Here is a 115,343-nt window from a genome sequence, read left to right on the forward strand (position 1 = left end):
CGATTGCTGGACCCCTCGGATTACGGTCTGTTCGCCATGAGCCAAGTGGTCGTGACCGCTCTCGCTTTTCTAAACGGGCAGAGCTTCGCCACTTCTATTGTTCAGACAGACCGTCTGGACGAGCGGCGGATTGCGCAAGTCTTTGGCATGCTGCTGCTGGCCAACATTCTGCTTGCCAGCATCCAGTTCCTCTTCGCCCCGATGGCAGCGGCCTATTTTGAAGAGCCCGTGGTCGCCGACCTGCTGCGCGTGCAGGCGGCGATATTCCTGACGATTCCCTTCATAGCCCTCCCCTCAGAATGGCTTGCGCGCAAGCTTGAGTTTCGCAAACAGGGCCAGGTCAATATGGGCAGCGCTCTTGTCGGAGCGTTGACTGCCTTGCTGCTCGCATGGCTTGGCTGGGGCGTGTGGGCTCTGATCTATGCGGGCCTTTCGATCTTTGTCGCAAGGGCAGTGGGCATGACCATCGCGGCGGGCCTGTGGATCAAACCGGTCTTCGATCCGCGCGGCGCATGGGATCTTGTCACATTCGGAGGAACGCTGACGGCGTGCCAACTGTTCTGGATCATCCAGAGCCAAAGCGATGTCGTCATCGCCGGTCGCTTGCTGCCGACGCATGACCTTGGCTTATATACCCAAGCCCTGTTCCTTGCGCTAATTGTGACCGGGCGTTTTATCCCGCCGATCAACGAAGTCGCTCTCGCCGCCTATTCAGAGCTGCACCGGGCGAAGAAGCCGCTTGGCCCCTATTTTCTGAAGACCGTTCGAATGGTCATGATGGTGAGCGCACCTCTATACATAGGTCTGGCGCTGACGGCCGAGAACGCCATCCTTGTCCTGATGGGAGAGAAGTGGATCGGCCTCATCCCGATTATCGCCGGGCTCGCATTGGTGATGCCCGCATTTGCTCTGCATCTCATCTGCTCTCCCGTGACCAACGCGATGGGGCGGCCCAAAGTCTATCTGTTTACGAGCATTGCCGGCGCTGTGATCTTTCCGGCCCTCTTCCTTTGGGGCGCGCAGGATGGAGCGATGGGTCTGGTCCATGCATGGTGGCTGGCCGCACCGGTGCTTTGCGCGGTCACTCTGTGCGTCACTCTGCCGCGAATCAGTGTGAGCCCCCTCGCTCTGATCGAAGCGGTTACCCCGATTGCTCTGGCCTGCGCGGCAATGGCTGTGGTGGTTCTGTTTGCGCAGCAGCTGATCGCAATCGACAGCCCGCTCCTCGCCCTCGCATTCCACGCCGCCCTTGGCGCGGCAACTTATGGAGCGACCTTCTGGTTTGGCTATCGTGGGATCGTTCGAGAGACTTGGGCGATGCTGCGCAATCGTGAGACAGCGCCCGCTGTCGCCTGAGCGCATTTGGGGCATCGCTGCTTGTCTGATACTCTCTAGTTCGAGAAATGAGAGGATCGCCGCATGACAATGATTGGAACACTCGCCGCGGGCCTTTTGGGCGCAAGCTCATCAGCCGCGATTGCAGTTGAGCCTCCCGCCACCGCGTCAACTGCGCCTCTCGACGCCGTTGCTCCCAACCTCACCGATCCGGCGACCGACGTGCTGGATATCGAGGAGGACCGCAATAACCGCTACACCGTGCCGGTCATGGTCGAAGGTAGTGGGCCGTATGACTTCATGATCGACACGGGCAGTCAGGCGACTGCTGTAACGCACCAGATCAATGAGGGGCTGGAGCTGACCCCGTTTGGGACCGCCACTCTGGTCGGCATGGCCAGCCGCCGTCCGGTTGATGTGGTCGAAGTGGATTCCATGTCTTTCGGGGCACACACCGTCACCGACATTCTGTCTCCCGTCCTGGATGCTCGCAATGTCGGCGCAGATGGGATCCTTGGGCTCGACAGCTTGCAGGACTTCCGCGTCCTCATCGACTTTCGCGATGAAACTATCGCGGTGCAGGATATGAGCGAGGTCGAGAATGAGAGGCGCGGCTTTGAGATCGTCGTGCGCGCCCGGCAAGAGCTGGGCCAGTTGCTCATTACCGACGCGATGATCGAAGGGGTGCGCGCAACCGTCATCATCGACACCGGTGCGCAGGCGAGCATTGGCAACATGGCCCTGCGCGAACAGATCCGCACAAAACGCTCAGAAGAGATCGTCACCACTGACGTCAACGGCGTGGACATTGTTGGGGAGCTTTCCTTTGTCCGTTCGCTGACAATTGAAGGGCTTTCCTTGCAGAATGTCCCTCTTGCGTTTGCAGATGCACCTGCGTTTGAGGCGCTGGGATTGAAGGACACACCAGTGATCGCGCTAGGCATGCAGCATCTGCGCATGTTTGACCGGGTTGCGATCGACTTTTCCAGCCAGCGCATCCTATTCGATGTGCCGCGCGATATCGCCCGTGAATTGCGGCGCGCCCGCCGCCAAGGCAACCGGCTAAGAGCAAGATAATCGCACACCGCATAGGCCGTCTTTGGCAGGCACACCAACAAGCCGCCTTGTTCTAGAGCCCACCCGCGCCCACATGGGCGGCCTATCATGCCGCCCGACACAGCCACCTCTGACGATCAAAAGACGGCGCCCGAGGCCGAAGGCTGGCCGACACTCAAGCGGTTCCTGCCCTATCTGTGGCCGCGCGATAATCCGGGCCTGCGCTGGCGGATCGTCATTGCGATGGGGCTGGTGCTCGCCGCCAAGGCAACGACGCTCGCCCTGCCCTTTGCCTATAAGGGCGCGGTTGATGCGATGGAGGCATCGGGCGCGGCGGACGACATAGCCGCAAGCGCGCAGGTCGCGATGGCGCTGGTCGCCGCCTACGTGCTGGGTCGCTTCACTTCGCTAATGTTCGACAATTTGCGCAATGTGGCGTTTGAGCGTGTCGGCCAGATGGCGACGCTGAGCCTTGCCGAAGACGTCTTCCACCGCCTCCACCGCCTCTCCTTGCGCTTCCACTTGAGCCGCCGAACGGGCGAGGTCACCAAGATCATCGAACGCGGAACCAAGAGCATCGACATGATGCTCTATTTCCTGCTGTTCAACATTGCTCCGACCGCGATTGAGCTGATCGCAGTGGGCGTGATCTTCTACCTAAATTTCGGCTGGGAGCTGGTCGCAGCGACCGCCCTTGCGGTTTTCGCATACATATATGCAACGCGCACGATCACCGAATGGCGCACCAAGCTGCGGCGCGAGATGAACGATCTCGATGGGCAAGCGCTGCACCGCGCGGTGGACTCGCTCCTCAATTTTGAGACGGTCAAATACTTCGGAGCAGAACGGCGCGAGGAAGAGCGTTACGGCAATGCCGCGCGCGCCTATGCCAAGGCAGCGGTCAAGTCAGAAAACTCGCTCGCGCTTTTGAACGTTGTCCAGTCAGGCATCACCAATGCGCTGATGGCAGGCGCAATGGCGTTCAGCGTCTGGGGCTGGAGCCAGGGCAAGCTGACCGTCGGCGACCTGGTCTTCGTGAACACCTATCTGATGCAGCTCTTCCGCCCGCTTGATTTGCTCGGCTGGGTCTATCGCACGATCCGGCAGGGCCTTGTCGATATGGCGCAGATGTTCAGCCTGATGGACACCGCGATGGAGGTGGAGGATGCGCCCGACGCGAAGCCGCTGAGCTTCGAGGAGCCAGCGCTCCATTTCGACAACGTCACCTTTGGGTATGAGGACGGGCGAACGATCCTCAAAGGCCTCAGCTTCGATGTGCCCGCTGGATCAACTCTGGCGATTGTTGGTCCGTCGGGTGCTGGCAAGAGCACAATTGGCCGGTTGCTGTTCCGTTTCTACGACCCGCAATCCGGACGCATCCTGATCGACGGGACCGATATTGCGACCGCAACGCAAGACAGTGTGCGCGCGGCCATCGGCATCGTCCCGCAGGATTCGGTCCTTTTCAACGACACGCTCCGCTACAACATCGCTTATGGAGCCGAAGACGCGGACGACGAGACGGTCGAGCGTGCTGCGCGCGATGCGGCCTTGATGCCTCTGATAGAGCGTATGCCAGATGGCTTTGACACTTTGGTGGGTGAGCGTGGTCTCAAACTGTCCGGCGGAGAAAAACAGCGCGTCGCCATTGCGCGCACGCTGGTGAAGAACCCTCCGATCCTGCTATTGGACGAGGCAACCAGCGCGCTCGACACGCGGACTGAGCGGGAGATCCTCGGCACGCTCAAACGGTTGGCGCGGGGGCGCACGACAATTGCGATTGCCCACAGGCTTTCAACGATTGCCGACGCCGACCGCATTTTGGTGCTGGACGGCGGAGAACTGGCGGAAAGCGGCACGCATGCGCAGCTGCTGGCGCAAGGCGGGCTTTATGCCGAAATGTGGACCCAGCAAGCGCAAGAGCAACAAGACGAGGAGCCGGTGACGGCGAAGTAGGCCTATTGCTGGTCCGACAGCGCTGCAGCGCTTTCCATGCCGAGCGAAGCCAAGTCCAGATCACGCAGCGTGATCACCTCAATATTCTCGCGGAGCCATGCTAACTCATCCATGAATTGCGCGGCATCGCCGACGACGATCAAGGTCACTTTGTCAGGATCGAGATAGGCTCTCGCTGCCGTGATCGCATCTTCCGGCGTCACCGCCTCAAGCCGTTCACTAAACCGCACCGCTTCATCCGCGCTGAGCCCCTGCAACAAGGCTTCAGCCGCAATCCGGTTGAAACCGCTGCTGGTCTCAAGCGCCCTTGCCTGTCTGCCCGTCAGATAAGCACGGCGACGTTCGACCAGGTCGTCAGTCAACGGCTCGCTCGCCATCCGCTCAAACTCGGCGAGAAATATTCGCGCCACTTCGCCCGCGCTCTCGTTCTTGGTCTGCGCAAAGGCGGTCAGGATCGCATCATCGGCGCGGTCGCCAAAGCCAGAATAAGCGCCATAACTCAGCGCACGCTTTGTGCGCACTTCTTCAAACAGCCGACCGCTCGATCCCCCGCCCAGCACCGCATTGGCAAGTTCAACTGCAAAGTAATCGGGATGGTCACGCGCGGGCGCACGCACCGCTGCGAGCACTGCGGCCTGTCCGGCCTCTGGCACATCGATGACGATGGTGCGCACCGGAAGCACATCGCCTGCCGGGTCCTGCGCAATTGGCGCGGGGCGCAAGGGCGTTTGCCAATCACCGAGCATATCCTCAACCAAAGCGAAGGCCGCTTCGGGCTCCATTCCGCCTGACACCACCACCTTCATCCGCGCCGGGTGAATGAAGCGCTGGCGGTAGATCAGCAGGTGATCGCGGGTAAGCGCGGACAGGCTCTCAACCGTGCCGCCCGGATGCGAGCCGTAGGGCGCATCACCATACACCACAGCGCGCGCGGCATAGCGGGCAATGCTGCCGGGATCCTTCATTGCGACTTGCAAACTGTCGATGGCGCGCAGGCGCTCCCGCTCAAATTCGCGCGGAGGGTAGATCGCACCTTTGACGATGCCTGCGGCGAGCTCCCCAGCCTGAGGCATGTTCGCGACAGGAGCGGTCAGGCTGAAACTGGTTCCGTCGCTGCCTGAGCCGCCAGCAAAGCTTGCGCCAAGGCTCTCAAAGCGGGCCGCGATCTCGCCTTCGCTGATCCCGTTGACGCCTGTATCTGCAATCGCAGCGGCCATATTGGCGATCCCGGCGAGGCCTTGCGGATCGGTTCTGCTGCCGCCGGGCACAACCATCGTGATCGTCGCAATCGGCACATTGCCGGTTTGAACCGCGACAACTTCAATGCCGTTGGCAAGCCGGTCTTCGACCATGGTTGGCGACGCAATCTGGGGAGGCTGCGAAGGGCTGGGCGCGGCCTCGCGTTGATCTGCTGGCAGGACGGAGCGAACCTCACCTACAGGCGGAGGGAGGGTTGCAAAGCTCGGCATTGGAACAGGGTTGGCATAGGCGGCTTCGTCCGCTGGCCCGGCGGTGTAAGTGATGGTCACGCGGGTTTCAGGGTCGAGATATTGCGCTGCGACGCGCTGCACGTCGTCAGGTGTGACCGCCTGCAACCGCTCCAGCCAGATATCTGCAAAGCCCGGATCGCCGCTCGCCATCAAAGCCTCGCCCAATTCAAATGCGCGTCCCCGCGCGGTTTGGCGCCGGTTAAGGGCGGCGGAGATGATCTCTCCGCGCGCTTCGGCCAGTTCTTCTGGGCTGACCAGTTCAGCGCGAACCCGCTCCAATTCGGAATCGAGGATGGCCGAAACCTCTTCCATTCGCTCTTCATCACGGACCAAAGCGTAGACCGCAATCTGTCCCGCCTCGCGGTATTGCTGCACACCGGCAGAGACCTGAAACGCATGACCGGTGCGCACCAAAGCGTTATCGAGCCGGTTGTTTTGGCCTCGCGACAAGACCGCCTCCAGCATTTCAAGTGCGGCGGAATCGGAGTGAGCCAAGGGAGGCGCTTTCCACACGCCGCCCACCACGGGCAGCGGGACATTGGGCGCGGTGGCGTTGACTGTGCGAGGGGCAGTACGCGCAGGCTCGCGAAGGGTGATCGTCGGATCGACCGGATTGGCGCGGGGCGGAATATCCGAGAAATAGGTCTCAACCAGCTCGCGCAGGCGCGCCTCTTCAAAGTTGCCCGCGACAATCAGCGTTGCTGTGCCGGGACCGTAGTAAGCCTCATAAAAGGCGCGCGCGTCATCCAGCGTCGCCTGCTCCAGATCAGCGATTGAGCCAATTCCCGGACGGCGATGCGGCATCACATCATAGGCGTTTTCAGGCAGGATAAAGCGCTGCAATCGGCCATAGGGCGGCGCAAGCACTCTCTCTCGCAGCTCTTCAATGACAACGCCGCGCTCGGTCTCGAACACCTGCTCGTCAATGACGACATTCGCCATCCGCTCACGGTGAGTCCACAGCATCGTTTCGAGATACTCAGCTGGAACCTGCTCCCAATAATTGGTCCGGTCGACCCAGTTGGACGCGTTACGCGTGCCCCCCACATCGGCGGTGAGGTCGTAGATCAGATTGTAGGGCATGTTGCGCGTTTTGCGACTGATGATGTGCTCAATCAGATGCGAGAAGCCTGCGCGCCCTTCGGGATCATGCTTTGACCCGATGGCGTACCAGACGGAAGTTGTAACCGTGCTGGTAGTGGGATCGGGCAAAGCGATCACCGTCAGGCCATTATCCAGCGTCCATGTCGAATACTCGATCTTGGGCACGGAAAGAGCAGGCGCCGCAGCGGAGACCTCATCGCCGTGATCATCGGCCGCAACGGGGCTTGTCAAAATAAGGCCCATTGCAGCGGCGCTGACGAGCAGAATTTTTCGGATCATCGGTTGAACGGCTCTTTGAACTTGGGGTCGGGCAGCGTTCGCCCGGATCTTCGTCCAAAGGGTTAGAGCGCTTCGGACCGTTGATTTCAACTGCTCCGCTTAACCCTAAACCGACTTAGCTCTAATCGAGAGTTTTAACGATGCGCGTCGCGGCTCAACCGTTCGAGCAGAGCGAGCGCCTCTTCGCGGTCCTCCCACGGGACAAACAGGTGATCGTGATGTAGCCCTGCAATCACATTGCAAGCGATCCCCGACGTTGCGAGCGCGGTGGAAACAGCCGCCGTCAATCCCACCGCCTCCAGATCGGAATGCACGCTTAGCGTAATCTTCGCGAATTGCGGAACATCCTTGGCCGCTGCAGGAGCGGGAAGAATGCAGGTCATGCCCTCCTCCTCGCGGATCACAGCAAACGCAGTTGGGGGAATGAAGGCGTCGTCCGTAATCGGCTGAAAGCTCCACGCACGCGGTGAGAGCACGGGAGCCATGCTCACCAACATGGCCTTCAAATCTTTGACGCTGCCCGGTTTCATTCTTGATCCTATGCATTTGGTGCAATTGCTGGACCAGTAAATAGGTGTTGCATCGCTGACCGGCTTGGAGCGATCCGACATAAAGTGCTGAAAAAGCGATCAAAGGATGTATTTGGACAGGTCCGCATCACCCGCAAGATCGCCCAAACGCTCACGCACATAGGCAGCATCGATGGTGATCGTCTCGCCTTCGTGCTCTTCAGCTTCAAAGCTGATTTCCTCGAGCAGTTTCTCCATTACCGTTTGCAACCGCCGCGCGCCGATATTCTCGACGCTTTCATTGACCTGAGCAGCGATGGTCGCGACCTCGTTCACGGCATCTTCCTTGATGTCGAGCTCGACCTTTTCCGTGCCCAGTAGAGCGCGGTATTGCTCGACCAGATTGGCCCGCGTTTCCGCCAGGATGCGGACAAAATCCTCCTGCGTGAGCGCGCGCAAATTGACGCGGATCGGCAGGCGGCCTTGCAGCTCTGGCAGCATGTCAGAGGGCTTGGCGACGTGGAACGCACCTGACGCGATAAACAGCACGTGGTCGGTCTTCATCGGACCGTACTTGGTCGCGACCGTCGTGCCCTCAATCAACGGCAGAAGGTCGCGCTGCACGCCTTCGCGGCTGACTGAGCCACCGCGCACATCGGAGACAGCGATCTTGTCGATCTCATCAAGAAAGACGATCCCGTTGGTCTCCGCATTCTGGAGCGCGACGCGGGCGACATCTTCGTCATCAAGACGCTTGTCCGCTTCTTCGTCGACCAGCTTGTCCCAAGCCTCCGGCACGCGCAGTTTGCGGCGCTTGGTCGGCTTTTTCCCGAATGCTTTCCCCATCATGTCGGACAGGTCGATCATCTGCATATTGCCGCCCATATTGCCCATATCGAATGGAGTGTTGGGGGCCTCTGTCACGTCGATCTCGACCTCAACCTCGTTCATCGCGTTCTGGACGATGCGTTCGCGAAAGCTTTCGCGCGTTGCTTCAGAGGCGTTCTCGCCCACCAGCGCGTTGAGCAGGCGCTCCATCGCCGCTTCGGAAGCCGCTTCGCGCACGCTTTCGCGGCGGCGTTCCTTTTCGAGCCTGATCGATTCCTCGACCAGATCGCGCGCAATCTGTTCAACGTCGCGGCCGACATAGCCAACCTCAGTGAACTTGGTCGCCTCGACCTTCACAAAGGGAGCCTCGGCCAGCTTGGCCAAGCGACGGCTGATCTCGGTTTTACCGCAGCCGGTCGGGCCGATCATCAGGATGTTCTTGGGCGTGACCTCGTTTTTCAGCTCCGGCCCCAGCCGTTGCCGCCGCCAGCGATTGCGCAACGCCACAGCAACCGCGCGCTTGGCGTCCTTCTGGCCAATGATGTGTTCGTCCAATGCGGCGACGATCGCCTTGGGAGTAAGATTATCCATGTGGAGGTGTTTCCTAGACCGTTTCTACGGTTAGATTGCCATTGGTGAAGACGCAGATATCTGCCGCAACAGCCATCGCCTTGCGTGCGATTTGTTCGGGGTCGTCTTCGTAGTCTGCAAGTGCGCGCGCGGCTGCCAAAGCGTAGTTTCCGCCCGAACCGATCGCCGCAATCCCGCCTTCAGGTTCCAGCACATCGCCATTGCCAGTCAGAACCAGCAAGCTTTCGTTGTCCGCCACGATCATCAAAGCTTCGAGATTGCGCAAATATTTGTCCGTGCGCCAGTCTTTGGCCATTTCGACCGCGGCGCGGGTCAATTGGCCCGAATACTGCTCCAGCTTCTTCTCCAGCCGCTCAAACAAGGTGAAGGCGTCGGCAGTCGCGCCAGCAAATCCGGCAACGACTTTCTCGCCCTCACCGATGCGGCGCACCTTGCGCGCATTGGGCTTCATCACGGTGTTGCCCATGGAGACCTGGCCATCCCCGGCCACGACCACCTTGTCACCGCGCTTGACGCCGATGATCGTGGTTCCGTGCCATTGAGTAAGGCCGTGACTGTTTTGATTATCACTCATGCGAAGCGATATGGGCGCTGCGCGAAATGCGTCAAGCTTGACGTATTATCGTCCGCGCTATGGACCGCCGGGTCCACCGGCTCCCGGAGGGCCACTGCCGACCTGGCCGATATTGCCAAACAGATCTTCGAGGAAGCCTCGCTCCCGGCCCAGGGTCGGCGTTTTGTCACCGTCAGGCTGCAGGAAGGTCACTTCTTCAACACCACTGCGACCGACGCTCTCGACATTGCCCGCCTCGTCAAACTTCACCGCAAGGACAAAGTGGTCGCGGATGCGCGGGCGCACAAACGGGCGGCGGCCGGTCACGCTGGAGATGTAATACCAGGTGTTCTCGCCATATTGGCTCTCAAACGTAGGACGACCCAGCGCGCCCTCGACAGAGCGGCGATTGTCAATTCCCGGCTGCACAGTGCTCACCAGAATGGGGTCATTCACAAAGCCACGCGATTCGCGGATCGAGGAACACGCGCCCAGCGCCAGAACGGCGCAGCCCAGCATCGTGGCCTTGGCAAAGCGGCTCTTCAGGATCGATTGCTTATTCCCAGCGTTCAAAACCATTATCGGTTCAATTCCCGTCCGTGTCTTTCTCTTGCCGCGTGAGCCACGCGACCTATATCCACTCTGGCCTTAAGGCGTGGCGGCATGTCATGCAATGGGGCCTTCAACGAAGCCAACGCATAAGCGCCACGCATCGCCCACTGCTGGAGCCTCGCTGCAAGAGGCCCCGTGAATGGCCAGTGAATTGCTGAGAAACAGCACTAGTCTTGAGGTTTGTTAATGTCATTTTTGTCCAAGCTGCTCGGCACTGGCCCTGACCCGCGCGAAAGCGTGCGCCCTTTGTGGCACCGCGTTGTCGAGCTGGCCCGTGAGCCTGCATTCTACAGCGAGTGCGAGGTGGCTGACACAGTCGCTGGCCGCTTCGATCTGATCACTGCGGTCCTGTGCACTGTGATGGTGCGGGTCGAGGCAAGTGACCTGCGCTCTGAAAGCGCGCTGCTGGCGGAGCTTTTCGTCGAGGACATGGACGGCCAATTGCGCGAGTTCGGCGTCAATGACGTCGTGATGAGCAAGCGCATGGGCAAATTGATGAGCGTGCTTGGCGGACGGCTCGGCGCCTATCGCAGCGCGCTCAGCACAGATGGCGCAGCCGAAAACGAAGGGCGCGACCGGGACAAGCTGGTCGCGGCTATCTCTCGCAATGTCACTTTGCGCGAAGGCGTGAACGAGGAGGTGTGCGCCGGGCGTATCGCGGACCGCTTGATCGCCTTATCGCAGCGGCTCGAAAATGTGAGCGATGCAGACCTTCTCAAAGGACGCGTCCAGTAATGGCGCCCGGTGCGAGCGAATTGTCGCGCCCGATCAAGGTCAAGGGCCTGCCCGCTGAACCGATTGTGATCGACGCCGATGCGAGTGAGCGCGCTGCGCTGGCGGCCCGTTTTAGCCTGCCCGGTGTCGACCGGCTGCATGCGAGCATTGATGTGGAACTGCGCGGCTCTGCAATCAAAGCGACAGGCACGCTCAAAGCCGCCATCCGCCAATCCTGCGCGATATCGGGCGAGGATTTCCCTGCTGCAATTGACGAGGTCATTGACCTGCGCTTTGTCGAAGAAGGCACGCTCGATCCAGCCACCGATGAAGACGGCGAGATCGAAGTCGAGCTCGAAGCCGATGATTGCGACGAGATCGAATATTCCGGCGACACTTTCGACCTAGGCGAAGCTGTGGCGCAAACCCTCGGCCTGGCCATCGACCCTTACGCCGAAGGTCCAACCGCCGATGCCGCCCGCAAATCGGCCGGTATTGTCGCGGAGGGCGAGCAAGAAGGCCCCCTTGCAGCTGCGCTTAAGGGATTGGTCAAAGACTAGCTCTCGGCCTGCCTGGCAGCTTGGATCGCCATTCTCCAAAAACAAAAGGCCTCGCGGTTTCCCGCAAGGCCTTTGAACAATTCCAATTTCGCGCTACCCCTACTTAGAACGGGATGTCATCGTCGAGGTCGTCATAGCCGCCCCCGCCACCGGCACCGCCGGAACCTTGCCCCCCGTTGCCTGAGCCGCCACCAGAGCCTCCGCCCCCTTGGTTCCAGCCGCCGCCTTGATTTCCGCCACCCTGACCGCCGCCGCCATAGCCGCCACCTGAGCCGCCTCCGCCGCCCATGCCGCCGCCGTCACCGCGGCCATCAAGCATGGTGAGAGTGCCGCCAAGGCCCTGGATCACGACCTCGGTCGAGTAGCGATCATTGCCGCTTTGGTCCTGCCATTTGCGGGTTTGCAGTTTGCCTTCGACAAAGACTTTCGAGCCCTTCTTCAAATAGCGCTCCACCACATTGACTAGGCCATCAGAGAAGATTGCGACCGTGTGCCATTCGGTCTTTTCGCGGCGCTCGCCGGTATTCTTGTCTTTCCAGTTTTCCGATGTGGCAATGCGCAGGTTTGCGACGCGCCCGCCGTTCTGGAACGAACGGATTTCCGGGTCCGCGCCCAGATTGCCGATCAGCATGACCTTATTGAGCGAACCCGCCATCGAAAATTCCTTCCCTGTCGATTTGAAGCGCACAGGCAAAGCTGCGCGCGATTCTCTGACACGACAATAGGGAAGGCTTCGAGCCGAGGCGAGACGCCTGGCGGCTTTTCCACTTCCGATATGGAGTTTTAATGGTGTTGAGTTGAACCGCTGGCTTTACCGGCTCGGATAACGCAGCCGTCCCAGGAAGCGCGAGAGGCTCGGCATCTCAATATCCTTGTTGAGGAATTGCGCCTTGGCCTTTTCAAACTTCATCACGCCGTCGATCCGCCGGTCGAGGAATTCGTAGGACTTGGCCTTGCCCTCGCTGTCATCATTGACGAACACAGCGAGCGTCGCGCTGTAGATGCCGGCGAGGATCGCGCGTTTGGTGTAGTGGTTGTAATCGGTCGCGGTATCACCGGCGAGCCGCCACATGATATCCGCAGAACGCCAGCCGATCTTTAAACTGCGCGGCGCATTGTGAGGCATCGCCATGACCGCCATCGCGCGGCGGACGGCTTCATCGATATGCTCCACAGCCTCCAGCCGGAATGCAACCAAAGTGCGGATGCGCTCGCGGATTTTCAGCTGTGCCAGTTTCTCTTGCGGCCAAGCCTCTTCCATGGCCGCATCAACGCTGGCAATCCATGCATCGACCATATCCATCGCCTGAGAAGGTCCGCTCGGGAAAGCGAGTTTGGCGATGTCGACATCAGCCCCTGCCATCTCTGCTGCCGCTTCCAGAGCGGTTTCATTCCACCCATCAAAGATCGCAGAAGCCGCGATATCGGGCGCGAGCGCCACGCGCAGCTCATCAAGCGTCATGTCGGCGAAATCGGTTTGGGTGGTGCTCATGATCAGAAAGAGGGTCCATATTGCTGGGATTGGGTCGAGCCTTCGCGCGCTTCGTCGGCGATCTCAAATTCGCGAACGAGCAGCGAATTGCCGCTCATCAGCTCCATGTAATCGCGCGCTGAGCGTCCGGAATTGTCATTGCGATCAGGGTCAGCCCCTTCGGAGAGCAAGCGCCGGACAAGCGGGACATTGCGTTGGTGGACTGCGGTGATCAGAGGGGTTTCGCCCTGGCTGTCAGCGACATCGACTAGCGCGCCGCGTTTCAACAGCTCCTCTGCGCCATCGACAAAGCCAAGCCGCGCAGCAAGCTGCAAGGGCGTGAGGCCGTCATTATTCTGGATATTCGGGTTTGCACCGCGTTGCAGTAGGAACCGCACCCACAAGACATCGCGCCGCGCGACAACCACATGCAGACCAGTCTCTCCGGTCGTGATATCGCGGGTATTGACCACCTGCGTACCCGGCTGGTTGAGCATCTCTGTCGCGGTGTCCCCGTCGCGATCCTTGACCGCTTCGAGGAACTGATAGCCCTCTGACTGGAACTGAGCGAGAGCGGGATTGGCGGCTCCAACCGCCAGCGCGCCGGCAAACGCCGCCGCTACAATTGCCCTCGCGAAACGCGAATAGCCGCAAAAATTGCGCAAAACTGTCGAAATCACGCCTTGATCCTTTAGCAAGAACTGCCAGATTCTTGTTAGTGTTATTGTTACGAGGAAGCGCCCTGTTTGGACCCACTTGGTCCATGCGCTCCTTATCTTCGGAGTGCAATTAGCAGACCATGAACGCCCTCGCAAAGCCTCTTACGCTTGGCATCCTTGCGCCTGTTGCCTTGGCCCTGAGCGCATGCGCGGCCCAAGCGCCTGAACCGGTTGAACCACCCCTTGCCGGTGCGACGATTGGCGGAGAGTTCGAGCTGTCGAATACTAGCGGAGAGACCGTGCGCTGGTCGGACTTTGATGGTCGCTATCGCATTGTCTATTTCGGCTTCACCTATTGCCCCGACATCTGCCCAACCGACATTCAGCGCACCATTCAAGGGCTGGAGCAATTCGCTGAGAACGAACCCGAGCTGGCAGCGCAGATCCAACCGATCTTCATCTCGGTCGATCCAGAGCGCGATACGCCCGAGGTGGTGGATGAGTTCACCAATGCCTTTTCACCCGACCTTATCGGCCTGATTGGAACCCCCGATCAGCTTGAGGACGCGGCATCCAAATTTCTGGCTTCCTACACCCGCGTCGATGGCTCCTCGGACGATAATTATATGATGGACCACACGCGCACGACGTTGCTGTTCGGCCCAGAGGGTGATCCCATCGCGATCCTGCCGTCTGACCTGGGCGCGGATGCAGTCACGGAAGAACTCGCCAAATGGGTGAGGTGACCCTCAGGGATAAATTCTGGGAGCTGCCTCTCGACCAGCTCTCCCGCGCGGAGTGGGAGGCTTTGTGCGATGGGTGCGGGCGCTGTTGCCTCCACAAGATCGAAGATGCTGACACGGGCGAGATCGAAGACACCAATGTCGCGTGTAAACTGCTCGATTGCAGCACTGCGCAATGCACCGATTACAAAAACCGCAAGGCCTTCGTACCTGACTGCCTGCGGCTGACCCTGAGCATTGTTGAGGACGTGCCTTGGCTGCCTTCGACCTGTGCCTACCGGGTGCGCGCCGCTGGACGCCCCCTGCCCGAATGGCACTACCTCATCAGCGGCGACCGCGAGGACGTGGTCCGCGCCGGCATATCGGTCGCGGGCCGGGTCATCAGCGAGGATGATGCTGGCCCCATTGAGCACCACATCGTCGATTGGAATGCGGCGTGATCGACTGGCTCAAGAAATCGGCGTTAGAGCCTGAGATTGATCTGGAGGGCACCATCGTCCCCATCGCTCTGCGCCGTCACCCCACTGCCAAGCGGCTGACCTTGCGGATGGCGCCCGATGGCAGCGAGGTGCGGATCACTCTGCCCAAATGGGCGCGCAGCGCAGAGGCAATCGCTTTTGCCCATGCCCGGCGCGATTGGTTGGCCGAGCAGCACGCCAGGATACCGCAACGCCTCGCACCGGGACCGGGCAGCGAAGTGCTCTATCGCGGCGAGAGGCTGACCGTTGAGTGGGACGCCAAAGCCCCGCGCAAACCCAAGGTCGAAGGCAAAGCCATCACGCTTGGCGGCCCTGAGGCAGGGCTGGAAGGGCGGCTCAAACGCTGGCTTGAGAAAGAGGCACTGGCGCTCTTCGAAACCGACATTGCCGACTACACCGAGGCAGCGGCGCTTGACCCCGTGCCGGTCGGTCTTTCCCGTGCGCAAAGGCGTTGGGGGAGCTGCTCGGACGGGGCGCACTCCGGCCAAAAGCGCATCCGCCTCAACTGGCGGCTGATCCAGGCCCCAGACTATGTCCGGCGTTCGGTTGCCGCGCATGAGGTCACGCATTTAGTACACTTCGACCATAGCCCCGCCTTCCACGCTCTTCTGGGCGAGCTGTACGAAGGCGACATCGGGCAGGCGGATCGCTGGCTGAAAACAAATGGGCGCGACCTTTACACGACCTTTGGATAGGCCCTGTGCCTTCCAAGAGGGCTTCGTCACTTCGCGTAGCCTTTCGTTAACCCTGTTCGCTTAAATTGCAGTCATGTTTAGGGGAATTTCCCTGTGTTTGGCCCTGCTAGGCCTCCTGATCCTGTCGCCTGTTGGCACCGGGATGGAGGCGCGTGCGCAGGGTAATTGCCCCAATTGTGATCTGCCTCCGGGCTGCCGCGGCAACGGCAATGGCAACAATAACGGGAATGGCAACGGCAACGGCAACGGAAATGGCAACGGCAACAATGGCCGCAATTGCCAGCGGCTGACCATCACGATCGAAAGCGACATCGACTTTGGCCGAGTGGTCCTGCTGGGCGATGGTGAGGCGCGGGTCATCCTTGATCTTTCCACCGGGCAAAAGACGGTCATCGGCGATGGTGATGATCTGGGCGGTATGCCGATCACTGGCAAAGCGACAATCACGGGCGCTCCGTTTGAGGAAGTCGTGATTGGCCTGCCCGGAGAGGTTTCCATGCGCGACCCTGCAGGTGGCCAGGCCCGGCTGCGCGATATCGTGACCGATCTGGAAGGCTTCCCCCGGCTGGATGCGAACGGCCAGTTGGAGTTCAACTTTGCCGCAACCCTCTTGATCGAAGCGCAGACCAACGCGTCAGGAAACTTGCGCGGGCGCATTCCGATCTCGGTTGAATATCCTTAAGCCCGCTGAAGTCTAGCCTTGCCCCCATGCTCGCTCTATATTGGTGAGCATTATGGGTTTCCTCGCTGATTCACGTTTCAATCCCGCTCCCGGCATTCTCGACTTCTGGAACGAGTTCAAGAAGCCGAATCCGTGGCGCATCCCGATCCTTGCCGTGTCGATGGCCCCCTTTGGGCTGATTTTCGTGTGGCTGTCGAGCGAGACAGTCTATGCTGAACCTGAGCGTCCGCAAATCGAATACATTACCAGCTACGGGCCAGACCGCACGGATGAAGAGATCATTGCCTCCAACATCGCCAATCAGGAGGTGAAGGAACTGCGCGCGGCCCAGCAGGAGGCGCTCGAAGAACGCAAGCGCAACCTCTATAAAGCCTTGGGCGCTGCCACGGGAATGGACGTCGAAGAGGCTGAACGCCGCGGGGAAGAGGAGCGCGCCGCCGCGGCCGCTGCAGAACAAGCGCGGCTGGATGAGCTGATGGGCCGGACTTCGGAAGAAGACGCGTCCGAAGCTGCACCCGAGAGTGACACGCCATAAAGCTCAATTCCATCACCGACGCCGAGTGGATGGCCGCCGCTGCGCGTCTGGCGTCGCGCGCACGACCACTGGCTCATCCCAATCCGGGCGTTGCTGCTTTGCTCGTCCGGCATGATGGCGATGTCGCGCGCGTCATTGGACGCGGCTGGACCCAAGCGGGAGGCCGCCCCCATGCCGAAGCCATGGCGCTTCGCGGACTGGGCGAAGGTGAAGCCAAGGGAGCGACACTTTACGTCACGCTAGAACCCTGCGCCCACCAATCCGAGCGCGGTCCGGCCTGCAGCGACCTGATCGTCAAAGCGCGCCCGTCTCGCGTGGTGGTCGGCGCCTTTGACCCTGACCCGCGCACCGCTGGCACCGGGGTAAAGCGGATCGAGCAGGCAGGGATCGCTGTGACAGTGCTCGAAGATGAGGCCTCTAGCGCAAGCATCGCTGGCTATCTCAGCCGCACGGAAAAGGGTCGCCCGCATATCACTCTCAAACTCGCAACCAGCTTGGATGGCTGCATTGCGACTATGCATGGTGAAAGCCAGTGGATCACAGGCGAGCAGGCCCGCGCCCATGTCCACGCCCAGCGCGCACGGCAGGACGCTATTCTCGTTGGTGGAGGAACATGGCGCGCCGATAGGCCCAGACTCGACGTGCGGCTCGATGGGCTGGAGGAACGCAGCCCCAAACGGCTCTTGCTCAGCCGCGGCGTCGCGCCGGACAATGTGCAAGTGATCAATCGCCCGTCCCAGGTTCACGACGTGAAAGACGTCCAATATCTCTATGTCGAAGGTGGCGCAGGGGCGGCGTCCAGCTTCCTTGCCGAGCAACTGGTCGATGAACTCCACATCTACCGCGCCCCCATACTGATCGGAGCAGGGCAAAGCGCCTTGGGCGATATTGGCCTTGGGGGACTGTCTGAAGCGCATGGCCATTGGCAACTCAAAGAGCGACGCCAGCTTGGCATCGATGTGTTTGAGCGATACGAGCACACCTGAACGCGCTCGCCTCATCCCGAGCGCCAGAAAGCCTTCAAAGGAAAACGAGATGTTCACCGGCATTGTCACCGCCATTGGCACCATCACGAAAGCGGATCAGCGCGGCGATCTGCGCCTGCGCATTGCCGCGCCGCTTGACGCAGCGCGGATCGACATCGGCGCCTCCATCGCGTGCTCGGGCGTGTGCCTTACCGCGGTCGACAAGGGTGGCTCTGCCGGCGACGCATGGTTCGATGTCGATGTTTCAGGCGAGACCGTAAGCCGCACGCGCGAGGGCATGTGGAACGAAGGCGCGCGCATCAATATTGAGCCGTCTTTGCGGGTCGGAGATGAGCTGGGCGGGCACATCGTCACAGGCCACGTCGACTCGGTTGGCGAAGTGGTCCTGGCAGAGCAGGTCGGTGACAGTTGGAAACTGGTCATCAGGGCGCGTGCCGAAATGGCCCCATTCATCGCGACCAAGGGATCGATCACGGTCGACGGCGTCTCGTTGACCGTCAACGACGTGCGTGATCGGCCTGATGGAACCTGCGACTTCATGCTCAACATCATCCCGCACACCGGCGAAGTGACGACTTTGGGGGCGCTTGGCGTGGGCGATCAAGTCAATCTCGAGATTGATGTACTCGCGCGCTATCTGAAGCGGATGCAGGGCCTGGCGGAGAAGCGCTGAGCCCCTAGCTAGCGATTAAGGGCCTAAGATCAGGGCCTAAGATCAAGGGAAGCTCTGCGTAACCGTGGCGGTGTTGCCAGTGCCACTCTGATCGACTTCGCTGAAATTGCTGGCTCCGCCTTGGTTGACCGTCGCCATGTTGGACGTGCCGTCTTGCAAGATGGTTGAGCTGTTAAGCAGCCCGCCCTGATTCAGGACTGCAATGTTCGAAGTGCCGCCCTGCTCAATGTTTGAGAAGCCCTCATCACCGTCCTGATTGACGTCGGCAAAGTTGTCCAAACTGCCCGCATCCTGCGCGACAAAGGACTCATTGTCGTTGCCGATTTGATCAACGAAAGCGGTGTTCTCGCTGCCGGATTGCTCAACATCGGAGAAGTTAAAATCCCCTGTCTGTACAATGTCGGTGTCGTTGAGGTCGCCTGATTGAATAATGAAACTCTCATTGGCAAAGCCGGTTTGGAACACGCCTAGGGACGCATCATCCGTGCCCAGCGCGACATTGTCATAGGTGGGTACGCCAATCGTGTTGTCCGTGCCTGACTGTTCGATGGCAGAGATGTTGCCATCCCCTTCCTGCCGCACACCGACCGAGTTTCCGTCACCGCCCTGAAAGACGAGCGAGAAGCTGCTGCCGTCCTGATAGACTTCTGCGACACCCGTGTCGTCGGTTTGGATAATCGCTGAAAGCGCCGAGCCGCTGATCTGGAAGACCTCTGCAAACTGGCGATCGCCCAGTTGGATCACGGCGCTGCCAGCATCGACCGTGTCGATCTGCTGGCGCACACGAGTACGGCCACGGGTTCCAATTTGCTGGACGAGCGATCCTGTGAGCGATCCTTCACCGCTGCCAAGCCCGCGCTGCACGACGCTGGCAACGTTGACCCCACCACCTCCGGCATTCTCCTGAAAGATAACGGACTGCACATCCTGACTCGATGCGGTCTGGGTGACGAACGCTCCGTTGTCGCCGGTTTGATCAATCGTAGAGACGCCGCCCGAACCGCGCTGGCGGACCGTGGCTCGGTTGGAGACCCCGTCTGCGCTCGCCGGTCGCAAAGTTCCGTCCTGAGTAATGTCCGAAGAGTTATCCGAGCCAGACTGCGTGACGGTCGCCTCGTTAGCCTCGCCGGTCTGCTCAATCTCGCTGTCGTTGCTCTGAGCATAGGCCGGTGCAGCAATTGCCAGTGACGCGAGGCCCAAAGTTGCGACAGAAGCTGACTTACGAAAAATGCTCTTCATTCTTTCCCCCCGGCGAATTCGCTGAGCATCGAACAGGACGCAGGCGAATCATCTTATGTGCGGGAGGCGGCCTCCCCATTGCGTGCTGCGTTAGCTAACACGTTAGTCTGCCCTAGGGAATAGTGCGTAGTTGGGGATGGCCGCAATTGTGAAGAGCCATAAAAAAGGGGCGAGCCGTTGCCAGCTCGCCCCTTTTTGGGTTCTTAAAGTCTTAGGCGATTAAAGCCCGTCGACGCTCTTCGACACCAGCACGTTGACCGCAACGCGGCGGTTCTGCGCTTTGCCGAATTCGGTCGAGTTGTCGGCGGCTGGATCAGACTCTGCCATGCCGGTTGGCGTCAGCATGCGGTAGGGTGCCCAGCCGCATTGCTGCTGGAGATAGTTCACCACGCTCGATGCGCGCTGTTCGGACAGGCGCTGGTTGATCTCCTGGCTACCGGTTGAATCGGTGTAGCCGACAACCAGAAGCAGGGCGTTGTCCATTTGCTCAGCCTGTTGGGCAGCACCGCACAGTTCCGCGCGCGCTGTCGGCGAAAGGTTGTGGCGACCGGTGTCGAAATAGACATTGGTCGTCGCCTTGATGTTGTACTGGTCGATCGCGCCAAAGCGGCCACGCAAAGCCTCAGTTGCCTGAGCGTTCTCTTCGATCGCGGTTTCGTTGGCGGCAAAGCGCTGATTGGTACCGGAGCGGATCATCTCAGCGGTTTCAAGATCGCCGTCGGAGAAACGCACGCGGCTGGCAACGAGAACGCCGTTCCAATCGCGGGTCTCAACCTCAACCGGAAGACCGTTCAAGAGCGCTTCCGCACCAAGCGTTTCACGGCCCAGCCCCAGAAAGCCGCCTTTGGCGCGGATGCTGGTCTGGTCAGTGACAGTCACTACAGTTCGCTGGCCATTGGCCGAGGTCACTTGCACGCGGTTGCCATTGCGTGCTGAGATAAAGCCTTCGATATCAGGCCCTTCTGCCAACCCCTCAAGAGCGGGAGGCTGCGGGGCATAAACAGTGGTCAGCACTTCGCCTTCATCGGCATTCTGCGCGATGGCGGGCGATACGGCTGGAACCGCAATCAATGCTGCAAGCGCCAGTGGGCTCACAATATGACGGGTCTTAAGTGTCGGAAAATTCATTCAATTACTCCTTCAAGCGTATTTCACCGCGATGCAAATTCACGCAGGGCCTGAGTGCTTAGGCGCGCCCACATCCTGCCCCTGTCCGTTTACTGCATCACCGGCTTGCAAGAGCCCCCTTCAAAATCGGGTTAATTTCACCGAAGAAACGACTAACTTCTCCCTACAAAGGGATCAAAAGCTCTCTTCCTCGAATGGTCGAAGTGTTGCTCGTATCCTTGCGCCAAGATGAACAGTCCAGCCCCTTTACCTGTTTGCTAGGCTGGCAAGAGCCGCTGCTGCGATGAAATGAGGCAATTTGATGGCGCGCGCCCTCGCCGAATCCTCGCAAGAGCCAAACCTAGCCAATTTGCGAGCGTCTAGGAGGGCCTTTCCTACAGGGTCGCTTGTGTGGCTTATCCTATCGGATGAGCTCCGATCCGACTTCCTCCCGCAATCTCCGCTCGCGGCCGCCCTATTTCACCCCGGTCAAGCTGCGCGCGCGCAAGGATGGTTGGAGCGCCGATCTGCAATGCGCCTTTCTGGCTAACCTTTATCTAACCGGCTCGGCCCGCGCAGCGGCGCGGCGCGTGGGCAAAAGTCGTGAGAGCGCGCACCGATTGCGTCGCCGCGCTGGTGCTGAAAGCTTCGCAGCGGCCTGGGACACGGTGCTGGCTGGCCCTCGCCTGTCGTCGGGAGCGCACGCCAAAGATGTGCAAAAAGGTGATGCGCGAAAAGTCACACTTGAACAGCTTGTTTGGCGGTTCGAGACAGGATTATGGCGTCCCGTCATCTACCATGGGAAGATGAGGGGCATTGCGAAAAAGCCTGACAATTCAGCTCTCTTACGCCTCCTCAACCGGCTCAACGCGAGAGAGCGCGCGGCCGAAAGGGCGCGCGCTTGAACGGCCTTGGCTTTTTTGAAAGCCGCAGGGTCACTGTGTCAAACACTACGCCAACGAAGGCGCGTCTGATCCACCTATCCGCCCGTCACATCGGCGATTGCCGCGATGAACTTGTCGATATTGTCCATCGTCAGACCGGCCACGTTGATCCGGCCAGAACCCGCCATGTAGATCCCGTGCTGCTCACGCAGAGCCACAACCTGCTCCTTCGTCACCGGCAGCATCGCAAACAACCCGTTTTGCGATCCAAGCGGGGTCAGATCGACACTGCCCGCCATTCCGGCGTCGGCGAGATGTGCGCGCACTTGCCGCATCCGCTCTCGCATCTGGTCAAGTTCGTCGAGCCATTGCGCAGTCATATCGGCGTCCCGCAGGATCACCCGCACGGCGGCCGCACCATGATCAGGCGGCATCGACCAGCTGGCACGAGCCAGCGCGTTGGCATTGGAGAAAGCCTTCTCCAGCGTCTCCCCGCCATTCTCAGACAGGATATAGAACGCACCGACACGGTCACGGTACATGCCGAAGTTCTTGTCGCAGCTGTAGGCGATCAGCGCCTCTGGCACTTTGGCAAGGACAGAGCGCATGCCAGCCGCATCCTCCTCCATACCCGTGCCGAGCCCCTGATAGGCGACGTCGATGATCGGGAAAGTCCCGCTTTCGACCAACGCGTCGCCAATCTGCTCCCATTCGTCAGCGGTGTAGTCGATGCCGGTAGGGTTGTGGCAGCAGCCATGCAGCAACACGCCCTCCCCCTCACCCGCATTGCGGATCGCGCCCAGCACTGCGCCAAGATTGGCTGTGCCGTCAGGGTTGGCGTGCTCGAACGCTTGCCACTCAAGGTCGATGTCCCCGAAGATCTGCGCGTGGTTAGGCCAGCTGGGCGTACCCATGTGAAGCTTGGTCAGACCGGCCTTCTGCGCCAGCGCCGCCGCCAAACGAACAGCGCCCGTCCCGCCCGGCGTCTGCATTCCTTGCAAGCGGCCACCCATCGTGGCGTCCTCGCCAAAGATATACGGCATCAGCGCGTTGACGAAGCCCATATCGCCTTCTGGGCCCAGATAGCTTTTGGAATCCTGCGTATCGACCAGCACCTGTTCGGCAGCCTTGATCGCGCCAAAGACAGGCGTGCCCCCTTGGCCCGTTCGATAGACGCCGACGCCAAGGTCGACTTTATCAGGGCGTTCGTCAGCCGCGTGAAGCTTGATCAGCGCGAGCAGCGCATCGGGCGATTGGGGTTCGAGACGGTCGAGCATGGCGCAAGGCTTTACCGCGCTTTGCGCGCGCTGCAACCGCCTTTCGGCATTCAGTGCTCTGCCCCGCGTTTTTACGCAGGTGCCAAAGCGGTTTTGACGACCTTAGAAGGGCAACCAGCGGTGCTTCTTCGAGAAACGCATATAGCCCGCATTGACGCCCAGCCTCAGGCCGGCACCCACGCGGATCGGAATCAGGACAACGTCCCCGCGGCGCATATAGCTCGCGTGCAGACCGCCTACGAAATAGGCTTGACCTTCGCCAGCGGGATAGCGGCGGAAGAGGTCTTCGCTGTCATAGAGATTGTAGACGAGGACAAAGGTGTTGCCCGCATTGGCACCAGCATCAATGCCCAGCGAGGGGCCCGTCCAGTAGACTTGCCGCTCGCCTTCGACCTTATGGAAAAGCGTGCCCGAGCCATAGCGCGCGCCAAAAATGAACGCGCCGCCCGCTTCGCGCCCGACGATGTAGCCGTTGGGCTCACCCTGTTCGCGCAGCAAGTCCTCGATCAGTCCGGCAAGGCCCTCTGCGCCTTTGCCAAAGACGCCTTCTGCGGCGCCGATCAGGTCGTCCTGACCATAGGTTGCGGATGTTGTTTCAGCGCCAGCGATCGGCTCGCCCGTGACAGGGTCGACCGCGTAAGGGTCCGCTGCCTCTTGCGCTTCAGGGCTCGAATATTCCGAAAACTCGCCGTCGAAGCCTTCATCTTGCGGCGATGGAACAGGCTGAACCGCACCTTGGGCCGGAGGAGCCACCTGAGGGGCGCCGCTCCACGCTCCTGGTTGGCCGGGATCGATCAGGTCAGCGTCAATCGCCGTTCCAGCGGTAGACGAGCTCGTTGGTGCGCCCGATGGAGCGGACGGCGAAGTGTAAGCATCGTTGGGATCGAAGCTCTCCACATCCTGCGCGGCTACGGGGGTGAGAGAAGGGGCCAGCGTCAACATCGCCGCCGCCGCCAGTGTGGCGAACAAACGGCTCGCTCTAGCAATCAGGCCAGAGCTTTGCGCGTCGCCAGCGCCGTTCGCGGGCTGCTTTTCCATCAGACATCCATCCTTGCGCATGGCAATTCCCTTTTCCTGCACTTCATTCGCACCCCTGCAACGTTAAGCAGACTCTCTCACGCCGCATTCGACAATCGCCTCTCGGCAGAGCGAATCGAAAACGCGATGAGCCGAGTCCGGTGTAGAGTGGGCGGTAATGAGTGCTGTCTGAACCTCGGACGAATCCCTAAGGGGCAGGCGCGCAACAATCGCCCCTTGAAGCCCCAACGAAGCGCGACTATAGCGCCTCCCTCGCAGCCAAAAGAGCTAGCGCACGCGGAGACGTGGGTGAGTGGCTGAAACCAGTTCCCTGCTAAGGAACCATACGCATACCGCGTATCGAGGGTTCGAATCCCTCCGTCTCCGCCATTTTCCTACAGGTCTGATTGCGTTCGAGCAGAGCGAGCTTCCGATGATGGAGGATTGACCCTGGTCTGCGGTTCCGCTCTCTTCGCGGCCAAAGGAGCCGTTGATGAAATTTCTCACCGCTGTCCTGGCCGCAATCGCCTTGTGCTTGACGCCGATGGCAGCCTCACCTGTGTCAGCCCAGCAGCAGTTGCTCGACTACAAGTCGATCCACCATCCGATCGTCGACAACGAAGCCATGGTGGTCAGCCAAAATGCGCTTTCGAGCCGCATAGGCGCACAGATACTGGCTGAAGGCGGCAATGCGGTTGATGCAGCGGTTGCAACCGGCTTTGCGCTGGCGGTGACGCTGCCACGTGCCGGCAATCTGGGCGGTGGCGGTTTCATGCTGATCTACCTTGCTGAGCAAGATCAGACGGTCGCTATCGACTACCGCTCGGCTGCCCCCGCGGGTGCGGCGGACGCCAGCCAATATCTCGACGCAGATGGCAACCGGATGGACAATGCCGATGCAGGTCACATGGCAGCTGCCGTGCCCGGTACGGTTGCGGGTCTGAAGTTGGCTCATGAACGCTGGGGGGTGCTGCCTTGGGAGGACGTTGTGCGCCCTGCGATGGAGTTGGCGCGCGATGGCATCATTGTCACCCGCGATCTTTCAGAAGCCTTGCGCTGGGGGCGCGGGCGGCTTCAAAGCTCCGATGCGGCGATCAGCGCTTTCTTCAAGCCCGATGGATCCCCTTACATGTTCGGCGACAGGCTGATTCAATCCGATCTTGCTTGGACGCTTGATCGGATCGCGACCCACGGGGCTGATGACTTCTATCGCGGAGAGATCGCACAGCGGATCGCCGCTGATATGGAGGCGCATGGCGGGCATATCTCACTGGCTGATCTTGCCAATTACCGCGCCCATTTCCGCGCGCCCATTGCAACCCGCTATCGTGATCATCTTGTCGTCACCATGCCTCCTGCCAGCTCAGGCGGAGTGGCACTGTTGCAGATGCTGAACATGCTGGAGCCGTTCAACCTTAAGGAAATGGGGCACAATACCAGCTCTACGATCCACATCATGGCAGAGGTGATGAAGCTGGCTTATGCGGACAGGCGCATGTCGATGGGCGACCCGGATTTCGTCGAAAATCCGGTGGAGTTGCTGATCTCCAAAGCCTATGCGCGCGACAGGTCAAACGGGATATCGCGTGAACGAGCCACGCCCTCGGCTGATATCTCCCCCTATGATCCGCTTGCTGGTGAGAGTGAGGATACGACCCATTATTCCATCGCGGACCGGCACGGCAATGTGGTCTCCAACACCTACACCCTTGGCTCATCCTTTGGGTCGGGCGTTGTGGTCGAGGGTGCAGGGTTCTTGCTGGATAACCAGATCCGCAACTTCTCGTTGCGGGTGGATGTACCCGGTGCCACTTTCAGCAACAGCCGCATGAACCAGATTGAGCCGGGCAAGCGGATGCTGTCGAGCATGACACCCACGATCGTGTTCCGCGATGATAAACCTTATCTCGTGGTCGGAACGCCGGGGGGCAGCACGATTATCAATTCGGTGCTCCAAGTGATCGTGAACGTGGTAGACCACGAAATGAATATCGCGGAGGCGACATATGCGCCGCGTCTGCACCAGAACTGGCGACCGACTGAGCTAGCGATTGAGCCTGGCTTCAATCAGGACTCACTCGAAATCCTGCGTGCGATGGGCCACGAGATTGAGCTGCGCGACACGATCGGCAGTGCTCAGACCATCATGCTTGAAGGCGATCTAATCTTCGGAGCCGCCGATCCGCGTAGGCCGGGATCGGGCGCGGTTGGCGTCGATAATATTCGACAAACCGGCCAAGGCGAACGTTAGAAGCCTATCCCCGCTCTGCAATAGAGTTGCGCTGTCAAGGTTTTTGGCGTCTAATTATGCCATCGCCAAGCGGAGCCTTGGACGGATAATGTCAGATTGGGGGCAATCTAATGAAACTTCGCACACGCATTGCAGGCTTTGCCGGCGCATCGATCATGGCAATGGCAAGCGCCAGTGCCTACGCACAAGACAGCGGCAACGAGGCTCCACCGGCGACACCCACGGCGGAGGAAGAGGAGCCGGTGATCGTGGTCACCGGAACCCAAATCCGGGGCGCACAGGTAGACGATGTTCTGCCCGTTACCGTGGTCGGAGAGGAATTGATCGACGCGATTGACCCGGCCTCCGGCGATGAAATTTTCCGCGCGATCCCGCAAGCAGGCTCGGTAGAATTCAACGAGCAAAGCACGGCAGGCGGCGTCAATGGTGCACGCGGCGACATCGCTTCGATCAACTTGCGCGGGCTTGGCACGGGCAACACCTTGATGCTGATCAATGGCCGCCGCATGTTGCTCAATCCGGGTTTCCAGACCGAGCTATTTGTGCCGGTTGTTTCGCCTGACACCAACACTATTGCGCCAGGGAGTGTGCGCCGGGTCGAAGTTCTGCGCGATGGCGCTTCGGCTGTCTATGGCGCTGACGCGGTTGCGGGCGTGGTCAATACAATCCTGCGTGGTGGGCGCGATGGCGGCTATCTGCGCGCCAATTACCGCGCGTCGGACGGAACCAGCCTCTACAGTTTTCAGATCGACGGCGGTTTTGGCTTCGACTTCGCCGATGGTCGAGGCAATTTCACTGTCTATGGCGCCTATTTCCATGAGAATGGCTTGCGCGCGACGGCACGCGACTATTCCGCGTCGAGCGACTTGCGCCCTTTCCTGATTGGGACCGATTTCGAAGGCGACACCCAGTTCGACAACCGCTCAATCAACTCGCCCTTTGGTGCCTTCGACATTCAAGGCTCAAGCGCTACCTCATCCAACACGACGGTCCTGCGTGATGATGATTTCCACCTTCAACCTTGCGTCCTGTTCGGACCCAACGGGGCAGCCGATAGCGATGGCCGGGTCATTGATCTTGGCAACGGGCTGTGCGCGGACAATGGCGGGACGATCGACCGCGACCTGCGCTGGGATATCGGCGCTGACCGGTTCCTCTATTCGCAAAAGGATCGCTACAACGTCCAGGCGCTGTTCAACTATGAACTGAGCAGCAGTGCAGAAGTGTATTTCGAAGGGTCCTACTACCGCTCTGAAAACTTCCGCGAACGCGAACAGAGCACCATGCTCAGCGCTGTGCCGCTTGGCATCGAAGCGACGGCGTTCTGGAACCCGCTGGGCGCGACGACCTTGGCGGATGGATCGCCCAATCCCAACCGGGTGGACAATGGCCTTGGCCCCAACGTCACTGACGATGGCCGTGCGCTTCTGCTCGAAGATTATCGCTGGGTCGATGCTGGCCCTCGGCGCGGGATGGTGACGAAGGACGAGTATCGCCTCGTGCTCGGATTACGCGGTGAGTTTAGCGGGTGGGATTACGACACCGGGTTCCTCTATGCGCAGGCCAACACCACTGACCTGACCGAGAACCGGATTTCGAGCACGCTTGCTCAAGAGGCAATAAACCGCACTGATGGGACCGCATACAACCCCTTCAATGGCGGCTGCTTCCCCGGAGAGCCCGGTTTCGGTCTGCAAATCGACTGCACGCCCAATCCGCAGTCGGTGATCGACGACATTACGATTGATGTCTTCCGTGAAGGTGAGACCACGCTCGCATTGGCTGATTTCAAGGTTTCTCGGCCCGATCTGTTCCAGATGCCCGCTGGCGGCGTCGGGATCGCTGCTGGCGTCGAGTTCCGGCGTGAGACCTTCATCGATGATCGCGACCCACGGCTTGATGGCACGATCACTTTCACCAATGCCGTGAATGGTGACTTCTTCGGAAGTGACGTGGTTGGATCGAGCCCTTCGCCTGATACGAGCGGCAACCGTGAAGTCTATTCGGCCTTCGCCGAAGCGCTGATCCCGCTTGTGTCAGACGACATGGATATCCCGCTTGTGAACGAGCTGGAAGTCCAACTGGCAGCCCGGTTTGAGGATTTCTCGGACAGCTCCAGCGCCTTTGTTCCGCGTGCCGCAGTGGCTTGGCGTCCGGTCAGCGACATTTTGCTGCGCGGCGCCTGGTCGCAAGGCTTCCGCGCACCGAACCTGGTGCAAATCAACGATCAGGGCACAACCCGCTCGAACTCCGTTGTGCGTGCGGTCGAGTGTGTGGCCGAGATCATCCAGGGGCTTGAGGATGACGTGCCTGATTGCGGCACCGTCGGAACGATCGACTTCCGTGAGGGTGGCCCACAGCTTGAACCCGAAGATACGGAGAGCATCAATTTCGGCATCGTCCTGACCCCCAGCTTCATTCCGGGGCTGACGATCACGGCTGATTATTGGGAGGTCAAACAAGAAGGACTGGTCGGCATTTTCGGCAACCAGAACAACCTGTTGCTCGATCTCTTGCTGCGCTTGCAGGGCAGTTCCAACCCCAATGTCGTTCGAGCCGCAGTGACGCAGGATGACATCGACCTGTATGCGGGCACCGGGATCAATCCGGCCGGGGAACTGATCCAGATCCTCAACCCCTACACCAACCTCGACCAGCGCACCTCTGAAGGTCTGGACTTCAGCGTGCTCTACAATTTCGACACCAGCTTTGGCGAGTTCGATTTTCAGATCAACGCAGCGCGTTTGCTCGGATTTGAACAACAGGCAGGGCCGCTTGCGGACACTTTGTTCACCGAGTTGACCCCGCTGCTCCAGCAGATACCGGAGCTCTCGACCGGCGATGTCGCTGCACTCCAGCCGTTCGGCTTTGGGGAACTTATCGAGATTGATGGGCGTCCGAAATGGCGTCTTTCAGGCTCGGTTGCCTGGGAAAGCGGGCCCGTGCGGGTGAACTTCTTCGGTCGCTATGTCGGGCAGGTCTTTGATCCGGGCGCGCAGCAGGATGACACTGCTGAGTTCTTCCGGGTCGATGACTGGTTTACGATGAATTTTGGCATCAGCTACCGGATCGAGAACGATACCGCTCTTGACGGAACACGGCTGCGCTTTGGCGTGAACAACATCTTCAACGAAGATCCTCCCATCGCTGATGAGAGCTTTGGCTATTACGGCAGCCTGCACAGTGGCCGTGGGCGCCAGTTCTCGATCGATATCCGCAAGGACTTCTGATCGGGATTGCCAAACTCGCTGCCGGAACACGGAATGCGTAAAAGTCTGACTAGCAGCCAAGCATGGTGGCGCACTGTGTGGCTGGCGGGTTTGGCCTTGATGGGCCTTGGCCTGCCGGCGACGGCCTCAGCTTGCTCGGTCGGGCCAGTGCGCGCTCTGTTTGAGTATGACGGGCGCACTCAGATCATCCTCGACGTAGAGGCTGCGATGGCCCGCGCGCAGGCGCTTCACGGTGTTATTCCCAGCGAAGCTGCGGAAGAGATCAGCGCAAAAGCTCAGGTGGAATTGGTGCCGCAAGAGGCATTTGACCAAGCCTATGCTGAAACACGTCACCGGATGGTCGCTTTGCTCAGGGTCTGGCGCGAGAGTCTGGACCCAATGGGCGACCAATATGTCCATTACGGCGCCACCACAGTCGACATTTACGGCACCGCCACAATCATCCAGATGGACCGTGCGCTTGCTGAGCTAGACGTCTGTCTGGTTGAGACGATTGCGGCCATGTCAGCAATGGCCCGCGACCATGCGCAAACTCCGATGATCGGACGCACGCTGGGCCAGCACGCCCAGCCCATTACTTACGGCAAGAAGGTCAGCACCTGGATTGACGAGTATGCGCGCCATCGTATCCGTATTGCGCAAGTGCGTGACCGCTTGTCTCGCTCGGCCATCCTCAAAGGGGCGGTTGGGAACTATTCGGGTCTGGGAGATCAGGCCATTGCCGTGGAGCGCAGCTTCGCCGCCGAGTTGGGGTTGGGCGAACCGTATCCCGCTGACTGGAACGGAACGCGCGACGTGATCGCGGAGGTTGGGCTGGTGCTCGGCCTTATTGCCCGCTCTCACCAGCGCATTGGGCAAGAGCTTTTCCTACTCCAAGGCACAGACATAGCCGAAGTCCGCGAAGCGCAGCGCGCGGGCGTGGTCGGATCAAGCTCCATGCCGCACAAGCGCAATCCCCGCACGCCTGAGGCCCTTATCCACGCTGGCCGCACGATCCCGCGGCTGGGTGAAGTGTTGGCCGATGACGTGGTGAACCTGTTTGAGCGCGATAACACATCGCGCATGACGCCTGTGATTGAAGATATCATGGTGCAGTCGGTCAATGCTGTTCGCTTGCTCAATGGCTTGCTGAGCGGTCTGGAGGTCGATGCTGAGCAGATGCGGTCCAATGTCGACCTCACAAACGGCTTTGCAATGTCGCAGCGTGTCGCCTTTGCCTTGTCGCAGCACATCGCCCGGGAAGAGGCGGAAGTCTTGGTCAAGCAAGTTATCGCCGATGCCATAGCGGCGGATGTGGGCTTTGAGAGCGCGCTTACGGATGAGCCCATGGTCATGCAGCACTTAAGCGCTGAGGAGATTGCGCAGCTGCTTGACCCTGACCGTGTTGAGCAACCCGCGCTCCATCAGATTGAACGCGTGATCGAGCACGCCAATTCGGAAGGAGAGCAGCCATAGCCATTGCTCCCGCTCCAACCCGGTCCGCCAGCGTCATCTGGACAGTGCGCGTGGCCGGGATCGTGCTGGCTGTGCTGGTCTATGCCCTGCTTGGTGGAGCGGACCTTGCCCCCGATGCGCGAGTGGTGGCCGCTATCGCGACTTTGATGGCGTTCTGGTGGATTAGCGAAGCGGTGCCACTGGCCGCGACTTCGCTGCTGCCGATAGTCTTGTTCCCGCTGCTGACCGAGCGATTCATCGCAGAGACGACCACGGCCTATGCCAACCCCATTGTGTTCTTGTTTCTTGGAGGATTTCTGCTCGCCATTGCGATGGAGAAATGGAATCTCCACCGGCGGATTGCGCTTCACACCTTAGCGCTGGTTGGAGTGTCGCCTTACCGGATCGTCCTTGGCATGATGCTCGCCACTGGCTTTCTCTCAATGTGGGTGTCCAACACCGCGACCACCTTAATGATGCTACCGATTGGGTTCTCCGTGCTGGGGCTGGTGTCTGGCGCAGGCATGTCGAGCGGCGCAGGCGCAAGCGCTCATACCGGCGAGACAGACCCGCAGATCGCAGCGTTTGGCATTTGCCTCGTTCTGGCCATTGCCTGGTCGGCCAGCATGGGTGGGCTAGGCACTCTGCTTGGCAGCCCGCCCAATGCAATCATAGCGGGCTATGCCGAAAGTGAGCTGGGGATCTCGATTGGTTTTGTTGACTGGATGATGCTGGGCGTGCCGCTTGCCTTGACCTTCATCGCAATCGGTTGGTTGGTTCTGACCCGCGTTCTTTATCGCTTTGATCTTGCAGAGATCCCGGGTGGCCAGCAGTTGATCGAGGGAGAGATCGCCGGGCTTGGCAAAATGAGCCAGGGCGAGCGTGTTGTGGCACTCGTCTTTGGCAGCGCTGCCTTCCTCTGGATCGTGCCGGGTCTGTTGGTTGAGGTGCCCGCAATTGGCGCGGCTGCACCTTGGATTGATAGTCTTAACGACACCAGCATCGCGATTGCGGCGGGACTTGCTCTGTTCATCTTGCCAGGTCGCGGTAAAAGCGAGATGGCGCTCAATTGGAGCGACGCGGAAAAAGGGCTCCCCTGGGGTGTGCTCCTGCTGTTTGGCGGAGGACTCAGCCTTGCCGGAGCAGTGGCTGGAACCGGCCTCGACAATTGGATGGGAGAGCAGGTTTCAGGCCTCGCAGTCTTGCCTTCCATACTGCTGATCGCGGCAATTGTTGCGATAGTCCTTTTCCTGACCGAAGTAACAAGCAACACGGCGACCGCCGCCACTTTCATCCCCGTTCTGGGCGGAGTGGCAATCGGTATCGGAGCCGATCCGATGAGCTTGCTGATCCCAGCTGCCTTTGCAGCAACCTGCGCCTTCATGCTGCCCGTTGGCACACCGCCCAATGCGATTGCCTTTAGCACAGGGGCGGTCACCATCGCTCAAATGGCGAGAGGTGGCTTTGTACTAAACATGATCGGAATCGCGCTGATCACAGCCTTTGTTTATCTTCTGGGCGGATATGCTTTGGGGCTTCAATTTGACTAGTCGAAGGGATCGGTGGTGGTCCTCGTTCCGGGACGAGGCCAGACTTCCCCAAGCGGAGACGACTTCGAACCGGACCGCCTGATTTAGGCAAACGGAACAAGGAAGGCCGACATTCCGCTTGCGACCTAGTCTCCCACACAAAGGCGATGCCTCGCGCAACACGCTCGTCTATGAGTGTCATTTAGCTAGTCACTAAGCGTGCCCAAGCGCCCAGAACGATAGGCCGCTTGGGCTTCTGCAACTTCAGCTTGGGTATTCATTACGAAGGGGCCGCGCTGGACGAAGGTCTCAGCGATTGGTTCACCAGTCACTATGACTGCATGACTATCGACTGGGGCCTGAACAACCAGCCTCTGTCCCTTTCGCGACGCCTTGATCGCTAAAGCTTCGCCCTCGGTTATCGTGACACGCATATTTCCAATAGCGACGTCGATGCATCCATGGACTGCGTAAATCCACTGCGAATGGCCGGGCACAACATCGTGTTTGAAGTTGCTGCTCTCTTTGATCTTCGCATCGAGGATCGTCATCGGCAATGCTGGGGAGCTGGCACCGCGAATTCCATTGCTTTGGCCCAACACAATACGAACCTTTGCTCCATTGCTCTCGATCAGTGGCATAGCACCAGCTTTAATGTGTAGTGCCTGCGGCGCCTCGTGTTTCATACGAGCGGGCAAGTTCACAAACATTTGTAGGCCGTGAGCGGTAGCACCAGAAACCGGCTTTTCGTCGTGTACCGCTCCGCGGCCAGCCTTAAGCCAGTAGAGGTTGCCGGGCATCAGATCGATATCATTGCCAAGAGAATCCCGGTTATTGAAGGCCCCTTCGCTGTCTTCGAGCAAGACAGTTACGGCCGACATTCCGGCATGAGGATGCGCACCGAATGTCGGCTCGGTCATAGTATAATGATCGACCATCACCAGTGGATCCATAAGGCCTCCAAACATGGGGTGCCTGAAGCTAAGCGCGTCAAAACCGGACCGAATTGAGATGGGCTTGCCCGCAACTGGAAGGGAAGTGCAATTCGGCACGTGCTGAGCATGATCGACACTTGGCTTAGTAGAGGTTGATGCTTCGCGCTGCATTTTCAGTTCTCCATTCGACTTGATGCCTAACGAATAGGCTCATCGAGGGCGGAGCTCTTGCCAGCCTCCGCCAGAGTTTTGGCATCTTGCGCCAATTGAGCGTTTGAAGAATGCAGCGGAACCCTTGCGACCCTTGGGTCGACCAGCGCGCTCAGTCTTCTATGCCGAGATACCGGAACGTTTGGCCCAGCGTATTGAACGCGCCATGCGCTAAGATCAGCGGCATGATATTGCGCCTACCAAACCACAGGTAGAAGACACCGAAGGCAAATCCGCCTGCGCCCGTGACGAGCGCGCCGTGCCATCCTTGGTAGTAGGCGTGACGATAGCCGAAAAATACTGACGAAATCAGCAATGCCACGATATCACCGCGCAGGCCACCACCTATGGCTTCACTCACATTGCTAATAATGAAGGCCCGAAACAGAAGCTCCTCAAAGAACGAGCCGTGCGTCCAAACCAGAAGCATGATCAGAGCATAGGCGACCAAATTGCCCTCGATATGAGAAAAGCGGTCGCTAGTCCCGATATCTTCAAAGAACTGGTCAGCCAACAGAACCATAAGCTGTGTGCAGACCAAGAAAAAGGCCATGGTCAATACAGCTAGGCCAAGCGTCTTGATCCAACTTTCAGGCCAGCGAGAGCCAAGATCGCCACAACCAAAGACAGGTCGCGAAAGGCGTTGGATCGCTCCTTGGATCGCGGTCGATCCACTTGGTCGTGGGCGCATACTTGAACCTGCGACATCGGGCTTACACCTCCGCTTGGTGCCGTGAGGCGCGGCGTGTGCGAACCCACAGGATCAAGGTCGCGCCCATCCCCACGATTAGGATCCCACCGACGAAGATCGCAAGGGCTGTGGGCAGTCGTGACGCAAAGGTCAGACTGTCGACATTGCCGGTTTTCCAGAAGACCCATTCGCCAGCCAGCTCAGTTGCTAGCATCGGATTGCCGGTCGTTAGGATGACAATTCCATCGCCTGTAGCCGGATCCAGCCTTGCGGCGGTGTTGATGGCAGGTTCATTGCTGCCATCATGGCCAATGATATGTCCGCCGGCATTATTGGAAGCGTAAATCATTGGGCCAAGCCCCCAGATGTCGGCTCCCATTTCCGAGGCATGAGGCTGGCGCAGGAGATCCATAGTCGACGACAAGAGGGCCGGATTGGATGCGCTTGGTGCCTGCGCTACTACGAACTTGCTTAGGTCTTCTGTAGTGGTGAACAAGGATGTCGCGGCAAGAGCTGTGTACCAGCGAAAGGGCTCGGTACCGCCATCGGAAGCGAAATTCTCAACCAAGCCAAGCTCGGTCGCCTCGGCATGGTCAAACGTGGTGCGCTCCATACCCAATGGCGCGAAGACCTCTTCATCCATGTAGTCTGGGAACGACTTGCCGGAGACTTCCTCAATCAGCAGTTGGAGTAAAGTGTAGCCTCCTCCTGAATAGGCAAAGCGTAAACCCGGCTCGCTGCCCAGAACTGTCTGTCCATCTTTGCCGGGCGATGCGTCCGCTGCCTTGGTCAAAGACGCTTCCAGCGATTGACGATTCTGAGGAGTGTCAAACCCGTTATAGCCAAGGCCGTCAGCTAAACCGGCGGTGTGACTAAGTAAGCGCCGGACTGTGACGCCCGATGTGTCAAATTCGGAGGCCGGGAGTTGCCAGCGCGTAAGATAGTTTGAAACCGGCGCATCGAGATCAATTCTTCCGTCTTCAACGAGAGTCATCACGCCCCAAGCGGTCAGCCATTTGCCAAGTGATGCAACCTGAAAAACGCTCTGACCGTCAACGGGTTCGCCTTTTGAAAGATGGAAGTCAGCTGCTGGCGCTCCGCCATCGATCAAAACGAAGCTGACATTGCCCTTGTTGCGTTCTTTGCCGATGTCGCTTGCGGCCACTTCAAACGCCGTGGCGTCTCCAGTCGTAGCAATGGAGCGATGCCCCCACCCTTGATCCAGGGCGGCAATAACCAGACCACCCCAAACCACAACTGCCACAACCATTGCCAAGCCGATCTTTGCATATTTCATGATTGCACCTGCCCGCTTGTGATGAGTGTGATTGCGGCGACAAGGTAAAGCCCGGCTGTCGCAACGCTTCCGATTGAACGGAAGTGATTGAGACGGCTCCACTTCTCGACATATTCCAGCCAATAGGCCTTCGCCTCAGCGCTGGAGTGATCGAGGCTGTCCAGCTTGTTGTTCATCGGGACGTTGCCGAACATCGTCATCAAGAAGACACTCGGAAGGTAAACCAAGGCAGCAAGGATCAGAGTGACTAACGCAGCACCTTCAAAGACGGTGACACTGTAAAGCGTGAAAAGCACCGAGAAGATCGCAATGGACAGGATACCTGCCACGAATTGGGTCTTGATCACATCGCGATTGATATGCTGCATCACCTCAATGCCGCTCGCTGGTTCGGCTTTGCCCAGAGCTGACATCACAAACTCCGAGAATGCCGAGAATACGCCTCCGACGATGGCGCTCCAGAGCGCAAGGAAAAGGCAGAAGTAGAGGGGCCAATCGTAGGTCATGCCGCCACCCTCCACGCACCGGTCGCGGCGACATCGCGGGCATAGTCGGCAAAGTCCTTCGCAGGACGACCAAGCGCACGCTCGACACCATCGTTAAGTTGGGCATTGCGGCCATCGAGTACCGTCGAGAACAGATAATCGAGCATCCAAACCACATCTTTGGGCGCACCAGATTGGGCCAGCCCTTCGATGAAAGAGTCATGTGGAACATCAATGAAGGCGATCTCTCGGCCTGTCGCAGCGGAAAGGTCCGAGGCAATGTCGGCCATAGTCATCAGCCGTGGGCCGGTAACTTCGTAGACCTCACCGTTGTGCCCGTCTTCGCTAAGCGCAGCGACAGCGACATCGGCAATGTCGTCGACATCAACGAAGGGTTCAGGAGTGTCGCCCGCCGGTAGAGTAAGCGCTCCGCTCAGCACCATGTCGATAAAGGCGCCTTCAGAGAAATTCTGATTGAACCAGCTAGCGCGCACTATCGTCCATTCGAGGCCGCTATCTTTAACAATCTGCTCGCAAGTCTGAGCTTCCTTCTCTCCGCGGCCTGACAAAAGGACCAAGCGTTCAACACCCTGAAGCTTGGCACGCCAGACGAGTGCACTAATGGCGTCGGTCGCGCCGGGCATCGCAAGATCGGGTGAGTAAGTGATGTAGATGCTCGAGACACCTTCGAGAGCGTCATCCCAGCCCGTTTCCTTGTCCCAGTCGAATGCGGGGATGGATGATCGCGATCCGATACGGACTTCAAGTCCCTTCTGGATCAGCCGATCGGCAACTCTCTTGCCGGTTTTGCCGGTTCCACCGATCACCAAGGTGATCTTCTTCTCATCAGTCTTGTAGGTCATTTGCTTGTTCCCGTTTGTTGGAGACAAGCATGGGATAGATCCGGCGCTACAGGTTCTCTTGCCCTAGCATGCCAAGCTTTGTGCAGATCGCGTCACCGACCCGATGTCGAACTCAACCGATAAGACCGAGGTGTCTCGCCCGCCCAGCGTTTGAACGCCCGGGTAAAACCGCTTTGCTCAGCAAAGCCAGTTAGGAAGGCAATCTCTACGAGAGGATACTGCGTCGTGCGCAGCACGCGTTCGGACAGTTCACGCCTAGCCTGGTCAACTAGGTTCTGAAACACCGCTCCCTCCTCGCTCAATTTGCGCTGAAGTGTGCGGGCACTCATGCCAAGAGCTTTGGCTACGTCAGACAACTTTGGAATGCCGCTGCTCAAATTCTTTCCGATTTCAGATTTGACTTGCAACGCTACAGGAACGCCCGCTTTGGTCTCAGCCAGCATCTCCTCGACCCGCTCGTCAAAAAAGCGAGATATCGCATCGTCGCCTACCGCATTGGGTTGGACCAGCTCATCATTGGAAATGACCACAGCATTGCCGCCAGCGCGATCAACGATTGGGCATCCAAGATAATCTTCGAGAAATGCCTTGTCGCCGATAAACTCATGCCCGCAATATGCCTCGACGGGCTTGAACCGACGGCCCGAAGCTTCACGGCAAATGGCGGTGAAGGATGCGAAGGTCGCTTCGTTCGACAACCTTGCGCCCACTGGAGCCTCGTCGGTCAGGCGTAGGAAACGTATTTCTGTCGTCTCCTCGCTTTGGACCATCTCAAGCGCCCTTACACCGGCAACAACACGAACATAGCGCTGTGCTCGGCCCCAACCGTCCATCAATGTAGGAGAGCTTTTCCATGCTAGGCCAACCGCTCCAAGTTCTTCACAGCGCATCGACATACCAAGTCGAATGTGCGCCCTTGGAAGCCCGTCTTCGGCTTGAGCTATCGTCTCGAGAAGCCTCACATAATCTTCTTCAGAGACCATTGTCGCAAGGTCCGGAGCTGCGTCCATATCGAGCTTGCAAATTGCGAACAACTCGGCTCGATCCAAATGCTCTGGAGCGTGTTCAATCGCCTTGCGCGAATAGATGGAAGAAGACTTCGCCACTGGCCGAAGTTAGCTCCATGGTGCGGCTCATGGAAGAGCGATCGGAAAGTCTGCCTTCACCCCCATATGCGACCCTTGGGAAGACCCAAACCTGCAAGACCAACCGCTCTGCCGCAATGCCTGACGGCTCTAGGCTCGAATTCTGATGGGCTGCGTGGATAAGGCGCACTCTGCCCAACGCGGCTTAACTCTCGTGAAAATGGCAGCAAAATCTCTTCAAATCTCGGGCATTATGTAGGCACTAACACTCTGATCCTGCGCGAAGACATCGCGTGCTAACGCATCAATTTGATCGACTGTCAGCTCTTGATACACGGTCTTTTGCGCCCGCAACCGTGCGAGCCCATCGGCGTCGCTTTGTGCATCACTCAATACGCCCATCCAGAAACCATTGTTCTCCAGCGTGCTGTCCAAGTCCTCAATCAAAGGCGTGACAGCACGGTTGAACTCGTCGGCTTCGACGCCTTCTTGCGCGAGTTCGTTTGCGACCTGCATTACCCCTGCGCGCACCTTGTCGACATCTTCGGGCGTGGCTGTCACTCTGGCGACAAGATAGCCATATCCGTCAAACAAGCTGCTGGAATAGGCACCGGCGCCGGGTGAATAGGTTGATCCCATTTCTTCACGCAGCAGCTCGGTCATGCGGTTTCGGAACAGACTGCGCAACACGCGCATATGGAATGTGTTTTGCGGATCGCTTGCATCAAGGGCAGGCCAGTAGACATAGACAATCGCCTGTTCTTCTGACCCGCGATGGTAATAGGTCTTGGGTGTGTCCTCGCCTTTCGGGAAGTTTAGCTCCGCCTTCTCACCAAAGCTTTTGCTCGGCTCTGCGCGGGTGGGTAGAGCGCCGAAGGTACGTGCCACTTCGCGTACAATTGTATCCTTGTCGACATCGCCAACCACGGTGATTTCGATCGATCCGTTTTGCAATTGCGGTTCGATCCATGCGCGTGCTTCTTCAATCGTTGGGGATGTGAAGTCTGCCAGATCGTCATAGCCGAACCGCTGGTCGCCGGACCTGATCAAACGAGGAAGGAACTTGTCCGCAACACTGCCCGGTGATGCGTCATGGGTCGGATACCATGTGCGCATCTTGCGGAAGTGAAGATCAGCGATTTCTTCCCTGAATGCCGGAGCGGATACGCGCGCTGCCATAAGATTCATCTGAGCCGGCAGGTCTTCCACTCCGGTTGAGCCGAGTATCTGAAACGCATCATCACTCAGCAGGGTGCGCACGAGTGCTCCCACCCTTCGCCCGGCAAAGATGGCATCCAGCTCCTCTGCCGTGTGTTCTGCAACGCCACTTTGATTGAGCAGGTTGAGGCCAAGGCGGCGCAAGCCTTCGCTGTCGCGCGGCATCGCCATGAAGCCATCGCCAGCGCGGACGGTGATGTTGATAGAGCCCGCTTCGTAGTCGGTGCGTTTGAAGTTCAGCCGGACATTGTTCGCGAAACGGATCAAATGGGCATCGGCGTCTTCGACATATGTGTCGGAGACAACTTCTCCCGGCGCTCCAAAGTCTGTGTAAGCGAATTTGGGCACAACGCGCTCTGGTGGAGGGGCGACCGCCACTTGCCGCGATTGCTCCAGCGCCGATTTCACCACACTCTCAGCGTCACTGAGCGGAGCACTCGAACTGAAATAGATTGCCGGATCCTCATGACCCTGCCAGCCCTCGCGGAACGCCGCGTTGACCTCTTCAAGCGTGAGCTCCGCGGCAATTGCATTGAAACGATCAAGCCCCGATTGCGGAGAGGTGAAGACACGCTCACTTGCAAAAGACGAGACCAACGCATCGACAAAGCTGAATTCAAAACCGCCCGCATATGTCTTGCGAGTGCTTGCGCGCTCAACCGCTACTTCCAGTGCCCGGCGGCGCTCAGCGATCTGTTCGTCAAGCTCTTGCTGAGAAAAACCAAACTGAATCGCTCGGCGCAGTTCCTGCTCCGCATCGGAAAGTGCACTTGGCAAGTCTTCGCCCCCGATGCGCACGGAAAGAACGTTGCCATCGATGACGTCATAGGGGCGATAGCGGCCTGCTTGCGCACTGAGAAAAGCGGACTGGCCTGAATTCACCTTGCGGCTCAGCCGGTCGTTCAAGATCATGTTACCGAGCGACTTGACCAGCCCATCACGCCGTGTCGCGACGCTGTCTTCGCGTTCCTCGTAGGGACGCAAAGCAGCCAGCGTGACAGTAGTCAGCTGGCCTTCGTCGTAATACGCCTTGAAAGAGCCCGGAGGGACGCTGGCGGGCATCGGCTCCCTTTGTGGCAGAGCTGCGCCCTGCGGCTCCCAATCGCCGAAGTAGCGTTCGATCCGCGCAATCGCTTCGTCAGTGTCGAGGTCACCTGCGAACACAATGAACGTGTTCTCAGGCCGATAGAACCCGCGATAGAAGCTTACGAAAGTATCACGCTGCATGGTCGCGATCGCTTCATCGGTGCCGATCGGCAGCCGTTCGACGAGCCCGCTGCCTTGAGTGAAAAAGGCGAGCCGGTCCACGGTCGACCTGAAGCTAAGCGAGTCTCGCGCGGCTTTCTCTGATGCGATGACGCCGCGCTCCCTTTCAATCGCGTCGCTTTCCAGCAGCAAGTTTTCAGCCGTTTCACGCATGATGAAGAAGGCTTCGTCGAGCACTTCTTCTTCAACCGATGGCAGGTTCAGCTTGTAGGTGGTCTGCTCAAATCCAGTGCTTGCATTCGTGTCAGCGCCAAAGGCAAGGCCGAACCGTTCAAGCCGCTTGACCATCTCGCCCTCGGGCACGTTGACTGACCCATTGAACGCCATGTGTTCGAGGAAATGCGCAAGGCCCAGCTGTTCTTCGGTCTCGTTCAAAGAACCGGTCGCGATCCGCATGCGTATGGCTGCCACTCCGCTGGGCGTTTCGTTTCTGAGAACGGCGTAGCGCAGCCCATTCTCGAGCGTTCCGTAGATAACCCTCGCATCAGGTTCGAGGTCGCTTGTCTCATGGACGAAGCTCGTCTCCTGAGCATTCTGTGCCAAAGTCGTGCTGATCGGAAGGGCAGCGCAACTGGCAAGCAAAGCAAGGGCGAGGCCCCACTGAACACGCGATTTTGTCATCGGAAACTCCTGGTTGCGAGGCGACGGCGCGCGGCCAAGTCCCTCACCTGTGTGTCTGTAAAGCAAGATGTGCCTGATCCGATTTCCCACATGGTAAGCGATATTTTGGGCGAGAAAAAAGCGCCGCATCCCAACTTGGGGATGCGGCGCTATTAGGGGGTGGCGATCATAGTCGTTAGAAGCGCGCTCTGAACCCTCCGGTTAACGTGCGTCCTCCGTTGAACTGGTAGCCGTCAGGGAAGAAGAAGTCCGCGCTGCCGCCGCCGAACTCGGAAGAGAAGGCTCTGCGCAGGTCAATGTCTTTTCCACCGTTCAACAGGTCATCACCTTGAAGGTAGATTGAGACATTGGTTCCCCCAAGATCGAACGTGTAGGACAGCCGCATGTCGAGCGTGTCGAACTCCGGCAGAACCGTGTCGATACCATTGACCTGAAAGTTCGATGCCGTCGCTGATTGGTATGTGTAGATGACGCGGCCCTCGAACCCGCCTTCGGCGTAGCTCAAGGAGGCATTGTAAATCCATTCCGGCTGATCTTCGAGGAAACGGTTCAGCTCAAAAACATCGAGGTCACCGGCATCGTTGCGCCCAGAGACCAGGGTTGGAAAGTCGCCTTGCGTCCAGGTCAGGTTTCCGAGGACGGTGAAATTCGAAAGACGCCCGGGCAAGAACGTCAGCTGTCGGATAGCCTCAAGCTCAATGCCATAGATTTCACCGCCTTCGCCATTTTCGGGTCGGTTGCGGAGGAACTCAGTGTCGGCGTCAAACGCGACGAGGTCGGGTCGAGCTGTCGCGAGATCGCCGAATTCGGCAAGGATGTCGTCCCGAACTGCGCTGTCGGGGCCATCGTTGAAGAAGATGTTGGTGAAGTTGTTTTTCACGTTCTTGTAGAAGAATCCAACTCGCACCAGGCCCGGTGAATCTGTGAAATAGTACGACAAATCAACGTCAAAATTGTCTGTAATGGTTGGGCGCAGATCAGGGTTGGACTCGCGAATGATCGCGCGGTTGACGGTCGGCCTGAGGTCAATTGAAATCTGGCGTGGGCGCCTGATCAATTGCAGGTTTGGATTCACGGTTGAACGGAAATAGGAGAACCGCGCGACCATATTGTCTTGCGGCCGATAATTGACGGTGAGGCTTGGATTGAGAAAGTCATCAGTGCCCGACAAATTGGCGAAGTTGACCAATCCTGCATCAACGAACGTCTCGCGCGGTTCGGATGGTCCGGTTGCTGGCCTGACTGAGGGAGCGTTGATCGTCTGACCGGAACGGAAGACACGTTCATAGCGCGCACCACCGACAATCTCGAACGCGCCGACATTGAACAGCATCTCCAGATAAGCAGCAGACCTGTCTTCGATTGTCTTTGCTGGCACAAGGCCGCCTGAATCCAGGATCGGGTCCAGATTGCGTCGATCAGTGAGTTTGAAGCGCTCCTCATTCTCCGGCGTGTTCGGATCGTCTGCCAGGAAGTTGGGCAGTCCATCAAAGATCGCGTCCACGGCATCTCCGACAATGAAAGGAGCGCCGAAGGTTTCCGCGCCAATCTGATTGAGGCCCTGATTGTCGACTAAGCCGTCGCCAAAGGCATCAAGCGGCGTGTCACGACCGAAGATGCGGATGAAGCTTTCAACCGACAGCAACGCACCGGTAGATGTGGTCGCGAAGACATCGTCATTGGCCTCCCGCTCAGACCGGTCCCAGCGCGCGCCGGCTTCGATATACTCGAACCACTCTGGTGCAGGCTGATATCGTGCGCTGCCTTCAAGCGTGTAGGCATTGGTTGGACTGTCGGTGAGCGTACGGCTTGCGGTGGTGAGGTTGTACGTGCCCGGATCGTTCAGGAACTCCAGACCCGCAGGCGTAAGCGCAAGGACGGGCAGGCCGTTTGGTTCAAACACAACTGCCCCGCCAACGACCCGCTGTGTCTGCGCTGCATCGTCGTCCGGGTTCAGAATGATCGTCGATGGATCAATCAAGTCGGTCAGGTTCGTCGCCTGATTGCCCAGTGCACTAAGGTTGGCATTGTTGGATTGTGACAAGGCAAATTGGTAGCCCGCTTTATATCGGAAGACCCACCGGTTGAGGGTCGTCGTGCCGCGCAAACTCACTGTATCTTGACGGCTTTCCAGATCGGTCACGTTGAACGCCAAATTCGGCCTAAAAGCGCGCAGGGTCGTGCGGCGTCGCACTTCTCCGCCCAGTTCAGGAACGGGCATGTCGAGGTTCGACGTCAGGAAGCTGGCCGTTGTCCGAGCCGTCTCTCCCAGAAAATCACGCTGAATGCGCTGCAGGTCGAGCCTGAGATTGGTCGTGTCGCTGACATCCCATTCAAAGTTAAGCGAGGCGGTCAGGTTCTCCTCTTCACGGTCACGCCGCAGATAGCTGACGCCGGTTTCAATCCGGCTGTTGAAAGCTGGATCGAAGGGGAATTGCTGCGAGAATGGAATCCGGAAGGAACTGGTAAAGCCAGAGGGCAGGACAGGCGGGATAGACCCTGCAATATCGGCGTCCAGATTCCGCCGATCGGTCTTGCGATATTGCACATTGGCGACGAAACCAAAGTTGTCAGCGATGCGTGCGGAGACGAGGCCATTGAGCTGATATTCGTCACCAAAGCCGCTTGAAAGACTGGTTTCGCCTTCGGCACCGAACTGGGCGGTAAACCCGTCATAATCGAGACCTGACTTGGTCTCGATCTGAACCAGACCACCCGAACCGGTCGAGACCATGCTGGGCAGGAGCGACTTTTGGATCGTGATCTCAGAAATGTTGTCAGCGAGGAAGCCGGACAGATCGATTGTCCGTTCAAATCCAGTGCCCTGTAACTCCAGCCCGTTAAGCTGGATGTTGATCGCTTCGGAAGAGAAACCGCGCACTGTAATGCGATTTCCCTCGCCGGTTGCGTTGTCACGGCCAAAGGCGACACCGGAAACACGGCGCAAGGCTTCGGGGACGTTTTCGGCGGGGAAGCTCCCCAACAAATCGGCTGACACGACCGTCGAATTGTTGGGCGCGCGCAATTGCTGATTGAGCGATCGTTGCAGGCTGGATTGGTATCCAAGCACGAGGATATTATTCCCCACAGCCTCGCCAAACATGATCTGCATCTGACGCCGTTCAACAGCGCCGCGAGGGATCGGGAAACTGGCCGAGGGTTGGCCTAGATAGACAACCTCCAACTGCGGTGCAGTCGCTGGAACATCCGGAATGCTGAAAAAGCCACGATCATCCGTCGTCGCACTTTGGCTTGTGCCGGTGATCCGCACATCGGCACCGGGCAGCGGCGTGCCTGTTGCAGTGCTGCGAACAATCCCGCTCACTGTGGATGTGGCAGCCCCATCAAAGCGCATTGTATAGCGCCCTTGCAGCGAGAACACATTTTCGGAGACCTGATTTGCATTGATATCAGTACCAGCCAGCAACCGGGTGAGGGCTTGTTGTGCTGTAAAAGTGCCGTTCACAGCGCTTGAGCGTTTGTTCTCAACAATCTCCGATGGGTAAAGCAGATCCGATCCCGACGCCTCGGCGAAGGCGGTAAGCGCCTCTTGCAAAGGCTGCGCTGGAATCTGGTAATTGCGCTCTTGAGTGGATTGCGCCGTTGCCTGTGCTTCCTGCGCCGATGCCGCACTTGTCATCGCGCCCAGACTGCAACCTGCAACCAGTGAAGCCATTGCGAGCTTGATACGGATCATAAAATTACCCCTGAATTGTTCTCAATCATGCAAACGAATTTGCGCCCCTTCATTCAAGCAAGATGCGGGGGTGATCAAAAACCTCATGGGGAAGAGGAACTTTTGGTGGTGAATGCGACGAACCGGGCAACCTTGTTGCTAAATCGCGGTCAATTCAGGTTGGAATCATCCTCAGCCGCACTGACTTCCAGGATTGTCCCATTGGCCCGTGCCCGAACGACGACAGGAAAGCCGGCTTCGAGGGTCGCCGCAAAATACTCGCTCGATTTGATCCGGAAGGTTCCGCTGACACGCAAGCCCGCAATGGATTCGTCGCGCAGCACATGCTGTTCAGTCGAGTAGCGGTTGAATTCTTCGAGCACCTCGCTCAGCGGAGTTTGCTCGAAAATGAGCCGCCCATCGCGCCAACTTGCCACTTGATCGACAGGGGCTCGAGTGATTTCCGAGGGACGATTGCTAAGAATGCTGATCTGCTCTCCGGGAGCAAGTTGCGTGCTTGATCCGCCGCCCGCGTCGTTGCCTTGGTCGATGCGCACACGCCCCTCAATCAGGGTTACTCGCGCTTCCGCGCCGGTCTTGCGCACAGTAAACACTGTTCCCAATGCCACCACAGTGCTTCGACCGGCTTTGACCGAAAAAGGACGGCTGGCATCTTTCGCGACTGTGAAAACCGCTTCGCCGCGCATAAGCGTCAGATTGCGTTGGCCTTGTTTGTAATCAACCTGAACTTGTGAGTCCGTATTCAGCTCAATGACGGAGCCGTCCGGCAAGGTGAATTTGGCGATTTGGCCGATCCGCGTCGAATAGTCGCTGCGAAAGCGTTCTTGGATCGCGGGCTCTTGGGTGGTGTTCGCACTGGCCACCTCAGCATCGGGCGCGGATGTGGGATCATTTTGCGCAATGATCGGTGTTTGCGGGCCTGATTCTGTTTGCGGGCCATTCTGATTGTCTAGCAGGAAAAATGCGCTGACAAGGAACACCAAAACAACCGAAGCGGCGATCGCTCCATAGCGCGTCCAGCCGCGCACCGGCTCCGACGACTGGCCGGACTGAGCCAGGGCAGCCAACCGCATCTCGATGATCCCAGGCGCATCGCTGAACTCACCAAGGCTGGCATAGACAGTGGCTGCATGATCGAACGCCTCGGCGTGAGCTTTGGAGAGGGCGCGCCATTCGCGGTAGGCAGCGAAATCCGCTTCGCTTGCTTCTTCGTCAGATAGTCTCGCGAACCAATTCGCCGCTTCATCGGCAATGCGATCACTGTCCGACCCGGCTTGCTCGCCAGGGCGGTTGTGCTCGCCAAATATGCCTACAGAGTTGGTCATCTCTCACGATCCATCCGAACTGCCAAATGGCGGGTTGCAGAGGCGATATGTTTCTCAACTGAACTCACCGAAACACCCAACCGATCAGCAATTTCTCGATACTTAAAACCCTCGAAGCGGTGCATCAGGAAGACTGTCCGGGTGCGCACAGGCAATTCGGAAAGCGCTTTCTCCAGAAGACGAACTCTATCCTTTGCCTGTAAGATGCGCTCTGGCGTGATTTCCTCATACTGGGCGTGAAAAAAGGGCAATTGCGCTATGGCTGCGTCTCTCGTGCCCTGCTTGCGGTAGCGTTCTTTCAATAGGTTGGCAGCTGTCTGAAAAATGTAACCGTCGGGGTTTGTGATTGGCACATCGTTGTTCGATGACCAGAGCCTGCGAAACACTTCCTGAACCAAGTCATCAGCGTCGCTTGGGCTGTTCAGCCGCTTGGCAAAATACGCTTTGAGAGGCTCTCGATAGCGAGCCGCAAAAGCCTCCCGCTCGCGCAGATTTCTTGAAGCTGTACTTTTGCCGCTCATGTTCGATCCCGTGCTCTCATGGCGTCAAGCATGTCAAATGTTTCAGCGCCAGCCAAGCGACTTCGCAATTGCCGCTGGCGTGCTCAAGCACACGACCATGGGCGACTTTAGCCGCGTCACCGCGCCAAAGGTTGAAAGACTCACGATCGGTATGCGGCCGTGCGATTTGCCGTTGGGTCTCTGCCCGTCACTTCACCCGCCTTGCCGCCGACCAGTCATGTGTGGCATTATGGAGGTGGGAGGAGGCGTTCATGTTCAAGCTGATTTTTCGATTGACCGTGCCTGCGGCGATGGTGACCGCTGCTGCTGTTCCAGTGACAGCTCAATCGTTCGAAGAGCTAGACGCCTTGGCCGAGCAAACAACTGATGAAGAGCGCGGGATCGCCGCCGCCCGTGAACAAACCGAACGCGGCGAATTGCTTCAGGCGTTAGCGACACTCGAAAGGGTGCTTACCATTTTCCCTGAAAGCGCGCAGGCTCGGTTCAATCACGCCGTTCTGTTGTGTTGGATTGATGATCCGCAAGGGGGGCTGGTTGAGCTGGCGAGGCTAGATGAGGATGACTATGCGGATGGCGTGCTAGCGCAGGCAATCGAAGACTGTCCCACGGCAAAGCGGGAAGAAGAGCAATGAGGCGCGCGCATCCAAAGACTTGCGCGCTGGCCATTGCGGGCCTGCTGGCATCGAGCTTCGCGACAACACCGGGCCTTGCGCAGGAGCGTGTAGAGGTTGGTAGCGCAGCCAGCGTTGCGGGCGATGTCACATTGGACAATGACCAGCTGCGCCGCCCGGTCGATGTCGAACGCGGCCGACGGATCGCTTGGGGCGATCTCATCCGAACCCGCAAGAATTCCCAGATGCAGATATTGCTGCTTGACCGGTCGAATTTCGGCATCGGTCAGCGATCGCGCGTACGGATCGACCGTTTTGTCTATGATCCGAACGAGGGGCGCTCGCTTATCGCGACCATTTTCAAGGGCGCTTTGCGCTTCTTCTCGGGCTCAGATGAGGGTGAGAATACTGGGGAAGTGTCTACCCCTGCAGGCAGAATTGGCATTCGTGGAACCGCGATTGACATGCTGGTGGGGGAGAAAGCCGAAGACATCGCAGAGGATGAGGAATTCGTCGGCAGCGTGCGCAGCGATGACGATGAAGCCACGTTTGTCGTCCTTCGCGGGCCGGGGCCCAACACTTTGTCAGGCCTTACACCGGGTCTTGCTGAAGTAACCGGAGCGGGTGTGACGGTCGTGCTCGATGAACCTGGGCTTGCAGCCTATATTCCTCGCGAAGGCGCAGCGCCAATTGGTCCTTTCCGCATATCCAATGCGGGATTGGCCCGGGTGCAGGATCAAATATCCCCACGATGGGCGCGCAGCTTTCGAGATGGCGGGATTCCTGATGAAGTGCTGATCGGCACTGCTGCTGTCGGCATCTTGGGCGTCATTCTGGGCACGCGTGGCAATGGCGATGATGACGACCCAACCGCCAGCGACAACTCCAACAACACTTCGACTGGGCCAAACGACCCCGTGTGTGAAGATGCCAATGGCAGGATTATTCCCTGCCCGCCAATCAGGTAATCATTTCGACGTCGCCTGATACACGCCGTCCCATTGCGCGGATGGCGGGTTGGCCCGCAAGTCTGCGATGCGCTGCTTAAAGAGGGTGTGGAGCCCAGCGATATCATGCAGTTCATAGCTGGCTTGGTTTGCGCCAAGTATCTGTTCAGCGACCGCCCAATCCATTCTCCTATAGGCATCAAGCATTGCTACATGGTCCAAGTGCAATTGCCGAAACTCTGGGCTTGCAGCCATCGTTTCATCCCCCAGAAGCGCTGAGATAGTCTCGGGACGATCGCGCCCCACCACCTGCACTCGGTCAAGCTCTATCACGGCAAAACCTTCCAGCCTCTCAGCCAGATTTTCGCCGACAGCGATGGGCACACCATATTGCTTAGTCAGGCCTTCAAGTCGCGCGGCGACGTTCACTGTGTCGCCAATAAGAGTGTAGGACAGGCGCTCTTGCGAGCCCATATTACCCACGCAACAGATGCCGGAATTCAAGCCGATCCCAATCTTTACATCGCCGGGCCACACCGCATCGTTCTGGTTCGCCATCTCTATATTGAGCTGTTTGGTCTTGGCGATCATCGCCAGCGCCGCACGCGCAGCATTTGCGGGATGATCAGCGTCGTCGAGCGGGGCGTTCCAGAAGGCCAGAATCGCATCGCCAATATACTTGTCGATGGTAGCCTTGTTGGCGAGCAAAATGTCGCTCATCGGGGTGAGGAATGTGACCAGGAAGTCGATCACCTCGCGCGGCATGAATTGCTCTGAGATGCGACTGAAACCGCGAACGTCGCACATCAGCACGCTCATATCGCGTTCTTCTCCGCCCAGTTCGAGCTTGTCGGGATCAGCTGCGATCTGCCGGACGAGTTCGGGCGACAAATAGCGATCAAATGCTGCATGAATGTAGCTGCGGCGACGCTCTTCGCGGTAGAACACAGCCACTGTCTGCACTGCATAAACAGCGGCGATAGCTATGACGGGCCATGTCGGATTGAGCAGATAGCCCATTTGCGTGAAGGCAGCCCACGCCATAGCAACAACCACAGCGATGAAAGCCAGCGCGGCCAAGGCTCCGAAAGCGGCCCCAAGCCGGGGCAAGAGCAGCAACACGCAAAGGCCGAAAGCCACCAGAAGAACCCCCTCCAACGCGCGTGCCCAATCGGGTCGTTCAATAAAGTGGCCGTTCAGGATTTGCTCGGCAGCGGCCGCGTGCACCGACACACCCGCTATCGCCTCGCTGGCTGGTGTTGAAACCAGATCCTGCAATCCCTCTGCGCTGCCGCCGACAAAGATCACTTTGCCGCTGACTGCGGCGGTGAGCTCGGCATCTGACATTGCATCGGACAGGATCTGCCATGCAGGCACGGTTTGGTGTTGCACTTGCTCGGAGAAGTGAACCCACATTTCGCCCGCGTCATTGACCGGGATCTCGCGTCCATCCAGCCGGACTGCGACCGCAGCGCCAGGGCTCGATAGAGTCTCGCCCGCTCCATCGCTTGCCAGCAGGTTGGGTGAGCCCGCATCCAGCGCCACTCTGACAGCCTCCAGCGCCAGACCGGGGACCAGATTGTCGTTCTGGATCGCGACCATCGGTACTCGTCGCACGATCCCGTCAATATCGCCCTGAAGCGTGACAAAGCCGGTTCCTGCGGAAGCTTGCTCGATAACGGGCAGCGGCAGCAACGCCCCGGAATAGGTCGCTACGTCGCGCCGTGGCATTGTGCCGGAGAGCGTGAAGCTGGCGCGCGGTTCAACGTCTTTGCCGCGCGTGTCTGCGTCCACAAAGAAATATGCGGTGACCACGGGCACTGCGTCAAAACTGTCCGCAAATATCGCATCATGGCTGGGCAGAAGCGCCAGTTCCCGCGCCGCGGCGCTGTCGCCAAAGCGCGCCGCCAAGGTCTCTGGCGATGTTCGGTCAGCCTCTGAAAAGACAATGTCATAGGCAACCACGGTTGCGCCGGCTTCGCCAAGTCGGCGGGTCAGCTTGGCAAGGTCAGAGCGCGGCCACGGCCATTGGCCAAATCTGGCGATGGATTCCTCGTCGACATCGACAATTGCGACCTTTGACTGCTCGTCAGATGTCCATGGCTGGGTGCCTTGAAGCGCATCCAGCACTTGAAGTTCAATCCGTTGGAGCGGGAGGGAGTTCAGCGCAAAGACGCCCAGTACAAGGACAAGAGTGACCAAGCCCGCAAGGGCCGGCGCCAGTCGATCCAGCACTGAGGAAATCCGCTCCATCGCACCGCCCATCAAGGTCTTGCCTGACAGGCATTATTGAGCGCACGGCTTAATAGCAATGGCAGCACTGTTTGGTCTCATCCGTTTGAGATGCGCTAGGCGGCAAGCTTTCGATGAAGCGATCGCCTTATCTCCAGTTTTTGTTGTTGGAGGAATTCTCTTCGCCAGATCATCGATGTAGCCCCGCCAGAGCAGGCATCGGCAGGTGTGGCGCTAGTAGAGGCTCTCTCCCCGTCGCTTCATCTGCTTCAGTTCCAACTGACTGTTCGGTCATCCCACAAGGTCACCTGGTCGCTAGCTCATGGCAGGTGACTATCAGCGGACGCGCTTGGGTGCTTTTCTTTGCGGCCACGATTCTGTTTTTCTTGATCTTTGCGCGTCAGCGTTGGATCAAGTTCGGACGGAGGCCCTATGTCGCTCAAATCGTTCTTTACTCGTCTCGGCCAGTCAATTGCGGAAAATCCGGTCCCATCCTCTGGAGGCGGTCCCGTGAGGCGCTATTTCAGCCGCCGTCTGGGCGTGCGGCTGGCTGGTAGGATCGTCGAATATATCGAGCATGGCGAAGCGAGCTCGGTCCTGTCCGATTGCGCGCAGAACGACGCCAAGCAGAAGTGGCGAGGCAAGTACGGCTATTGGCAGCCGGAGAAGTCCGATCGCGTGTTTGCTCAGCTTTCCAAGTGGCGCATCGACCAGATGGTCCGCTTTGGCGAAGTCGTTGCCACGCTGGATCCCATCACACATGAATGGGGGCAATTCGGCACGAAGACTACGCCAGACTGGCTGCGACACGTTGTCTCAAACTGGTTGGCTCGCGAACAGTATGTCCGGCATCAAGGGGCCATCGACCTTATCGTCAAGCAACCGGTCGAAACCCTGGTTGACCTGTCCCGAGAGGGCGGCTGCGGCCTGACAGGAGCGCTGGAAATTCTATTTTCCCGCGACGCGCATGACTACAACTCCAAGACCTCAATCGCCCGCTTTGACGGCGTCGAAACCTGGCTGCGCAATGATGCAGGCGAAATCGCAGCGGAGGCCACCGGGATTGCCGCGAGCGCCCGTGTTGAGCTTGCAACAGCAATCGGGCGGTTCAAGCTCCACTCGCCATACCTCGAGTTTCTGCTCGACTTGGCAACCGGCACCGCGAAGGGCGCCCGGACAGCGGCAACGCAAGCGCTGACGGGAGCGGATCACACGGAACTGGCAGAAGCGATCAAGACTCGCTTTGCCTCAGCAACTGCGGCCAAGCGCGCGCATTTGGTTGATGTCGCAGCGGCAACGCTGGGCGGAGAGGCTGAGCTTTTGATTGCCGCTCTGCGTGAAGGAGAGTCCTCCACTAAAGTCATCGCCAGCATGGACCGTGTCGCAGGCGCGGTTGCAGCCGCACCCGCCGCGACCCGCAATCCCTGGCAGCAGGATGGCAAGAGCGGCTTTCTTGCGCTCGACGGGGAGTGGGTCTCTGCTCCACCTGAAGGTGAGATGCCGGACACCAAACCGGTCTCACAAGAGGTGATCGAAATCCTCCGCCCGCAGATCGAAGAATTCAACACCAATGTCGGCAAGCTGCACAAGCAATATTCAGGCACCAAGTACCACTGGTCGCACCACCACAAAGTGGTGCCGGTTGAGAAGGCTTTGAAGCAATTGCAGAGCCTTATGTCCGGCTCTGGCGTGATGTCGCCCTACCACACGCAAAACTTTAGCTGGCTCTATCAAAACATCGCCAATACCGGCGCGGTGGAACGCTTTATGGATCATCCTGAAGTGAGCTTGCGCCATCTGATGCGGATCGCGCGGGTGACGGGCGGCTACAATTTCTCGAACTTGATGAGCGATTACGCAGGCCCTGCCGGTATCGCCATGCAGCGGCGCATCGCCGAGGGTGCGGATGTGCGCATCTTGCTTGCGCTGTGGCAGGAGACAGGCGGCAACAATTACCTGCTCGAGTTTCTCAGCGCGCGTTGGTGGGGAGAGACGCACGGCCTCCCCGACGAGAGCTGGCCGGTGTTGCTCGCTTATTTCGACCAATTGGATGAGGCTTTGGGCCTCACTCCGCAAAAGGGCGACAAGAGCTACAGCGTGCCGCGCGCATTAAAGCTGCTCGAAATGCTGCCCAAAGTGCCAGAGCGTTATCGCGCACGGCTGATGATCCTCGCCAATGAGACAGGGACCAAGGTCCGCACGCGGGCGCGCAATCTGCTCGCCGCCGCAGAAGGGATCGAGGATGCGATTGCGCTGCAATTGGACGATGGCAAGCAGGATGTTCGCGCACTAGCCGCCGAGTGGCTCGCTCAGCGCGGGGCGAAGTCTCATATCCCGGCAATCCGCAAGCGTCTGAAGAAGGAACGCAGCGACAAGGCCCGCGCTCAGATGATCACCGCGCTGGAGCGGCTGGGCGACGACACCAGCGATTTCTTCGACCAGAAAGCGATGGTGACAGAAGCCGAAAAGGCTCTGAAGAAAGCGAACCCCAAGGGCCTCGACTGGTTTCCGTTTGATGCACTGCCTGCGCTCACATGGGCCGATGGCAAGACTGTCGACCCGATCCTTCCGCGCCATTGGGTGGTGCTCTCCGCAAGGCTCAAGCAACCCGGTGGCAATGCGCTAGTCGACCTGTGGCTCGACCGGCTTGCACCTGGCGATGCGCACAAGCTTGGGTGGATGATCCTGACCGGATGGATCGCGGAGGACACGCGCCAGCCAACAGACGAGGAGTCGAACAAGCACGCGCTTCAACATGTAGACCAGAGGCTCAAATGGAATCGCGACCAGGTAAAGCGCTGGCCATCAAGCGCGGACTACTACTCAACCGACTACGACACGATCTTTGCGCAGCTAAAGCGCAATTTTGGCAGCCAGTATCTGGGCACAGCCACGGACAGCAAAGGCATTCTCGCGTTGTGCAGCCGGGTTGAGGGAAGCGATGCAGGGCCGCGTATACGATCCTTCCTGACCAATCACGGCGCCCGCGTCTCGCAAGCCAAGGCGCTGCTCGAAGTGCTTGCCAATATCGGATCGCCTGCCGCCCTGCAGGTGCTGCTGCAAAGTGCTGACCGCTTGAAGCAGAAAAGCGTGCAGGCGCATGCTGGCAAGCTGATCGAGGAAGTGGCCGAGCGCCGCGGCTGGACCGCAGGCGAGCTCGCCGACCGCACCGTTCCCACTGGCGGCCTCGACGAAGACGGCACACTGACACTGGAATGCGGGCAGGACCGGACCTACACCGCCAAGCTGGATGAAGAGGACAAGCTCGCCTTGTTCAACGCAAGCGGCAAGGAAGTGAAGGCGCTCCCCCCTGCCCGTGTCGAAGACGAAAAGCCCGAGGTCGCCGCCTCCAAGAAGGCGCTCTCCAAAGCGCGCAAAGAGGTCAAGCAAGTCGTTTCAGCCCAAACCGACCGCTTCCGCGAGGCGATGTGCATGGAGCGGACCTGGAGCGCTGAGGATTGGGTCAATTATGTCGCTGGCCACCCCATCGTGGGACGCTTGGCCGCGCGGCTGGTTTGGATTGGCCTCGACAAGGATGGCGAGCAGGCGGCAACCTTCCGCCCTCTTGGCGATGGCTCTTTCTCCGACGTTGAGGACGAAGATGTCGAGCCGGGAGATTTCGAAAAGATCAAGCTCGCCCACTCGACCCTGCTCGATGCGAAAGCCAGCAAAGCGTGGAATGATCACTTCGCCGATTATGATGTAACGCCCTTGTTCCAACAGCTGGGCCGCGATTTGCCAGAGATCGACGACAGAACCCGCAAATTGCGCCAGATCAAGGACCGCGAGGGCTATATGATCGAGACGTTCAAACTGCGCGGGATCGCAACGAAGTTGGGCTATCAGCGGGGTCCGGCCGAAGATGGCGGATGGTTCATGACCTATCACCGCACTCTGCGCGAAGCGAAGCTGGTGGCAGAGATTGAGTTCACAGGGAACGCTCTGCCCGAAAGCAACATCCCAGCTGCGCTCATCTCTCTCGGCTTCCGGTCGTTGCGCGATGACGGCAAGTTCGGCCCGCAAGTGGGGCTCGATAAAGTGCCTGAAGTGCTGCTGGCAGAGACCTGGCGCGACTATCATGACATGGCAGACAAAGGCTCCGGCTTTGATCCGGACTGGCAGAAGAAAGCTGGATTATGAACGCAGAAACACAGACCGCATCGCAGGCGGCAGAATATCGCTTTGCCGGCGAATTGGAGGCGCTTGCCGCCGCTGACAGTGCTCCGCGCCCGGGCGGATGGCGGCTCAGTCCAAAGGCCGTGCGCCAGTTCATCCTTGGCGATGCAAAGCTGGGTGTCTCACGCAAGTTCTATGGCGATGATCCCCTGGTCGACCGCGCGATTGTCAGCCTGATGAGCCGCCAAGGCCTGATGCTGGTGGGCGAGCCGGGGACCGCAAAGTCCATGCTCTCCGAACTGCTCGGCGCGGCAATTAGCGGGACGAGCGCTTTGGTGGTGCAGGGCTCTGCTGGCACGACCGAAGATCACCTTCGCTATGGCTGGAACTATGCGCTGTTGCTCGCCGAAGGGCCGAGCGAACGCGCGCTGGTGCCCTCGCCCGTTTTGAACGCCATGCGCTCAGGCCGGATTGTGCGGTTTGAGGAGATCACCCGCTGCCCGCCCGAAGTGCAAGATGCTCTAATCTCGATCCTCTCGGAAAAGGCCCTGGCCCTCCCCGAGCTTAGCGCCGACCGGATTGAAACAGCACAGCCCGGCTTCAACATTATCGCCACCGCCAACCTTCGCGACCGCGGCGTGCATGAGATGTCGAGCGCATTGAAGCGCCGCTTCAATTTTGAAACTGTCCACCCAATCGCTGATCCCGCTTTCGAGAAAGAGCTGGTGATGAAGCAACTCTCGCAGCGGCTCGACCCCGATGGCGTTGCGGTGAAGGGGGTAGACGATGTCGCCGATCTGCTCGTCAAGGCCTTCCAGGACTTGCGCACTGGGCGCACGGCGGAGGGAACCAGCCTCAACAAGCCCGACGCCGTCATGTCGAGCGCAGAGGCCGTCAACGTCCTCCATGCGGCGGCGCTGGAGGCGGCCTATCTCGACGATGGCACAATCAAAGGCGGCCACGTCGCGCGCCAATTGCAGGGCGTGGTGCTGAAAGACTCGCCCGAAGACGGCAAGAAACTGCGTGCTTATGTCGACCACATCGCCAAGGAGCGTGCAGGCAAATCGACGGTGTGGAAGGACTTCTACAAGACGGCACGGTCGCTGAAGCTGGGGTGAGCTGATGAGCCCGCCTGACCCGGCCCCTCCCCCGCTGCATGTGACGCAGCACGACACTTACGTCGTGCCCATCCGCCACCACAGCCCCGCTTGCTCGGCGCATCTCGAGCGGCTGCTTGCGGAGGTCAAACCGGCAGCGGTTCTGGTCGAGGGGCCATGCGATTTCAACCCGCATATCCCGCTCCTCAATGATGAACGTACCCGCGCGCCGGTTGCCATCGTCGCGATCCGCTCTGCCGACGACAAGAGCGGGGCGAAGCGCGCGACCAGCTACTTTCCCTTCTGCTCACACAGCCCGGAATTCATCGCGCTACGCTATGGTGTCGCGGAAGGCGTCCCGACCCGCTTCATCGACCTTCCCTCCCAGTCGCGCGCGCTGTTCAGCGAAGGGGCGGAAAGCCCGATGCCCAACATGCTGGGCGACGAAGCGAGCTTCGACAGCGGTGATTTCGTCAGCGCCCTTGTCCGTGAAATGGGATCCCGCGACGGGAACGAGGTGTGGGACCAGCTGTTCGAGAGCCAGATAGGCCATGACGACTGGCGCGGCTTTTTCAGCGAGGTCGGCCATTACTGCGCCTGCATGCGCGCAGCGACGTCGGACGCAGTATTGGAGGCGGAAGGCAACCTTGCGCGCGAATTGCAGATGCGCGCGGTCATTGCGCAAGTCCGCAAGGAGGTCGAAGGCCCGATTGTGGTGCTGGTCGGCGGGTTCCACGCGCCCGCTCTGGTGGACGGCCCGCAAAAGGGCGACAAGGTCACAAAGCCATCCGCCAAGCACGGCTCGGGATACCTCGTGCGGTATGGCAACCGGCAGCTGGACGCGCTGCAAGGCTATGGGGCAGGCCTTCCCTTGCCCGGCTTCTACCAGAAGTGGTGGGAGTGGCACCGCTCTGGCCAATCCGAACGTGACCCACGCGAATGGGCGCACGCGCTGATCGGCGGCTTCTCCGACCACTTGCGCGAAGAGGACAAGGCCCCGCCCTTCCCCGTCCTCCTCTCCGCTGTCGAGCAGGCGGAGCGGCTTGCGAATTTGCGCGGACGCACGCTCCCGTTCCGCGACGATGTTCTCGACGCGGTGAAATCGACCTTCATCAAGGGCGAGAGCCCGCGCCATGGCACGCCCATCCTTGCCGAGCTGCGCACTTGGCTAACGGGCACGCAGATTGGCGACGTCCCTGCCTCAGCAGGCTCTCCGCCGCTGGTGGAGTCGGTTCGTGCGGAAGCACGCCGCCTGCGTTTCTCCATCGACGATGGTGAGCTGCGGCAGCGCAATCTCGATATTTACCGCAAAGCCCCTCACCGCGAAGCAAGCCGCTTTTGCCATGCTCTCACCATGCTCGGCATCGGTTTTGGCGAACGCACCGCCGGCCCCGATTTCCGCAACGATGTCGGCCTGGATCGCCTCTTTGAGATCTGGTCGGTCAGCTGGTCGCCGATGGTCGAGGCGCGCCTGATCGAGATCGCGCACACTGGCGACACTCTGAGCGAGGCTCTCGCGACTACGATGGCCGACCGGATCGCCGAACTGGAAGCACAAGGACAAGGCCGCAATGCGCTCGCCGCTATCGACCTCTTCGCCGCCGCCTGCCGCGCGGGGATTGGCGAGGGTGCGGAGGCGATTCTGGGCCTGGTCGAAGCACAGGTGATTGAAGACGCGAACATCGCTTCAGTCATCGCTGCGCTCGACGATGTGGTGCTGCTACGGCGCGGGCATGAGGTGTTGGGCATCACTGATGTAGCGCCGCTGGAGCACTTGCTCGGCACAACGTGGCGACGCGTGCTGATCCTGCTGCCAGAATTGGCCGCGATCCCCGCGGAACAAGCGCGCGAGACGGTACAGGCACTCGCCAATCTGCGCGGGACGATTGAGCTGGCGGAGTCTGCTGGCTTCGCTTTCGACCTTATGCCTTTCGACGAAGCCTTGGCGCGGCTCGAAGGCGAGGAGCTGGAACCACTGGTCGGCGGCGCGGTCATGGCCTTTGCGCTGCTCGATGGCCGCGCGGATGGGGACCAACTCAAGGCACGGATTAAGGGTGAGCTCGCCGGAGCCTATGTGAAGGCAGCCGACAAACTCGCATTCCTTGGCGGGATCATTGTGGTCGCGCGCGAGCTGCTCTGGACGATCCCGCAAGTGATCGAAGCGCTCGACGAAGTGGTCGGCGATGCGGACGAGGAAGAGTTCGTCGCCCTGCTCCCGCATTTGCGCATGGCGCTGATGCCGCTCGACCCACGCGACATCGACCGGCTCTCGGTGATGGTCGCCCAGAAGCTCGGTATTTCGGCGGACGCTTTGCAAAGCCTCGTCGCCATCGGCGAGGATGAGGCAATGGCCAATGTCGCGCTTGACCGGGCGATGGCGGATAAGCTTGAGCTGGAGGGGATCGCATGAGCGACGCCTCCAGCTCCGAACGCCAACGCCGCTGGCGCCTCGCGCTGGGCCGCTATTCCGACCGCGAGCTGGGCGGCGGCGGGATGAGCCGCTCTGACCAGCGCGCCGACCGGGCACTCGACTATCTCTACAAGCGCGAGATGGAGAAGCGCGGCATGCGCCGTGGCAAGGGACGGCAGAAGGGCGGCGGCGGTAGAGGCACGCTCGACCCCAGCCAGCTCACGACGCTGGGCTGGCTCGGCGAACTGCGCGATCTCTTCCCGCAGAGCGTTCTGGAGACAGTGCAGGCCCACGCCATCGATCAGCTGGGCATGACCGAGCTGCTCAAGGACCCCAAGGTGCTCGACCAGCTCGAACCCAATCAGGACCTCTTGAAAGCGCTGATCTCTTACAAGGGCACAGCTGACGATCCGGCCAAGGAGAAGGTCCGGCAGGTTGCGCGCAAGGTGGTCGAGGAGATCATGGAGAAGATGCGCCATCAGGTGATGAAGGCGCTGTCGGGAAAGACCGACCGCTTCCGTCGCAGCCAGCTGAAGAGCATGCGCAACTTCGACTGGCGCGGCACGATCCGCGAGAACTTGAAGCACTACGACACGCAGAGCGAGCGTATAATTGCAGAGCGGCTGCGCTTCTATGGCCGGACCCAGCGGCGTCTGCCGTGGACGATCATTCTGTGTGTCGACCAATCGGGCTCGATGCTGTCCTCGACCATCTATGCCGCGGTGATGGCCGCGATCCTGACCGGTCTGCCTTCGGTCAATCTCAAGCTGATCGTCTTCGACACGAGCGTCGTCGACCTGACAAGCGAAGCGCACGATCCGGTCGAGGTATTAATGTCCGTGCAACTGGGCGGAGGGACCGACATTGGGGGCGCGGTGAGTCATTGCGAGACGCTGATCACCCAACCCTCGCGCACAATCTTTGTTTTGCTCAGTGACTTCATGGAGGGTGGCTCGGTCACGGATCTGCTCGCCGCTGTTCGCCGCATGTCCGCGGCGCGGGTGAAGCTCCTTGGCCTGGCCGCGCTCGATGACGATGGCTCCGCGATCTATGACCACCAGACCGCGCAGCGCTTGGCAGGGGTGGGGATGGAGGTCGCCGCGCTTACGCCTGACCGCTTTGCCGAATGGCTTGGTCAGGTGATGGCATGAGCAGCTCCAAACTTGCCGAGGCCTTGATCGCCTTCGATGACGAGGCGTTAGCGACTCTCGCCAATGCCGGGTTGCTCCGCCGGGCGCAGCGTGACCTCGACAAAGGCAAGGTCGAGATTACCAACGCCGACGAAGGCCAAGCAACGGTCGAGGTCGATGGTCACACCGTCACTATCGGTGCAGACGGCCCCGCTAAAGCCTCCTGCACTTGCCCTGCCGCTGGCGTCTGCCGCCACCGCATAGCCGCGACCTTGGTCCTGCGCGAGGGCGGTGGAGACCCAGACGAAGCCCCCGCAGATGAGCCCCCTGCGGCGGACGATCCTCCCGCCGACCCTGCGGTTTGGATCGACGCCATCACGCTCGATCACGCCCGCAAGTTCGCAGGTAAGCCCGGCTTTCGCGCCGCTTTGGAGCTGGCCGAGGAAGCCTCCAAGATCGACGCCACCGACACGCGTTGTTCGATCACTTTCGCCTCGCTCGACGAACCGGTTCTGATCCTGCGCGGACAGGGCATGGCGGGCATCGTCTCCAAGGCCAGCAAGGCCCGCCAGAAGGCCTACCATGCCGCTGCCCTCCTCGCCGCACGCCGCCACTTTGGCCTCGCTGCCGAGACCACCGAGGACGAAGCGCTCGCCCCCGCAGCCTCCGCCTCCAAAGGCACGCCGACCGCCCCCGATGCGCAGTTCCTCGAAGCGGTGCGCGCCGCGCTCGCCGACTGCGCGGAGCTAGGCTTCAACCTCGCGCCCCTCCCTATCGAGGAACGCCTGTTCGAGCTCTCCGTCTCCTCGCGCGCAGACGCCTTGCCGCGCCTCTCCGCCCTGCTCCGCTCGGTCGCTGCGCAAATGCGTCTGCGCCGAGCCAAGTCTTTCGAGTTTGAGGCGAGCACGATGCTCGAACTCGCTGCGACCGCCTACGCCATCACCTTCGCCGTGGCGCGCGAAGGGTTAGAGCTGGCCGCTTTCCTTCGCCTCGCCGGAGAATTGCGCCGCAACTATGCCGATGCGACCACGCTCGACCTAATCGGCTGCGGTGCGGACCAGTGGCGCTCCGGCTCCGGAGCGCGCGGTGTCACGGCGCATTTCGTCGAGCCTGACACCGGCGAGTTCTACTCCGTCGCGATTGCACGCGGAGCAGGACAGGACCCCGATTTCCACCCCGCCAGTGCCTTTCGCAACCAGGCTTTGTGGCAGGCGGGCACGATGGAGGCGCTGAGCCATGCCCGTCTCACGCTTGAGAATGCAGGCATTGCCGATGGCGGTCGGCTTGCCTCGAGCAAGGATGTGCGTGCACGCATCCTCGAAAAGGCCATCGCGCCCGACCCGCAAGCCTCCTACGTCCACGGGGATTGGAGCGCGTTGCAGGCGAACCTCGCCGCGCGCTTCGGCCTTGGGGTCGAAGCCAATGGACAGCCGCAAATGGCGCTTATCCAGCCCGCTGAGGTCGCCCGCCCCCAGTTCGACGAGCTTGCTCAGCGCCTCACCTGGCCGATCCGCGATGCCGATGGGCGCTGGATCGCTCTCACCATGGACCATGACGAGCGTTCTGAGCCCGCCATCGCGGAGATTGAAAAGCAGCTCGCCAAGAAGTGGAGCGGTACCATGCTGGTCCGCGCGTTCCAGTCGGGCACCCGCATCGATTTGACGCCGGTCACTCTGTTCGACGGCGCAAAGCCGATTGACCTTACTCTGGTCAAGCGTGAGTGGGATTGGCGGGGCATGCTGGGGGAGACCAAGCGATCCAAGCCAGACATCTTTGGTTGGCTCCAGACCCTGCGCCCTGATCCGGGCCGCGCGCTGACCTTCGTCCAACCTCCTGCTAGCGCCGCCGCAGCCATGGATGCATGGCGCTACCTCCTCGACCGGTTGGAGGCGGGGCCGAAGCTTGCCAAACAGCTCGACGACAAACGCGCCGCGCATGAGCGGAGGCTGGCGGATTACGGGATGACAAGCCTTGCTGATAGGGTCGGAAAGGCCAACCATGGTGCAGAGCTATTGAGCGCTGCCTATGCTGTCCTGATCGCGCGCCAGCAGCGAGTTTCGTTGGCGTTTTTGGGCTAGGTTGGACGCCTTTCCTCAAGCCCCTGTTTTCCATGACCTTTGCGCCGGTTTTGACACACTTGACACACTGTCTAGGGGCAAAAATCTCATCCCCCTCGCAGACCCCCTGTTTGGTGCACTGAAGAAGGAAAATGGGGAGATTCATGGGCGGAACTCTACCGCCCTGATGCGAAGTAGGAAAACGCTACTCAGCGAGCGCCCCGCGGCGCTTTTTCAGAATACGCTCCGTGCGGTGAAAATCGCCGACATTGTCGACATCAATCGGCGCATCAGCGAACGGCATGATGACCGGGCGCAGCGTGAGATTCCAACGACGCGACAGGTGCTCAGCCAGACCTTGCAGGGTCGAAAGGCCAAAGCGGTATTTAATCACAAAACCCAGCCCCATGGCTTTGAGCAAGCGGCGCGGCTGTTTACCGAATTGCCCACCCGTTTCAAAAGCACGCGACGCATTCACCGCCTTGTCGTTGCGCAGGCCATAGAGGTTGCAGCTCGACCAGCCGCCGTCTTTCAATTCGTGAAAGGCGCGTTTGCCATCGGGATAGGCGTCGAGGATCGTTTGCGCAGGCGTGAAGCCCGCAAAGCCATCACCCTCGGTTGCGTTAAACTGCTCGCAGAAATGGTCGATATATTCGGTCGTGTGAAGCGCGTTGTCACCGGTTGAGACCAACATCGGATAGGGGTCTTCGATGGCTCCTACCCCGCTTTCAATGCTGAGGAAGAGGTTCTCACCGCTCGGCAGGAAGTGGATCTTTCCGCTGTCGAGAGCCGCCGCCAATGCTGGGGCTTCGCGCAGGATCTCTTCGCTTTCGATCGAGACAAAGATGCGGTCCACATGCTCGCTTGCGGCAATCGCATCGACCACCCGTTCGAGCATCACGACCCCGTCCACTTTGACGAGGCATTTGTGGCTGACGCCCTGCAATTTGGCGACTTCATCCTCTTTGCCTTTGCGGCTTGCGGCAAGGATGAGAGCGGTGAACTTTTCCATTGGTGGCCCCTCCAATTGAATGCGTGCGACTAGGCCATTTGGCTCGTTTATGTCGACTGCAAAAGGTCGGTCAGCTGCGAAATCTTCGACGAATGACCGACTGATTTGAAATGGGTATGGAGCTTGCCCGCATCAACCCCAGCATGCGCGCAACAATCGGAGAGCTTCTCCAGCAATTGCGCACGCGACAGTGGCACGTCCCGGCTACCGACCGGCATCTTGACGACCGTGGAGTGCGTCTCGCCCGAGGTGGTGCGGATGGTGACTTGCGTCGGAAACTCACTCTCAAGCTTCTCAACCGGCTGCTTGGCGACCTTGCTCATCAACGCGCGCACTTGGGGCCTGGCAATGGCTTCAGGCGCGAAGTCCCCAAGCCCTACCTGCCGTTGGTGGAGAGCTATGGCGAGGTTGTATTCGAGCGAGAACTTGGCCTCGCTGGGCGTTTGCGGGTCTTCGTATTGCAGGTTGCGCAGGTGCGATGCGGGCGCGGCGACGTGGACCTGTTCCACATCATCGGCGCCCAAGCCATGCGCTTCCAGCAATTCCAAAGTGCCATCCAGAGCGCGGTGGACACTGCCGCAATTGGGGAAGCGTTTGACCTTCAATCCGTTGGCGAGGATTTGTAGCGGAGCAGCGATCCGGCCCGCGATCCAGCTGGTCGATTGGCCGTGTTCGTCGCTGCCGATCATCTCTTGAGCGCGCTCCTCCACATCCGGGCCCACCATCAGGGTGCGCAGGCTGTGCGGGCCTTCGAGAGTCTTTGTGCCAGCAGTCAGCCCAGCCCTCGCCATCAGCGCCGATTGTACGCCTCCCGAGGCTGCGAAGCCTGCGTGCAAGGGCTTGGTGTCGGTGCCGAATTGGCTCATGAAACCGCCCGCTCTACTGGTCGCCATGGAGACCGCATGCGCCGCCTGCGACTTGTCCAAACCTAACAGCCGAGCGCAGCCAGCCGCCACCCCAATCGCACCCATCGTCGCGGTCGCATGCCAGCCGCGATTGCGGTGGAACGGATTGACCGCTTGGCCGACATGGCCGGTGACCTGGAGGCCGACGATATAGGCGTCGAGCAGGTCGGCGATGCTCGCTCCCTCTTCCTCTCCCACCGCGATCAGAGCGGGGATCAGGACGGCGGAAGCGTGGGCCTTTGCCGGGTCGAAATTGTCGTCATAGTCAAGCACATGCGCGCTCGCCCCGTTGACGAGAGCGGCCCAGGGTGCGGAGAGTTTGCGCCCATATCCTACGATGGTGCACGGCCCCTCGCCCCAGGTCGAGACCAGCCCAAAGAGCTTCGCCATCGCAGGCTCGGGTGCGCCCGCGACCATGCAAGCGACCGTGTCGATCAGGGAGTTTTCCGCGATGGTCAGCGCCTCGGCGGGCCAATCGCGAGAGGTCTGCGAAACCCAGTTCGAAATCTCATCCAGCGGGTCGAATTGCTGTGTGTCGGCCACAGGCGCTCTCCTCAAGGGGCGGCTCTTTGCGAACCGCCCCCGAGCAATTGCCTCAGCGCACGACCTCAATCAAGTGCGCGCCGCCTTTCGTGTCGGTGACGCGGAAGGTAGTGCCCGTGAAGCGCTCGATGATCTCCATCGCGGTGCGCGTGTGCTGACTGAGCTTCACCGTGGTGAATGCCCCACCGCGAGCAAGCGCCATGGGCAGCAACAGCTGGTCCTGCAGATAGGGTCCCGCAAAGGCACCGCTGGCGATGTAACCCGCCGCCCGCTTGGCGGTGGTCTTTGCGATCCGCTCTGCTGGCACGCCAAGCTTGCCAAAGCCGGACATGATCTCGGTCACATGCTCGAAAGCAGTGGTGACGAGGACAGCGTTTCCGGGGCCTTGCTCGGCGGGGACATGGCGCGTGGTGAAGGCCTCCTCACGCCATTCGGGCAGCACTTTGCGCATGGCTTTCAGCTCTCGCTCCGCGATGTCGGAGGGGATGCCAGCAACAATCGCTTCGGCAGAGTTTGAGAGCGGCGCGCCGCGGTCAGTCAGCTCCACAGGCGTCAGGCCACAGGGCGCAAACTCGATCACGATCAGTCCGCCACCGCGCGGGTAGAAGCCGTGCCGTTCCATGGTTGCCGAAACCTTTGGCCCCATCTTCGCGAGCACCGGCAGCAGGGTCTGAGCGATAAACTCAAACGGAGGCGCAGCCATGGCATGCGTCCCGCCCTCGATCACGAGGCGGCTCGGCCCATCCGAGAGCATCAGCGGTACAAGTATCGTCTGCAGCACCAGCCCCGTCGCGCCAGCTGTGCCAACCGCAAAGTGGTAGTCTCCGGGCGTCACAGAGCCCGGTCGAAAGGTGATAGTATCCGACCCCACGGCCAGCCCGCTCACCTCAGCACCGCCAATCGCAGCGGCGGCTTCAAGTGAGGTGACATGCTGCCGCATCAGGCCAGGCTTCGCCCGCCCGCCGCGAATGTTCTCAATAGTAAAAGGCTCCCCCGTCATCAGCGAAAGCGCAGCAGAATACCGCAGCACCTGCCCCCCGCCTTCGCCTTCAGAGCCGTCGATAGTGATCATTTGTTTTCTACCAGTTTCAGGAAAAGCGCGTTGGCTTCCTGCATGAAAGTGTTCGGGTCCAACCGTTCGGGCGCATCTTCCGCACGCTCAAGTTCGGCATGAACCAACTGTTCGATTTCGGGCATCCGCGTCGCATTACCCTTTTCATTCGTTTGCGCCTTGAGAGTGATGAGCTCCTCAATCTGTTCGACCAGCGAAGAGCCAAGCCCACAGGCCCGCATCAGCGCGCTCATCTCCATCGGAGGACGCGCATCGGGATTGATGCGCAGAGCCCGGATGGAGAGCGCGGGGCGCAGCGCATAGAAGTAACGCTTCACCGGGATCGCATCGCCATCCTCAAACCAGCGCGCAACCGTGCCTTTGCCTAGATTGGCATAATGGCGCGCATAGCCGCGAGGGTTGAAGTGGCGGTCCGCCAGCGCCTTGAGATCGACGACGATAGGGTCATCCGCGATGTAGCGGATAGGGCTTTCCATCCATTCCGAGACCACCGCATTGTGCTTGAGCATGAGGCCAAGCGCTTTGCGGATATCCCAGCCACTCAGGTCTATCTCATCGACAATGGGCCGTTCAATCACATCCCGCAACGCCCCGAGTGCGAGGTAATCCCGCCGCGGACGAACATAAAGGAAGCGAATGTCATAGTCGCTGTCGGGCGAAGGAAAGCCCCACGCCCGCGAGCCGGACTCGACCGCCATTAGCAGACGCACGCCTTCCTCGCTCGCGACTTTCGCAAGGCGGCTATCGATGTCGATCCTAACAGCAGGGTCGATGGGCACTGAATTTGACATTGTCTTTCTACTTCTAATTGGATGAGCAGGCAGTGCCCGCGAAGAGGATCACCCCTTCACGCACACCACCTGCTTCAGCGTATGCACGATCTCTACCAGGTCCGACTGTGCGGCCATGACCTTTTCGATCGGCTTGTAGGCCTTGGGCGTTTCATCGATTACGCCTTCGTCCTTCCGGCATTCGACCCCGGCAGTGTCCGCGATGTGCTCGTCGAGCGACACCAGCTTCTTGGCCTGAGTCCGGCTCATCACCCGGCCTGCGCCGTGCGAGCAGCTTTCAAAGCTCTCCGCATTGCCCAGACCTCGCACGATGAAGCTTTTCGCTCCCATCGAGCCGGGTATGATGCCGAGCGTGCCTTTCGCGGCCCGCACTGCGCCCTTCCGGGTCACCAGCACATTTTCGCCAAAGTGGTTTTCCCGCGCCACATAATTGTGGTGGCAGTTGACCGCTTCGCATTCGGCCTCGAACGGCTTGGCAATGACCGACCGCACCGCGTCGAGCGTATGCGTCATCATCACCCGCCGGTTGAGAAAGGCGAAGTCCTGCGCCCATTCCACCGCTTCGACGTAATCGGCGAAGTGGTTGGTCCCTTCCGGGAAATAGGCGAGGTCTTCGTCCGGCAGATTGATATGCCAGGTCCGCATGTCCTTCTTGGCGAGCTCAATAAAGAACCGCCCGATCGCGTTGCCAACGCCCCGCGATCCGGAATGCAGCATCACCCACACGCGCTGCTCGGTGTCGAGGCAGACTTCCACAAAGTGGTTGCCGGTCCCCAGCGTGCCGAGATGCATCACGTTGTTGGTGTTCGCCAGCCGTGGGTACTTTTCGCAGATCTTGTCGAACCGCGCTTTGAGCGTCGCCCAAGCCTCGACCACGGACGCAGGGGGATCGCCCCATGCGCCTTTGTCGCGCTTGCCCCGGCCCGCCGTCCGTCCATGCGGAACGGCGGCCTCAATAGCGGACCTGAGCCCCGCAAGGTTGTCAGGCAGATCGCTCGCCATCAGCGAGGTCCGCGCCGCCATCATGCCGCAGCCAATGTCGACGCCCACAGCCGCCGGGATCACCGCGCCCTTGGTCGGGATCACGGAGCCCACGGTTGCGCCAATGCCGACATGAACGTCGGGCATGGCGGCGACATGCTTGAAGATGAACGGCATCTTCGCAGCCTTGGCCATCTGGTCCTTGGCCTTGTCATCCACGGGAACGCCGCGCGTCCAGGACTTGATCGGAGCGCCGCCTTCCACATGCGTGTATTCAAATTTTGCTTCGGACGCTTCAGTCATCGCGACCTCCTTGGTTGATCCTGACGTGTGCCAAGCCACCCGCTCCCTCCACCCTTCCACCCGGATGATCACACCGGGTTACGATCCGGGTGGAAGGGTGGAGGGAGCGGGTGGCCCCGGCCCAATTGATTCCAGTACTGGCGGCGAGGGTTAGTGAGACGTTTGCGGGCTCGAACCGCGAGGCCCTAAGGCCCTTACCGAAATGTAGTCCCACAGGCATCCGCCAGCGTTCTTTGTTGTGCTTGCCAGAGCGGCTGGCTCCGGCGTTTCAAAAATCTATCCCCATGGCGACAAGGGTGGTGCGAAAGACGTTACCTGCTCTACCGACTGAGCTACGGACCCGCATTTGGTGGATCCGGCGGGACTCGAACCCGCGACCTGGGGTGTTGAAGACCATGTAGTCCTAAGCGGCATTCGCCATGGGTTTGAAAAGCGTCGAGACAACGAGGGATAGCGAGACACGGCCCTTAAGCTACATGGCAAGGCGGGATTCGAACCCGCATCTCCCCGTACCCTTGCGGATATTGGGGCGCTTTACTCGTCGGGCCATACCTTTCGGTTTGGAGCCAATGTAGTCCCACCGGCATTTGCCTCGACGCTTTCCAAATTGTGGTGGAGGCCGGAACCGGATGCCCCGGCCTCCCTTGTATTCACTTCATTCAAATCTCCACTTCATCGATGATCTGCGCCCAATCTTTCGCTTGCCCATTGGCGAAGCGAGCCATTGCCGCGAAGACCGCGTCGGTGAACCCGCCGACATTCATGATGTCCCTGCGGTCCTTTGCTTGCGTCGTGCCGTAAGGCTGGATGTCGATGCAGATCAGCTTGGCAGCCGGGTTACGGCGCTTCAGCGTGTTCCACTGGTCCATCACAGCGGTCGGGCCGTAATAGTTGTTGTCGATCCAGGACTGGTTGTCCGAAACGATCACAACGGTGTCGACCTGCGCACGCTCCTTATTGAGCTTGGCCAGAGGCGCCGAGACATTCGTCCCGCCACCCCAGATCGATGCCATCTTCTCCGCATTCGCGGCGAGACGGGCATAGGGCTTCAGCTCCACATCCACGACGCGCTCTGCGAAAGGCAGGACGCGCGCCTTGCTGTTGGTGCGCAGCACAGCTGCGGCCACCAGAGCGGCGATATCGATGCAGCGCACGACCGAAGTCGCACCCTTGCGGTAGCCGGTAGCCGGCGACTGCATCGAACCTGACACGTCGGGGCAGACCACGACATTGCCTTTGAGCTTGGGCACTTTGGAAACCGAAGCTTCCAGCGCCTTCTCAAGCGCAGCCTGAACCTCCAGCGGAACGCCCTCCCCGACCTGGGTCAGAGCGGTCATCAACTGGTACGGAGCAGGCTTAACCCGCGCCATCGCCTTGGGATCAGCCAGACGGGTTGCGACCGTCTCGCTCACCCCGTTCACACCGAACGCGCCGTGACGCGCCAGAGTGTTGAGGTTCATACGCAGCGCCTGCCAGCCCATGCGCTCTGCAAGCTTTGCCCACTGCTTCTTGGTCAGCTCAAACGACGTCAGCCATTCAAACGGAACCTCAGGCAGAGGACGCGACTTATCGGCCTTCCAAGCTTCAAATGCAGCCAGTTCGGCAGGCAGAGCATCGACATCATACGGCTTGCCGATCAGCCAGCCATAGAACGCGCGGCGCTCCGGATCGGCGGGCTTAGGGTGAACCATCTTGACGATGTCTGCGAGGCTCGGATCCTTGCCGGTCGATGCATGCATCAGCTGCTTGTACGACGCCTGCTCAAACCATTCGCGCACAAGGCGCTTGGGACGCGAGCCGAGCGAGGTACGCCCAACCTGACCCGAACGCATGATCTGCACGAAGTTGCGCAGCATACGCCCGTTATCGATCACGCGGTTGAAGACCGGGACAGCGAGGTCTGGATCAGCCACCGTCAGGTAAGCCGTCAGCAAAGCCGGCATATCCTTCATCGCGCCCGACTGGCGAGCATAGACAGCGCATTTGGCGACCCATTCCGGATCAACCTTAGCCGCCGCTTCCAGCACATCAGCAAGCTGAGCCTGGGCGCCCGAATAGAAACCATCCGACAAGGTACCGGTAGCCGCCAGCTGTGCCAGCTTGGCCTTGGGTTCATAGGCGTACGCGACTGCGCCTTCGTAGTTCGCAGCCGTAGCGCGCGGCGAAAACACCGCAAGTGCCGAGGAAAACAGGTTCTTGTTGGCCATAGTCCAACTCCAATTCAAATCTCTTGGCGGTTTTGGGCGGTCGGCCCATTCCGACCGCCCACTTCACCGCTGCTTGTGTTGTCGGGAGTTCGACATGCCCGACGCCAGATACATTGCAGAGGGTGTGCCAAAACTGGTTTAGAGGGTTTGAAATCGTCCTAGAATACTGATTTTACGAAACTTTCTTGGACTCCTACAAAATGCGCACCCACCTGCCAAAATCGCCAGGAACAATCCTCTTGTATCGATTTTTATCTAAATTTATACATTAGGCTATGAAACCGCTCACCGTCATTGGCTTCCTTGGCTCCACTCTCGACGCTTCCAAGTTCGGGCCTACGCGCTGGAACAAGTGGCGGCCCACGGTCAGCATCTGCATGCAGGAGGACCTGCGCGTCGATCGCTTTGTCCTGCTCCATGGCAAGCAGCACCAGCGCCTTGCTGACTTTGTGATGGACGATATTCGCGCTGTCTCGCCGGAGACCGAGGTGAGCCCGCAGCTGCTCAATTTCGATGATCCGTGGGACTTTGAGGAGGTCTACACCAAGCTGCTCGACTTCGCGCGCGAGTTTCCGTTTGACCCTGAGACGAACGACTACCTCATCCACATCACCACCGGCACGCATGTCGCGCAGATTTGCCTGTTCCTGCTGACCGAGGCGCGCTTTCTGCCGGGCAAGCTGCTCCAGACGCAGCCCAAGGGCGGCGCCCCCCAGCCTATCGGCCATTGGGCTGAGATTGACCTCGACCTCTCGCGCTATGACGGCATCGCCACCCGCTTTGCAGAAACCAGCGCCGAAAGTGCAAGCTTCCTCAAAAGCGGGATCGACACCCGCAACGCCGCCTTCAACCGCATGATCGAGGAGATCGAGCAAGTCTCCATCCGCAGCCGCGCGCCGATCCTGCTGATGGGGCCGACGGGGGCAGGCAAGAGCCAGCTGGCGCGCAAGATCTATGACCTCAAGAAACTGCGCCATCAGGTCGAAGGGCCCTTTGTCGAAGTCAATTGCGCCACACTGAAAGGCGACAGCGCGATGTCGGCTCTGTTTGGCCACAAGAAGGGCGCGTTCACCGGCGCGGCGAGTGAGCGGGCGGGCCTGCTCAAAAGCGCCGACAAAGGCGTCCTGTTCCTCGACGAAATCGGCGAGCTGGGTCTGGACGAACAGGCGATGATCCTGCGCGCCATTGAGGAGGGCCGTTTCCTGCCCGTGGGCGCGGACAAGGAGGTGCAGAGCGAGTTTCAACTGATCGCAGGCACCAACCGCAATCTGATGCATGAAGTGCGCGAAGGCTCTTTCCGCGAAGACCTGTTTGCTCGGCTCAACCTATGGACCTTCGAACTGCCGGGGCTGGCTGAGCGGCGCGAAGATATTGCCCCCAACCTCGACTATGAGCTCGAACGCTTTGCCGAACGCGAGGGCGACCGCGTGACCTTCAACAAGGAAGCACGCGAGGCCTATCTCTCCTTCGCCGAAAGCATCGGAGCATCCTGGCAAGGCAATTTCCGGGACCTCGCCGCCAGTGTGACGCGCATGGCAACCCTTTGCGGCAATGGCCGGATCGACCGCGCGGCAGTGGCCTTGGAAGTGGATCGGTTGAAAGCCCTTTGGTCGGGCGAGACAGCTGCGACGGGCGCTGCTGCGGACATTCTGCCTGCCGAGAAGCTTGCCGACATCGACCCGTTTGACCGCGTTCAACTCGACTATGTCATCGGCGTGTGCCGCCAATGCCGCAGCCTGTCCGAAGCGGGTCGTGTGCTGTTCGAGAAGTCGCGGGCGATGCGCAAGTCCACCAACGATGCGGACCGTCTGCGCAAATATCTCGCCCGGTTTGACCTTAGCTGGGACCAGATCGCGAGCTGATAACGCACTCAGATCGCTGGACGCTGGAGCCCACGCCCCGTACCCTTCACGGCAATGTTCGAATTCCCCAAACCCACGCCCGACCCCGCTGCCGAACACTTGCGCGCAGAGGTCCGCGCCTTCCTTGCAGAGGAGCGCGCATCCGGAGGCTTCACTCCGCAGGCTGATTGCTGGGTTTCGGCGGTGGACTTCGACTTCAGCCGCAAGATGGGTGCGCGCGGCTGGCTGGGCATGATGTGGCCGCGCGAGTATGGCGGGGCGGAGCGGCCCATCGGCCACCGGTTTGTCGTGACCGAGGAAATACTTGCCGCCGGAGCGCCCGTCGCCGCCCACTGGATCGCTGACCGGCAGACGGGCAGCCAGATCCTGCGCTATGGGACCGAGGAGCAAAAGCGCGACATCCTGCCCCGAATTGCCGCCGGAGAATGCTACACAGCCATCGGGATGAGTGAGCCGCAAGCCGGTTCTGACCTCGCCGCGATCCGTACTTCAGCAAAGCGCACCGATACCGGATGGATGCTTTCGGGCCGCAAGATCTGGTCCACCGGCGCGCATTTCTCGCATTACATGATCGTGCTCGCGCGGACCTCGCCCGCAGAAGGGAGAAACCGGCAGGTGGGCCTGTCGCAATTCCTCGTCGACCTTTCGCTGCCAGGGGTCGACATAACCGGCATACGCGATCTGGGCGGGACGCCGCATTTCAACGAGACGCTGTTCGAAGATGTCGAACTACCCGCCGACGCGCTGTTGGGCGAAGAGGGCAATGGCTGGGCGCAGTGCATGGGCGAGCTGACGCTAGAGCGCTCTGGCCCGGAACGCTTCCTCACCTCGCTGAGCGTGTTGGAAACCGCGATGCCAGTCCTTGCAGCGCACTGCGATGACCGGCGCGCAGGTGAGATCGGATCAATCCTCGCCAATCTGCGCGTATTGCGGCGCATGTCGCTCGGCATTGCGGAGATGCTTGAGCGCGGGGAAAGCCCCAACACCGCCGCTGCCGTGGTCAAGGAAATGGGCAACCGGTTCGAGAATGACGTGATCGCAAGGCTGCGCGCGATGCTCGGCGGGATTGCGCGCAACGAATGGCCCGATGGCCTTGGCATGCTGCTGAGAGACGCGGTGCTCCACCTGCCCTCCAACACATTGCGTGGCGGGACGACCGAGATTCTGCGCGGGATCATCGCGCGCGAAATGGGGATGCGGTGATGGAGGCTGAGACTCTCGACCAGATCACGCAGGGGCTTGAGCGCATTCTCACCGATGCGCCGCTTGCGGCGATTGACGCAGCTGCTGGACAGGGCGCTGAAGCTGACGCTCTTTGGGAGACGCTGGTCGAGAACGGCTTCCCGCTGCTTGCCGCGAGTGAAGAGCATGGCGGCTTTGGCGGTTCACTTGCCGATGCAGCGGTGCTCGCACAACTGGCCGCCCGCCATGCGCTGGCCTTGCCTTTGGCCGATACCATGCTGGTTGCCGGCGTGCTGTCGCTCGCAGGGTTGGAGGCTTCGACAGAGAAGTTTGCCTTGGCTGATCCACTTGAGCCTGACGCGCCCGTTGCGCACGCTCAAAATGCCGGAGCGGTGCTTTTGCTTGAAGGAGGACAGCTGCGGCTTGCCCCGCTCAACGCGACTAATCTCAGAGCGCAAGAGGAAGGCGAGGATGGGGCCGCCATTCTCTCTGCCCCCATTGACGGCGCATTGGTATCAGGGCCTGCGCCCAATTGGCTGAGCGCGGAAAAGCTGTGCGCGATGGGAGCGCTGATCCGATCCGCGCAGATGGCTGGCGCGATGCAGGCGGTGCTCGATCTGACGCTTGGCTACACGCAGGAACGCGAGCAATTCGGGCGCCCGCTGGCGAAGTTTCAGGCGGTCCAGCACCACCTCTCCGACATTGCTTGTGAGACGGCGGCTAGCATTGCGGCGGTCGAGCTTGCATCGGACGCGGTGCGCGCCGATCCTGAATGCTCAGACACGACGCTGGAGGATATTGCTATCGCCAAGATACGCTGCGGAGAGGCCGCTTCCAAAGTCGCCGCCGCCGCGCATCAGGCGCATGGGGCAATGGGCTTCACCCGCGAATATGCGCTTGGGCGCTACACAAGGCGGTTGTGGCAATGGCAGGATGAATTCGGCAGTGAGAGCGAATGGTCAGTCTGGCTCGGCCACCGAGCGCTTAGCGACGATCAGCCCGCTTTGTGGCCGCGCATCTCGCGCTCGACTTAGACCTTATCCCTTGCCGTGCTCGGCGCGGGCGATTTCGTGCAGCCAGTCGGCGTGGCGTGGGGCTTTCTTGGTCTCGCTCCATTCTTCCAGCATCATCGGAGCAACGCGCTTTAGTTCGTCATACTGCTCCTGCGTGCCGATGTCGGCTGCAAGCTCGACGCGGTGGCCATTGGGATCGAAGAAGTAGATCGATTTGAAGATGCCGTGATGCGTGGGGCCAAGCACGTCGATCCCTTGCGCTTCGACATGGGCCTTAGCCTCCAGCAGAGCGTCCTCATCCGGAACCCGGAAAGCGAGGTGCTGGACCCATTGCGGGGTGTTTTCATCGCGGCCCATTTCCGGCTGATTGGGCAGCTCAAAGAAGGCCAGAATGTTGCCGTTCCCTGCATCGAGGAAGACGTGCATGTAGGGATCGTAAGCGCCAGTCGATGGGACGTGATCCTCCGCAAAGGCGGTGGTATAGTCCATGCCGAGCACGCGGCCATACCACTCGACCGTTTCCTTCGCATCCTTGCAGCGATAGGCAGCGTGGTGGACGCCTCCCAATTTGACGGGGTGGTTGGTAGCCTCGCTCATTCCGCAGGCTCTTTCTCGTCAACCTCCAGAGCGCCGCGGCGGATCTGGTCGCGTTCCATGCTTTCGAACAGAGCCTTGAAGTTGCCTTCGCCAAAGCCGTCGTCGCCCTTGCGCTGGATGAATTCGAAGAAGAGCGGCCCGACTTTCGCCTCTGCGAAAATCTGAAGCAGGAGGCGTGGGCTTCCGCCTTCTGTTGTGCCGTCGAGGAGAATGCCGCGCGTCTGCAGCTCGTTCACGTCTTCACCGTGTCCCGGCAGACGCTCATCCAGCATCTCGTAATAGGTCGCAGGCGGTGCGGTCATGAATGGCACGCCGAGCTTTTGCAGCTTGTCCCAGCAACCGGTGAGGTCGTCGCAGATCAGCGCGATATGCTGAATACCCTCACCATTATAGTGGCGCAGAAATTCCTCGATCTGACCCTTACCGCTGTCGCCTTCTTCATTAAGAGGGATCCGGATCTTGCCGTCAGGCGCGGTCAGCGCTTTGGAAGTGAGGCCGGTATATTCGCCCTTGATGTCGAAGAAGCGGATTTCGCGGAAGTTGAAGAGCCGCTCATAATAGTCGGCCCAATACTTCATGCGGCCAGTGTAGACGTTGTGGGTCAGGTGATCGATCGTGTGGAAGCCTGCGCCTTCGGGATAGGGATCAACGCCGGGCAGATAGTCGAAGTCGATGTCATAGATCGTCAGGCTCTTGCCCTCAGACCCGGCATAACGGTCGACGAGGTAGACGATCGCGCCGCCAATGCCGCGGATGGCCGGGATAGAAAGCTCCATCGGACCGGGCTGGTTGGCAACAGGCTCTGCGCCCGCTTCGATCAGGTGGTCATAGGCCTTGGCCGCGTCGCGCACTCGGAACGCCATGCCGCAGGCGCTCGGCCCGTGTTCTTGGGCGAAGTACCACGCGGCGCTCTTCGGCTCGTAATTGACGACCAGATTGATCCCGCCCTGACGCCACAGATCGACATCTTTCGAACGGTGCTTGGCAACGCGGGTGAAGCCCATCGTTTCGAAAACCGGCTCCAGAATGCCTTTTTCAGGCGCGCAAAATTCCACGAACTCAAAGCCGTCGAGGCCAGCGGGATTGTCGAACAGATCGCCGGGGTGCTTGGTCATTGTGAGGGGATCCCAAATATTACAAACTGGTTACGTTTGAAACTAAATACCTGAGAGCGGCCCTCATGTCAAAGCCCAAAGCGTCCGCATCGGTTGATCACGCGCCTCCGCTCGTGCACTCAATGGGGCGCAAGGAGACTGCCATGATCAAGAGCGCGCAATGATTAGGACCAAGGGCATCAACCACGTCGCGCTGGTGTGCCGCGACATGCAGGAGACGGTGAAGTTCTACACCCACGTCCTCAACATGCCGCTGTTCAAGACGGTAGAGCTTCCCGGAGGCGGGCAGCACTTCTTCTTCGATTGTGGAGGCGGCAATGCGGTGGCGTTCTTCTGGTGGGAGGACGGGCCGGAGGCAGCGCCAGGTATCGCTTCGGTCAAGAAGTTTCCGATGGAGGCAAAGACGGCCGTCGGCTCGATGAACCACCTCGCCTTTCACATGGCGGAAGAGGAGCTGGAGGCCGCGCTCGACCGTTTGCAGGAGGCAGGGGTTGAGCACACGCATACCGTTGTGAACCACGATGACAGCCCTGCGGGCATGAGCCGCGAGATGCATGAGGGCGTCTTTGTGCGCTCGGTCTATTTCACCGATCCCAACGGCATCATGCTCGAATTCGCCGCGACCACGAAAGAGTTCGGACCCGGCGACATCACACACACGCCGGCCACCGCCGACATGCGAAAGGACGCCTGATCCATGCCGCGTTTGAGAGAAGTGCCGCGCGCCGAAGCGGATGAGAAGACCGCCCTGCCCCTCTACCAAATGCTGTTTGGAGAGCGCGATCCTGTGGCAGAGCCCGGCACCGCGACGGGCACTCCAGGCGATTGGTGGACGGTGTTTGCCAACTCGCCCGCGACGTTGAAGCATGCAGCGCAGGGCTTTGCCTATTACCGTGACCCGGCGCGCAGACTCGAGCCAACCTTGCGCGAGTTGGGCCAGACCTGGGCGGGATGGGCTTGTGGCAGCCAGTTCGTCTTCTCGCAGCATTGCAAGTCCCTGCGCGGCCTCGCTTACCCTGAGGAGAAGATCGAGTCCCTGCCGACATGGCAGACCGCGAGCGTGTTCGATGCGAAGGAACGGCTGGTCCTCGCCTATGCCGACCGGTTGGTGATGCATATGGGCCGCGTGCCGGACGCTTTGTTCGACGCGCTGAAGGCGGAATTCTCGGACGAGGAAATCCTCGAGCTCACCTACACCACCACCATGTATATGATGCACGCCGTGATGAGCCGCGCGCTTCGCACCGAATTCGACGATCGCGACGATCCCATCACCGAAGTGCCCGCGCCCGAAGGCTTCGATGCGCTCGATTTCCTGGGTGGGGAGCGAAAAGACTAGGTGGTCACGCGTCCGATATTGCGCCCACGCTCGTCCTGCGTGACGGACAGTTTCGCTCCGAATGGTTCTCCGCCTTCAAACGCTGCGCGGGTCGCTTCATCGGTGAGGTCTGCGTTCCCGACCACGCGCTCTCCGTCATTGTTGCGCCCGATGAAGACCGCGTCAGAGCCCTTCTTCGTGTGGTTGATCGTGTAGCTTTCGACCATCGCTGCATCGAAGGGTGCCATGCTGCGCGCGATGCCGTTGGTCGCTTTGGGGATTGTGCGGACGCGTTCCACCCCACTCCAATCAGCAGGCTCACTTGAGTAGATACCGGCCGCATATTTGCTCATCCACCCGCCATTCGCGCCGACCAGCGCATAGGAGCCGCGCGCAGCTCTCACCCGCGCTACCGCTTCGCAGATCGCGTGCGCGGAGTAGTTGTTTCCGGCCCCTCCGAAGAACGGCAGTCCTCCGGTCAGGGTCAAACCACGCGGATCGTCGATGGCAAGACCGAAGTGATCGCACTGATTGAAGACAGGGATCGCAAAGCAGGAATAGAAGTCGAGGTGGTCCATCGCCTCCATGCTCTTGCCCGCCAACTCAAATGCCTGTTCGACCGAGGCGATGGAGGCGGGGTTGCCGGCCAGGTCGGGCCGCTCGGACAGGTCGAGTTCGGTCGCGCAGGTGACGGCGTGGATATGCACCCACTGGCTCTCCGGCACGCCCAGCTCGCGCGCTTTGCCTGCGCTGGCTATGATGATTGCCGCGGACTGGTTCACCTGATCGCGAGCCACGGTCATGCGGGCATAGGGTTCTGCGACGATGCGGTTGCGGTCGGTTATGGTCGCGAGTTCCTCAGCCGTGCGGACCTTGGGCGCGGCGGCGTGAGGGTTCGCGGCAGCGACTCGCGTGAAGGGTTCAAACAGTGCGCCGATCTCGCGGCGATAGTCGTCCAGCCCCAAACTCAACTGCGCCCGCCGTGCATTCTCAGCAATGGCGTAGAGCGGGATCGCACCCGTGGCTCCGTGGGCGAAGAGCGCAGGTTCAAGCAGGCCTTCAAGGCCAAAACCCCGATCTTGCAGCTCCCCGCCAACTTCCTCTGACCAATCGGGCGTCTCACCCTTGGCCGCCAGCGCGAGAACGGTGGAGATCGCCTCTGCACCGACAATCGCCGCGCATTGGCTGCGTCCCTCGGCAATGTCCTCGGCAAATTCTCCGACCAGCTTCTGATTGTACTGCCCGCCCGTGGTCGAAAGGATTGCACGCTTGGGATCAGCGCCCACGCGCTTGGCGAAGCTTCTGGGCACATTGTCCGAACCTCCGAAAGGAGGCGTGCGGTCAGGCCGCGACATCTCGAAAGCCCGGATGCTTGCGAGGGTGTCGATAGCGCCCGCTACCGACCCACTCGCACCGCTATCCGCAATCGCAGCCGCCAGAGCGCGCGCGCCAAGGTCCATGTAGGACAAGGCCTCGTAGCTTGGCTCACCCACACGCTCTGAATGCTGGCCCACCCCGATGATGACCGGGGTGTTGTCAGGCACCTTCGCTGTTTGGTCAGTCAACGAAATCGTCCACGCGCTCGACGATGATCGCCGGGGCCATGCCGCCCGCTGCGCACATCGTCACGAGGCCGGTTTTGAGCTCGCGCCGCTCCAGCTCGTCGAGGATCGTGCCGATCAGGATCGATCCGGTCGCGCCAATCGGGTGGCCCAAAGCGATCGAGCCGCCATTGACGTTCACCTTGTCCCAATCGAGCCCGAGATCGCGCACGAACTTCGCGGCAACCACGGCGAACGCCTCGTTGATCTCGAACAGGTCGATATCATTCAGGGTCATACCGGCGCGCTCCAGCACCTTCTTCGCAGCAGGCACCGGCGCGTTCAGCATCAGCGTGGGATCATCGCCCATATTGGCGGTCTGGACGATCCGCGCGCGCGGTTTGAGACCGTGCTTCTGCGCGTATTCCTTCGAGCAAATCAAAACGGCCGCCGCGCCATCGACGACGCCAGAGGAGTTGCCCGCATGGTGGAAGTGCTGGATCTCAACGTCCGGATATTTCTGATTGATCAGCCCACGGAACGTCGTGCCATTCGCATCAAGCGGTACGTCCGCGATCTTGGTGAAGGCAGGCTCCAGATTGGCAAGGTCTTCCTTCGTCGTTTGCGGACGGGGATATTCCTCCCGGTCGAGCACCACCGTGCCATCGTCGAGCGTCACCGGCACAACCGACTTGTCGAAGCGGCCCTCGCTGATGGCTTCGGCCGCACGCTGCTGCGAGCGGTAGCCGACCTCGTCCAGCTCCTCACGGGTGAAGCCTTCGATGGTGGCGATGGCATCGCCGCAAATGCCCTGGTGGCTCTGCGGATGCACGCGCTGAAGGCGCTCATTATAGCTGCCCATCATGGGCGGCTTGAGACCCGCTTGCATCTTCTCTTTGGCCATAGCAGCGGTGAGGCTCATCATCTCGGTCCCGCCTGCAACGATGCAGTCTTCCATGCCGCTCATCACCTGAGCGGCGGCAAGGTTGACAGAAGTGATCCCGCCCCCGCAAAACCTGTCGAGCGTCGTGCCGGACGAGGTGATGTCATAGCCTGCATCGAGAGCCGCCATCCGGCCTAAATCACCAGCCTGCATGCCGTCCTGCGTCGAGACCGACCAGATCACATCGTCGACGGTCGAGGTGTCGAGCGAGTTGCGCTCCGCAATCGCCTTGAGGACCGTGGCTGCGAGGTGCTGCGGATGCTGCTCGGCCAAAGCGCCCTTGCCCTGTTTGCCGATCCCGCGCGGGGTGCGCACTGCGTCGATGATGTAAGCTTCGCCCATGGGCCTTATCCTCTCTCGTCATTTGCGCCGTTTGTCGGCGATCTTTCGAAAATGCGGTTGACGTATTCGTAAAGCGCCTGCACTCATTGCACAAGAATTCAGTTTCAAATTGAAATCACATAATTGGGAAAGAGAGAGCCTGATGTCCGAAGAAGTCCTCACGCAAGTCAAAGACGGCGTTCTGATCGTCACGATCAACCGCCCCGAAGCCAAAAACGCCATGACCAAGGCCGCCTCCGAAGCCATCGCCGCGGCGATGGACCGGCTCGACGGCGAGGACGATCTGCGCGTCGGCATTCTGACCGGTGCAGGCGGCACCTTCTGTTCTGGCATGGATCTCAAAGGCTTCCTGCGCGGTGAGAGCCCCAGCGTCGAAGGGCGCGGCTTTGGCGGCGTGGTGCAGGCGCCTCCGGCGAAACCGCTGATCGCGGCAGTGGAGGGCTATGCGCTTGCCGGCGGGCTCGAGCTGATGATTGCGTGCGACCTTGTGGTCGCCAATGCAGGCGCAAAGTTCGGTATTCCCGAAGCCAAGCGCGGGTTGGTGGCAGCAGCGGGCGGCGTGATGATGCTGCCTGACCAAATCCCGGAGCGGATCGCGATGGAGCTGGCGCTGACCGGCGACTTCATCGATGCGGGCCGCGCCTATGAGCTCGGCCTGATCAACACTGTGACCGAGGGTTCCGCGCTCGACGGCGCGATGGAGCTTGCCGCCAAGATCGCCGCCAACGGCCCGCTCGCGGTGCGCGTCTCGAAGCAGATCATGAAAGAGTCGCGCGGTTGGGCGATGGAAGATCGCTACAACAAGCAAGGCGCGCTGATCGCCCCGGTCTTCGTCTCCGAAGACGCCCGCGAAGGCGCGGCCGCCTTTGCCGAAAAGCGCGCGCCCAACTGGAAGGGCAAGTGATATAGCTAAGCTAAGTGCGTTCGCCCTGAGCCTATCGAAGGGCCGTTCTGCCTTTTGCTCCGTCTTTCAAGAAGAAGAGCGGTGCTTTGACAAGCTCAGCACGCACGGAAATTGAAGTATCTTAGAGAGGAAATGCACCATGCCCGTCATCGACGTGCCCCAGCCCGAATTTATGGAAGACGAGGAGATTTCGATCTTCGCAGACGCCGTTGGCAAATTCTATCAGCAGCACGCTCCGGAAAAGCGCGTCGCAACCTGGCGCGAGAACGGCCAGGTGGAACGTGAGTTTTGGAATGAGGCGGGCGCGGCGGGTCTGCTCGGCGTGTCCGTACCCGAAGAATATGGCGGCCATGGCGGCGACTTCCGCCACGACATGGTGGTGATCGACCAGCAGGCGAAACACGGCGTCGACGGCTTTGCGGCCTCGCTCCACAACACCATCATCCTGCCTTATCTCGTGCGGCACGGCACCGAAGAGCAGAAGAAGAAGTATCTGCCAAAACTCGTCACCGGAGAGCTCGTCAGCGCGATTGCCATGACTGAGCCAGGCGTCGGCAGCGACCTCCAGTCGATCACCACGACCGCGCTGAAAGACGGCAATGGCTACCGTATCAACGGGGCGAAGACCTATATCTCGAACGGGCAGACAGCGGACTTCATCGTTGTCGTCGCCAAGACCGACCCGAATGAGCGGGCCAAGGGCATCTCGCTGATGCTGCTGGAGACCGAAGGGGCAGAGGGTTTCCAGCGCGGCAAGAAGCTCGACAAGATCGGGCTGGATGCGGCGGACACCTCAGAGCTGTTCTTTGAGGATGTGTTCGTGCCGGCAGAGAACGTGCTCGGCGGGGTCGAAGGTAAAGGGTTCTACCAACTGATGGGCGAACTTCCGCAGGAGCGCCTCGTCATCGCCATGGGCGCGGCGACCGCGATTGAGAAAGCGCTCGATGTGACGGTTGAATACGTCAAGACCCGCAAGGCGTTTGGCCAGACGATCTGGGACTTCCAGAACACGCAGTTCGTGCTCGCCGACCTGAAGGCCAAGGGCACAGCCGCCCGCGTCTTCGTCAACGATTGCATCGCGAAGCTGCTAAAAGGTGAGCTTGATGTGGCGACGGCGAGCATGGCGAAATATTGGGTGACGGAGCTCCAAAGCGAAGTCGTCGACAAGTGCCTCCAACTGCATGGCGGGGCGGGCTACATCAACGAATATCCGATCGCAAAAATGTACCGCGACGGGCGCATCACGCGGATCTTCGGCGGCTCCAACGAAGTCATGAAGATGCTGATCGCTAGATCTATGTGATTGCGCAGGCCCATCCGGGCCTGCGTCCTCGCTAGACGTCCTCCGCTTCGCTGCGGACCCGCTACGGCTCGCGCGCGTGCGCTCGCGGTCCGCTGGCCGCGGACCGTTACTGCGCTATCCTCTTGATCACGGCAGTCAGAGCGCGACTGCGCGGCCCGCAGCGGGTCTGTAGGGGAAGATTCCCCGAAGGACGTCTAGCGAGGACGATCGCCCGGATGGGCGATCATGAAACAAAAAACGCCCCGTTTTCCCGAGGCGTTTTTCGTTTGAGGTTCGCTTAAACGCGCCGGACTTAGAACTCAGTCCGCAGCGTAACACCGTAGGTGCGCGGCTCGGAGACGAAGGCCGAGCGAGCGGTGAAGCCCGGGTTGCCGCGAAGCGTCGTGTTGAACGTCACCGAACGGGTGATTTGGTCGGTGAGGTTCACCGCCCATGCTTCCAGCGTCCAGCTCTTGTCAGCGGCACCAATACCTGCGCGCAGGTTGATCTTGGTGTTGCCGTCCTGAACATCGAACGGAAGCAGCTGCGCTCCGTTGCTGCCCGGGTTCGACGCTTGGGTCGAAGTCCGGCGGTCGCTCTCCATACGGACCTGACCGTTGATGAACCAGGTCATATTGGTTCCCAGATCACGCTCATAGTTGAAGCCGCCAATCGCGACGACATCCGGCGCGTTGGTGAGCGAGTTACCACACAATTCCGTCACCTGAGCCGCAGTAATGTCGCCCGCGCAATCATCGGGATAGTTCGCATCGGTGATAGTCAGACCCAGATTAAAGGTCAGATAATCGCTTGGACGAATGACCGATTCCAATTCAATACCCTGACTGACAGCTTCCGGAACGTTGAAGGTCTGGAAGGCAGCGCCGGTGAATTCGAGGATCTGCAGATTGCTGAACTCTTGCCGGAAAATCGCGAGGTTGGTGGTCAGCGCACGGTCAAGGAATTGCCCCTTGATGCCAATCTCATACGCGTCAACCTCTTCTGACAGGAAGGTCGGGTCAGCCCCGCCAATCGCTGCGGTCACATCAAGGTTGATACCGCCCGCTTTATAGCCGTGCGTAAAGCTGGCGTAAGCGGTGATCGGCGCTTCGAACTCATAAGAGATCTTACCCGTGTAGATCAGCTCTGAATCGGAGAATGTCGCCTGATATTCCTGTGGAAGCGGCAGAGTTGCAGTGCCGATTGCCGGGGCGGTAAAGCCAAAGCAGCCAAGGCCAATCAGGACTGGCCCAAGCGCCGCGGCTTGTGCGTCTGGGAGCCCGCCTAATACCTGCAATCCTGATAGACAGGCCGGGTTGTTCGAAGCAAGTTGGGTGTAGCCGCCCGACTTGGTCTCATCTGAATACCGCAGGCCCAGCGTCAGGTTCAGCCCGTCGGATACTTCCAGCACGTTGTGCGTGAAGATCGACCAGCTCTCAGCTTCCTGATTGTATGCGTTGGTCGCGGTTGTGCCAGCCGGGTTCACGCCGGTGAGCGCGGTGATCGGAGAGACACCAGCCGGGCCGAGCGGGCCAAAGCTGCTGCCTACAAATGCGCCGTAGAGCGCGTCAGTTTCAGCGCCGAGCGAGAAGTCAGTGACCTGACTGATCTCCTCATCCGAATAGAAGCCACCGATCAGCCAGTTCAAAGATCCACCAAACGCTTCGCCCTGGATGCGAAGTTCATGGGTCATGGTCTGGATTTCGGTCCGCAGGTCATCAACATCGAAGAAGTCGACGCCCGTGAAATCGGTGTCGTAATTCTCATTCGATCGGAAATCGCGATATGAGCCGATGTAAATCAGGTCTGCGTTCTCACCCAGCGGGAACTCAATCTCACCGGAGATGCCCCATTGTTCGACATCCGCCATGGGTGCGCGGTTAGCGGTAGCAGTCAGATCGTCCATCGCGAGCTCTGCGGTGGGCTGGTCGAATGGGTCGGTTGCCACAATCGGCTGAGCCTGACCCCCGCGCGGGCCAAGACCCACCGAGTTGAACACGCCATTGGCTTCATTGGCGCTGGCCAGCAGCTCAATCGGGGAGCAACACTGGTTCTCGTTCGCGGAATAGTCGAAGATCAAGCGTGCGCGCACGCCGCCTTCGCTTTCATAGCCGAGCTGGGTGCGGACAAGATATTGGTCGATCGCATTGGACTCGCCGATCTCATTGCCGTTGGGATCAATGATATCGATGAAGCCATCGCGGTTGCGGTAGGCACCCGTCAAACGCAGCGCGAGCGTATCTTGTACCAGCGGCACGTTCACCGCGCCCTGAATGTTCATCAGGTCGTAATTGCCATAGGTCGCGTTGGCGAAGCCGCCAAAGCTGGTCACATCCGGGCGATTGGTGGTGATGTTCAGCGCACCAGCCGACGTGTTGCGACCAAACAGCGTGCCTTGCGGACCGCGCAGAACCTCAACCCGCTCAATATCGACAAATTCACTCAGCGCGACGCCGGGACGCGACTGATAGGCGCCATCGATGAAGATACCGACCGCGCTTTCAAAACCAATGTTGTTAGAGGTTGTACCGACACCGCGAATACGCAGCACGACCGATCCGGACGAGATTTGCGCATTGGAGGTCGAGAAGCTGGGGCTAACCTGTGTCACGTTCTGGACGTTCACTACGCCTTGCTTGTCGAGCGCTTCTTGGCCGACGGCGGTCACAGCGATTGGAACGTCTTGAATATCTTGCGCACGGCGCGTTGCGGTCACGATGATGACGCCTTCATTGGCATCGGGGGCCGCAAGTTCCTCTGCGTCTTGCGCGAAGGCTGGTGCCGTGAATGAGCTACAGGCCATTAGGCCAGCAGCATAAGCTGCAAGCTTACGTGTCATATTTTTCCTCTCCACTTCCACCCGACTTACCGGTCGGTATGGTTCTCTCGGAGAACAGACTATCAGGGGTTTTGACCGTGCCAAGCGGTGTAAGCGGGTTCTTTTCAAATAGATGTAAAAATGCCACAGTCTGCGCTGCACTGCGTCATTTATTGCGCAGTGCAGCATGTGGGCGCAATGGAGTTGCCCATTAGGCGCTCCTAGGCCCGGTTTGTATTCTGTGGTTCAGAGTCCCACACGGAAGCCTATCCAGACAGTGCGCGGGACGCCAAGATCAATCGCTCCGCCAGCATTGCGGGTCACGATGGTCTCGTCGAGCAGGTTCTCTGCGCGGGCAGTGACTGAGAAATTGCCGCTCACAGGAACTTGAGCAAACAGGTTCACAGTTGTCGCGGCAGGCAGAATGTCGGTCTCCTGATCATCCTCAAACTGGGCGCTAACATGGCGCAATGTTCCCGCCAGCCGCCAGCCATCGCGCGGCTCCCACACGAGCGTCGCGGAGGCGGCAAACTTGGGCGTTTGAGGTGGGCGATTGCCGTCGAGTGCCAGCGAGGTGCCCTCTCCGCGAATTGTGGCATCGGTATAGGCGAGCGAGCCATCAAAGCTGACCGTCCCGAATTTGGCGAGGACGGCGGCCTCGACCCCTTGCGCTTCAATCGCAGGCAGGTTCTGCCGCTGGCGCAGGTTTGGCTCCAGCGTCACATTGGCGATGGCGTTCTCGACTTCATTGTCAAACGCGGTGAGGGAGAAAACTATCTCGTTCACTGGCTGCCAATTGAGGCCCACTTCGAAGCCTTCCAGCCGCTCGTTCTCCAGCGCCGCATTGGCCTGCGTCACCACGGGGAAAACGACGAAGGGCCGGTAGAGTTCATTGAGCGTCGGTAGGCGCAGCCCGCTATAGGCCGCCGCGCGCAGATCCAGCCGCCGCGTCGCGTAAAACGATGCGCCCGCGCGCCAGCTCACCCCCCAGTCGGAACGGTCGGAAGCAAGCGTCTCGGTCACCAGAGCGCCGCCCGGATCGACCGCGGTAAAAAAGCCATCCGCAATGCTCGTCCGGTCGAGCCTCAATCCGCCATTGAGGACCACTGGGCCAATCTCCCAATCGTCCTCCACAAACAGGCCGAGATTGGAATTGGTGCCCCCCGCCCGGCGACTCTCGCGCAAATTCCCGGTGAAAGCGCTGAAGGCTTGCTCGAACAACTCGCCCGAAGAACGGCGATAGTCGACACCGACGCGCAGCTCGTGTCCTTCCGCCACTGGGGGCCGCAATTCGATCTTGCCACCAAGGCCGGTCGAAGGCGTCTCCACCTGATCAAGCACGCGGACAAAGCGGGTGGAGCTGATGATCGTGTTGGAGAAATTGCGCGTCTGGACATAGCCGACCGCATCAAACTCCCAATCGCCGCGCCCGATGAAGCGCAGGCTCAAATCCTGGCCGTCATGGTGCGAATCCGCGCCGTCGAAGCGCAGGGTGCGATCATCCTCAAACAAAGCGGCGCGGGCTTGGACTTGGACCGTGTCGCTTACTGGAGCGACAATGCGCAGCGCCGTGTTCCAATTGTTGAACTGCGCCCGCGCACTGGCAGGCACGCGGCTGTCATCTGGCGTCGTGAAGAAGCCCTGCCCTCGGTCCCAGCGCCCGCTGACACTCGCAAAGCCTGCGCCCAGTTTCTGGATCGCAACGCCGGACAGTTCGGTCTCTCCCCGGTCATTGATGAGAGCGCTGCCTGCAAACCCATCCACCTGCTGAGGCCGGACGCTTTCCAGCTCAATCGTACCGGTCAACGCGCCCGCTCCGAACGGCCCCGATCCCCCGCCGCGCGTCACGCGGATCGAGGACAGGCTCTCCGGCGCGATCGAGGCGAGCGGGATATAGCCGAAGAACGGGTCCGCCACCGGCACGCCGTCGAGCAACACCAGCGCGCGACTGGTCGCATTGCCGCCAATCGCGCGCAGCGTCACACCTTGCGCCGTGGGGTTGGCCGAGCGGCTGTCCGAGCGGCGAAATTGCTGGAAGCCCGCGACATTGCCTAGCGCATCCTCCAGCCGCCCCGACCCGGTCGAGACAATCGCCTCGCGATCCAGCTCAGTCGTTGAATAGATGATGCCCGAGAGCGCCGGCTCCAGCCCCTCTCCCGTCACCACAATGGCGGGGACATTGGCGAGGATAGTGTCAACCTGCTGCTCCTCAGCTTCCCCTTCAACCTCTTGGGCAAAGGCGACATGGGGGAGAGCAGCGGCAAGGGAAATTGCGGCGGCAGAAAGCCGGTATGGAATTGTCATGCGCGAGCGCTTAACGCGTAGACCCTCCAAAGTCAGTTGCTATTTGCAATCAAGACTGGCTTTTCGTCGCACCCTATGCTTTCTTCATCGATCTGAGGAGAGACCCAAAATGTTGGCCACACCCCCCGACTTCGACGTTCTGATTGTAGGCGCAGGCATTTCCGGCATCGGAATGGCCGCGCACATGAAGATGAAGGCGCCGCATCACTCCTATGCGATTGTCGAGCAGCGCGAGAATTTGGGCGGCACCTGGGACCTGTTCCGCTATCCCGGCATCCGATCAGACAGCGACATGCACACGCTTGGCTTCGATTTCGAACCGTGGCGGCACGAGAAGTCGATCGCCGACGCGCCCGCCATCCTCGAATATTTGAATCGTATAGTCGATGAACGCGGCATCCGCGAGAAAATCCGCTTTGGCCACAAGGTCATCAGCGCCGACTTCCGCGAAGACGAAGCGCGCTGGCATGTCGAGATGGAGCTGGAGGATGGCTCACGCACACACCTGACCGCAAACTTCATGTATTTGGGTTCGGGCTATTACGATTATGACGAGCCCTATGATGCCGGTTTTGAGCTGGGCGAGTTTGAAGGCCAGGTGCTCCATCCGCAGTTTTGGCCGGAGGATCTGGACTATACCGGCAAGAAAGTCGTGGTGATTGGATCGGGTGCGACGGCGGTGACGATTGTGCCGTCGATGTCCGACAAAGCCGAGCACGTCACGATGCTCCAGCGCACGCCGACCTGGATGTTCGCGCGCCCTGCCAAGGACGGACTTGCCAACTTTCTGCGCAAGGTGCTGCCAGAAAGCTGTGCCTACCGGCTCACCCGCTTCAAGAATATCAAGATGCAGGACTTCGCCTTCAAAACCGCGCGCGACAAGCCGGAGAAGGTGAAGAAAGCGCTCTATAAGGGGATTGAGAAAGCGCTCGGCCCAGACTTCGACAAGGACACTTTCACGCCGCCCTATAATCCGTGGGAACAGCGCCTGTGCCTCGTGCCTGATGACGACCTGTTCGAGGCGATGAAGTCGGGCAAGGCGAGCGTAGTTACCGGCCATATCGAGGCCTTCGAGGCAAGCGGCATTCGCCTCAAATCCGGCGAGCTCTTGGAAGCGGATATCATCGTCACCGCGACCGGTCTGAAGCTCGCAATTGCGGGCAAGATCAACATCAGCGTGAACGCTGAGCCCGTCGATTTCAGCAAGCGTTTTTACTACAAGGGCTGCATGTATTCGAACCTGCCCAATTTGGCGGTGGTCTTCGGCTACATCAATGCGAGCTGGACCCTTCGCGCCGATATCAACTCCGACTATGTGTGCCGCGTGCTCAACGAGATGCGCTCCAAGGGCAGCACCATCGCAAAGCCAGTTCTCACGCCCGAGATGGAGGCGAAGCTGGAGGTGGAAGACATCTTCGAAGGCTTCTCCAGCGGCTACCTCGCCCGCGCCAAGGATATCAATCCGAAGAATGCCGTCGCCTATCCCTGGCGGCTCAACCAGGAATATGTCGCGGATCGCAAGCAGATGGCGAACGATCCGGTGGCGGATGGTATCCTGACCTTCACCAAGGCGGGCGCCAATGCGCAGGCGCCAGAGGAGCAGCTGGAAGCGGCTGAATAGTCTAGCGCGCCCGCATCCGCGGTCGCGTCCTCGCTAGATGTCCTTCACTTCGTTACGGACCCGCTGCGGGCGCCCGGTCGGGCTTGCGGTTGCTTTGCAACCGTTTTTGGCTTCGCTGGCATATCTAGCTTGAGTGCAAGTCCGCTCTCGCCTAACTCCAAGCCCATGACCTCTCCCGACAAAATCTGGACCGCTGGGCTCGTCATTATCGGTGATGAGATCCTTTCCGGTCGCACCCATGACAAGAACATCGCGCAGGTTGCGAGCTGGCTGCAAGTGCAGGGTATCAGGCTCGCTGAAGTGCGCGTGGTCTCCGATGACGAGGATCGAATTGTCGAGGCCGTGAACGCTCTGCGCGAGGCAAACGACTACCTCTTCACCACCGGCGGCATTGGCCCGACGCATGACGACATCACCGTCGACGCAGTAGCGAAAGCGTTGGGTGTGGAGGTGGTCATCCACCCCGAAGCGCGCGCTTTGCTGGAACGCTATTACGCCGACAAAGGCGGACTCAATGAAGGCCGTTTGCGCATGGCACGTGTGCCGGACGGGGCAGAGCTGATTCCCAACCGCATGTCCGGCGCTCCCGGCATCCAGCGCGGCAATGTCATCCTGATGGCAGGCGTTCCGCATATCACCGCCGGAATGCTCGATGCGCTGACTGGCAAGCTTGAGGGCGGCGCGCCGCTCATTTCCGAAACCATCGGCTGCTGGGTCGCCGAAAGCGAGGTCGCAAACCTGCTGCGCGAGGCTGAGGCTGCGCATGAGAACTGCCAGATCGGCTCCTACCCCTTCTTCCGCGACGGCAAAGTGGGCGCGAATTTCGTGATCCGCTCGACCAGTGAGGAAGATCTGAAAAGCTGCGTCGACACGCTCTGCGACGGGCTTGCCACCAATGGGTATGATTTCACGCCCGGCGGGATTTAGGGCCCGAAGCAAGCTCCAAACCGCACCTTAACCCTTCGCTGCTATGCCAGCGGGCGCGATGACGAACGTCTATATCACCATTGATACCGAGTATTCCTCGGGGCTGGTTAGCGACCTGTCCGATGTCGACCGGCGCGACAATTTCGCGCGTTCTGTTGCGTGTGAGACGCCCGATGGTCCGGCAGGGATCACGCACAAGCTGAAAGTGTTCGAGCGGCATGGGATCAAGGCCGTATTCTTCGTGGATCCGATGCCAGCACTGGTGTGGGGTGTGGCGGCGATTGAGGACATTGTTACCCCAATTCTGGAGGCAGAGCAGGACATCCAGCTTCACTGTCACACCGAATGGTTGAAGCTAGCAGGCGATGCGAACCTACTGGCGAGCAAGCGCACGGGCAACAACCTGTTCGACTTCCCGCTCGAGGAACAGCAGCAGATCCTCGACTATGCGCGCGACACTCTGATCGCGGCAGGCGCGCCGAAACCGGTCGCGTTCCGGGCTGGAAATTACGGCGCAGACGACAACACTCTGCGCGCGCTGGCCAAGCTCGGCATCCGCTATGACAGCAGTTACACGCCCGCTTTGCCGGACGCGAACCGGATCAGCCTGTCGCCAGAGAACCGCTGCCCCGCTTTGTACGAAGGCGTGGTCGAAGTACCCGTGGGCTGCATCGGCACGCTCTCGGGCGACCTGCGCCATGCCCAGATCACCGCGCTTTCGCTGGACGAAATGCTCGCTGCAATCAGGCATGCGGAGGAGACGGGCTGCCCCAGTTTTACGCTGGTCACGCATTCCTTCGAACTCATCAACCGCACCAAGCTGGCCGTGAACCCGATCGTCCGGCGGCGCTTCGAAGGCCTGGCCCGAGCGCTTGAGGCGATGGAGGGCGTGGAGACCGCCAATTACCGCGACAACCCGCCGCTCTTTATGGGCGCACCCGCCACCTCGCCAGCGGTCCTGCCTGCCAGCCCCTGGCGCACCGGCTATCGCTATGCCGAGCAGCTCGTTTCGAACACGCTTTACGGGGCTTTATGAACACGCGCAGCTCCATCGACTTCACCATCGGTTCACGCCGTCTGCTGGCTGTGGGGCGGGAGCTTGCACCGTGGACCTTCACGTTGGAGGATGTGCTGGCAAGTGAGAGCGCAGACCTCTCCTCACCTCAGCCTGGCCGTGATGGCCTGCGCGTTCTCTCTGCTCCGCAATCCGCCATCCCTGCGATCACCGCGCACTTCCCGAGCCACCTGATCGGCGGAAGACAGGATTATCGGCGGCATTACATCGACATGAGCGGTTCGTATGAGGATTACCTTGGTCAGTTCTCCTCCAAGACGCGATCAACCCTGCGCCGTAAGGCCCGCAAGCTGGCCAAGGAACTAGGCGAATACACCATCACTGAGCACCGCGCGCCCGCAGAGATCGAAGCGTTCCTGGCCGCTGCTCTGCCGCTGTCGGCCAAGACTTATCAGGCGCGGCTTCTGGACGCAGGCCTTCCTGATACGCCAGAGGCCAAGCAAGCCATGCTGGAGGCGGCGGAGGACGACCGAATGCGCTGCTTCTTGCTGTCTGTCACGGGCGCGCCCATCGCTTATCTCTCGCTGCCAATCGTGGGTGAGACGCTGGTCTACGCCCATCTTGGCTACGATCCCGATCACGCGCGCCTCTCACCCGGCACAGTCCTGCAACTCGAAGCGCTCGAGCGTCTCTTTGCGGAAGCGCGCTTCCGCTATTTCGATTTCACCGAAGGCGAAGGCGCCCACAAGGCGATGTTCGGAACGCATCATGCCGATTGCGCAAGCTTCGTCCTGCTCGACTCAACGCTGGCCAACCGCGCCCTGTTGGCCACGCGCAGCACATTTGATGGAGCAATCAGCACGGCCAAGGCTCTCGCTGAACGGACCGGCGCTCTGTCCAAGGTGCGCAGCGCGCTTCGCAGTTAGGGCACGACCTCACCGGCAACAGCACCGCCCGTATCCAAAGCACCCATCATCAGTGGCACGTAACGCTGCGCAGCATAGACTGAGAGGTGGTTGTCGTCGCGGTAGAGGAGTTTGCCATCGAGCGAGGCGGGGCAGGCCTCATCGCATATGAGCGCAGGCACATCGACCACTTGACCCCCTTGCCCCTCGGCCACTTCGCGTAAGAGCTGATCCGCGCCTGACTGCCGTTCGCGCACTGCCTCCAACGGCAGCCCGACCACATCAGATGGCTGGATGTAGGCAGCAGAGAGGAACTGCGCCGGAATGTCGCGGCCCATCTCTGGCACGGTCGAGACCAGCAGCACCCGGCGGCCGGCTTCATTCAGCATATCAATAGCATCGGCCAGTGAGGCTTTGACCGCCGCATAGCGCTCAGCGCCCTCGATCACGCCTCCATCAGCGCGTTTGAGGACGAGCGGCAGGCCCGTCTCCCCCTCGACCCGCTCGCCCGTGACCCACATCGGCCAGCGCCCGGCCATAACGATTGTCTCAAGCTGAGGGTTGGCGAGGATATGTTCCAGTGCCGCTGTATTGGCCTCAGCACAGGTGCGCTCGCCAAAGAATTGCACTCGGTCGAGCCCCGGTAGTGGCGCGCAGCCGCGGTCAACGCTGGCTTGGACGGAGACGCCCTCGGAAAGCGCCCATTGCTCGACCCCGGTGAGCATCGCGCCGGCATGGGAGTCGCCCCAGACGAACACACTGGGTGCCTGTGTCTCAGCGCCGAAGATGCAGTAGGTGCCCTCTTCTTGCAGCTCATCCCAGCAGCGGTTCTCAACATCGGCACGCGTGGTGGCGAGCTGATATTCCTGCTCAAGAGCCGGAGAGCGCTGCCAGAAACCGTTCGAGACGATGACAAAGGCCGCGAGGGCAGAAAGCACCACGGCCCCGCCAGCCGCTCCGCCAAAGACCTGGGTCCGCGAGACGTTCGCTTGGGGGCCGCGCTTGCGGAAAGGTTGCTCGACAAAGCGCCAACTGAGCCATGCGAGCGCGATGGACAGCGCAATCGCTCCTACTGCCAGCCCGGCATCGAGATGCAGCGATCCGGCATAGCCGCGCGCCACGACCAGCACCGGCCAATGGAAGAGGTAGAGCGAGTAAGAAATCAGCCCCAGCCACACCATAGGCTTGAGGCTGAGCAACCGTCCCACCAGCGTGGAGTTGCCGCTGCCTGCAAGGATCAACGCGGCGCTTCCCAGCACTGGCGGCGCTGCGGCGAGGCCGGGGAAGGGCGTGTTCTTGCTGTAGAAGAAAACAGCCAGCGCAATCGCGATCAGGCCAGCGGCGGCGAGCAGCTCTGCCGCGAGTTTGTGCAGCTTCAAGCGGGCAGGTAGCAGAGCTAGCAGCGCGCCAATCCCAAGCTCCCATGCGCGGGTCACGGGGGAGTAGAAGTTGATGATCGGATACTCATTCGTCGCCCACACGGCGATGGCAAATGAGCCCACAACGCCCAGCGCAATCAGCGGCACCATCCACTTGCGCCCCCAGCGATAGAGCGCCCACATCAGGATCGGGAAGACGAGATAGAACTGCTCCTCCACCGCCAGCGACCAAGTGTGGAGCAGCGGCTCAAACTCTGCATTGGCGCTGAAATAGTCGCCGGTCGTCTCGATAAACCAGAGGTTGGAGACGAAGAACGTCGCCGCGATGGATGAGGAGGCAAGGCTCTCATATTGTGGCGGCGGGAAGACGAACCAACCGACCGCAAAGCACAGCGCAAACATTGCAAAGAGCGCAGGCAGAATGCGGCGCGCACGGCGTTCGTAGAAATCGACGAGGCTGTAGCGGTCCTTCTCCAGATCACCGATCAGGATCGAGCAGATGAGATAGCCCGAAATGACAAAGAATATGTCGACCCCAACGAACCCTCCGCCAAAGCCTGTAATGCCCGCATGGCCCAGCACCACCGTGCCCACCGCAATGGCCCGCAAGCCGTCAATGTCAGGACGGTAGATCATGGGCTGGTGCGAACTGTCCTTGGGAAATGGAAGCTAGAAACAAAGAAGGGCACCCCTTTGCTAAAGGGCGCCCTTCATTGCAACTGGTTTGAAGATGAGGTGCTTACGCGCCCTCTACCTCGGAGAAGTCGATTTTCAGGCCCGGACCCATCGTCGAAGTCAGAGTGACCTTCTTGACGTATTTGCCCTTGGCACCCGATGGCTTGGCCTTGACCACTGCCTGAGTGAGCGCCTCGAAGTTAGACTTCAGGTCTGCGTCCTTGAACGACAGCTTGCCGATGCCGGAGTGGATGATGCCCATCTTCTCAACGCGGAATTCGACCTGGCCGCCCTTGGCGTCCTTAACGGCCTGCTCCACGTTTGGAGTGACGGTGCCGAGCTTCGGGTTCGGCATCAAGCCCTTGGGACCAAGCACTTTACCCAAACGGCCCACGACACCCATCATGTCCGGCGTGGCGATCACGCGGTCATAGTCGAGGTTGCCGTTCTGCATGTCTTCCATCAGGTCTTCAGCGCCAACTTTGTCAGCGCCAGCAGCGGTAGCCTTGTCGGCATTTTCACCGCGCGCGAACACAGCGACTTTCACGTCTTTACCCGTGCCAGCCGGCAGCGAGATCATGCCGCGAACCATCTGGTCAGCGTGACGCGGATCAACGCCGAGGTTCATCGACAGTTCGACGGTCTCGTCAAACTTCGCCTTGTGGTCGCGCAGCGTCTTGATCGCTTCGTCGACGGTGTAGAGCTTTTCGGAATCGAGCTCTGCGACCAGCTTTTGCTTTTTCGTCAGTTTCGCCATGTCCTTAGCCCTCCACCTCGAGGCCCATCGCGCGCGCGGAGCCTTCAATGATCTTCATAGCCGCGTCGATGTCGTTTGCGTTGAGATCCTTCATCTTCGTCTCAGCGATCTCTTTGACCTGCGCCGAAGTGATCTTGCCGACCTTGTTCTTGTTCGGCTCACCCGAGCCCGATTTGATCTTGGCTGCTTTCTTGAGCAGGTAGGATGCTGGCGGGGTCTTGGTGGTGAAGGTGAAGGAACGGTCCGCATAGACGGTGATCGTCGTCGGGATCGGGGCGTTCTTTTCAAGGTCCTGCGTCGCGGCGTTGAACGCCTTGCAGAATTCCATGATGTTCACACCGCGCTGACCCAGAGCAGGTCCGATCGGGGGTGAGGGGTTTGCAGTACCAGCCGGCACTTGCAGCTTGATATAGCCTTCGATTTTCTTGGCCATCACTGGCCTCCTTTCGCACTGTCAAGCGCCTGCTGGGAACCAGCGGAAAGCGCTCTCATGTTAAGCGGTCCAACGGCCGGGTTTTGAGGCCCAACCTCCCGCACGGATTTCTCCGGTTAAATGGAGAAGCGGCGCACATAGCGCTTTTGCGGCGTTTGGCAAGGGGATTCGGTGGTCAGAGCTGCGTTCTGATCACCACTCCTGAGCCCCTCCAAGCCCCGCAGTTTGACACACTTGACACACAGTCCAGAGCCAAAACCCGCAAGCTTTCCACCGAAGCGGGCCGCAAAGCGTGATCCTAGGACGCCCAAAGTGTCACCTTTTGTGCGCGAAGTGTCACCTTTGGCGTGAAAAGTGTCACTTTAGTAGATCGAAAGTGTGACCTTAGCGCGGGCAAAGTGTCACCCATGTCGGCAAAGAGTGTCACGTTCTTTTCGAGAGGTTCTAGAGCCGGGCTGGAGGGGTTTGTGATGGGCATGGCCCTGCGAATTTAGCCCAGAGGTGACGGTGTAGGAAAACCGCCCGTGGTGGGCTGCCACAAAGCCTTAACTGCGGAAAAGCTCGGGTCGGAGATGGATGTAACAGTCCAAGCCGAGCTAGCCCGCTTGATTATTGTCCGGTATCGTCAAATCAAATTCTGGAGGAGACTGCTCTGCTGTTGTCGTCAACCGCTTGCCCGTTTTGAGCATTTCCAGAGCCTTAGGACCCAGCCAAAACTCTTCTACTTTGGTAAAACTCTCCTGCTTCAAAGCCCTGTGGAACCACTTCATTAGCTGTTGAGCGACCGCTGTGTCATGAAGAGTGACCATACAGCCTGGTAGCAAAGTGCCCGTCTTCCAAAGGCCTGCCATTACAAGATCTACCGTCTCCTCATTGTCGGCGTTGAAGATGTTCCAACGCTTTTCGCCGTTCTTGAGAGTCGCAACATTTGTGTGAAGTTTCGTGTCCCGAAAAGACACGACATAACCCTGCGAAATGCTGCCCGTCTCGTGGGTCGCAATCCCTGGACTTGGGATCTCTGATGACATCAAATAGATCGCGCGGTCGGCATGTGGAAGCGTTCCCCCTTCAACAAATTTAAGTGGAGCGTTCGCTTCAAAGCGGTGCAGAACCGGCGTGATGTCGCGAGGAGTCGCAAAAAATAGTATCTGTTTCATGGTCTGCTGATTTGGCCCTCGCTCTACACCTCACGCGCCTTCCTCGCGGCCCGAGAGCTGGCGACAAACGCCACCATAGCCACAAGGCATCCACCCATCATCGCGCCGATGCGTATGCCTGCAAGGGTATCGCCTCGGCTGAAGGCTCCGTTCAGCGGCATGAAGAGCGCGATCAGGACAACCAGCGTCAGCACCACCGCGATATGGGCGATGACCTTGTTCTCCTTCGATACACCATGCTGGCAGGCGAGCAGCGCCAAGCCGAACCCTGCCGGGATCAGCGCGGTCAGTGAAGGCGTGTCGGAGGCAAGATAGGCCCAGCCGGACATGGCGATCAGGACGATCGCGTTGAGCAGATTCGCGATGGGCGCTTTGGGCATTGTGGCCCCAGCCTACTTAACCAACTCAACCTGTTCGAAGTCGAGCTCAACCGGCGTCGCACGGCCGAAGATCGAGACGCTGACCTTGACCTTGGCTTTGTCGAAGTCGAGTTCCTCGACCACGCCGTTGAAGCTTGCAAACGGTCCGTCGAGCACTTTGACCTGATCGCCGATTTCGTAATCGACGCTGACCTGCGTTTTGGGAGCGGCCTTCGCCTCTTCCACGCCGCCAAAGTAACGCGCTGCTTCTTTTTCAGAGATCGGCTGCGGCTTGTTGTTGTTGCCAAGGAAGCCGGTGACTTTGGGCGTGTTCTTGACGAGGTGATAGATGTCGTCGTTCATCCGCAGCTTCGCAAGGACGTAGCCGGGCATGAACTTACGCTCGACCTGGACCTTCTTGCCGCGCTTGACCTCTGTCACGGTCTCAGTGGGGACTTCGATTTCCTCGACGCCTTCGGTCAGGCCGAGGCGCTCCGCTTCCGCGATGATCGCTTCTTTGACCTTGTTCTCAAAGCCAGAGTAGGCGTGAATGATATACCAGCGAGACATGATCAGTCCTTGGGAAAAAGAGTGGGACGCGAAAGGCCTTAGGCCAGCGTCAGAAGGAAATTGACGACCGCGTTGAACAGGCTGTCGATACCGAAGAAGAACAGCGACAGGATCACCATGAAGATGAAGACGAACAGGCCGGTGCGCAGAGTTTCCTCGCGCGTTGGCCAGACAACCTTGCTGGTCTCTGCGCGCACCTGATTCACGAATTCGGGAATCGAGGTCTTCTTCTTTTTCTCTACGGCTTTTTGCTGGTCAGCCATGATCGCTCGTGCTTTCGCGTTTGAGTTCGAATTTCCGGTTTCAGGTAGGGCCTCTCGCCGCCCGGAACAAGGTTTCGGGATGGCTCTGAGCAGCTACCAATGTCGGAATGCTGGTGCAGATAAGTGGATTCGCCCCGATTGGCAAGCTGAATAGGCAAGCTCAATTGGATGCGCTGAATTGGGGGCTAGCTATTGTTGCACTGCGCCATTAGCGTGGCGCGCTTCAAGCGAGGTTGTGACCGGCGGGGGCTGGTACACACTTTCGGGGAAACTTTCTTCAAGGGGATAGCCAAACATGGCTGGAAGTGCACCGGGCGAAAAAAGCCTGATCGATCACGTCACCAACATCTCGGACTTTATCTGGGGAGGGATGTGGAACGGCGAAGTGCTGCCCTGGCTCTCCATCGCGGGCAATCCTTTGCCGCCGATGGTGATTATCCTGCTGGGCGCAGGCTTGTACATCATGTTCGGCCTGAAATTTTACCCGCTGCGCCAGTTGGGCAGTGCCTTTGCCGGGCTGTTCAAAGGACGCAAGGGGAGCGGTGATGGAGAGATCTCTCCCTTCGCCGCGCTCTCGACCGCGTTGTCCGGCCAAGTCGGCACCGGCAACCTCGCAGGCGTCGCCACGGCGATTGCGTTGGGTGGCCCCGGCGCGATTTTCTGGATGTGGATCACCGCGCTGATCGGCATGGCGCTGGCCTTTGCCGAAGGCTCACTGGCGATCCGTTATCGGGAGAAGACCTCTGACGGTGTCTATCGCGGCGGCCCGATGAGCTACATCATGATGGGTCTGGGGCCAAAATGGACCTGGCTCGCGATTCTGTTTTGCATCGGCACGCTGTTTTCAGCGATGGTCACGGGCAACTCGATCCAGGCGAACGCGGTCGCAGATGGCCTCAATGAGCTGTTCGGCATCGAGGAATGGCTGGGCGGCTTGATCGTCGCGGGCGCGGTTTTCGTCGTCATCATCGGCGGGATCAAGTCGATCGGCGGCGTGGCTGAGAAGGTCATTCCCTTCATGGCTGCGGCCTATATCGTGATGGCAGTTATCGCTCTGATCCTGAATATTCAGGACATCCCGGCAACCTTCGGCCTGATCCTGCGCGGTGCCTTCGGCTTTGACGCAGCGGCAGGTGGTTTCACCGGCGCGATGATTGCTTTAGCGATCCGCGCAGGTGTTGCACGCGGGCTGTTCTCGAACGAGAGCGGCCAGGGTTCGACCCCAATCGCGCATGCGGTCGCTCAGACCAATGATCCAGAGCAGCAAGGCCGGATGGCGATGCTGGGCTGTTTCATCGACACAATTGTGATCTGCACCATGACGGCGCTGGTGATCCTGACCGTGCAAGGCAACTTCACCAGCGAAGGTGTCGCGGTGGCGCATGCTTATGAGAGTGATCTGGAAGGCTTCGCAATGACCAGCGGCGCCTTTGCAGCGGCTTTCCCGTTTGAGATTGCCGCCATTCCGCTGGGCACGCTGATCGCATCGACCGCACTGATCCTGTTCGTCTTCACCACTCTGCTCACATGGAGCTACTACGGTGAGCGGGCGATCACCTTCATCTACGACCGTATTCCGGGCTCAACGCGCGGGGGTGAGAAGGTCCTGCACATGATCTGGCGCGTGTTGTGGTGCGTGGTGATCTATGTCGGCTCGACACAGGACCTGACGCTGGTCTGGCGTCTGGGAGACATCTCCAACGCGGCGATGGCCCTGCCCAACCTGCTGGCGCTGATCCTGCTGTCAGGCGTGGTCTTCAAGCTGGCACAAGGCATGCGCGATGCAGGCCCCACGCATACAGCGGACACGCCGGAAGAGCCGAACGAATATTGAGCTAGAGGAAAGATGCAGCGCCGCGCGTGTCTGGTGACATGCGCGGCGCTGCGTCTTCAGTTCGGGTTACTTGCCGAAAAGACGCACAAGCCAGCTCGGCTGGGCCATGGGGCGGATTCGCCCGTATTTCAGCCGTCGCAGATCGGCATCTGTATGCGGACGCGGACTTGACCAACGATCAGGCTTGCTTCTGGGCTCAAAGGGAAGGGTCGACATTGCGGGTCTCCATGTAAGCGAGATGCCATCGGCTTTCTGGCCAATAGGGCTCTCGCACGCTTCAAAACTGTTATCCGCTGCGCCTTCACCCGAAGATCGGGGTGGGCAACGAGGCAAACCCGTTTGTCTTTATGATCCGAGAATAAGCCCCCTGCATGCCGAACGCATTGTTCAGAAGCGCCAACTTTCAATCGCGTGGCTCGCGCGCTGCCGATCCGGCAATCTGGGAGAAAAAATGGCAGGGGTGACAGGATTCGAACCCGTGGCCCTCGGTTTTGGAGACCGATGCTCTTAGCGCTCCAAAAACCTCAAGAGCCATCAGATGCTATCTTGGCCCGCCTCTGTTCCACAAATGTTTCGCTTTTCGTCGTCATTAGCCTTCAAAGGCTTTCGGATTCGTAATAATCCGGTGCTTATCCATGGCTGCCGGCAACATTACCAAGCGGGTGGTTGATGCCCTTCCCTCAGCCTCAAAGGGAAAGCGCAGCTATTTGTGGGACACGGACCTTAAGGGGTTGGTGTGATGGTCACAGACAAAGGCGCGAAGTCTTATCTGGTCCAGTATCGCTTAGGCGGGAGGGGCCATCCTACGCGGCGTTTCACAATTGGGCGACATGGTTCCTCTTGGACGCCGGACACTGCGCGCGACCGCGCAAGAGAAGTTCTAGAGCAAGTCCACCGGAAGATTGATCCTGTTGACGCTGAGAAGGCGCGGCTGGTTGGATTGCGCCAAGCCTCAGAGGCAGAGGCCCGACGCAAAGCTGAGAATGAGGAACTAGCGTTCTCGGCGGTGGCGAAGGAATATGCTTCGTGGTGCGACAAGAACCTAAAGCGAGCTGCGGAGCAAAAGGCGATTGTCGAGCGCGACCTAGAGCCTGCTTGCGGTGATACACCACTCAATCAACTTGACTCTGCTGACATCAAGGCAGCGCTTGGCAAAGTGGCTGAGCGCAGCGCATCGGCTTCGCTAAAGGCGTATGTTGCCCTTAGTGGCTTGTATGCCTTCGCGAGCGAGCGTCACGGCAAGCTGCTTCCACATGCCTCCTCACCGCTCTTGCAGGTCAAGCGACCGGCTGGGGCGGGAAAGAGAGACCGCTTCCTAGATCGGCGCGGACAACAACTCATGTGGGAGGCCGCTGGGACGATGGGCTGGCCTTTCGGGCCTATCTACCGCCTGCTGATGCTGACGGGCCTGAGGCTGCGCGAGGTTGCATGGGCGCAATGGAGTGAGGTCGATCTGGCGGAGAATAGCTGGCTTGTTCCAGCCGAGCGGACCAAGAATGGCGAGCCACATTGGGTGCATCTATCCGCGCTCGCGGTTGGGATTTTGAAGGAGCTGCCCCGCATCAAAAACCCTGACGGGCCGGATCTGATGTTCACCACAACTGGAACAAGCCCTGTTTCTGGTTTTAGTCGCGCCAAGTCGCGGTTGGTCAAGCTGATGAATGACATAGAGGCGCAGGACGCGCGAGAAGAAAGCCGCGAGCCGGTCGAGCTTCCGCGCTTCGTAATTCACGACACACGGCGGACAATGGCGCGCGAGTGCCAGCGGATGCAGGTTTCCCCTGAGATTGTCGAGCGGCTGCTGGGTCACGTGACACATACCAAGTCCGGATTGAAGGGCACGTATCAGGTTTACGAGTATGAGCCTGAGCGGATTGAGGCTGTGAACCGCTGGGCAGAGCGCCTTGCTACCAATGTCTCGCGCGACAATAGCGTGATTGCCTTGCGAGGTGCAGCGTGAACGACCAGCTTAATCAATTGCTGCAGACAACTGCGCAGATGGACTATGACAATTACTGGTCCTTGCATGGGATCGGTCAGCCGTATGTCTTTCAGGACGTGCTAGATGACCCGCCTCCGGTCCGCAGTGAGCTAATTACGATCCCTCACGCATTGGGCATCATTGGGCGGGCGATCCTCGGTGACCAGTGGAATGATTTTGAGCGCACAGTGCTCGACTACCCTCCCCACGTTGTTTTGCCACGAGAGACCTATGAAAAGATTTTGTTCAAGCATGAGCGTGGAAAACCAAAGCGGCCAATGCCCATTAGCCATTCAAGCCTCGGCTCCCGCTCCACCAAGAAAGGAGTGAGGATTGGCAAGTCGTATGACGAACGCTTGTCCGAATGGGAAAAGGGAGCAAGTGCAAGGCGAAAAGCGGCGGATGAAGAGTATCTAGCGATCCAAGACAAACTAGAGGAATGGAAGCGCGGCACGGTCGAGCACAAAGTGGGCGTGGATGCTCTCTCTCACGCGTTCAAGCGATTGGTTCAGGCCATAAATGACAAGAAGGTTTTCCCAGAGTGTCAGTCACTTTCGGAGGGCAAAACCGGATTGATGAATCCCGACGTGTTCTCGATCCCTTTTCGCGCTTTGGACTTGATCCGCCTAAGCGCTATCAAGAACAAAGAGGGTTTCCTAACGCACTACGCATTCGTGCCGGAGCAACAGGTGAGAGAGGCATTCTGCGCCCCTGAGCCGGCACCCAGTGTTGATTGCGATTCAGCGCCACTCTCCCCTTACCTTAGACTTGCTGCCCATGTTGCGAACCAAGAGGGCATTTCGGAGGACAAAAAAGGAACTGTTGGGGCCTTGCAAGCTATGCTCTTGCAGGAAGCCCCTCGCTTTGGCCTAACTGTTGGCGGGGATGGCGACCTATCCGAAACATTCGCACTAAACCTTGCAAAAGCAATTCGTTGGCCAAACGCACGCAAAGGCAACGCGGCGGGTGGCAGCCAAAATCCCAAGTAATAATAGAGACTTGCGCCTGGCTGCCACCCACTCTTTGATTTTCGGACATAAAGTGGTTCGCACCATTAAACGGTTAGATCGTCGCCGCATCTTACAATAACTGGTTTGTCGCCCCCGCAACGGATGGTCCGTCATCGGGAAACCGCAAGGAGCGCGACAAATGACGCACCAGCCTCAATCATTGGCAAAGTATCTCCGCACCTCTGAGGCCGCGACCTACTTGGGTCTCGGCAAGTCCACACTTGAACGCAAGCGAGTGGATGGCACCGGCCCGCAGTTCCGCAAGCTCGGAGGAAAGGTCATCGTTTACGCCGTTGACGATCTCGACGCTTGGGCAGGCGAGCAAGTCTTTGCTTCCACCAGCGAAGCGGAGGCCGCACACTTCCAAAAGAGGAACTCGGCATGAGCGATCTAGCTACCTTCCGTTCGCCGACCGCTTTAAACAAACCAGACGAAATCCGCACATTCCTTGGTGAGATCGCTCAAGATGAATTTGAGCTTCGTGCTAAGATGCGGAGCTATCGGAACGCAGCGACAGCGATGATCTCCAAGACGGAGAGCGATACGGCGCGCAAGCTCGCTTGGGAAGCAATCGAGTGGCTTACGCCAAATCTCTATTCAGCCGCACCCCTCGAATGGATTGATCGGCTCAATCTCCTAGCCTCGCGTCTCCTTAAGACTGCCATGACGGCGGAGGATCTGGACCGGATCTTGAAGGAAGGTTCGTGCCATGAATGAAGCCGAACGAATTGAAGACTTGGCACGCGAAGGTGATGCGATGGCCCGCCGCGCGAGCATGCAAGAGACTTATGGGCAAATGGGGAAGAAGGTTGTGTCAATTGCGCCCGATATGTCGCTGGCTAGCAATGGACGAAGGCCCGCCGTGCCTATGCCTAGCGATCTCTTTGGTCTCGCCTGGCCGATGATCGAACAGGTTGCTGATGATACCAGCACCGCCCCTGATTACGCGGCCATTGCATACCTTTCGGCTGCCGCCAGCCTCATTGGAGGCAAGCGCTTGGCTTCGCCTTATGGTTCGAGTTGGCGGGTGCCTGCGATCCTTTGGATGGCCGCCCTCGGCGATCCGTCCAGCCGCAAGTCTGCGCCATTGGGTCAAATAACCAAGCCGCTGTGGGATTTGCAGCGTCAGGCAAATGAGGGCCATGCAGAGGCCTGCCAACAGTGGGAAACGCAAGCGGAGCGCGCGAAGGCTGAGCGCGCAAAGTGGAAGGATGAGGTGAAGGCGCAAGCTGGGGGGCAGGAAGAAACTGCGGCCCTTCCAGCGCTGGCGATTGAGCCTCCCGAACCGCCTAAGCGCAGGTTCGTGATTTCGGACTGCACGCCTGAGGCAGCCGCCTTTGTGATGAAGGATAATCCCCAAGGAACACTTGCCTTCAACGATGAACTTGCGGGATGGCTTGAAAGCTTCGACCGCTACAACTCGGGTGGGCGTCCGTTCTGGCTGGAGGCGTTTGAGGGACGGCCCTATTCTGTCACCCGCAAAGGGGATGGGTCTTTCGATCTGTCCTATCTTGGAATTAGTGTTCTAGGCTCCATCCAGCCTGACCGGCTAGTTGAGCTGCTTACCGGCGCAAATGATGGTCTGGTGCCAAGGATAATTTGGGCATGGCCTGAAAAGCGTATCTCGTCCCGCCCTAAAGGCGAAATTGATTTCACTGCGCTGGGACGCGCCTATGAGCGCTTGGAGCTGATGCCTTGGGGGCAGAATGAAGACGGCAAGCAAGCCCCTATCACGCTCCAGTTTGATACCGAGGCAGCCGATGTTTTCGAGGGGTGGGAGCGGGATAACTCATCTGGCGAGAGCGAAGGCGGAAGCCTCTATGAGACCTTCAAAGGCAAAATGAGCGGCGCAGTCGTGCGGCTGGCACTTGTGGCCGAGCTTACCGCTTGGGCGTTCGGTGATGGCGAGGAACCCAGAGAGATTGGCCTTCGATCCGTTGCCAGTGCGATCCGGTGGGTTGAGGACTACGCTAAACCGATGGCAGAGCGTGTGTTCGGTGATGCCGCTGTTTCGCAGCGCGACCGGAACGCCTCTCAGTTGGCCCGGTATATCCTTCGCGAACGCATGGAGACCGTGAACCTGCGAGACCTCCGCCGGTCCCCTCACAAGTCGAACCTGCGGCAATTGCAAGCCCCCAAAGCCCTCGATGATGCCGCTGAGGACTTGCAGGACGCTGGGTGGCTTTTCCCTGACTTCAACCGTGAAGGCGGAACCAAGGGCAGGTCAAGCAAGGACTACAGGGTCAACCGGATGGTGCTTGGAGCTGGCAAATGACGGGCTGGCGCGAAAAGGTAAATCGGGCGCTAGAGGTCGAGGACGTTAGGGACAATAGGTACAATAGCCCCCAAAACAGGCCTAACGTCCCTATTGTCCCTATTGTCCCCGCTCCTCGCTCGCTTCTTTTGAGCTGGCGCAAATCGCTTTTGCCTCTTGATCCGCACAATCCGCACAGTGGCGCTGATCCATGGCGGTGGCGCAATCTCGTGGAAGGCTCGCACTGGTGGTTCAATTACTTTGGGGAAAAGGCCGCCCTTGACGGCTGGTCTAGCTCTGACGTGTTCGGCGTCCATGTTTGCCACCCCGGCGAAGGGGGCCTGATTGACCGCCTCGGGTCCAGCCGAAACCTGCTGATGGAGGGCGGAAGAGCATATTGGCGCTCGTTCGGGGTCCAGATGCAATTCAATCGCGGGGTCTATCCGAACCTGCCCGCATTCTGGGAGGTGTGGGAATGAGACTTCGAAACATATCGACAAAGGGGCGTGCACTCTCTGATGTGGACCTGCGCAACCTGCATGCGGGCGCTGGACCAAAGCGCAGTCGGCGGGACCGTAAGAAGCCTGACCCACCAGAGCATTTGGCGACTGGCAAAGCGGAGGCGCGAGAATTTGTTGAAAGTCTGCCCTTGCATCCGGGCGCTGTTCTCGAACCGCGCGGAGATAGTTGGCAGGTTCAGGCTCCGCACAACGATGATGACCTTTGGATACTCCAGCTAGCGCAGGCGTTCGGAACACGCTCAATGTCGCTAATCAAGGTGTTCCTCGACCAGCTAGCCAACCTTTGTCCTGAGGACTGGGACGCTGATCGTAGGTCTTGGCGCACAAATGAGACAGATTGGAACGCGGTCTTAGCTCTGGTTGCCGATTGGAAGCCTGAGAATAGCGCTCAAGCGTCGTTGGCGGCTCAGATGGCAGCAACACACTTGATGACCATGAAACTGGCCTCACAGGCGCTCAAAGGAAAGTCTCGATCAACTAAGCAATCTATCCACGTTACCAAGGAGACGCATCAGCATGTCCACTACCATGATGAACGGAGGGGAAGGCAAAACTGGAACCAATCCCATGGACGGGAAGGAGAAGCCCAAGCTTCTGACGAATGCGAAGCTGTGTGGAGCGAGGACGAGGGCGGGGACGCCTTGCCGAGCACCCGCGGAAAAGAGCTCTGATCGCTGCCGGTTCCACGGCGCGAGGGCGGGAGCACCAAAGGGTGAAGGCAATGGAGCGTTTAAGGAAGGGCATCACACCCAAGAGGCTCGCGTTTTACGCGCGCAGGCACGTCATCTTTTGCAGGAACTGCGCGATGTTTCCCAACTTGAAATCAATCTATGACAATGGCTTCCAATGCTACTCAATCAGTGAACTGACCGCCTAGTCACCGCGTTCCCAGCCATAGGGTAACATCCATCTTGTCACCCAGCCTTAGCCACAAACTAGCAACAGAAGTTAGGCGGCCAAAACTGTGTCAGGGGGTTAAAACCCAGCCACCTTTTCGTGCCGATCAGTTTCGCACTGGCTATGGTCACCGAGCGCCTCGATAACTTTGCAATTCCCGACAGAGCCGCCGCGACAAGCGGCGGTTATACGCTCAAGCTCAGTCTCTAAAGCACGCAGCTGGTCAATTCTCTCACGAACTTTGGTGAGCTGCTCCTCGGCGATCTGATTTGCTGTCCCGCAATCGATTTCCGGTCGCGATTGCAGTTCCAACAGTTCGCGGATTGCATCCAACGAGAATCCTAGATGACGTGAGTGTCGAACGAAGGTAATACGTTTCACATCTGCTTCTGTGTAGATGCGCTGGCCGCTTGCACTCCTGTCAGGCTCCTCCAAAAGCCCCGACCTTTCATAGTAGCGGATCGTCGTCACCTTCACGCCAGATCGCTTGGATAGCTCCCCAATGGGTATGTTTTTCATGAGCTTACCACTTTCCTCTTGAACCTACAGCCACTGTAGCTTGCATAAGGATGTCTGTCATCTCAACTCGGAATTGGGACACACGATGTCAGGCTGCTGCGAAGAGAAAGTGTTTGATGGGGTTTCCCCGGCCTACAAGCGGGCGCTGATCGCTGTCATCGCGATCAACGCAACGATGTTTGTCGCCGAGATGTGGGCTGGGGTGGCTGCTGGTTCGCAGGCACTGAAAGCCGATGCGCTGGATTTTGCGGGCGATGCTGCGACCTATGCCTTGAGCTTGGCAGTCATCGGCGCAGCTGTCCGAACTCGCGCTTTGGCTTCTCTTATCAAGAGTGGTTCTTTGGCTCTGATTGCTGTTGCGGTGCTTGGTATGACTGCGCTCCGCTTTGCAGAGGGTGTCCCGCCCGAAGCTCAGACAATGAGCTTAGTGGCCATCCTCGCGCTAGCTGCCAATTTGACGAGTGTCGCCATCCTACTGAAGTGGCGCGAGGGTGACAGCAATGTCCGCTCGGTTTGGCTGTGCTCCCGCAATGATGCCATCGGAAATGTGGCGGTCATTTTCGCAGGCCTCCTGGTCGCTTTGACAGCGAGCGCGTTGCCAGATTTGATCGTCGCTGTGTTGCTTGCAGGCCTGTTCTTGCGGTCTGCAGTTTCCATTGCTGGTCAGGCAATTTCAGAGTTGCGGTCTGATCACGCGGACGCATCCCACAAACACGGAGAGCGCTGTGACACCTGAGGATGCGAATCTTGGCCTAGGGCTTGCTAGAGTAGTCTCGAAAGCGTGCCAGTCATGACTGAATCTAGCCACTCTCGCATCACGCTGTTCCTCGAACGCGAGTATCAGAATGCTGAACTCGCTGAGGAAGCGGGCAGCGTTGCCGACGCGTGGCATCATCTAGAACGCGCTCATATTGTTGCTCAAAGGTCTTTGGCACCTCATCTTTACTCTCACTGGCGGATGTTGAAACTTGCTCTGAGAACCGGCGATATGGGGGAAGCGTGGGGGCAGGTTCTACGCCTTACCCTTGCACCGCTTGGCAATGTCACTGGACGGCTTCCAATCGGCAATACGGGGCGGTCAGACGTGAGCGCATTTGTCCATATGAATATCCCGCCTGACTTGCGGGACTTACTGGAAGCCAGTTCCGATCCACTGCCTCAAGAGGATGACGTGTGACGCATCGAATGAGTACAATCACAAAGACTGGTTCGCTGCCGTTGCTTTCTGTGTCGTCAGCTTCATTCGCGTCAGACGCAGCTGCGGCCTTCGCCGCTTCATCGCCTGCAACGCTACAGATTCCACCTATCGATCTGGAGCAGGTAGTTGTCATCAAGGGGTCCTTGTCTGCTCTGAATGGTCCGTCGGACGCTTGCCCAACGCCTCGTGGCAGCTTGCGGAGATAACCATGCCCAAAGTGTGGTTGTGCCCTGCATACCTCCTCCTATCCATCGCGTTCTGCGCTTCACCTGCGGCAATTCGCGCGCAGACGGCTCTCACCGAGGAGGCTGCGATCCGGCGCGCCTTGCAGCAGGAAGGTATCGCCGAGCGCGATGAAGCCGACCAGAGAGCGGCAGCCGCTGATGCTGAAATTATTGGACCGCTTGAGAACCCTGATCTCGAAGTGGGCTATGAAGGTGGGAGTGAGAGCGAATGGCAATTGCGCTTGGTCCAGCCGATTGACCTTACCGGAGTGAGAGCGGCCCAACGTGATGCAGCACGAGCGGACGCTTTGGCAACCGGATCAGAAATTGAGCGCCGTCGCCAAAATCTCGTGGCGGACGTCCGATCTGCCTACGTTCGGTGTGCGGCAGGTGGTGCGGAACTCAGCGTCTGGGAGCGCTATGTCGAGCGCCTTGTGGAGGCTGAGCGCGTTTCGACAGAGCGGGCAAACCAAGGTCATACTGCCGGGTATGATGTGCGCCGAGTTCGCGTGCAGTTGAGTGCCGCGCGGGCGGGACTGCTGAGGGCAGCAGGTGAACGCGAAGCCGAGTGCGCGATGCTAGCAGTCTTGACGGGAGTCGAAGATCCGGCCGTGCCGCTTGAGGCGATCACCAAACTCGAGACTGCCTCGCAAATCGGGGAGCGGCCTGACCTCATAGCGCAACAACAGCGCGTCGATGCTGCAAACTATCGCATCAGCGCGGCTCGGCGAGCGCGCTTTCCTCAACTCGCATTGGGAGGGGGAGTAAGGCGCATCGATGATGGGATTTCGACGGATTACGGCCCTGTTGTCTCGGTCGGCATCTCTTTGCCGATCTGGGACGGTGGAAGCGCTGTTGTGCGGCGAGAAGAAGCAACCCGCACATCGCTGGAAGCAGACCTCGTAATAGCCACACGCGAGATCGAAGCCGAACAGATCGCAGCCCGCAGCCGCGCCACCTCAGCACGCGAAGCCGCCATTGCGGCGATGGAAACCCGAGAAGACGCGATGCGCCTGGGGGCGATTGGCGACCTCGCTTATCGGGCGGGAGAGATTGGTGTCGTGGAACTCCTCGACGCTTACGGAGCAGAGAGAGATGCTGACCTGCTTGTCATCTCGCTGGCACTCGATGCGGCGCTTGCCGCGATTGAATACGACCTAGCAATTGGAAGGAGCTACTGATGAAAAAGACGATCTTGCTGGCAACCATGCCCATGGCACTGGCCCTAACTGCATGCGGCGGAGAAGCTGCATCTGACGGTGACGAAGCATCAGCCGTCGACGCCGATGACAATGACGCGCCTGAGCCTGCGCACGATCATGATCACGATGGCCATGACCACGACCATGAACACGACGACGACCACGACCATGATCACGATGACCATGACGATCACTCGCATTGATCTAACCGGGAAGACACGACCATGACCCGAACGCGTCTGCTTGCGGCCATGGCTGCAACTATGATGAGCCTTTCGCTCGCAGCCTGCGACTTCATGCACTCCCATGACGAGGAAGCACACGAAGCACATGGCGGCGGGATAGTAGTCACCGACTACACAGAAGCTACCGAACTCTTCGTTGAGTATCGCCCCTTGGTAGTGGACAAGAATCGACGTTTCGACGCGCACCTGACCTGGCTCGATAGCTATGAGCCGGTGATGGAGGGTGCGCTGACTGCGGAACTCACTTGGCCCGACGGGTCTAAGGACAGCGCTGAGGCAGGCCCAAGCGACGTTGTGGGGATTTTCCGTCCGCTTCTAACAGCCTCAAAAAGTGGCCAAGCGACCTTGCGGCTGGTCCACTCATCGCCGCGTGGTGACTTTGTGCATGACTTGGGCGAGGTCACGGTTTGGGCAACAAGCGATGAAGGCGCAGCAGCTGTTCCTCATGAAGATGAGGTGATCGATGCGATCGTCTTCTCAAAAGAAGAACAATCCCGCGTGCAGTTCCGAACCGACGCAGCCCGCATGACTGAATTGGCAGATGCCATTCCGGTGACAATCGAAGTCAGAATGCAGCCGCAAGCTGTGGCGATCATTTCTGCCCCAGTTGATGGCATTGCACGCGCACGGCGGATTTACGGCACGGGCAGTTCAGTAAGAAAAGGACAAACGCTCGCTTCAATCTCTTCAACGCTCGGCGGCGGGGAGGACATCGCGACCCTCGATCTGTCAATTCAACAAGCAGTGATCGAACGCGATGCCGCTGTCCGCGAAGTCACACGAATGCAGGCGCTGGTCGATGCCGAGGCAGTCCCAGCGCGAAGACTCGATGAAGCCAACACAGCTCTCCGCTTGGCGGAAGCCCAAATTGCGTCGGCTCGCCAAAGGCGGTCCGCCGTCGCTGGCGGAGGGGCCGGTGTGCCGATCATCTCGCCGATCTCTGGTGAAGTGCTCGAAAGCTCACTCGTTCAGGGTATGGGTGTCACGGGCGGTCAGCAATTGATGCGGATTGGCAATCCTTCGGCCCTGTGGCTGGTGGCCCAAGTCCCTGAAGCGCTAGCAGGCAGGGCCATTAATCCCAGCGGGATTGACCTGCTCTTGCCCGGCCAAACAATCTCTCTTGGACGAGGCGATATTGCTCTGGTCCAACGCGGTGCGGCAATCGACCCGCAGACAAGGACCTTGCCTGTCATCTTCGCTTGGAACAGTAGAGAAGTAAGGCCCGGTCAAAGGCTTCAAGGCCAACTGCGAACCGGGGCAGCAAGTCCGCGTCTCACCATTCCCGCAAGCGCGATCCTCAACGAGAACGGGCAGGATGTGGTTTATGTCCAAGTCAGCGGAGAAACGTTTCAACGCCGCCCGATAAGCATCCTGTCCCGCAGTGATGATCTTGTTTCAATTGAAGGTCAACTTGCTGCCGGTGACCGCGTGGTCACTCGTGGTGCAGTAGCGGTTCGGGCCGCGGCAGCCGCGCCCGACAGCTTTAGCCACGGCCACGCGCACTAGGGAATTGTCACACAAATGCTTGAACGTCTTGTCCGATGGAGCCTCGAGAACCGTGTGGTTGTTTATGCCATCGCGATCCTGCTCACAGCTTTAGGAGCATGGACGGCGGCTCGCACACCAGTCGATGTGCTTCCGGACCTAACTGCGCCAACGGTCAACGTCGTTGTTGATGCTGGTAGCTACACACCGACTGAGGTCGAGCAACGTGTAACCATCCCGCTCGAAACGGCGCTAAACGGTGCGCCAGGCTTGCGTCGAATTCGGTCAAATAGCACTACCGGTCTTTCCATCGTAACGCTGGAATTCGACTGGTCCACCGACCCCTCCGAAGCGCGCCGCATTACCAATGAACGGATGCAGATCGCAGAAGACGAACTTCCGGATGACATTCCGCCACCGAACATGACACCGGCTAGCTCGGTCATGGGTGAGATTATGTTTGTCTCGCTTCGATCAGACACAGTCAGTCCTATGGAGCTAAAGTCGACTGCTGACTGGATTGTCCGACGACGCATAATGTCGCTGCCCGGCATTGCCGAAGTTTTGACCATCGGAGGCGACGAACGTCAGGTCCAACTTCTAGTCGATCCATCGCGTCTGGCAGCTTACGGCATCGGCATGAACGAAGTGGTCGCGGCAATGGAAGCCTCGAGCACTACACAAAGCGCTGGCGTGGTGGTTGAGAACGGCCAGGAGTTTCTGATCGAAGGCGTCGGCCGCGCAACCTCTGCCGACGATTTCGGCAATGTGGTTGTAGGCGAATCTGGCGGACTTCCAGTGCTCGCGCGGGATGTCGGAGATATAAAAATCGGAGAAGGACTTAAGCGGGGCACCGCAGCCTTCAATGGCAATCCAGCCGTCATCCTTGCCATTCAGAAGCAACCCGGCGCTAACACGCTTGAATTGACCGAGCGGCTGGACGAAACCTTTGCCGAACTCCAGCGAACTCTACCCGAAGGCATGGTGCTTGAAACGAACGCGTTTCGCCAAGGGGACTTCATCCAGCGCTCAATCGACAACGTGACTTGGGCTTTGATCGAAGGGCTTATCCTCGTTGCCATCATTGTCTTTATCTTCCTCATCAGTTGGCGCGCGACCGCTATCGCATTGGCGGCGATTCCTATCTCGGTGGTCAGCGCCGTTATAGTGATCAATTCAGGCGGCGGTACGATCAACACTATGACGCTAGGAGGACTTGCCATCGCGCTCGGGATGCTGGTCGATGATGCGATTATCGTCGTTGAGAATGTCGTGAGGCGATTGCGGCTTGAGCGAGAGAAACCTGTCGAAGAGAGACAAGACGACATCAAGGTGGTCGCTTCTGCAACCAGCGAGGTGCAGAGTGCGATCATCTTTGCAACCCTGATCATCCTGTTGGTTTTCATCCCGATTTTCGGGCTTACCGGAATCGAAGGGCGCCTCCTCCAACCGCTTGCGCTCGCTTATGCGCTATCGCTGCTTGCAAGCTTGGCCGTGGCAATGACCCTGACTCCGGCGCTTTCATTCGATCTTTTGAGCCGTAAGCCCGAAGATGTCGGGAATGAGCCAAACTGGGTCGCCCGTATGAAGGACCATTATTCCGACATACTCGACCATTGGCTGGATCGTTGGAAAACGCTCGCCTTGGCATCGCTAGTTATTGTCATCGCCGCTTCGGTTGGAATTGCTCTTGCAGGCAGGTCATTTCTCCCGGAGTTCAACGAAGGCTCACTAACAGTGAATGTCTCTGCACTTCCTGGAACAAGCCTTGAGGAAAGCAACAAGGTGGCCAGCGAAGTCGAGGCGCTGCTTCTAGCGCAACCAGAGGTTCTGACCACTGCCAGGCGCACAGGACAAACTCCTAGCGATCCCCACACTCTTGAAGTGTTCGTATCTGAGATCGAAGTGACCTTGAGTGAAGACGGGCGCAGCCGTGAAGAGTTGCTTGCAGCTTTGCGTGAAACGACAAGCACCGTGCCAGGCGTTCAAACCATTTTCGGACAACCCATCAGCCACCGTGTCGATCACATCCTCTCAGGCGCTAGGGCAAGCATTGCGATCAAGGTATTCGCTCCCGATACACAAACACTGCAAAGCATCTCCTCCCAAGTGGAAAGTGTGGTCAGTGAAGTTCCAGGGACTGTCGATGTGCAGAAAGATAAGCAGAGCACAGTTCCCTACCTTCGAGTTCGCCTCCGCCGCGCCGATCTGGCGAATTACGGATTGTCAGTCGAAGATGTAACCGGTGCGATCCAGTCGGCAATACTTGGAGCAAAGGTGGGCGATTTCATCGAGCGCCCCGTGATAACCGATGTTGTCGTGCGTTATGACCCCGCTCAGGTAGGGACCGCAGGCTCGTTGGAGAACATGGTGATCGCGGCGCCAGGTGGCAGGCTCTTGCCCCTCTCGGCGATAGCGGACGTGGTCCGGGATCAAGGTCCCAATGCGATCACACGCGAGAGCGTTGAACGGATGCAGTTGGTCATGGCCAACGTGGCGGGACGAGACCTTGGCTCAGTGGTTTCTGACGTGGAAAATGCACTTGAGACAGTCGACCTGCCCGAAGGGACGCATATCGAATTGGGAGGGCAATTCGAAAGCGCTGCAAGCGCGACGCGAACGCTGCTTGCGTTAGGGCTGGTTGTTCTTGTCGGCATGTTCTTGCTGCTGCGGCAGGCTTTCCGATCCTCAAACGACGCAGTGCTAGTGATGATCAATCTCCCACTGGCGCTGGTTGGCGGAGTTGTTGGTCTGTGGCTGACAGGAGGTGTGCTTTCGGTCGCAACTATTGTCGGCTTCATCACTCTTTTTGGGATCGCCACGCGTAATGGCGTTATGATGGTGACGCACATAAAGCACCTGCAAGAGGCCGAGGGTGTGACTGACCTAGCCGAGGCGGTGAAACGCGGCGCGGAGGAGAGGCTAGTGCCGATCCTGATGACAGCGATCTCAGCGGGGCTGGCGCTAGTGCCATTGGCAATTGCAATGGGTCAGCCGGGAAGCGAAATTCAGGCTCCGATGGCGATTGTGATCCTGTGCGGTCTGACCAGTTCGACTGTGCTCAACATGCTCGTCTTGCCTGCGATCTATCTCAAGGTGACGCGCGACGGGTGGGGCATGGGGCGGCTCGAGTAATCAATGAGAGTGGAGATTATAGGCAACAGGTCTAACCAACCGTGCGCATCACCCGCCAGTTTTCGACATTGGATACCCTCGTCAATTTCGCAAGAGGCGGGCAATCGGGTTCCGATGGTCACACGTCACTTATGGACCAAAGCACCGCTAACAACGGAGCGCTTACAGGCACATCAAGACATGATCTCTTGATATACGAGCTTCCGCGAGTCTGTTCGTTCGCGGCTCTGGGATGAAATCGAATCACGCGCTTATCTGGTGATTATCCGAAGCGAGCTGCGGACTACATGTCTCGCAGGCAACTCACCAAGTCATTGATTTAATGGCAGGGGTGACAGGATTCGAACCCGTGGCCCTCGGTTTTGGAGACCGATGCTCTACCAACTGAGCTACACCCCTGCATTGGGAGCCGCGCTTTATCCGCTGGCCTGCAGTTAGGCAACACTTGATTGGCCCTGTGCGTTTCTTTGGCGGCGTCGCCTTTGGTAGCGATATTGACCCGAACGCCGAGCAATCTGTCGCATCTTGCCTATCCACAGCGCTCCAGCCTGATACAGACCGTCACACCATGCATTCTCCCATGCGCGCCCCTATCCCGGTTGAGACTTTGCTGCTTGCCTATCGCAGCGGGATTTTCCCGATGGCGGACAAGCGCGAGGATCAGGATATCTTCTGGGTTGAGCCACGCGACCGGGCGCTGATCCCTTTGGACGGGCTGCATGTCTCCAAATCCTTGCGCAAAGTGCTGCGTGCTGATCGCTATGAAGTCACGCTCGACCAAGCGTTTGAGGATGTCATCCGCGCCTGCGCCGCCCCGCGGCCCGGCCATCCTGAAAGCTGGATCAGCGAGCGGATCGTCACATCCTATGTCGCGCTCCATCAGGCGGGCCATGCCCATTCCATCGAGTGCTGGCAGACCTCAGAGGAAGGGTCGCGCACCCTCGTTGGCGGGCTGTACGGCGTGTCATTCGATCAGGTGTTTTGCGGCGAGAGCATGTTCTCCCACGCCGACAATGCCAGCAAAGTCGCCTTGTGCTGGCTGGTCGCGCTGCTGCGCCGCGCGGGCTACAGGTTGCTAGACTGCCAGTTCATGACCGACCATTTGGCAACGATGGGCGCGATTGAGATGCCGCAGAAGGACTATCTCGATCTGGTCGATAGAGCGCGTGGCCCTGCGCGAGAGACGCTGGCGCAAGCCTTTCGGAACGTGCTCGCCGAAGGCTATTCGTCGCCCGGAAAGCTCATCGCGCAGTCTTTGACCCAGACATCGTAGATCGGGTGTTCAACGATGTTGAGGCTGGGGTTCTCCTTGAACAGCCAGCCTGAGAAGACACGGCGATGGTCGTCTTCGCCGCGATCGAGGATGTCGACCTGGACAAAGGCGCCGGTGTCCTGAGGGAATTCGTAAGGGGCGGTGCGCTCACACGCTTCCAGCCGGATGATAACGGGGCCCGATTCGACGCTGGTCCCTGGCGTTAGCTCGAAATCCTCGCTGACATTGTTGCGCTTATTGAGGAGACCGATGGTCGCTACCCGCTCTTCCATCGGCGTCGCGTCATAGGTGATTTCAAGCTCTTCGATCTCTTCCTCAGACGAAGGAGCCACCTCTTGCGCCTCAGCTTCGACCGGCTCGCCCTCAGGCTCTGCCTCGCCGTCTTCGCACGCCGTCAGCGCAAACGCGGCGAGAACAGGCACCGCAAAGAGGTAAGAGCGTCGCATCGCGCCGAAACAGTCTCAGCCTTCCGCTGAGCTGGGATCCCATGCTTCATAATCGCCTACTGCGGCGGCGCGCTTGCCACCGCGCTCAAGCGCACCTTGCGGGCGATAGGCCTCTGCCGTGCCAGTGGCGTTGGGGGTGTAGTCGACCTCCCACACCTTGGGCGGAGGAAGGAAACTTTCAGGCACATCGTCGAACGATCCATGCAGCCAGCCATGCCATTCAGCCGGCACCCGGCTTGCATCATTGGGACCGTTATAGATCACCCAGCGGCGCTCTTTTTGTGTGTAGGATCCGGTGTTCGGCCCGCCTTTGCCAGCAGAGCGGTAATACTTGTTGCCTTGCGCGTCGGTGCCAACATGTTCGCCGCGCACACGCGTTGACCACCAATGCGTGCCAATCGTCGCGCCGTCCCACCAGGTGAAGATTTTTCCAAGGAATCCCATGCAGGGTCCGTTAGCCGAATTGATCGGGTGAGTGAAGTCCAAGTTATGTGTTTAGGACGGGTATCGACGCCCAAGGCGTCGCAACGGCGACTGCCCGCCCGCAAGTGCCCGGAGCGAAGCGGGGGAATGGCGCTGAGGACGAAGCCTGGGATGCGGCTTCGAAACGAACTAAAGGGCTGCATCCTCTGGCAGTTCAAACTCTACCAGATCGCCCGGCTTGATGCCGAGCTCCTCGGAAAGCCCTCCGCGGATTTCGAACACGGCGATGGCCGGCCTGACGGAATAGA

The 115,343-nt window shown here is 59.5% G+C and carries 94 protein-coding genes and 2 tRNA genes (2 of these 96 only partly in view); 49 read left to right on the plus strand and 47 right to left on the minus strand.

Going from position 1 to position 115,343, the window contains the following annotated elements; translation table 11 throughout:
• From AC0V6X_RS10455 to AC0V6X_RS10465, 3 genes are all read left to right on the plus strand, one after another.
• On the plus strand, positions 1 to 1,356 hold the 3' portion of the coding sequence (locus tag AC0V6X_RS10455) for a lipopolysaccharide biosynthesis protein (RefSeq protein ID WP_486184483.1). It extends 177 nt beyond the left edge of the window; the window shows 1,356 of its 1,533 coding nt (coding positions 178-1,533); the start codon falls outside the window, past its left edge; it ends in the stop codon at positions 1,354 to 1,356.
• 63 nt (positions 1,357 to 1,419) lie between these two features.
• The gene (locus AC0V6X_RS10460) at positions 1,420 to 2,412 is read left to right on the plus strand and encodes an aspartyl protease family protein (RefSeq protein WP_486184484.1); all 993 of its coding nucleotides are present in this window, start codon (positions 1,420 to 1,422) and stop codon (positions 2,410 to 2,412) included.
• Between the two features lie 87 nt (positions 2,413 to 2,499).
• The gene (locus AC0V6X_RS10465; RefSeq protein WP_486184485.1) at positions 2,500 to 4,347 is read left to right on the plus strand and encodes an ABCB family ABC transporter ATP-binding protein/permease; all 1,848 of its coding nucleotides are present in this window, start codon (positions 2,500 to 2,502) and stop codon (positions 4,345 to 4,347) included.
• A gap of 2 nt (positions 4,348 to 4,349) precedes the next feature.
• On the opposite strand, the gene AC0V6X_RS10470 is transcribed toward AC0V6X_RS10465, so the two are convergent.
• The 5 genes from AC0V6X_RS10470 to AC0V6X_RS10490 form a co-directional block, all read right to left on the minus strand.
• Positions 4,350 to 7,220, minus strand: coding sequence for a M16 family metallopeptidase (locus tag AC0V6X_RS10470; protein ID WP_486184486.1), 2,871 nt, complete (start codon positions 7,218 to 7,220; stop codon positions 4,350 to 4,352).
• A gap of 134 nt (positions 7,221 to 7,354) precedes the next feature.
• The gene (locus tag AC0V6X_RS10475) at positions 7,355 to 7,750 is read right to left on the minus strand and encodes an ACT domain-containing protein (protein WP_486184487.1); all 396 of its coding nucleotides are present in this window, start codon (positions 7,748 to 7,750) and stop codon (positions 7,355 to 7,357) included.
• A gap of 99 nt (positions 7,751 to 7,849) precedes the next feature.
• On the minus strand, positions 7,850 to 9,148 hold the full coding sequence (gene hslU / locus AC0V6X_RS10480; protein ID WP_486184488.1) for an ATP-dependent protease ATPase subunit HslU: 1,299 nt from the start codon (positions 9,146 to 9,148) through the stop codon (positions 7,850 to 7,852).
• A gap of 13 nt (positions 9,149 to 9,161) precedes the next feature.
• Positions 9,162 to 9,722: an ATP-dependent protease subunit HslV gene (gene hslV / locus AC0V6X_RS10485; protein ID WP_486184489.1), complete on the minus strand. Its 561-nt coding sequence runs from the start codon at positions 9,720 to 9,722 to the stop codon at positions 9,162 to 9,164.
• Between the two features lie 57 nt (positions 9,723 to 9,779).
• Entirely contained in the window at positions 9,780 to 10,280 is a 501-nt protein-coding gene (locus AC0V6X_RS10490; protein WP_486184490.1) for an outer membrane protein assembly factor BamE, read from the minus strand.
• 219 nt (positions 10,281 to 10,499) lie between these two features.
• Here AC0V6X_RS10490 and AC0V6X_RS10495 point away from each other — a divergent pair, with 219 nt between their 5' ends.
• A complete protein-coding gene (locus tag AC0V6X_RS10495) occupies positions 10,500 to 11,048 on the plus strand; it encodes a ubiquinol-cytochrome C chaperone family protein (protein ID WP_486184491.1) in 549 nt (182 codons plus the stop codon).
• Positions 11,048 to 11,587 (plus strand): YceD family protein, encoded by a 540-nt coding sequence (locus tag AC0V6X_RS10500; protein ID WP_486184492.1) that lies wholly within the window; start codon positions 11,048 to 11,050, stop codon positions 11,585 to 11,587. Before AC0V6X_RS10495 ends, AC0V6X_RS10500 begins: the two co-directional genes overlap by 1 nt.
• A gap of 103 nt (positions 11,588 to 11,690) precedes the next feature.
• On the opposite strand, the gene ssb is transcribed toward AC0V6X_RS10500, so the two are convergent.
• The 3 genes from ssb to AC0V6X_RS10515 form a co-directional block, all read right to left on the minus strand.
• A complete protein-coding gene (ssb, locus tag AC0V6X_RS10505; RefSeq protein WP_486184493.1) occupies positions 11,691 to 12,242 on the minus strand; it encodes a single-stranded DNA-binding protein in 552 nt (183 codons plus the stop codon).
• Positions 12,243 to 12,398: 156 nt separating this feature from the next.
• A complete protein-coding gene (locus tag AC0V6X_RS10510; RefSeq protein WP_486184494.1) occupies positions 12,399 to 13,079 on the minus strand; it encodes a COQ9 family protein in 681 nt (226 codons plus the stop codon).
• A 2-nt stretch (positions 13,080 to 13,081) separates the two neighbouring features.
• Positions 13,082 to 13,738, minus strand: a complete 657-nt coding sequence (locus AC0V6X_RS10515) for an ankyrin repeat domain-containing protein (RefSeq protein WP_486184495.1) — start codon at positions 13,736 to 13,738, stop codon at positions 13,082 to 13,084.
• Between the two features lie 119 nt (positions 13,739 to 13,857).
• Here AC0V6X_RS10515 and AC0V6X_RS10520 point away from each other — a divergent pair, with 119 nt between their 5' ends.
• The 7 genes from AC0V6X_RS10520 (at position 13,858) to AC0V6X_RS10550 (ending at position 18,510) form a co-directional block, all read left to right on the plus strand.
• The gene (locus tag AC0V6X_RS10520) at positions 13,858 to 14,463 is read left to right on the plus strand and encodes an SCO family protein (protein WP_486184496.1); all 606 of its coding nucleotides are present in this window, start codon (positions 13,858 to 13,860) and stop codon (positions 14,461 to 14,463) included.
• Positions 14,451 to 14,900 (plus strand): YcgN family cysteine cluster protein, encoded by a 450-nt coding sequence (locus AC0V6X_RS10525; protein ID WP_486184497.1) that lies wholly within the window; start codon positions 14,451 to 14,453, stop codon positions 14,898 to 14,900. Before AC0V6X_RS10520 ends, AC0V6X_RS10525 begins: the two co-directional genes overlap by 13 nt.
• Positions 14,897 to 15,634 carry a M48 family metallopeptidase gene (locus AC0V6X_RS10530; RefSeq protein WP_486184498.1) on the plus strand — a complete coding sequence of 246 codons (738 nt, stop codon included), beginning with the start codon at positions 14,897 to 14,899 and terminating at the stop codon, positions 15,632 to 15,634. Before AC0V6X_RS10525 ends, AC0V6X_RS10530 begins: the two co-directional genes overlap by 4 nt.
• Before the next feature lie 97 nt (positions 15,635 to 15,731).
• The gene (locus AC0V6X_RS10535; protein WP_486184499.1) at positions 15,732 to 16,316 is read left to right on the plus strand and encodes a DUF4402 domain-containing protein; all 585 of its coding nucleotides are present in this window, start codon (positions 15,732 to 15,734) and stop codon (positions 16,314 to 16,316) included.
• 52 nt (positions 16,317 to 16,368) lie between these two features.
• Entirely contained in the window at positions 16,369 to 16,851 is a 483-nt protein-coding gene (locus tag AC0V6X_RS10540) for a hypothetical protein (RefSeq protein WP_486184500.1), read from the plus strand.
• Entirely contained in the window at positions 16,848 to 17,837 is a 990-nt protein-coding gene (gene ribD, locus AC0V6X_RS10545) for a bifunctional diaminohydroxyphosphoribosylaminopyrimidine deaminase/5-amino-6-(5-phosphoribosylamino)uracil reductase RibD (protein WP_486185569.1), read from the plus strand. The genes AC0V6X_RS10540 and ribD overlap by 4 nt, the downstream gene beginning before the upstream one ends.
• A 49-nt stretch (positions 17,838 to 17,886) precedes the next feature.
• Positions 17,887 to 18,510, plus strand: a complete 624-nt coding sequence (locus AC0V6X_RS10550; protein WP_486184501.1) for a riboflavin synthase — start codon at positions 17,887 to 17,889, stop codon at positions 18,508 to 18,510.
• 42 nt (positions 18,511 to 18,552) lie between these two features.
• Here AC0V6X_RS10550 and AC0V6X_RS10555 read toward each other — a convergent pair whose 3' ends face one another.
• From AC0V6X_RS10555 to AC0V6X_RS10570, 4 genes are all read right to left on the minus strand, one after another.
• Positions 18,553 to 19,749, minus strand: a complete 1,197-nt coding sequence (locus AC0V6X_RS10555; protein WP_486184502.1) for a hypothetical protein — start codon at positions 19,747 to 19,749, stop codon at positions 18,553 to 18,555.
• 219 nt (positions 19,750 to 19,968) lie between these two features.
• Complete coding sequence (locus AC0V6X_RS10560; RefSeq protein WP_486184503.1) at positions 19,969 to 20,877, minus strand: OmpA family protein; 909 nt, start codon at positions 20,875 to 20,877, stop codon at positions 19,969 to 19,971.
• A gap of 958 nt (positions 20,878 to 21,835) precedes the next feature.
• Positions 21,836 to 23,017, minus strand: a complete 1,182-nt coding sequence (locus AC0V6X_RS10565) for an amino acid aminotransferase (RefSeq protein ID WP_486184504.1) — start codon at positions 23,015 to 23,017, stop codon at positions 21,836 to 21,838.
• A gap of 102 nt (positions 23,018 to 23,119) precedes the next feature.
• A complete protein-coding gene (locus tag AC0V6X_RS10570; RefSeq protein ID WP_486184505.1) occupies positions 23,120 to 24,055 on the minus strand; it encodes a DUF1134 domain-containing protein in 936 nt (311 codons plus the stop codon).
• A gap of 278 nt (positions 24,056 to 24,333) precedes the next feature.
• Here AC0V6X_RS10570 and AC0V6X_RS10575 point away from each other — a divergent pair.
• The 5 genes from AC0V6X_RS10575 (at position 24,334) to AC0V6X_RS10595 (ending at position 32,499) form a co-directional block, all read left to right on the plus strand.
• Positions 24,334 to 24,424 (plus strand) — tRNA-Ser (locus tag AC0V6X_RS10575).
• A gap of 103 nt (positions 24,425 to 24,527) precedes the next feature.
• A complete protein-coding gene (ggt, locus tag AC0V6X_RS10580; RefSeq protein ID WP_486184506.1) occupies positions 24,528 to 26,285 on the plus strand; it encodes a gamma-glutamyltransferase in 1,758 nt (585 codons plus the stop codon).
• A gap of 110 nt (positions 26,286 to 26,395) precedes the next feature.
• The gene (locus AC0V6X_RS10585; RefSeq protein ID WP_486184507.1) at positions 26,396 to 29,515 is read left to right on the plus strand and encodes a TonB-dependent receptor domain-containing protein; all 3,120 of its coding nucleotides are present in this window, start codon (positions 26,396 to 26,398) and stop codon (positions 29,513 to 29,515) included.
• Positions 29,516 to 29,548: 33 nt separating this feature from the next.
• On the plus strand, positions 29,549 to 30,970 hold the full coding sequence (locus AC0V6X_RS10590) for a lyase family protein (RefSeq protein ID WP_486184508.1): 1,422 nt from the start codon (positions 29,549 to 29,551) through the stop codon (positions 30,968 to 30,970).
• A gap of 50 nt (positions 30,971 to 31,020) precedes the next feature.
• The gene (locus AC0V6X_RS10595) at positions 31,021 to 32,499 is read left to right on the plus strand and encodes an SLC13 family permease (RefSeq protein WP_486184509.1); all 1,479 of its coding nucleotides are present in this window, start codon (positions 31,021 to 31,023) and stop codon (positions 32,497 to 32,499) included.
• A gap of 185 nt (positions 32,500 to 32,684) precedes the next feature.
• Here AC0V6X_RS10595 and AC0V6X_RS10600 read toward each other — a convergent pair whose 3' ends face one another.
• From AC0V6X_RS10600 to AC0V6X_RS10645, 10 genes are all read right to left on the minus strand, one after another.
• Positions 32,685 to 33,584, minus strand: coding sequence for a pirin family protein (locus AC0V6X_RS10600; RefSeq protein ID WP_486184510.1), 900 nt, complete (start codon positions 33,582 to 33,584; stop codon positions 32,685 to 32,687).
• A gap of 151 nt (positions 33,585 to 33,735) precedes the next feature.
• Positions 33,736 to 34,137 carry a CPBP family intramembrane glutamic endopeptidase gene (locus AC0V6X_RS10605; protein WP_486184511.1) on the minus strand — a complete coding sequence of 134 codons (402 nt, stop codon included), beginning with the start codon at positions 34,135 to 34,137 and terminating at the stop codon, positions 33,736 to 33,738.
• Positions 34,138 to 34,336: 199 nt separating this feature from the next.
• Positions 34,337 to 35,611 carry a serine hydrolase domain-containing protein gene (locus AC0V6X_RS10610; RefSeq protein ID WP_486184512.1) on the minus strand — a complete coding sequence of 425 codons (1,275 nt, stop codon included), beginning with the start codon at positions 35,609 to 35,611 and terminating at the stop codon, positions 34,337 to 34,339.
• Positions 35,608 to 36,117 (minus strand): anthrone oxygenase family protein, encoded by a 510-nt coding sequence (locus AC0V6X_RS10615; protein ID WP_486184513.1) that lies wholly within the window; start codon positions 36,115 to 36,117, stop codon positions 35,608 to 35,610. The genes AC0V6X_RS10610 and AC0V6X_RS10615 overlap by 4 nt, the downstream gene beginning before the upstream one ends.
• A complete protein-coding gene (locus tag AC0V6X_RS10620; protein ID WP_486184514.1) occupies positions 36,114 to 36,959 on the minus strand; it encodes an NmrA family NAD(P)-binding protein in 846 nt (281 codons plus the stop codon). The genes AC0V6X_RS10615 and AC0V6X_RS10620 overlap by 4 nt, the downstream gene beginning before the upstream one ends.
• Positions 36,960 to 37,051: 92 nt before the next feature.
• Entirely contained in the window at positions 37,052 to 38,065 is a 1,014-nt protein-coding gene (locus tag AC0V6X_RS10625) for an AraC family transcriptional regulator (RefSeq protein WP_486184515.1), read from the minus strand.
• 216 nt (positions 38,066 to 38,281) lie between these two features.
• Entirely contained in the window at positions 38,282 to 41,149 is a 2,868-nt protein-coding gene (locus AC0V6X_RS10630; RefSeq protein ID WP_486184516.1) for a M16 family metallopeptidase, read from the minus strand.
• 175 nt (positions 41,150 to 41,324) lie between these two features.
• Complete coding sequence (locus AC0V6X_RS10635; protein WP_486184517.1) at positions 41,325 to 44,846, minus strand: TonB-dependent receptor; 3,522 nt, start codon at positions 44,844 to 44,846, stop codon at positions 41,325 to 41,327.
• A gap of 149 nt (positions 44,847 to 44,995) precedes the next feature.
• Complete coding sequence (locus tag AC0V6X_RS10640) at positions 44,996 to 46,171, minus strand: FecR family protein (RefSeq protein ID WP_486184518.1); 1,176 nt, start codon at positions 46,169 to 46,171, stop codon at positions 44,996 to 44,998.
• Positions 46,168 to 46,692: an RNA polymerase sigma factor gene (locus AC0V6X_RS10645; RefSeq protein WP_486184519.1), complete on the minus strand. Its 525-nt coding sequence runs from the start codon at positions 46,690 to 46,692 to the stop codon at positions 46,168 to 46,170. Before AC0V6X_RS10645 ends, AC0V6X_RS10640 begins: the two co-directional genes overlap by 4 nt.
• Positions 46,693 to 46,943: 251 nt before the next feature.
• On the opposite strand from AC0V6X_RS10645, the gene AC0V6X_RS10650 reads away from it, so the two are divergent.
• Together AC0V6X_RS10650 and AC0V6X_RS10655 are read left to right on the plus strand one after the other, a co-directional pair.
• Positions 46,944 to 47,324 carry a hypothetical protein gene (locus AC0V6X_RS10650; protein ID WP_486184520.1) on the plus strand — a complete coding sequence of 127 codons (381 nt, stop codon included), beginning with the start codon at positions 46,944 to 46,946 and terminating at the stop codon, positions 47,322 to 47,324.
• On the plus strand, positions 47,321 to 48,271 hold the full coding sequence (locus AC0V6X_RS10655; protein ID WP_486184521.1) for a FecR family protein: 951 nt from the start codon (positions 47,321 to 47,323) through the stop codon (positions 48,269 to 48,271). Before AC0V6X_RS10650 ends, AC0V6X_RS10655 begins: the two co-directional genes overlap by 4 nt.
• Here AC0V6X_RS10655 and AC0V6X_RS10660 read toward each other — a convergent pair whose 3' ends face one another.
• The gene (locus tag AC0V6X_RS10660; RefSeq protein WP_486184522.1) at positions 48,272 to 50,515 is read right to left on the minus strand and encodes a CHASE2 domain-containing protein; all 2,244 of its coding nucleotides are present in this window, start codon (positions 50,513 to 50,515) and stop codon (positions 48,272 to 48,274) included.
• 399 nt (positions 50,516 to 50,914) lie between these two features.
• On the opposite strand from AC0V6X_RS10660, the gene AC0V6X_RS10665 reads away from it, so the two are divergent.
• From AC0V6X_RS10665 to AC0V6X_RS10685, 5 genes are read left to right on the plus strand one after another with little or no spacing between them, the layout of a single operon-like run.
• On the plus strand, positions 50,915 to 54,622 hold the full coding sequence (locus tag AC0V6X_RS10665; RefSeq protein ID WP_486184523.1) for a DUF4132 domain-containing protein: 3,708 nt from the start codon (positions 50,915 to 50,917) through the stop codon (positions 54,620 to 54,622).
• Positions 54,619 to 55,716: an ATP-binding protein gene (locus AC0V6X_RS10670; RefSeq protein ID WP_486184524.1), complete on the plus strand. Its 1,098-nt coding sequence runs from the start codon at positions 54,619 to 54,621 to the stop codon at positions 55,714 to 55,716. Before AC0V6X_RS10665 ends, AC0V6X_RS10670 begins: the two co-directional genes overlap by 4 nt.
• Positions 55,717 to 55,720: 4 nt before the next feature.
• Positions 55,721 to 58,105 (plus strand): DUF5682 family protein, encoded by a 2,385-nt coding sequence (locus AC0V6X_RS10675; protein WP_486184525.1) that lies wholly within the window; start codon positions 55,721 to 55,723, stop codon positions 58,103 to 58,105.
• Complete coding sequence (locus tag AC0V6X_RS10680) at positions 58,102 to 59,256, plus strand: VWA domain-containing protein (protein ID WP_486184526.1); 1,155 nt, start codon at positions 58,102 to 58,104, stop codon at positions 59,254 to 59,256. The genes AC0V6X_RS10675 and AC0V6X_RS10680 overlap by 4 nt, the downstream gene beginning before the upstream one ends.
• Positions 59,253 to 61,313 (plus strand): SWIM zinc finger family protein, encoded by a 2,061-nt coding sequence (locus AC0V6X_RS10685; protein ID WP_486184527.1) that lies wholly within the window; start codon positions 59,253 to 59,255, stop codon positions 61,311 to 61,313. Before AC0V6X_RS10680 ends, AC0V6X_RS10685 begins: the two co-directional genes overlap by 4 nt.
• Before the next feature lie 184 nt (positions 61,314 to 61,497).
• Here the strand turns inward: AC0V6X_RS10685 and AC0V6X_RS10690 are convergent, their stop codons facing one another.
• The 6 genes from AC0V6X_RS10690 to AC0V6X_RS10715 form a co-directional block, all read right to left on the minus strand.
• Complete coding sequence (locus AC0V6X_RS10690) at positions 61,498 to 62,304, minus strand: nucleotidyltransferase family protein (RefSeq protein ID WP_486184528.1); 807 nt, start codon at positions 62,302 to 62,304, stop codon at positions 61,498 to 61,500.
• 47 nt (positions 62,305 to 62,351) lie between these two features.
• On the minus strand, positions 62,352 to 63,752 hold the full coding sequence (locus AC0V6X_RS10695; RefSeq protein WP_486184529.1) for an MmgE/PrpD family protein: 1,401 nt from the start codon (positions 63,750 to 63,752) through the stop codon (positions 62,352 to 62,354).
• A 52-nt stretch (positions 63,753 to 63,804) separates the two neighbouring features.
• Positions 63,805 to 64,824 (minus strand): RNA 3'-terminal phosphate cyclase, encoded by a 1,020-nt coding sequence (gene rtcA, locus AC0V6X_RS10700; RefSeq protein ID WP_486184530.1) that lies wholly within the window; start codon positions 64,822 to 64,824, stop codon positions 63,805 to 63,807.
• Positions 64,821 to 65,615, minus strand: a complete 795-nt coding sequence (locus AC0V6X_RS10705; protein WP_486184531.1) for a nucleotidyltransferase domain-containing protein — start codon at positions 65,613 to 65,615, stop codon at positions 64,821 to 64,823. Before AC0V6X_RS10705 ends, rtcA begins: the two co-directional genes overlap by 4 nt.
• A 48-nt stretch (positions 65,616 to 65,663) precedes the next feature.
• A complete protein-coding gene (locus AC0V6X_RS10710; RefSeq protein WP_486184532.1) occupies positions 65,664 to 66,899 on the minus strand; it encodes an RtcB family protein in 1,236 nt (411 codons plus the stop codon).
• A gap of 659 nt (positions 66,900 to 67,558) precedes the next feature.
• Positions 67,559 to 69,106, minus strand: coding sequence for a vWA domain-containing protein (locus AC0V6X_RS10715; RefSeq protein WP_486184533.1), 1,548 nt, complete (start codon positions 69,104 to 69,106; stop codon positions 67,559 to 67,561).
• Positions 69,107 to 69,381: 275 nt separating this feature from the next.
• Between AC0V6X_RS10715 and rtcR the strand changes: the two genes are divergently transcribed.
• The 3 genes from rtcR to AC0V6X_RS10730 are packed head-to-tail and all read left to right on the plus strand — an operon-like array spanning position 69,382 to position 73,184.
• The gene (gene rtcR, locus AC0V6X_RS10720; protein ID WP_486184534.1) at positions 69,382 to 70,968 is read left to right on the plus strand and encodes an RNA repair transcriptional activator RtcR; all 1,587 of its coding nucleotides are present in this window, start codon (positions 69,382 to 69,384) and stop codon (positions 70,966 to 70,968) included.
• Between the two features lie 54 nt (positions 70,969 to 71,022).
• Positions 71,023 to 72,171 carry an acyl-CoA dehydrogenase family protein gene (locus AC0V6X_RS10725; RefSeq protein ID WP_486184535.1) on the plus strand — a complete coding sequence of 383 codons (1,149 nt, stop codon included), beginning with the start codon at positions 71,023 to 71,025 and terminating at the stop codon, positions 72,169 to 72,171.
• The gene (locus AC0V6X_RS10730) at positions 72,171 to 73,184 is read left to right on the plus strand and encodes an acyl-CoA dehydrogenase family protein (protein WP_486184536.1); all 1,014 of its coding nucleotides are present in this window, start codon (positions 72,171 to 72,173) and stop codon (positions 73,182 to 73,184) included. Before AC0V6X_RS10725 ends, AC0V6X_RS10730 begins: the two co-directional genes overlap by 1 nt.
• A 3-nt stretch (positions 73,185 to 73,187) precedes the next feature.
• Here the strand turns inward: AC0V6X_RS10730 and AC0V6X_RS10735 are convergent, their stop codons facing one another.
• Positions 73,188 to 73,760, minus strand: a complete 573-nt coding sequence (locus tag AC0V6X_RS10735; protein ID WP_486184537.1) for a VOC family protein — start codon at positions 73,758 to 73,760, stop codon at positions 73,188 to 73,190.
• Positions 73,757 to 74,875: a 4-hydroxyphenylpyruvate dioxygenase gene (hppD, locus tag AC0V6X_RS10740; RefSeq protein ID WP_486184538.1), complete on the minus strand. Its 1,119-nt coding sequence runs from the start codon at positions 74,873 to 74,875 to the stop codon at positions 73,757 to 73,759. The genes AC0V6X_RS10735 and hppD overlap by 4 nt, the downstream gene beginning before the upstream one ends.
• A gap of 160 nt (positions 74,876 to 75,035) precedes the next feature.
• Between hppD and AC0V6X_RS10745 the strand changes: the two genes are divergently transcribed.
• Together AC0V6X_RS10745 and AC0V6X_RS10750 are read left to right on the plus strand one after the other, a co-directional pair.
• Positions 75,036 to 75,569 (plus strand): VOC family protein, encoded by a 534-nt coding sequence (locus tag AC0V6X_RS10745; RefSeq protein WP_486184539.1) that lies wholly within the window; start codon positions 75,036 to 75,038, stop codon positions 75,567 to 75,569.
• A gap of 3 nt (positions 75,570 to 75,572) precedes the next feature.
• Positions 75,573 to 76,214: a carboxymuconolactone decarboxylase family protein gene (locus AC0V6X_RS10750; protein WP_486184540.1), complete on the plus strand. Its 642-nt coding sequence runs from the start codon at positions 75,573 to 75,575 to the stop codon at positions 76,212 to 76,214.
• On the opposite strand, the gene AC0V6X_RS10755 is transcribed toward AC0V6X_RS10750, so the two are convergent.
• Both AC0V6X_RS10755 and AC0V6X_RS10760 read right to left on the minus strand, forming a co-directional pair.
• Positions 76,211 to 77,737 (minus strand): acetyl-CoA acetyltransferase, encoded by a 1,527-nt coding sequence (locus AC0V6X_RS10755; RefSeq protein WP_486184541.1) that lies wholly within the window; start codon positions 77,735 to 77,737, stop codon positions 76,211 to 76,213. The two genes, AC0V6X_RS10750 and AC0V6X_RS10755, sit on opposite strands and share 4 nt — an antisense overlap.
• Before the next feature lie 13 nt (positions 77,738 to 77,750).
• Complete coding sequence (locus AC0V6X_RS10760) at positions 77,751 to 79,019, minus strand: acetyl-CoA C-acetyltransferase (RefSeq protein ID WP_486184542.1); 1,269 nt, start codon at positions 79,017 to 79,019, stop codon at positions 77,751 to 77,753.
• A gap of 142 nt (positions 79,020 to 79,161) precedes the next feature.
• On the opposite strand from AC0V6X_RS10760, the gene AC0V6X_RS10765 reads away from it, so the two are divergent.
• Both AC0V6X_RS10765 and AC0V6X_RS10770 read left to right on the plus strand, forming a co-directional pair.
• Positions 79,162 to 79,923, plus strand: coding sequence for a crotonase/enoyl-CoA hydratase family protein (locus AC0V6X_RS10765; protein ID WP_486184543.1), 762 nt, complete (start codon positions 79,162 to 79,164; stop codon positions 79,921 to 79,923).
• 139 nt (positions 79,924 to 80,062) lie between these two features.
• On the plus strand, positions 80,063 to 81,226 hold the full coding sequence (locus tag AC0V6X_RS10770) for an acyl-CoA dehydrogenase family protein (RefSeq protein ID WP_486184544.1): 1,164 nt from the start codon (positions 80,063 to 80,065) through the stop codon (positions 81,224 to 81,226).
• Between the two features lie 292 nt (positions 81,227 to 81,518).
• Here AC0V6X_RS10770 and AC0V6X_RS10775 read toward each other — a convergent pair whose 3' ends face one another.
• Together AC0V6X_RS10775 and AC0V6X_RS10780 are read right to left on the minus strand one after the other, a co-directional pair.
• A complete protein-coding gene (locus AC0V6X_RS10775; RefSeq protein WP_486184545.1) occupies positions 81,519 to 84,044 on the minus strand; it encodes a TonB-dependent receptor in 2,526 nt (841 codons plus the stop codon).
• Between the two features lie 225 nt (positions 84,045 to 84,269).
• Positions 84,270 to 86,327, minus strand: a complete 2,058-nt coding sequence (locus tag AC0V6X_RS10780) for a TonB-dependent receptor (protein ID WP_486184546.1) — start codon at positions 86,325 to 86,327, stop codon at positions 84,270 to 84,272.
• Positions 86,328 to 86,436: 109 nt separating this feature from the next.
• Between AC0V6X_RS10780 and AC0V6X_RS10785 the strand changes: the two genes are divergently transcribed.
• From AC0V6X_RS10785 to AC0V6X_RS10800, 4 genes are all read left to right on the plus strand, one after another.
• Complete coding sequence (locus tag AC0V6X_RS10785) at positions 86,437 to 87,948, plus strand: flavin-containing monooxygenase (RefSeq protein ID WP_486184547.1); 1,512 nt, start codon at positions 86,437 to 86,439, stop codon at positions 87,946 to 87,948.
• 165 nt (positions 87,949 to 88,113) lie between these two features.
• Positions 88,114 to 88,875, plus strand: a complete 762-nt coding sequence (locus AC0V6X_RS10790) for a competence/damage-inducible protein A (protein ID WP_486184548.1) — start codon at positions 88,114 to 88,116, stop codon at positions 88,873 to 88,875.
• A gap of 58 nt (positions 88,876 to 88,933) precedes the next feature.
• Positions 88,934 to 89,911, plus strand: a complete 978-nt coding sequence (locus AC0V6X_RS10795; RefSeq protein WP_486184549.1) for a polysaccharide deacetylase family protein — start codon at positions 88,934 to 88,936, stop codon at positions 89,909 to 89,911.
• Positions 89,908 to 90,816 carry a GNAT family N-acetyltransferase gene (locus AC0V6X_RS10800; protein ID WP_486184550.1) on the plus strand — a complete coding sequence of 303 codons (909 nt, stop codon included), beginning with the start codon at positions 89,908 to 89,910 and terminating at the stop codon, positions 90,814 to 90,816. Before AC0V6X_RS10795 ends, AC0V6X_RS10800 begins: the two co-directional genes overlap by 4 nt.
• Here the strand turns inward: AC0V6X_RS10800 and AC0V6X_RS10805 are convergent.
• The 7 genes from AC0V6X_RS10805 to secE all read right to left on the minus strand — a co-directional run bounded on the left by AC0V6X_RS10805 (position 90,813) and on the right by secE (position 96,388).
• Positions 90,813 to 92,810 (minus strand): acyltransferase family protein, encoded by a 1,998-nt coding sequence (locus tag AC0V6X_RS10805; protein WP_486184551.1) that lies wholly within the window; start codon positions 92,808 to 92,810, stop codon positions 90,813 to 90,815. The genes AC0V6X_RS10800 and AC0V6X_RS10805 overlap by 4 nt on opposite strands.
• A gap of 103 nt (positions 92,811 to 92,913) precedes the next feature.
• Entirely contained in the window at positions 92,914 to 93,606 is a 693-nt protein-coding gene (rplA, locus tag AC0V6X_RS10810) for a 50S ribosomal protein L1 (protein WP_486184552.1), read from the minus strand.
• 4 nt (positions 93,607 to 93,610) lie between these two features.
• Entirely contained in the window at positions 93,611 to 94,039 is a 429-nt protein-coding gene (gene rplK, locus AC0V6X_RS10815; RefSeq protein WP_486184553.1) for a 50S ribosomal protein L11, read from the minus strand.
• Positions 94,040 to 94,635: 596 nt separating this feature from the next.
• A complete protein-coding gene (locus AC0V6X_RS10820) occupies positions 94,636 to 95,196 on the minus strand; it encodes a hypothetical protein (protein WP_486184554.1) in 561 nt (186 codons plus the stop codon).
• A gap of 23 nt (positions 95,197 to 95,219) precedes the next feature.
• Positions 95,220 to 95,576 (minus strand): hypothetical protein, encoded by a 357-nt coding sequence (locus tag AC0V6X_RS10825; protein ID WP_486184555.1) that lies wholly within the window; start codon positions 95,574 to 95,576, stop codon positions 95,220 to 95,222.
• A 12-nt stretch (positions 95,577 to 95,588) separates the two neighbouring features.
• Positions 95,589 to 96,125, minus strand: coding sequence for a transcription termination/antitermination protein NusG (nusG, locus tag AC0V6X_RS10830; RefSeq protein ID WP_486184556.1), 537 nt, complete (start codon positions 96,123 to 96,125; stop codon positions 95,589 to 95,591).
• Between the two features lie 38 nt (positions 96,126 to 96,163).
• Positions 96,164 to 96,388, minus strand: coding sequence for a preprotein translocase subunit SecE (secE, locus tag AC0V6X_RS10835; RefSeq protein WP_486184557.1), 225 nt, complete (start codon positions 96,386 to 96,388; stop codon positions 96,164 to 96,166).
• Between the two features lie 295 nt (positions 96,389 to 96,683).
• Here secE and AC0V6X_RS10840 point away from each other — a divergent pair, with 295 nt between their 5' ends.
• The 7 genes from AC0V6X_RS10840 to AC0V6X_RS10870 all read left to right on the plus strand — a co-directional run bounded on the left by AC0V6X_RS10840 (position 96,684) and on the right by AC0V6X_RS10870 (position 104,822).
• Positions 96,684 to 98,222, plus strand: a complete 1,539-nt coding sequence (locus AC0V6X_RS10840) for an alanine/glycine:cation symporter family protein (protein WP_486184558.1) — start codon at positions 96,684 to 96,686, stop codon at positions 98,220 to 98,222.
• A gap of 739 nt (positions 98,223 to 98,961) precedes the next feature.
• Entirely contained in the window at positions 98,962 to 100,182 is a 1,221-nt protein-coding gene (locus AC0V6X_RS10845) for a tyrosine-type recombinase/integrase (protein ID WP_486184559.1), read from the plus strand.
• Complete coding sequence (locus AC0V6X_RS10850) at positions 100,179 to 101,192, plus strand: hypothetical protein (RefSeq protein WP_486184560.1); 1,014 nt, start codon at positions 100,179 to 100,181, stop codon at positions 101,190 to 101,192. Before AC0V6X_RS10845 ends, AC0V6X_RS10850 begins: the two co-directional genes overlap by 4 nt.
• Positions 101,193 to 101,352: 160 nt before the next feature.
• Positions 101,353 to 101,598 carry a helix-turn-helix transcriptional regulator gene (locus tag AC0V6X_RS10855; protein WP_486184561.1) on the plus strand — a complete coding sequence of 82 codons (246 nt, stop codon included), beginning with the start codon at positions 101,353 to 101,355 and terminating at the stop codon, positions 101,596 to 101,598.
• The gene (locus tag AC0V6X_RS10860) at positions 101,595 to 101,930 is read left to right on the plus strand and encodes a hypothetical protein (RefSeq protein ID WP_486184562.1); all 336 of its coding nucleotides are present in this window, start codon (positions 101,595 to 101,597) and stop codon (positions 101,928 to 101,930) included. Before AC0V6X_RS10855 ends, AC0V6X_RS10860 begins: the two co-directional genes overlap by 4 nt.
• Positions 101,923 to 103,488, plus strand: a complete 1,566-nt coding sequence (locus AC0V6X_RS10865) for a DUF3987 domain-containing protein (RefSeq protein WP_486184563.1) — start codon at positions 101,923 to 101,925, stop codon at positions 103,486 to 103,488. The genes AC0V6X_RS10860 and AC0V6X_RS10865 overlap by 8 nt, the downstream gene beginning before the upstream one ends.
• 1,067 nt (positions 103,489 to 104,555) lie before the next feature.
• A complete protein-coding gene (locus AC0V6X_RS10870; protein ID WP_486185570.1) occupies positions 104,556 to 104,822 on the plus strand; it encodes an HGGxSTG domain-containing protein in 267 nt (88 codons plus the stop codon).
• Positions 104,823 to 104,963: 141 nt separating this feature from the next.
• Here the strand turns inward: AC0V6X_RS10870 and AC0V6X_RS10875 are convergent, their stop codons facing one another.
• Positions 104,964 to 105,404 carry a MerR family transcriptional regulator gene (locus tag AC0V6X_RS10875; RefSeq protein ID WP_486184564.1) on the minus strand — a complete coding sequence of 147 codons (441 nt, stop codon included), beginning with the start codon at positions 105,402 to 105,404 and terminating at the stop codon, positions 104,964 to 104,966.
• Positions 105,405 to 105,489: 85 nt separating this feature from the next.
• On the opposite strand from AC0V6X_RS10875, the gene AC0V6X_RS10880 reads away from it, so the two are divergent.
• The 6 genes from AC0V6X_RS10880 to AC0V6X_RS10905 all read left to right on the plus strand — a co-directional run bounded on the left by AC0V6X_RS10880 (position 105,490) and on the right by AC0V6X_RS10905 (position 112,893).
• A complete protein-coding gene (locus tag AC0V6X_RS10880) occupies positions 105,490 to 106,140 on the plus strand; it encodes a cation efflux transmembrane domain-containing protein (protein ID WP_486184565.1) in 651 nt (216 codons plus the stop codon).
• 54 nt (positions 106,141 to 106,194) lie between these two features.
• The gene (locus tag AC0V6X_RS10885) at positions 106,195 to 106,581 is read left to right on the plus strand and encodes a DUF3703 domain-containing protein (RefSeq protein WP_486184566.1); all 387 of its coding nucleotides are present in this window, start codon (positions 106,195 to 106,197) and stop codon (positions 106,579 to 106,581) included.
• A 229-nt stretch (positions 106,582 to 106,810) separates the two neighbouring features.
• Positions 106,811 to 108,007 (plus strand): TolC family protein, encoded by a 1,197-nt coding sequence (locus AC0V6X_RS10890; RefSeq protein WP_486184567.1) that lies wholly within the window; start codon positions 106,811 to 106,813, stop codon positions 108,005 to 108,007.
• Complete coding sequence (locus tag AC0V6X_RS10895) at positions 108,007 to 108,231, plus strand: hypothetical protein (protein ID WP_486184568.1); 225 nt, start codon at positions 108,007 to 108,009, stop codon at positions 108,229 to 108,231. The genes AC0V6X_RS10890 and AC0V6X_RS10895 overlap by 1 nt, the downstream gene beginning before the upstream one ends.
• Positions 108,232 to 108,252: 21 nt before the next feature.
• A complete protein-coding gene (locus tag AC0V6X_RS10900) occupies positions 108,253 to 109,779 on the plus strand; it encodes an efflux RND transporter periplasmic adaptor subunit (RefSeq protein WP_486184569.1) in 1,527 nt (508 codons plus the stop codon).
• Between the two features lie 15 nt (positions 109,780 to 109,794).
• The gene (locus AC0V6X_RS10905) at positions 109,795 to 112,893 is read left to right on the plus strand and encodes an efflux RND transporter permease subunit (protein ID WP_486184570.1); all 3,099 of its coding nucleotides are present in this window, start codon (positions 109,795 to 109,797) and stop codon (positions 112,891 to 112,893) included.
• 323 nt (positions 112,894 to 113,216) lie between these two features.
• On the opposite strand, the gene AC0V6X_RS10910 is transcribed toward AC0V6X_RS10905, so the two are convergent.
• A tRNA-Trp gene (locus AC0V6X_RS10910) sits at positions 113,217 to 113,292 on the minus strand.
• A 169-nt stretch (positions 113,293 to 113,461) separates the two neighbouring features.
• On the opposite strand from AC0V6X_RS10910, the gene aat reads away from it, so the two are divergent.
• Complete coding sequence (gene aat, locus AC0V6X_RS10915) at positions 113,462 to 114,166, plus strand: leucyl/phenylalanyl-tRNA--protein transferase (protein ID WP_486185571.1); 705 nt, start codon at positions 113,462 to 113,464, stop codon at positions 114,164 to 114,166.
• Here the strand turns inward: aat and AC0V6X_RS10920 are convergent.
• The 3 genes from AC0V6X_RS10920 to AC0V6X_RS10930 all read right to left on the minus strand — a co-directional run.
• Positions 114,115 to 114,612 (minus strand): DUF2155 domain-containing protein, encoded by a 498-nt coding sequence (locus tag AC0V6X_RS10920; protein ID WP_486184571.1) that lies wholly within the window; start codon positions 114,610 to 114,612, stop codon positions 114,115 to 114,117. The genes aat and AC0V6X_RS10920 overlap by 52 nt on opposite strands.
• A gap of 15 nt (positions 114,613 to 114,627) precedes the next feature.
• Complete coding sequence (locus AC0V6X_RS10925) at positions 114,628 to 115,056, minus strand: NADH:ubiquinone oxidoreductase subunit NDUFA12 (protein ID WP_486184572.1); 429 nt, start codon at positions 115,054 to 115,056, stop codon at positions 114,628 to 114,630.
• A 168-nt stretch (positions 115,057 to 115,224) separates the two neighbouring features.
• Positions 115,225 to 115,343, minus strand: the 3' portion of a protein-coding gene (locus tag AC0V6X_RS10930; RefSeq protein WP_486184573.1) for a DUF192 domain-containing protein. The gene runs 424 nt beyond the window's last position; only the last 119 of its 543 coding nucleotides appear in the window; its start codon lies beyond the right edge, outside the window — the gene reads right to left on this strand; it ends in the stop codon at positions 115,225 to 115,227.

The organism is Erythrobacter sp. S267 (assembly GCF_057365045.1).

Bases quoted from the DNA above. Each gene is read 5' to 3' on its own strand.
- rplK (WP_486184553.1), bottom strand. From the start codon at position 94,039: ATGGCCAAGAAAATCGAAGGCTATATCAAGCTGCAAGTGCCGGCTGGT.
- AC0V6X_RS10855 (WP_486184561.1), top strand. From the start codon at position 101,353: ATGACGCACCAGCCTCAATCATTGGCAAAGTATCTCCGCACCTCTGAG.
- AC0V6X_RS10770 (WP_486184544.1), top strand. From the start codon at position 80,063: ATGCCCGTCATCGACGTGCCCCAGCCCGAATTTATGGAAGACGAGGAG.
- AC0V6X_RS10895 (WP_486184568.1), top strand. From the start codon at position 108,007: ATGAAAAAGACGATCTTGCTGGCAACCATGCCCATGGCACTGGCCCTA.
- AC0V6X_RS10620 (WP_486184514.1), bottom strand. From the start codon at position 36,959: ATGACCTACAAGACTGATGAGAAGAAGATCACCTTGGTGATCGGTGGA.
- AC0V6X_RS10745 (WP_486184539.1), top strand. From the start codon at position 75,036: ATGATTAGGACCAAGGGCATCAACCACGTCGCGCTGGTGTGCCGCGAC.
- AC0V6X_RS10660 (WP_486184522.1), bottom strand. From the start codon at position 50,515: ATGGGCGGTGCGATGGAGCGGATTTCCTCAGTGCTGGATCGACTGGCG.
- AC0V6X_RS10570 (WP_486184505.1), bottom strand. From the start codon at position 24,055: ATGGAAAAGCAGCCCGCGAACGGCGCTGGCGACGCGCAAAGCTCTGGC.
- AC0V6X_RS10525 (WP_486184497.1), top strand. From the start codon at position 14,451: ATGGGTGAGGTGACCCTCAGGGATAAATTCTGGGAGCTGCCTCTCGAC.
- rtcR (WP_486184534.1), top strand. From the start codon at position 69,382: ATGAAACCGCTCACCGTCATTGGCTTCCTTGGCTCCACTCTCGACGCT.
- hslV (WP_486184489.1), bottom strand. From the start codon at position 9,722: ATGAGTGATAATCAAAACAGTCACGGCCTTACTCAATGGCACGGAACC.
- AC0V6X_RS10585 (WP_486184507.1), top strand. From the start codon at position 26,396: ATGAAACTTCGCACACGCATTGCAGGCTTTGCCGGCGCATCGATCATG.
- AC0V6X_RS10670 (WP_486184524.1), top strand. From the start codon at position 54,619: ATGAACGCAGAAACACAGACCGCATCGCAGGCGGCAGAATATCGCTTT.
- AC0V6X_RS10825 (WP_486184555.1), bottom strand. From the start codon at position 95,576: ATGCCCAAAGCGCCCATCGCGAATCTGCTCAACGCGATCGTCCTGATC.
- aat (WP_486185571.1), top strand. From the start codon at position 113,462: ATGCATTCTCCCATGCGCGCCCCTATCCCGGTTGAGACTTTGCTGCTT.
- AC0V6X_RS10610 (WP_486184512.1), bottom strand. From the start codon at position 35,611: ATGAAATATGCAAAGATCGGCTTGGCAATGGTTGTGGCAGTTGTGGTT.
- AC0V6X_RS10685 (WP_486184527.1), top strand. From the start codon at position 59,253: ATGAGCAGCTCCAAACTTGCCGAGGCCTTGATCGCCTTCGATGACGAG.
- AC0V6X_RS10500 (WP_486184492.1), top strand. From the start codon at position 11,048: ATGGCGCCCGGTGCGAGCGAATTGTCGCGCCCGATCAAGGTCAAGGGC.
- AC0V6X_RS10735 (WP_486184537.1), bottom strand. From the start codon at position 73,760: ATGAGCGAGGCTACCAACCACCCCGTCAAATTGGGAGGCGTCCACCAC.
- AC0V6X_RS10510 (WP_486184494.1), bottom strand. From the start codon at position 13,079: ATGAGCACCACCCAAACCGATTTCGCCGACATGACGCTTGATGAGCTG.
- AC0V6X_RS10820 (WP_486184554.1), bottom strand. From the start codon at position 95,196: ATGAAACAGATACTATTTTTTGCGACTCCTCGCGACATCACGCCGGTT.
- AC0V6X_RS10465 (WP_486184485.1), top strand. From the start codon at position 2,500: ATGCCGCCCGACACAGCCACCTCTGACGATCAAAAGACGGCGCCCGAG.
- nusG (WP_486184556.1), bottom strand. From the start codon at position 96,125: ATGTCTCGCTGGTATATCATTCACGCCTACTCTGGCTTTGAGAACAAG.
- AC0V6X_RS10705 (WP_486184531.1), bottom strand. From the start codon at position 65,615: ATGTCAAATTCAGTGCCCATCGACCCTGCTGTTAGGATCGACATCGAT.
- AC0V6X_RS10845 (WP_486184559.1), top strand. From the start codon at position 98,962: ATGGTCACAGACAAAGGCGCGAAGTCTTATCTGGTCCAGTATCGCTTA.
- AC0V6X_RS10560 (WP_486184503.1), bottom strand. From the start codon at position 20,877: ATGAATTTTCCGACACTTAAGACCCGTCATATTGTGAGCCCACTGGCG.
- AC0V6X_RS10775 (WP_486184545.1), bottom strand. From the start codon at position 84,044: ATGACACGTAAGCTTGCAGCTTATGCTGCTGGCCTAATGGCCTGTAGC.
- AC0V6X_RS10715 (WP_486184533.1), bottom strand. From the start codon at position 69,106: ATGGCCAACAAGAACCTGTTTTCCTCGGCACTTGCGGTGTTTTCGCCG.
- AC0V6X_RS10875 (WP_486184564.1), bottom strand. From the start codon at position 105,404: ATGAAAAACATACCCATTGGGGAGCTATCCAAGCGATCTGGCGTGAAG.
- rplA (WP_486184552.1), bottom strand. From the start codon at position 93,606: ATGGCGAAACTGACGAAAAAGCAAAAGCTGGTCGCAGAGCTCGATTCC.
- AC0V6X_RS10760 (WP_486184542.1), bottom strand. From the start codon at position 79,019: ATGGGCGAAGCTTACATCATCGACGCAGTGCGCACCCCGCGCGGGATC.
- AC0V6X_RS10675 (WP_486184525.1), top strand. From the start codon at position 55,721: ATGAGCCCGCCTGACCCGGCCCCTCCCCCGCTGCATGTGACGCAGCAC.
- AC0V6X_RS10925 (WP_486184572.1), bottom strand. From the start codon at position 115,056: ATGGGATTCCTTGGAAAAATCTTCACCTGGTGGGACGGCGCGACGATT.
- AC0V6X_RS10635 (WP_486184517.1), bottom strand. From the start codon at position 44,846: ATGATCCGTATCAAGCTCGCAATGGCTTCACTGGTTGCAGGTTGCAGT.
- AC0V6X_RS10470 (WP_486184486.1), bottom strand. From the start codon at position 7,220: ATGATCCGAAAAATTCTGCTCGTCAGCGCCGCTGCAATGGGCCTTATT.
- AC0V6X_RS10900 (WP_486184569.1), top strand. From the start codon at position 108,253: ATGACCCGAACGCGTCTGCTTGCGGCCATGGCTGCAACTATGATGAGC.
- AC0V6X_RS10860 (WP_486184562.1), top strand. From the start codon at position 101,595: ATGAGCGATCTAGCTACCTTCCGTTCGCCGACCGCTTTAAACAAACCA.
- AC0V6X_RS10600 (WP_486184510.1), bottom strand. From the start codon at position 33,584: ATGCAGCGCGAAGCATCAACCTCTACTAAGCCAAGTGTCGATCATGCT.
- AC0V6X_RS10645 (WP_486184519.1), bottom strand. From the start codon at position 46,692: ATGAGCGGCAAAAGTACAGCTTCAAGAAATCTGCGCGAGCGGGAGGCT.
- AC0V6X_RS10565 (WP_486184504.1), bottom strand. From the start codon at position 23,017: ATGCTCGACCGTCTCGAACCCCAATCGCCCGATGCGCTGCTCGCGCTG.
- AC0V6X_RS10520 (WP_486184496.1), top strand. From the start codon at position 13,858: ATGAACGCCCTCGCAAAGCCTCTTACGCTTGGCATCCTTGCGCCTGTT.
- AC0V6X_RS10800 (WP_486184550.1), top strand. From the start codon at position 89,908: ATGAACACGCGCAGCTCCATCGACTTCACCATCGGTTCACGCCGTCTG.
- AC0V6X_RS10655 (WP_486184521.1), top strand. From the start codon at position 47,321: ATGAGGCGCGCGCATCCAAAGACTTGCGCGCTGGCCATTGCGGGCCTG.
- AC0V6X_RS10460 (WP_486184484.1), top strand. From the start codon at position 1,420: ATGACAATGATTGGAACACTCGCCGCGGGCCTTTTGGGCGCAAGCTCA.
- AC0V6X_RS10890 (WP_486184567.1), top strand. From the start codon at position 106,811: ATGCCCAAAGTGTGGTTGTGCCCTGCATACCTCCTCCTATCCATCGCG.
- AC0V6X_RS10865 (WP_486184563.1), top strand. From the start codon at position 101,923: ATGAATGAAGCCGAACGAATTGAAGACTTGGCACGCGAAGGTGATGCG.
- AC0V6X_RS10725 (WP_486184535.1), top strand. From the start codon at position 71,023: ATGTTCGAATTCCCCAAACCCACGCCCGACCCCGCTGCCGAACACTTG.
- secE (WP_486184557.1), bottom strand. From the start codon at position 96,388: ATGGCTGACCAGCAAAAAGCCGTAGAGAAAAAGAAGAAGACCTCGATT.
- AC0V6X_RS10690 (WP_486184528.1), bottom strand. From the start codon at position 62,304: ATGGAAAAGTTCACCGCTCTCATCCTTGCCGCAAGCCGCAAAGGCAAA.
- AC0V6X_RS10680 (WP_486184526.1), top strand. From the start codon at position 58,102: ATGAGCGACGCCTCCAGCTCCGAACGCCAACGCCGCTGGCGCCTCGCG.
- AC0V6X_RS10490 (WP_486184490.1), bottom strand. From the start codon at position 10,280: ATGGTTTTGAACGCTGGGAATAAGCAATCGATCCTGAAGAGCCGCTTT.
- AC0V6X_RS10665 (WP_486184523.1), top strand. From the start codon at position 50,915: ATGTCGCTCAAATCGTTCTTTACTCGTCTCGGCCAGTCAATTGCGGAA.
- AC0V6X_RS10780 (WP_486184546.1), bottom strand. From the start codon at position 86,327: ATGACAATTCCATACCGGCTTTCTGCCGCCGCAATTTCCCTTGCCGCT.
- AC0V6X_RS10555 (WP_486184502.1), bottom strand. From the start codon at position 19,749: ATGAAGAGCATTTTTCGTAAGTCAGCTTCTGTCGCAACTTTGGGCCTC.
- AC0V6X_RS10885 (WP_486184566.1), top strand. From the start codon at position 106,195: ATGACTGAATCTAGCCACTCTCGCATCACGCTGTTCCTCGAACGCGAG.
- AC0V6X_RS10765 (WP_486184543.1), top strand. From the start codon at position 79,162: ATGTCCGAAGAAGTCCTCACGCAAGTCAAAGACGGCGTTCTGATCGTC.
- hppD (WP_486184538.1), bottom strand. From the start codon at position 74,875: ATGACCAAGCACCCCGGCGATCTGTTCGACAATCCCGCTGGCCTCGAC.
- AC0V6X_RS10790 (WP_486184548.1), top strand. From the start codon at position 88,114: ATGACCTCTCCCGACAAAATCTGGACCGCTGGGCTCGTCATTATCGGT.
- AC0V6X_RS10870 (WP_486185570.1), top strand. From the start codon at position 104,556: ATGGACGGGAAGGAGAAGCCCAAGCTTCTGACGAATGCGAAGCTGTGT.
- AC0V6X_RS10880 (WP_486184565.1), top strand. From the start codon at position 105,490: ATGTCAGGCTGCTGCGAAGAGAAAGTGTTTGATGGGGTTTCCCCGGCC.
- AC0V6X_RS10920 (WP_486184571.1), bottom strand. From the start codon at position 114,612: ATGCGACGCTCTTACCTCTTTGCGGTGCCTGTTCTCGCCGCGTTTGCG.
- AC0V6X_RS10650 (WP_486184520.1), top strand. From the start codon at position 46,944: ATGTTCAAGCTGATTTTTCGATTGACCGTGCCTGCGGCGATGGTGACC.
- AC0V6X_RS10630 (WP_486184516.1), bottom strand. From the start codon at position 41,149: ATGACAAAATCGCGTGTTCAGTGGGGCCTCGCCCTTGCTTTGCTTGCC.
- AC0V6X_RS10615 (WP_486184513.1), bottom strand. From the start codon at position 36,117: ATGACCTACGATTGGCCCCTCTACTTCTGCCTTTTCCTTGCGCTCTGG.
- ssb (WP_486184493.1), bottom strand. From the start codon at position 12,242: ATGGCGGGTTCGCTCAATAAGGTCATGCTGATCGGCAATCTGGGCGCG.
- AC0V6X_RS10805 (WP_486184551.1), bottom strand. From the start codon at position 92,810: ATGATCTACCGTCCTGACATTGACGGCTTGCGGGCCATTGCGGTGGGC.
- AC0V6X_RS10710 (WP_486184532.1), bottom strand. From the start codon at position 66,899: ATGACTGAAGCGTCCGAAGCAAAATTTGAATACACGCATGTGGAAGGC.
- AC0V6X_RS10730 (WP_486184536.1), top strand. From the start codon at position 72,171: ATGGAGGCTGAGACTCTCGACCAGATCACGCAGGGGCTTGAGCGCATT.
- AC0V6X_RS10905 (WP_486184570.1), top strand. From the start codon at position 109,795: ATGCTTGAACGTCTTGTCCGATGGAGCCTCGAGAACCGTGTGGTTGTT.
- rtcA (WP_486184530.1), bottom strand. From the start codon at position 64,824: ATGATCACTATCGACGGCTCTGAAGGCGAAGGCGGGGGGCAGGTGCTG.
- AC0V6X_RS10840 (WP_486184558.1), top strand. From the start codon at position 96,684: ATGGCTGGAAGTGCACCGGGCGAAAAAAGCCTGATCGATCACGTCACC.
- ggt (WP_486184506.1), top strand. From the start codon at position 24,528: ATGAAATTTCTCACCGCTGTCCTGGCCGCAATCGCCTTGTGCTTGACG.
- AC0V6X_RS10590 (WP_486184508.1), top strand. From the start codon at position 29,549: ATGCGTAAAAGTCTGACTAGCAGCCAAGCATGGTGGCGCACTGTGTGG.
- hslU (WP_486184488.1), bottom strand. From the start codon at position 9,148: ATGGATAATCTTACTCCCAAGGCGATCGTCGCCGCATTGGACGAACAC.
- AC0V6X_RS10750 (WP_486184540.1), top strand. From the start codon at position 75,573: ATGCCGCGTTTGAGAGAAGTGCCGCGCGCCGAAGCGGATGAGAAGACC.
- AC0V6X_RS10540 (WP_486184500.1), top strand. From the start codon at position 16,369: ATGGGTTTCCTCGCTGATTCACGTTTCAATCCCGCTCCCGGCATTCTC.
- AC0V6X_RS10550 (WP_486184501.1), top strand. From the start codon at position 17,887: ATGTTCACCGGCATTGTCACCGCCATTGGCACCATCACGAAAGCGGAT.
- AC0V6X_RS10475 (WP_486184487.1), bottom strand. From the start codon at position 7,750: ATGAAACCGGGCAGCGTCAAAGATTTGAAGGCCATGTTGGTGAGCATG.
- AC0V6X_RS10640 (WP_486184518.1), bottom strand. From the start codon at position 46,171: ATGACCAACTCTGTAGGCATATTTGGCGAGCACAACCGCCCTGGCGAG.
- AC0V6X_RS10785 (WP_486184547.1), top strand. From the start codon at position 86,437: ATGTTGGCCACACCCCCCGACTTCGACGTTCTGATTGTAGGCGCAGGC.
- AC0V6X_RS10795 (WP_486184549.1), top strand. From the start codon at position 88,934: ATGACGAACGTCTATATCACCATTGATACCGAGTATTCCTCGGGGCTG.
- AC0V6X_RS10495 (WP_486184491.1), top strand. From the start codon at position 10,500: ATGTCATTTTTGTCCAAGCTGCTCGGCACTGGCCCTGACCCGCGCGAA.